This is a genomic window from Dactylosporangium roseum (genome assembly GCF_025264685.1).
Lineage (GTDB): Bacteria > Actinomycetota > Actinomycetes > Mycobacteriales > Micromonosporaceae > Dactylosporangium > Dactylosporangium roseum.
Map to the genome: position 1 here is coordinate 5,772,026 of NZ_CP073721.1, position 115,343 is coordinate 5,887,368.

General features: G+C 70.0%; 100 protein-coding genes, 1 tRNA gene and 5 pseudogenes (1 of these 106 cut by a window edge). 54 read left to right on the forward strand and 52 right to left on the reverse strand.

Annotated features, from left to right (window positions below; all coding sequences use genetic code 11):
* From Drose_RS26980 to Drose_RS26995, 4 genes are all read right to left on the reverse strand, one after another.
* Positions 1-748 carry the 5' portion of a nucleotide disphospho-sugar-binding domain-containing protein gene (locus Drose_RS26980; RefSeq protein ID WP_260724121.1) on the reverse strand. Its footprint begins 512 nt before the window's first position, so 748 of the gene's 1,260 nt are visible here — the first part of the coding sequence; it begins with the start codon at positions 746-748; the stop codon falls past the left edge of the window.
* A gap of 51 nt (positions 749-799) precedes the next feature.
* On the reverse strand, positions 800-1,732 hold the full coding sequence (locus Drose_RS26985; protein WP_260724122.1) for an NAD-dependent epimerase/dehydratase family protein: 933 nt from the start codon (positions 1,730-1,732) through the stop codon (positions 800-802).
* Positions 1,733-1,793: 61 nt separating this feature from the next.
* Positions 1,794-3,053, reverse strand: a complete 1,260-nt coding sequence (locus tag Drose_RS26990) for a nucleotide disphospho-sugar-binding domain-containing protein (RefSeq protein WP_260724123.1) — start codon at positions 3,051-3,053, stop codon at positions 1,794-1,796.
* A 43-nt stretch (positions 3,054-3,096) separates the two neighbouring features.
* Entirely contained in the window at positions 3,097-3,798 is a 702-nt protein-coding gene (locus Drose_RS26995) for a class I SAM-dependent methyltransferase (protein ID WP_260724124.1), read from the reverse strand.
* A 297-nt stretch (positions 3,799-4,095) separates the two neighbouring features.
* On the opposite strand from Drose_RS26995, the gene Drose_RS27000 reads away from it, so the two are divergent.
* The 3 genes from Drose_RS27000 to Drose_RS27010 all read left to right on the forward strand — a co-directional run bounded on the left by Drose_RS27000 (position 4,096) and on the right by Drose_RS27010 (position 6,948).
* Complete coding sequence (locus Drose_RS27000) at positions 4,096-5,046, forward strand: thiamine pyrophosphate-dependent dehydrogenase E1 component subunit alpha (protein WP_390891456.1); 951 nt, start codon at positions 4,096-4,098, stop codon at positions 5,044-5,046.
* A 142-nt stretch (positions 5,047-5,188) separates the two neighbouring features.
* A complete protein-coding gene (locus Drose_RS27005; protein ID WP_343871168.1) occupies positions 5,189-6,010 on the forward strand; it encodes an HAD family hydrolase in 822 nt (273 codons plus the stop codon).
* Entirely contained in the window at positions 6,007-6,948 is a 942-nt protein-coding gene (locus Drose_RS27010; protein ID WP_260724127.1) for an NAD-dependent epimerase/dehydratase family protein, read from the forward strand. Before Drose_RS27005 ends, Drose_RS27010 begins: the two co-directional genes overlap by 4 nt.
* Before the next feature lie 21 nt (positions 6,949-6,969).
* Here the strand turns inward: Drose_RS27010 and Drose_RS27015 are convergent, their stop codons facing one another.
* The 11 genes from Drose_RS27015 to Drose_RS27065 all read right to left on the reverse strand — a co-directional run bounded on the left by Drose_RS27015 (position 6,970) and on the right by Drose_RS27065 (position 19,969).
* Positions 6,970-8,898 (reverse strand): ABC transporter ATP-binding protein, encoded by a 1,929-nt coding sequence (locus tag Drose_RS27015; RefSeq protein WP_260724128.1) that lies wholly within the window; start codon positions 8,896-8,898, stop codon positions 6,970-6,972.
* A gap of 25 nt (positions 8,899-8,923) precedes the next feature.
* On the reverse strand, positions 8,924-10,678 hold the full coding sequence (locus Drose_RS27020) for an ABC transporter ATP-binding protein (protein ID WP_260724129.1): 1,755 nt from the start codon (positions 10,676-10,678) through the stop codon (positions 8,924-8,926).
* Positions 10,679-10,745: 67 nt separating this feature from the next.
* Positions 10,746-11,813 carry a hypothetical protein gene (locus tag Drose_RS27025; protein ID WP_260724130.1) on the reverse strand — a complete coding sequence of 356 codons (1,068 nt, stop codon included), beginning with the start codon at positions 11,811-11,813 and terminating at the stop codon, positions 10,746-10,748.
* A gap of 18 nt (positions 11,814-11,831) precedes the next feature.
* The gene (locus Drose_RS27030; RefSeq protein WP_260724131.1) at positions 11,832-12,782 is read right to left on the reverse strand and encodes a hypothetical protein; all 951 of its coding nucleotides are present in this window, start codon (positions 12,780-12,782) and stop codon (positions 11,832-11,834) included.
* A 55-nt stretch (positions 12,783-12,837) separates the two neighbouring features.
* Complete coding sequence (locus Drose_RS27035) at positions 12,838-13,854, reverse strand: NAD-dependent epimerase/dehydratase family protein (protein WP_260724132.1); 1,017 nt, start codon at positions 13,852-13,854, stop codon at positions 12,838-12,840.
* Between the two features lies 1 nt (position 13,855).
* Complete coding sequence (locus tag Drose_RS27040; protein ID WP_260724133.1) at positions 13,856-14,707, reverse strand: hypothetical protein; 852 nt, start codon at positions 14,705-14,707, stop codon at positions 13,856-13,858.
* Positions 14,704-15,660 carry a 3-oxoacyl-ACP synthase III family protein gene (locus Drose_RS27045; protein ID WP_260724134.1) on the reverse strand — a complete coding sequence of 319 codons (957 nt, stop codon included), beginning with the start codon at positions 15,658-15,660 and terminating at the stop codon, positions 14,704-14,706. Before Drose_RS27045 ends, Drose_RS27040 begins: the two co-directional genes overlap by 4 nt.
* A 25-nt stretch (positions 15,661-15,685) precedes the next feature.
* On the reverse strand, positions 15,686-16,420 hold the full coding sequence (gene fabG / locus Drose_RS27050; protein WP_260724135.1) for a 3-oxoacyl-ACP reductase FabG: 735 nt from the start codon (positions 16,418-16,420) through the stop codon (positions 15,686-15,688).
* A gap of 122 nt (positions 16,421-16,542) precedes the next feature.
* Positions 16,543-17,547, reverse strand: coding sequence for a Gfo/Idh/MocA family protein (locus Drose_RS27055; RefSeq protein ID WP_260724136.1), 1,005 nt, complete (start codon positions 17,545-17,547; stop codon positions 16,543-16,545).
* Positions 17,544-18,896 (reverse strand): NDP-hexose 2,3-dehydratase family protein, encoded by a 1,353-nt coding sequence (locus tag Drose_RS27060; RefSeq protein ID WP_260724137.1) that lies wholly within the window; start codon positions 18,894-18,896, stop codon positions 17,544-17,546. The genes Drose_RS27055 and Drose_RS27060 overlap by 4 nt, the downstream gene beginning before the upstream one ends.
* Positions 18,897-18,946: 50 nt before the next feature.
* Positions 18,947-19,969, reverse strand: coding sequence for a GDP-mannose 4,6-dehydratase (locus Drose_RS27065; protein WP_260724138.1), 1,023 nt, complete (start codon positions 19,967-19,969; stop codon positions 18,947-18,949).
* Positions 19,970-20,998: 1,029 nt separating this feature from the next.
* Here Drose_RS27065 and Drose_RS27070 point away from each other — a divergent pair.
* The 5 genes and pseudogenes from Drose_RS27070 (at position 20,999) to Drose_RS27090 (ending at position 25,966) form a co-directional block, all read left to right on the forward strand.
* Positions 20,999-22,087 carry a ParB/RepB/Spo0J family partition protein gene (locus tag Drose_RS27070; RefSeq protein ID WP_260724139.1) on the forward strand — a complete coding sequence of 363 codons (1,089 nt, stop codon included), beginning with the start codon at positions 20,999-21,001 and terminating at the stop codon, positions 22,085-22,087.
* A 136-nt stretch (positions 22,088-22,223) separates the two neighbouring features.
* Positions 22,224-22,507, forward strand: a pseudogene (locus Drose_RS27075) (transposase); the annotation flags it as partial.
* 146 nt (positions 22,508-22,653) lie between these two features.
* Positions 22,654-23,007, forward strand: a complete 354-nt coding sequence (locus Drose_RS27080; RefSeq protein WP_260724140.1) for a transposase family protein — start codon at positions 22,654-22,656, stop codon at positions 23,005-23,007.
* A 76-nt stretch (positions 23,008-23,083) separates the two neighbouring features.
* Positions 23,084-23,863 carry an ISAs1 family transposase gene (locus Drose_RS27085; protein ID WP_260724141.1) on the forward strand — a complete coding sequence of 260 codons (780 nt, stop codon included), beginning with the start codon at positions 23,084-23,086 and terminating at the stop codon, positions 23,861-23,863.
* A 162-nt stretch (positions 23,864-24,025) separates the two neighbouring features.
* Positions 24,026-25,966 carry a hypothetical protein gene (locus Drose_RS27090; RefSeq protein WP_260724142.1) on the forward strand — a complete coding sequence of 647 codons (1,941 nt, stop codon included), beginning with the start codon at positions 24,026-24,028 and terminating at the stop codon, positions 25,964-25,966.
* On the opposite strand, the pseudogene Drose_RS27095 reads toward Drose_RS27090, so the two are convergent.
* Together Drose_RS27095 and Drose_RS39385 are read right to left on the reverse strand one after the other, a co-directional pair.
* Positions 25,935-26,782 (reverse strand): annotated as a pseudogene (locus Drose_RS27095) (IS5 family transposase). The gene Drose_RS27090 and the pseudogene Drose_RS27095 sit on opposite strands and share 32 nt — an antisense overlap.
* 166 nt (positions 26,783-26,948) lie before the next feature.
* Positions 26,949-27,125 (reverse strand): annotated as a pseudogene (locus tag Drose_RS39385) (IS701 family transposase); the annotation flags it as partial.
* A 698-nt stretch (positions 27,126-27,823) separates the two neighbouring features.
* On the opposite strand from Drose_RS39385, the gene ltrA reads away from it, so the two are divergent.
* On the forward strand, positions 27,824-29,584 hold the full coding sequence (gene ltrA, locus Drose_RS27105) for a group II intron reverse transcriptase/maturase (RefSeq protein WP_260724143.1): 1,761 nt from the start codon (positions 27,824-27,826) through the stop codon (positions 29,582-29,584).
* Positions 29,585-29,657: 73 nt separating this feature from the next.
* Here the strand turns inward: ltrA and Drose_RS27110 are convergent.
* Positions 29,658-30,644 (reverse strand): annotated as a pseudogene (locus Drose_RS27110) (IS701 family transposase); the annotation flags it as partial.
* Between the two features lie 302 nt (positions 30,645-30,946).
* On the opposite strand from Drose_RS27110, the gene Drose_RS27115 reads away from it, so the two are divergent.
* Both Drose_RS27115 and Drose_RS27120 read left to right on the forward strand, forming a co-directional pair.
* On the forward strand, positions 30,947-31,624 hold the full coding sequence (locus Drose_RS27115; protein WP_260724144.1) for a hypothetical protein: 678 nt from the start codon (positions 30,947-30,949) through the stop codon (positions 31,622-31,624).
* A gap of 96 nt (positions 31,625-31,720) precedes the next feature.
* Positions 31,721-32,566, forward strand: a complete 846-nt coding sequence (locus tag Drose_RS27120; protein ID WP_260724145.1) for a hypothetical protein — start codon at positions 31,721-31,723, stop codon at positions 32,564-32,566.
* A 166-nt stretch (positions 32,567-32,732) separates the two neighbouring features.
* Here the strand turns inward: Drose_RS27120 and Drose_RS27125 are convergent, their stop codons facing one another.
* Positions 32,733-33,473 carry a class I SAM-dependent DNA methyltransferase gene (locus Drose_RS27125; RefSeq protein WP_260724146.1) on the reverse strand — a complete coding sequence of 247 codons (741 nt, stop codon included), beginning with the start codon at positions 33,471-33,473 and terminating at the stop codon, positions 32,733-32,735.
* Positions 33,474-33,597: 124 nt separating this feature from the next.
* Here Drose_RS27125 and Drose_RS27130 point away from each other — a divergent pair, with 124 nt between their 5' ends.
* The gene (locus Drose_RS27130; RefSeq protein ID WP_425545107.1) at positions 33,598-34,956 is read left to right on the forward strand and encodes an IS701 family transposase; all 1,359 of its coding nucleotides are present in this window, start codon (positions 33,598-33,600) and stop codon (positions 34,954-34,956) included.
* Positions 34,957-34,974: 18 nt separating this feature from the next.
* Here Drose_RS27130 and Drose_RS27135 read toward each other — a convergent pair whose 3' ends face one another.
* The gene (locus Drose_RS27135; RefSeq protein WP_260724147.1) at positions 34,975-35,256 is read right to left on the reverse strand and encodes a S1 domain-containing protein; all 282 of its coding nucleotides are present in this window, start codon (positions 35,254-35,256) and stop codon (positions 34,975-34,977) included.
* Positions 35,257-35,258: 2 nt separating this feature from the next.
* A complete protein-coding gene (locus Drose_RS27140) occupies positions 35,259-41,615 on the reverse strand; it encodes a polymorphic toxin-type HINT domain-containing protein (protein WP_260724148.1) in 6,357 nt (2,118 codons plus the stop codon).
* On the opposite strand from Drose_RS27140, the gene Drose_RS27145 reads away from it, so the two are divergent.
* From Drose_RS27145 to Drose_RS27165, 5 genes are all read left to right on the forward strand, one after another.
* Positions 41,578-42,288 (forward strand): hypothetical protein, encoded by a 711-nt coding sequence (locus Drose_RS27145; RefSeq protein ID WP_260724149.1) that lies wholly within the window; start codon positions 41,578-41,580, stop codon positions 42,286-42,288. The genes Drose_RS27140 and Drose_RS27145 overlap by 38 nt on opposite strands.
* Before the next feature lie 168 nt (positions 42,289-42,456).
* A complete protein-coding gene (locus Drose_RS27150; protein WP_260724150.1) occupies positions 42,457-43,524 on the forward strand; it encodes an integrase core domain-containing protein in 1,068 nt (355 codons plus the stop codon).
* Positions 43,525-43,612: 88 nt separating this feature from the next.
* Complete coding sequence (locus tag Drose_RS27155) at positions 43,613-44,026, forward strand: hypothetical protein (protein WP_260724151.1); 414 nt, start codon at positions 43,613-43,615, stop codon at positions 44,024-44,026.
* Positions 44,023-44,415, forward strand: a complete 393-nt coding sequence (locus Drose_RS27160; protein ID WP_260724152.1) for a hypothetical protein — start codon at positions 44,023-44,025, stop codon at positions 44,413-44,415. The genes Drose_RS27155 and Drose_RS27160 overlap by 4 nt, the downstream gene beginning before the upstream one ends.
* The gene (locus tag Drose_RS27165; protein WP_260724153.1) at positions 44,412-44,960 is read left to right on the forward strand and encodes a hypothetical protein; all 549 of its coding nucleotides are present in this window, start codon (positions 44,412-44,414) and stop codon (positions 44,958-44,960) included. The genes Drose_RS27160 and Drose_RS27165 overlap by 4 nt, the downstream gene beginning before the upstream one ends.
* Before the next feature lie 66 nt (positions 44,961-45,026).
* On the opposite strand, the gene Drose_RS27170 is transcribed toward Drose_RS27165, so the two are convergent.
* Positions 45,027-45,857, reverse strand: a complete 831-nt coding sequence (locus Drose_RS27170; protein WP_260724154.1) for an HpcH/HpaI aldolase/citrate lyase family protein — start codon at positions 45,855-45,857, stop codon at positions 45,027-45,029.
* A gap of 625 nt (positions 45,858-46,482) precedes the next feature.
* On the opposite strand from Drose_RS27170, the gene Drose_RS27175 reads away from it, so the two are divergent.
* The 10 genes from Drose_RS27175 (at position 46,483) to Drose_RS27220 (ending at position 58,050) form a co-directional block, all read left to right on the forward strand.
* Positions 46,483-47,487 carry an AraC family transcriptional regulator gene (locus Drose_RS27175; protein WP_260729817.1) on the forward strand — a complete coding sequence of 335 codons (1,005 nt, stop codon included), beginning with the start codon at positions 46,483-46,485 and terminating at the stop codon, positions 47,485-47,487.
* Between the two features lie 363 nt (positions 47,488-47,850).
* Positions 47,851-49,035: a sedoheptulose 7-phosphate cyclase gene (locus tag Drose_RS27180; protein ID WP_260724155.1), complete on the forward strand. Its 1,185-nt coding sequence runs from the start codon at positions 47,851-47,853 to the stop codon at positions 49,033-49,035.
* Complete coding sequence (locus Drose_RS27185) at positions 49,035-49,481, forward strand: hypothetical protein (protein ID WP_260724156.1); 447 nt, start codon at positions 49,035-49,037, stop codon at positions 49,479-49,481. The genes Drose_RS27180 and Drose_RS27185 overlap by 1 nt, the downstream gene beginning before the upstream one ends.
* Positions 49,478-50,197, forward strand: a complete 720-nt coding sequence (locus tag Drose_RS27190; protein WP_260724157.1) for an SDR family oxidoreductase — start codon at positions 49,478-49,480, stop codon at positions 50,195-50,197. Before Drose_RS27185 ends, Drose_RS27190 begins: the two co-directional genes overlap by 4 nt.
* Positions 50,194-51,291: a Gfo/Idh/MocA family protein gene (locus tag Drose_RS27195; protein ID WP_260724158.1), complete on the forward strand. Its 1,098-nt coding sequence runs from the start codon at positions 50,194-50,196 to the stop codon at positions 51,289-51,291. Before Drose_RS27190 ends, Drose_RS27195 begins: the two co-directional genes overlap by 4 nt.
* Positions 51,281-52,234, forward strand: a complete 954-nt coding sequence (locus Drose_RS27200) for an aldo/keto reductase (protein WP_260724159.1) — start codon at positions 51,281-51,283, stop codon at positions 52,232-52,234. Before Drose_RS27195 ends, Drose_RS27200 begins: the two co-directional genes overlap by 11 nt.
* Positions 52,231-54,300, forward strand: a complete 2,070-nt coding sequence (locus tag Drose_RS27205; protein WP_260724160.1) for a CocE/NonD family hydrolase — start codon at positions 52,231-52,233, stop codon at positions 54,298-54,300. Before Drose_RS27200 ends, Drose_RS27205 begins: the two co-directional genes overlap by 4 nt.
* A complete protein-coding gene (locus Drose_RS27210) occupies positions 54,297-55,523 on the forward strand; it encodes a phthiocerol/phthiodiolone dimycocerosyl transferase family protein (RefSeq protein ID WP_260724161.1) in 1,227 nt (408 codons plus the stop codon). Before Drose_RS27205 ends, Drose_RS27210 begins: the two co-directional genes overlap by 4 nt.
* Entirely contained in the window at positions 55,520-56,788 is a 1,269-nt protein-coding gene (locus tag Drose_RS27215; RefSeq protein ID WP_260724162.1) for an acetyl-CoA hydrolase/transferase family protein, read from the forward strand. The genes Drose_RS27210 and Drose_RS27215 overlap by 4 nt, the downstream gene beginning before the upstream one ends.
* Positions 56,785-58,050: a multidrug effflux MFS transporter gene (locus tag Drose_RS27220; RefSeq protein WP_260724163.1), complete on the forward strand. Its 1,266-nt coding sequence runs from the start codon at positions 56,785-56,787 to the stop codon at positions 58,048-58,050. Before Drose_RS27215 ends, Drose_RS27220 begins: the two co-directional genes overlap by 4 nt.
* Here the strand turns inward: Drose_RS27220 and Drose_RS27225 are convergent.
* Positions 58,047-58,727, reverse strand: coding sequence for a FadR/GntR family transcriptional regulator (locus Drose_RS27225; protein WP_260724164.1), 681 nt, complete (start codon positions 58,725-58,727; stop codon positions 58,047-58,049). The genes Drose_RS27220 and Drose_RS27225 overlap by 4 nt on opposite strands.
* A 231-nt stretch (positions 58,728-58,958) precedes the next feature.
* On the opposite strand from Drose_RS27225, the gene Drose_RS27230 reads away from it, so the two are divergent.
* Entirely contained in the window at positions 58,959-59,693 is a 735-nt protein-coding gene (locus tag Drose_RS27230; RefSeq protein WP_260724165.1) for a FadR/GntR family transcriptional regulator, read from the forward strand.
* On the opposite strand, the gene Drose_RS27235 is transcribed toward Drose_RS27230, so the two are convergent.
* Genes Drose_RS27235 through Drose_RS27245 form a run of 3 tightly spaced genes read right to left on the reverse strand, consistent with a single transcriptional unit; the run spans position 59,651 to position 63,112 of the window.
* Positions 59,651-60,496 (reverse strand): HpcH/HpaI aldolase family protein, encoded by an 846-nt coding sequence (locus Drose_RS27235; RefSeq protein ID WP_260724166.1) that lies wholly within the window; start codon positions 60,494-60,496, stop codon positions 59,651-59,653. The two genes, Drose_RS27230 and Drose_RS27235, sit on opposite strands and share 43 nt — an antisense overlap.
* The gene (locus Drose_RS27240) at positions 60,493-61,977 is read right to left on the reverse strand and encodes a four-carbon acid sugar kinase family protein (protein ID WP_260724167.1); all 1,485 of its coding nucleotides are present in this window, start codon (positions 61,975-61,977) and stop codon (positions 60,493-60,495) included. Before Drose_RS27240 ends, Drose_RS27235 begins: the two co-directional genes overlap by 4 nt.
* Before the next feature lie 7 nt (positions 61,978-61,984).
* Entirely contained in the window at positions 61,985-63,112 is a 1,128-nt protein-coding gene (locus Drose_RS27245) for a M24 family metallopeptidase (protein WP_260724168.1), read from the reverse strand.
* 284 nt (positions 63,113-63,396) lie between these two features.
* Here Drose_RS27245 and Drose_RS27250 point away from each other — a divergent pair, with 284 nt between their 5' ends.
* Genes Drose_RS27250 through Drose_RS27300 form a run of 11 tightly spaced genes read left to right on the forward strand, consistent with a single transcriptional unit; the run spans position 63,397 to position 76,242 of the window.
* A complete protein-coding gene (locus Drose_RS27250) occupies positions 63,397-65,025 on the forward strand; it encodes an ABC transporter substrate-binding protein (protein WP_260724169.1) in 1,629 nt (542 codons plus the stop codon).
* A gap of 33 nt (positions 65,026-65,058) precedes the next feature.
* Positions 65,059-65,982 carry an ABC transporter permease gene (locus tag Drose_RS27255; protein WP_260724170.1) on the forward strand — a complete coding sequence of 308 codons (924 nt, stop codon included), beginning with the start codon at positions 65,059-65,061 and terminating at the stop codon, positions 65,980-65,982.
* Positions 65,979-66,833, forward strand: a complete 855-nt coding sequence (locus Drose_RS27260; RefSeq protein WP_260724171.1) for an ABC transporter permease — start codon at positions 65,979-65,981, stop codon at positions 66,831-66,833. The genes Drose_RS27255 and Drose_RS27260 overlap by 4 nt, the downstream gene beginning before the upstream one ends.
* Before the next feature lie 8 nt (positions 66,834-66,841).
* A complete protein-coding gene (locus Drose_RS27265; RefSeq protein WP_260724172.1) occupies positions 66,842-67,795 on the forward strand; it encodes an ABC transporter ATP-binding protein in 954 nt (317 codons plus the stop codon).
* Positions 67,795-68,595, forward strand: coding sequence for an ABC transporter ATP-binding protein (locus Drose_RS27270; protein ID WP_260724173.1), 801 nt, complete (start codon positions 67,795-67,797; stop codon positions 68,593-68,595). Before Drose_RS27265 ends, Drose_RS27270 begins: the two co-directional genes overlap by 1 nt.
* Entirely contained in the window at positions 68,592-70,466 is a 1,875-nt protein-coding gene (locus Drose_RS27275) for a CocE/NonD family hydrolase (RefSeq protein ID WP_260724174.1), read from the forward strand. Before Drose_RS27270 ends, Drose_RS27275 begins: the two co-directional genes overlap by 4 nt.
* Positions 70,463-71,377 (forward strand): HpcH/HpaI aldolase/citrate lyase family protein, encoded by a 915-nt coding sequence (locus tag Drose_RS27280; RefSeq protein ID WP_260724175.1) that lies wholly within the window; start codon positions 70,463-70,465, stop codon positions 71,375-71,377. Before Drose_RS27275 ends, Drose_RS27280 begins: the two co-directional genes overlap by 4 nt.
* Positions 71,378-71,424: 47 nt before the next feature.
* Positions 71,425-72,624, forward strand: a complete 1,200-nt coding sequence (locus Drose_RS27285) for a CaiB/BaiF CoA transferase family protein (RefSeq protein WP_260724176.1) — start codon at positions 71,425-71,427, stop codon at positions 72,622-72,624.
* Entirely contained in the window at positions 72,621-73,865 is a 1,245-nt protein-coding gene (locus tag Drose_RS27290) for a serine hydrolase domain-containing protein (protein WP_260724177.1), read from the forward strand. Before Drose_RS27285 ends, Drose_RS27290 begins: the two co-directional genes overlap by 4 nt.
* A gap of 39 nt (positions 73,866-73,904) precedes the next feature.
* Positions 73,905-75,110, forward strand: coding sequence for a Gfo/Idh/MocA family protein (locus Drose_RS27295; protein ID WP_260724178.1), 1,206 nt, complete (start codon positions 73,905-73,907; stop codon positions 75,108-75,110).
* Positions 75,103-76,242, forward strand: coding sequence for a Gfo/Idh/MocA family protein (locus Drose_RS27300; RefSeq protein WP_260724179.1), 1,140 nt, complete (start codon positions 75,103-75,105; stop codon positions 76,240-76,242). The genes Drose_RS27295 and Drose_RS27300 overlap by 8 nt, the downstream gene beginning before the upstream one ends.
* Before the next feature lie 96 nt (positions 76,243-76,338).
* Here the strand turns inward: Drose_RS27300 and Drose_RS27305 are convergent, their stop codons facing one another.
* Positions 76,339-77,190 (reverse strand): DUF3817 domain-containing protein, encoded by an 852-nt coding sequence (locus tag Drose_RS27305; protein ID WP_260724180.1) that lies wholly within the window; start codon positions 77,188-77,190, stop codon positions 76,339-76,341.
* Positions 77,191-77,406: 216 nt separating this feature from the next.
* Between Drose_RS27305 and Drose_RS27310 the strand changes: the two genes are divergently transcribed.
* The 4 genes from Drose_RS27310 to Drose_RS39210 all read left to right on the forward strand — a co-directional run bounded on the left by Drose_RS27310 (position 77,407) and on the right by Drose_RS39210 (position 79,578).
* The gene (locus Drose_RS27310; protein ID WP_260724181.1) at positions 77,407-78,303 is read left to right on the forward strand and encodes a zinc ribbon domain-containing protein; all 897 of its coding nucleotides are present in this window, start codon (positions 77,407-77,409) and stop codon (positions 78,301-78,303) included.
* Positions 78,300-78,554 carry a hypothetical protein gene (locus tag Drose_RS27315; RefSeq protein WP_260724182.1) on the forward strand — a complete coding sequence of 85 codons (255 nt, stop codon included), beginning with the start codon at positions 78,300-78,302 and terminating at the stop codon, positions 78,552-78,554. Before Drose_RS27310 ends, Drose_RS27315 begins: the two co-directional genes overlap by 4 nt.
* Positions 78,551-78,940, forward strand: a complete 390-nt coding sequence (locus Drose_RS27320; protein ID WP_260724183.1) for a 5-oxoprolinase subunit B family protein — start codon at positions 78,551-78,553, stop codon at positions 78,938-78,940. Before Drose_RS27315 ends, Drose_RS27320 begins: the two co-directional genes overlap by 4 nt.
* A gap of 74 nt (positions 78,941-79,014) precedes the next feature.
* On the forward strand, positions 79,015-79,578 hold the full coding sequence (locus Drose_RS39210; protein WP_260729818.1) for a DUF2637 domain-containing protein: 564 nt from the start codon (positions 79,015-79,017) through the stop codon (positions 79,576-79,578).
* A gap of 233 nt (positions 79,579-79,811) precedes the next feature.
* On the opposite strand, the gene drmC is transcribed toward Drose_RS39210, so the two are convergent.
* The 4 genes from drmC to Drose_RS27345 form a co-directional block, all read right to left on the reverse strand.
* A complete protein-coding gene (gene drmC / locus Drose_RS27330; RefSeq protein WP_260724184.1) occupies positions 79,812-80,327 on the reverse strand; it encodes a DISARM system phospholipase D-like protein DrmC in 516 nt (171 codons plus the stop codon).
* Positions 80,324-80,527 (reverse strand): hypothetical protein, encoded by a 204-nt coding sequence (locus tag Drose_RS27335; protein ID WP_260724185.1) that lies wholly within the window; start codon positions 80,525-80,527, stop codon positions 80,324-80,326. Before Drose_RS27335 ends, drmC begins: the two co-directional genes overlap by 4 nt.
* Entirely contained in the window at positions 80,517-81,794 is a 1,278-nt protein-coding gene (gene drmB, locus Drose_RS27340) for a DrmB family protein (RefSeq protein ID WP_260724186.1), read from the reverse strand. Before drmB ends, Drose_RS27335 begins: the two co-directional genes overlap by 11 nt.
* Before the next feature lie 111 nt (positions 81,795-81,905).
* A tRNA-Pro gene (locus Drose_RS27345) sits at positions 81,906-81,982 on the reverse strand.
* A gap of 91 nt (positions 81,983-82,073) precedes the next feature.
* On the opposite strand from Drose_RS27345, the gene Drose_RS27350 reads away from it, so the two are divergent.
* On the forward strand, positions 82,074-82,475 hold the full coding sequence (locus Drose_RS27350; protein WP_260724187.1) for a VOC family protein: 402 nt from the start codon (positions 82,074-82,076) through the stop codon (positions 82,473-82,475).
* A gap of 394 nt (positions 82,476-82,869) precedes the next feature.
* On the opposite strand, the gene Drose_RS27355 is transcribed toward Drose_RS27350, so the two are convergent.
* Both Drose_RS27355 and Drose_RS27360 read right to left on the reverse strand, forming a co-directional pair.
* Complete coding sequence (locus tag Drose_RS27355) at positions 82,870-83,529, reverse strand: acVLRF1 family peptidyl-tRNA hydrolase (protein WP_260724188.1); 660 nt, start codon at positions 83,527-83,529, stop codon at positions 82,870-82,872.
* A 234-nt stretch (positions 83,530-83,763) separates the two neighbouring features.
* Entirely contained in the window at positions 83,764-85,305 is a 1,542-nt protein-coding gene (locus Drose_RS27360; RefSeq protein ID WP_260724189.1) for a PKD domain-containing protein, read from the reverse strand.
* Between the two features lie 225 nt (positions 85,306-85,530).
* Between Drose_RS27360 and Drose_RS27365 the strand changes: the two genes are divergently transcribed.
* Positions 85,531-86,316 (forward strand): hypothetical protein, encoded by a 786-nt coding sequence (locus Drose_RS27365; RefSeq protein ID WP_260724190.1) that lies wholly within the window; start codon positions 85,531-85,533, stop codon positions 86,314-86,316.
* A gap of 80 nt (positions 86,317-86,396) precedes the next feature.
* Here the strand turns inward: Drose_RS27365 and der are convergent, their stop codons facing one another.
* The 7 genes from der to Drose_RS27400 form a co-directional block, all read right to left on the reverse strand.
* Complete coding sequence (gene der / locus Drose_RS27370) at positions 86,397-87,770, reverse strand: ribosome biogenesis GTPase Der (protein ID WP_260729819.1); 1,374 nt, start codon at positions 87,768-87,770, stop codon at positions 86,397-86,399.
* A gap of 54 nt (positions 87,771-87,824) precedes the next feature.
* Positions 87,825-88,496, reverse strand: coding sequence for a (d)CMP kinase (cmk, locus tag Drose_RS27375; protein ID WP_260724191.1), 672 nt, complete (start codon positions 88,494-88,496; stop codon positions 87,825-87,827).
* 269 nt (positions 88,497-88,765) lie between these two features.
* The gene (locus Drose_RS27380) at positions 88,766-89,761 is read right to left on the reverse strand and encodes a helix-turn-helix transcriptional regulator (protein ID WP_260724192.1); all 996 of its coding nucleotides are present in this window, start codon (positions 89,759-89,761) and stop codon (positions 88,766-88,768) included.
* 233 nt (positions 89,762-89,994) lie between these two features.
* Entirely contained in the window at positions 89,995-90,786 is a 792-nt protein-coding gene (locus tag Drose_RS27385; protein WP_260724193.1) for a pseudouridine synthase, read from the reverse strand.
* The gene (scpB, locus tag Drose_RS27390) at positions 90,773-91,777 is read right to left on the reverse strand and encodes an SMC-Scp complex subunit ScpB (RefSeq protein WP_260724194.1); all 1,005 of its coding nucleotides are present in this window, start codon (positions 91,775-91,777) and stop codon (positions 90,773-90,775) included. Before scpB ends, Drose_RS27385 begins: the two co-directional genes overlap by 14 nt.
* 509 nt (positions 91,778-92,286) lie before the next feature.
* A complete protein-coding gene (locus Drose_RS27395; RefSeq protein WP_260724195.1) occupies positions 92,287-93,285 on the reverse strand; it encodes a segregation and condensation protein A in 999 nt (332 codons plus the stop codon).
* 34 nt (positions 93,286-93,319) lie between these two features.
* On the reverse strand, positions 93,320-94,255 hold the full coding sequence (locus tag Drose_RS27400) for a ParA family protein (protein ID WP_190248004.1): 936 nt from the start codon (positions 94,253-94,255) through the stop codon (positions 93,320-93,322).
* A gap of 169 nt (positions 94,256-94,424) precedes the next feature.
* On the opposite strand from Drose_RS27400, the gene Drose_RS27405 reads away from it, so the two are divergent.
* From Drose_RS27405 to Drose_RS27420, 4 genes are all read left to right on the forward strand, one after another.
* A complete protein-coding gene (locus Drose_RS27405) occupies positions 94,425-95,699 on the forward strand; it encodes a serine/threonine-protein kinase (RefSeq protein ID WP_260724196.1) in 1,275 nt (424 codons plus the stop codon).
* A 67-nt stretch (positions 95,700-95,766) separates the two neighbouring features.
* Entirely contained in the window at positions 95,767-96,393 is a 627-nt protein-coding gene (locus tag Drose_RS27410; protein WP_313899934.1) for a SigE family RNA polymerase sigma factor, read from the forward strand.
* Entirely contained in the window at positions 96,320-97,492 is a 1,173-nt protein-coding gene (locus Drose_RS27415; protein WP_260724197.1) for a hypothetical protein, read from the forward strand. Before Drose_RS27410 ends, Drose_RS27415 begins: the two co-directional genes overlap by 74 nt.
* A 227-nt stretch (positions 97,493-97,719) precedes the next feature.
* Positions 97,720-97,941: a hypothetical protein gene (locus tag Drose_RS27420; protein WP_260724198.1), complete on the forward strand. Its 222-nt coding sequence runs from the start codon at positions 97,720-97,722 to the stop codon at positions 97,939-97,941.
* Positions 97,942-98,059: 118 nt separating this feature from the next.
* On the opposite strand, the gene xerD is transcribed toward Drose_RS27420, so the two are convergent.
* The gene (gene xerD / locus Drose_RS27425; RefSeq protein WP_260724199.1) at positions 98,060-99,013 is read right to left on the reverse strand and encodes a site-specific tyrosine recombinase XerD; all 954 of its coding nucleotides are present in this window, start codon (positions 99,011-99,013) and stop codon (positions 98,060-98,062) included.
* Between the two features lie 9 nt (positions 99,014-99,022).
* On the reverse strand, positions 99,023-100,138 hold the full coding sequence (gene ald, locus Drose_RS27430; RefSeq protein ID WP_260724200.1) for an alanine dehydrogenase: 1,116 nt from the start codon (positions 100,136-100,138) through the stop codon (positions 99,023-99,025).
* A 153-nt stretch (positions 100,139-100,291) separates the two neighbouring features.
* Between ald and Drose_RS27435 the strand changes: the two genes are divergently transcribed.
* The 3 genes and pseudogenes from Drose_RS27435 to Drose_RS27445 all read left to right on the forward strand — a co-directional run bounded on the left by Drose_RS27435 (position 100,292) and on the right by Drose_RS27445 (position 101,516).
* On the forward strand, positions 100,292-100,987 hold the full coding sequence (locus tag Drose_RS27435) for an RICIN domain-containing protein (protein WP_260724201.1): 696 nt from the start codon (positions 100,292-100,294) through the stop codon (positions 100,985-100,987).
* Between the two features lie 11 nt (positions 100,988-100,998).
* Positions 100,999-101,145, forward strand: a pseudogene (locus Drose_RS27440) (helix-turn-helix domain-containing protein); the annotation flags it as partial.
* A 2-nt stretch (positions 101,146-101,147) separates the two neighbouring features.
* A complete protein-coding gene (locus Drose_RS27445; protein WP_260724202.1) occupies positions 101,148-101,516 on the forward strand; it encodes a YchJ family protein in 369 nt (122 codons plus the stop codon).
* On the opposite strand, the gene Drose_RS27450 is transcribed toward Drose_RS27445, so the two are convergent.
* Together Drose_RS27450 and Drose_RS27455 are read right to left on the reverse strand one after the other, a co-directional pair.
* Positions 101,498-102,064, reverse strand: a complete 567-nt coding sequence (locus tag Drose_RS27450) for a GNAT family N-acetyltransferase (protein ID WP_260724203.1) — start codon at positions 102,062-102,064, stop codon at positions 101,498-101,500. The two genes, Drose_RS27445 and Drose_RS27450, sit on opposite strands and share 19 nt — an antisense overlap.
* Positions 102,065-102,073: 9 nt before the next feature.
* Entirely contained in the window at positions 102,074-102,481 is a 408-nt protein-coding gene (locus Drose_RS27455; protein WP_260724204.1) for an ATP-binding protein, read from the reverse strand.
* A gap of 110 nt (positions 102,482-102,591) precedes the next feature.
* On the opposite strand from Drose_RS27455, the gene arfB reads away from it, so the two are divergent.
* On the forward strand, positions 102,592-103,017 hold the full coding sequence (gene arfB, locus Drose_RS27460; RefSeq protein ID WP_260724205.1) for an alternative ribosome rescue aminoacyl-tRNA hydrolase ArfB: 426 nt from the start codon (positions 102,592-102,594) through the stop codon (positions 103,015-103,017).
* 11 nt (positions 103,018-103,028) lie between these two features.
* Positions 103,029-103,739, forward strand: coding sequence for an RlpA-like double-psi beta-barrel domain-containing protein (locus Drose_RS27465; protein WP_260724206.1), 711 nt, complete (start codon positions 103,029-103,031; stop codon positions 103,737-103,739).
* Positions 103,740-103,834: 95 nt separating this feature from the next.
* Here the strand turns inward: Drose_RS27465 and Drose_RS27470 are convergent, their stop codons facing one another.
* The 8 genes from Drose_RS27470 to murJ all read right to left on the reverse strand — a co-directional run bounded on the left by Drose_RS27470 (position 103,835) and on the right by murJ (position 115,048).
* Positions 103,835-104,959, reverse strand: coding sequence for an FAD-dependent oxidoreductase (locus Drose_RS27470; RefSeq protein ID WP_260724207.1), 1,125 nt, complete (start codon positions 104,957-104,959; stop codon positions 103,835-103,837).
* A gap of 106 nt (positions 104,960-105,065) precedes the next feature.
* Entirely contained in the window at positions 105,066-107,339 is a 2,274-nt protein-coding gene (locus tag Drose_RS27475) for an excinuclease ABC subunit UvrA (protein WP_260724208.1), read from the reverse strand.
* A gap of 148 nt (positions 107,340-107,487) precedes the next feature.
* Complete coding sequence (gene paaI, locus Drose_RS27480; RefSeq protein ID WP_260729820.1) at positions 107,488-107,877, reverse strand: hydroxyphenylacetyl-CoA thioesterase PaaI; 390 nt, start codon at positions 107,875-107,877, stop codon at positions 107,488-107,490.
* 44 nt (positions 107,878-107,921) lie between these two features.
* Positions 107,922-108,512 (reverse strand): NUDIX domain-containing protein, encoded by a 591-nt coding sequence (locus Drose_RS27485; protein WP_260724209.1) that lies wholly within the window; start codon positions 108,510-108,512, stop codon positions 107,922-107,924.
* Positions 108,509-110,215: a CTP synthase gene (locus Drose_RS27490; RefSeq protein WP_260724210.1), complete on the reverse strand. Its 1,707-nt coding sequence runs from the start codon at positions 110,213-110,215 to the stop codon at positions 108,509-108,511. Before Drose_RS27490 ends, Drose_RS27485 begins: the two co-directional genes overlap by 4 nt.
* Positions 110,216-110,334: 119 nt before the next feature.
* On the reverse strand, positions 110,335-112,458 hold the full coding sequence (locus tag Drose_RS27495) for a hypothetical protein (RefSeq protein WP_260724211.1): 2,124 nt from the start codon (positions 112,456-112,458) through the stop codon (positions 110,335-110,337).
* Complete coding sequence (locus Drose_RS27500; RefSeq protein ID WP_260724212.1) at positions 112,458-113,558, reverse strand: glycosyltransferase family 4 protein; 1,101 nt, start codon at positions 113,556-113,558, stop codon at positions 112,458-112,460. The genes Drose_RS27495 and Drose_RS27500 overlap by 1 nt, the downstream gene beginning before the upstream one ends.
* On the reverse strand, positions 113,558-115,048 hold the full coding sequence (gene murJ / locus Drose_RS27505; protein ID WP_260724213.1) for a murein biosynthesis integral membrane protein MurJ: 1,491 nt from the start codon (positions 115,046-115,048) through the stop codon (positions 113,558-113,560). Before murJ ends, Drose_RS27500 begins: the two co-directional genes overlap by 1 nt.
* Positions 115,049-115,343 lie beyond the last annotated feature (295 nt).

Consider the following 115,343-nt stretch of genomic DNA (forward strand, 5'->3'; position numbering starts at 1 on the left):
GGGACGCGCCAAGGGTGAGGCAGATCCGGCGTCCGCCCGGCGGGACGCGGAGCCAGTCGGGCAGCAGGCCCGGGCCGTTCACCGTGACGTGCCGCATGGCCAGGTAGCGCGGCTCGGGGGCCCGGCGGACCCAGGAGGGCATGGGATCGATCGTCCACCGGCCCAGCACCATCTCCTCGGTGAACGCGAGGCCGTACTGCCCGCCGAGGGACGCGAGCCACTGTCGCAGCGGATCCTCGGCGTCCCCGGCCGCCTTGCGCAGGAACGCCGAGCGCAGCCGGCCCATCCGGTCGGTGCCGAACAGCAGCCGCACGTGCATCGCGCCGCCGGCGACGGCCGCGACCGCCGCGCCCATCATCATCGGATCCCAGATCACGAGGTCGGGCCGCCAGTGGCGGGCGTACGCGACCAGGTCGGCGACCGTCGCGTCCGGGCACACCACCCGGAACCAGCCGACCGTCAGGTCGCTGATGCGCTGCCGCACGTCGTCCCAGTCCATGAACGCCTCGTCGGGCAGGGACTCGTCGGCGCCCGACGAGCCGTCGGTGACCACCTCCGCCAGGTAGTCGCGCAGGCCCAGGAAGGGGCCGACCGGCACACCGGTGAGACCCGTACGCATGATCTCCGCGGTCAGGTCCGGTGTGACCGCGATCTGCACCTGGTGACCGGCCGCGCGCAGTGCCCAGGCGAGCTGGGTCTGCGCTTTGAGATGCGACTCCACGGGCAGCGGAACGAACAGGACACGCATGGCGGCCGAGGTGCTCCTTTCCGGTCGGTGCTCACGTCCGCGCGGCAACCCCTACGTGCTCAGCGGGGCGTACTGCGCCCACAGCGCGCCGACCGCGTCGGCCAGGCTGTAGCGGGGCCGCCAGCCGAGCAGGCTGAGAGCCGGCTCCGGATCGACCCTGATCCAGTCCTCGGCGGCGCCCGGGCTGGCCGTCTCGACCAACCGGGCGGGCACCCGGCTGACCTCGATGAGCAGGCGGACCAGCTCGCGCACGGACACCGCCTCACCCCGGCCGATGTCGGCGATCCGGCCGCTGACCGGCGCCCTCAGCGCGGCGACGACGGCGGCCGCGACGTCGCGCACGTCGACGTAGTCGCGGTGGGCGAGCAGCGCGCTCAGGGCCACCACCGCGGGCTCCTCCCCCGCGTCCGCGAGGCGCCCGGCGACCCGGCCGAGCAGGCTGATGTCCGGGGTACCCGGCCCGACGACGTTGGCAAGGCGCAGGATCACGGCGTCGACGCGGCCCGCCTGTACCGAGGCCAGCACCGCACGGGTCGCCGCGAGCTTGGCCTTGCCGTATGCGGTGTCCGGCCGCGCGGGCAGGTCCGGATGGGTCCGGCCGCCGCGCGGGATCGGCCCGTACTCCAGAACGGAGCCGAGATGGACGAGCCGGGTCCGCCGCGGCGCCCGCTCCAGCGCCGCCACGAGGCGGCGCGACGGCACGGCGCAGGCATCCTCCATCTGCGCGTCCGTCAGCCCCCAGATGCTTCCGGTGGCGTTCACAACCACGTCGGGGCGCTCCCGTGCGAGCAGCGCGTCCAGCTTCTCCGCGGGGTCGGCACCGAGGTCGGCGCGGCAGAACCGGTAGCCGAACGTTTCGTCCGGCGTGGTGCGTCCGATGGCCACGACGTCGGCCCCGGCGTCGGCGAGATCGGCACAGATCCTGCGGCCCACGAAGCCGGTACCGCCGAAGATCGCGACCCGCGCCCCGTGCAGAGCGTTCATCCGGCGCACCGCCGCATCGGCGCGACCGCCGCCCACCGCTCGCCGCGGTACCCCGGCCGGGTCATCTCAGGCCCAGGTCCGCTGCGGTCAGGGTGCCGGTCCGGGCGAGCGTCTCCAGCCGGTCGGCGACCGCCGCCGGAGAGGACGCGCGTTCGACACCGGCGCGCAGTTCCTCGGCCGCCCTCCGGAACGTGTGGTCGAACAGGACCTTGACCAACGCCTCTTCGACCTCCAGGGTGGTTGCCTTGAGCCCAGGGAGCGTGAGTACCGCGCCGGACGGGTCGATACGCCGGCCGTAGATCAGAGCGTCGTAGTTCAGCGCCAGCGAGAGCTGAGGTACCCCGGCGGCGATCCCGTTCATCAGGCAGTTGGCGCTGCCGTGGTGCACCAGGAGGTCGACGTGCGGCAGCAGCAGCTCGATCGGGTGGTTGCGCAGCACCCGCACGCCCGGCGGCAGCCCGCCCAGGGTTTCCACCTGCTCCGCGCTCGCCGTCAGCACCACCTCCGCGCCGTGCTTGACGGCCGCGTCGATCGCATGGCGGAGGGAAGGGATGTTCGCGCCGAACACACCGGTCGCGGAGTTGCCCCACACGACAAGCACCCGCTTGCCGCGGCGCGGGCCGAACAGCCACGGGTCCACCGGCTGGACGCCGTTGTAGGGCACGTACCGGATCGGGATCCGCAGCGCGCTGCCCTGCGGCGGGATCGCGCAGTCCGGCGAGGGGTCGACCATGTAGGCGATCCGCTCGCGCGACCAGTCCACCCCGTACTTGTGGAAGCACGACAGGGGGTCGCCCGCGACCAGGTTCAACCCCGGCTCCGTCTCGACCGTGCCGATGAAGCCCGGGGAGACGTAGACGCTCGGCACGCCGTGCAGCGCGCCGATGAGCGCGCCCTCGACCGCCATCAGGTCGTGCACGACGAGGTCGGGGCGCCAGACCGCGGCGAAGTCGACCGCGCCGTCGTAGCTGTGCTGGACCGCTGCCACCGACCGCTTCCAGAAGTCCCCCAACTGGCCCGGGTCGAAGTCGGTGAGCGACTCGAGCTGCTTGCCCGTGAAGGGGTGCAGCGGCAGTGGCGCGTCGGGCAGCCGGTCGGGCGTGTAGAGAGCCTGGACGTAGAACGCCAGCCGCGCCGACTCCATCATGTCGGGCGCGTCGAGAACCGGGACCGGCAGCAGGCCGGTGGCCGCCACCCCGGCGGCCTGCTCCGGCGTGCACGCGACCTGGACCTCGTGGCCGGACGCCCGCAGAGCCCACGCCAGCGGCACCATGCAGAAGTAGTGGCCTGCCCAGTTGGACACCGTGAACAGGACTTTCATCCCGACCCTCCGTCAGTACGTCAGTGGCAGCAGCGGATCGGTGTTACGACTTCCGGCAGACCGCCACGATGTCGCACACCTCGGGGCTGGTCCTCTCGTGCAGCACTTCCACGTGCACGAAGCCCGCGTCGGCCAGTGCCTTCATCAGCGACTCGCGGTCCAGCCAGCGCACGTCGACGCTGAGTCCCCGGGCCTGCGGCTCGGGGTGCTCCTCGCGGACGGGCTTGACCACGAACCCGTCGAGCCGGGCCAAGCCCTCGGCGGTACCCCAGTAGTGCGTCGACAGGTAGAGGTTGTCCGACACGCGGGCGATGTTGCCCAGCAGCGTCCACGGCTCCTGCACGTGGTACAGCAGGCCGGCACACAGGACCGCGTCGAAGTGGCCCAGCTCGGCGAGGTCAAGGGTCTCCACGTCGGCGAGCCGCATCTCGGCGTTGGTCGCGCCGTGGACCTCCAGGACGAGCTCGGCCCGGCGCAGGTTCTCGACCCGCCCCTCCAGCGCCAGCACCCGGGTCCCGGGCCGGCGGGACAGCGCGAGGGTGTCGGCCCCTTCCAGTGCGCCCAGCTCGAGAATCCGCTGGGCATCCGGAAAGGCCTGGAAGAACCGCCGGGCGCGCTCGTCGGGGTCCTGGCGCAGCACATAGTCCAGCTTGGATTCCCCGGCGTAGACCACACCGTCGAACTCGAACCCGTTGACCCAGGGTTCCAGCTCGAGCACCCGGCGCCTGATCTCTGTGGAATCCATGGATCAGGACCCTAGCAACAGGATTCGGGCGACGGACTGGTGAAAGCCCCAGTTCACATATCCGGGACGGACGGAAGAACGACGGTAGACGCATCGGACCAGCCGGGTCGCGCCGAGCCGGTGGCATCGACACTAGTGTTTCTCCTAGAGAGACCGGTAAATCCCCTGATATACCTGAACGGACCTCCGGTAGCGTCTTGTGCGGGCGTACGTGACCCCTCAAGGAAAGGCGTAGCGTTGACGACCGACAAGACGCTGTCACCTCAGGCCGAGCAATCGCTGGAGCTTTATCGGACGATGCGGTTGATCAGGTCCTTCGAGGAGCGCTGCCTCGAAATGGCCCTCTCCGGGGAGATCGTCGGCGGGGTTCATCCGTATGTCGGGCAGGAGGCCGTGGCCGCGGGCGTGTGCTCCCAGCTGGGGCCGCTCGACGTGATCACCAGCACCCACCGTGGGCACGGCCACGTCCTGGCCAGGGGCGCCGCTCCCGACCGGATGCTCGCCGAGCTGTGCGGGAAGGACAGCGGGCTCAACCGCGGCCGCGGCGGCTCGATGCACGCGGCCGACGTGGGGCTCGGCATCCTCGGCGCGAACGGGATCGTCGGTGCCGGCGCACCCATCGCGGTCGGCGCCGCCTGGGCCGGTCGCCGGGCCGGGCTGAACCGGGTCGCGGTGGCGTTCTTCGGCGACGGAGCCCTCAACCAGGGCGTCGTCCTGGAGGCGTTCAACCTGGCGGCCGCGTGGTCACTGCCGGTGCTGTTCGTATGCGAGAACAACGGGTGGGCGATAAGCCTTCCGGTGGGCCGGGGGCTCGCCGGCGATCCGGTGAGCCGGGCCACGGGTTTCGGCATGACGGCCGACTCGGTGGACGGCATGGACGTCGAAGAGGTGGCCGCACACGCCGGCAAGGCGATCGACGCGTGCCGCTCGGGAGCGGGCCCGGCATTCCTGGAGTTCCGGACGTACCGGTTCCACGGGCACCACTCGTTCGAGCACCAGATGGGGGTGGTGTACCGGGAGGAGGACGAGGTCGCGAGCTGGCGCGCACGCGATCCGCTCGAGCTGCAGCGGACCCGCCTGCCGCAGGAGCGCGCCCAGGACGTCGACGACGAGGTGGCCCGGTCGATCGACGACGCGGTGCTGTTCGCCCGGGCGGGCCGGGCCCCCAGCCCCGGGGACGCGCTGGCGCATCTCTACGCCGACGGGACAGCCCCACGGCCGGGAGTGGTGGCACCGCGGCGCGTGTAGCGCATTTCTCCGGCGTGATCACCGGCGGGCGCGGGGCCGGTATTCACGACGGCTCGCGTCATTGCGTCGAACCACTCGAATACGGCCGGAAACAATAGGGAATTTGCTAGCCATCTATATGGCAGGCTGATGGCGACACCACATGGAGGCAGCCATCAGACTGGGATTCGGCGGCATTGCCCTGGATGTCGGGGGGGTCCTTTATTACGATGAGCCCTTCGAGTTGGCATGGCTGCAGGGAACGTTCAACCGAATGTCAGCGGCCGACCCTGGAATTACCCTGGCGGCATTCGTCGAACTCGTCGAACGGTTCTACCGGCGGGACGGCTCCGTCGATGTGTGGAACGGGTCCACGGCCGCCGACCGGAGCTGGACGAGCGTGCGACGCGGCTGGCGCGAGCTGGCGCAGGAGATCCCCGGTGCCCGGCGCGCCGTGCGCGAACTGGCCCGGCAGGTGCCCACCGTGGTGGTCGCGAACCAGCCCGCCGAGTGCGTCGCCGTCCTCGACGACTGGGGGCTGACCGAGGTACTGCGGGGGATCTTCCTGGACTCGCTCGAGGGCGTGGCCAAGCCCGATCCGGGGCTGCTGGACCTGGGACGGGCCCGGCTCGGCCGGCAGCCGGCCGAGATGCTGATGGTGGGCAACCGGGTCGACCACGACGTCCGGCCGGCCCTCGCCCTGGGCTGCGGGGCGGCGTTCGTGCGGGGCGACTCGGCCTACCAGGTGCCGCCGGGCGTGCACCGCGACATCGTCGCCGCCTACGAACGGCTGCGGAAGGTCCGGACCGCACCGCCACCGGAAGACAGCGTCGTCATGATCGTCTCCTCCCTGGCCGACCTCGTGGACCGCTTCGCCCGTACCGAGCCCACCGCGCCCGCCCAACGAGCGCCCGGCGCCTCCGAACGGGGAGCGCGAGCTCACGTGGGTGCGCCGGGAGGTGACACCCGATCCGGCCGGCCATGAGGGTGGTGCGGGCGGTGCGTCCCGGCATGGCGGCCGTGATCGGCGCCACCGGGTTCCTCGGCAGCCGCCTGGTCACCGAGCTCAGCGCGGCGGGTCGCCCGATGGCCCTGTTCAACAGGGCCAGACCGCCGGTCGTGGGCGGCCGTCCGGCCGGCGAGCTCGGCGCGGCCGAGACAGTGTTCTTCCTGGCCGCGGGCCTGAACCCGATGCTCGCCGCCCGGTCCCCGGCCCACGTCGCCGAGGAGCACTCGCTGCTCGCCGAGGTTCTGCGAGCGTTGACCCGCACCTCCCACCGGCCCCTGGTCGTCCTGGCGAGCTCGGGCGGCGCGGTGTACTCGCCCCGGGCCGTGCCGCCCTACCGGGAATCGTCTCCCGTCGACCCGTCGTCGGCCTACGGGCACGCGAAGCTCCGCCTGGAGCGGCTCCTGTTCGCCCACTCCGGGGCGATCCGGCCCCTCGTCCTCCGGCTCGGCAACGTGTACGGCCCCGGCCAGCACCCCAGGCGCGGGTACGGCGTGCTCGCGCACTGGCTGACGGCGGTCGCGCGAGGCGAACCGGTCCGCGTGTTCGGCGACCCTTCGGTGGCCCGTGACTACGTGCACGTGGACGACGTCACCCGGCTCCTGGCAATCGTCCACAGCACGGTCGCATCCGGCTTGCAGGCCAACCTGCCGACGGTGCTCAACGTCGGCTCCGGACGCCCGACGTCGCTGGCGCACCTGCTCACGATCCTCCGCGAGGCGACGGACCGGGACCTGACCGTACTGCAGGAGGACAGCCGCCCGTTCGACCGCCAGAGCAACTGGCTCGACCCGACGCTCGCTCAACGGACCCTCGGCTGGAGTGCCCGCATCGAGCTGCGCGACGGCGTGCGGCGGCTGCTGGAACTACCGGTGGACCTGCTGTCCGCACCGTACGCGCCGCGGGAGGTGTCGTGATCGCGGAGCGCCACCGACGGGTCAGACCGGTGCCCCGGCGGTTCCGGACCGGTCCACCGCGAACTGCGCCTCGTACAGGCGCCGGTACCCGCCGCCCTGCAGCAGCTCGTCGTGCGTCCCCTGCTCGACGATCCGGCCCTGATCCATCACCAGGATAATGTCGGCGTCGCGGATCGTGGAGAGCCGGTGCGCGATGACGAAGCTGGTCCGTCCGCGCTGAAGGTCGGCCATCGCCCGCTGCACCAGCAGCTCGGTCCGCACGTCGATGGCGCTTGTCGCCTCGTCCAGGATGAGAATGACCGGATCGGCGGCGAAGGCCCGCGCGATCGTGATCAGTTGCTTCTCGCCGGCGCTGAGGCCCATCTCGTCGTCGTCAATGACGGTGTCGTAGCCATCCGGCAGCGTCCGCACCAGGTGCTCCAGATGCGCAGCCCGCGCGGCCGCGGCCACCTGCTCTGGCGTGGCGTCGTCCCGGCCGTAGGCGATGTTCTCGGCGATGGTGCCGCCGAAGAGCCAGGTGTCCTGCAGGACCATCCCGGTGAGGCCGCGCAGACGCGCCCGGGTCATCGTCGCGGTGTCGACGCCGTCGATCCTGATGTGCCCGGCCTGGACCTCGTAGAAGCGCATCAGGAGGTTGACAAGCGTGGTCTTGCCCGCGCCGGTCGGCCCGACGATAGCGACCGTCTGCCCGGGCCGGACGTCGAACGACAGGTCCTCGATCAGCGGGGCGTCCTCCGTGTAGCGGAACCGGACCCGCTCGAATGTGACGCGTCCCCGGGGGGTGCCCGGCTCGGCCGTGACCGTGGGGTCCGGTTCCTCCTCGGCCGCCTCCAGCAGCTCGTTCACCCGGTCGAACGAGGCGACCCCCGACTGCAGCATCTGAGTCACGGTGGCGAGCTGGCTGATGTTCTGGCTGAACAGCCGGGAGTACTGGAACAACGCCTGCAGGCCGCCGAGGGACATCGCGCCGGCGGCGATCCGCAGCCCGCCGACGACCGCGACCAGGACATAGCTCAGGTTTCCGATGAACATCATCGAGGGCTGCACCAGGCTCGAGGCGAACTCCGCCCGGAAACCGTTGTCCACCAGTGCCCGGTTGTGGGTGTGGAAGGTCGCCGTGGCCTCCGGCTGGCGACCGAAGGCCTTGACCAGGGCGTGGCCGGAGTAGATGTCCTCGACGTGCCCGTTGAGCTGCCCGGCGGCCAGCCACTGCGCGGCGTACCGCGGTCCGGCCCGCCTGGCGATCACCCTGGCCACGTAGCCCGACAACGGGACGGTGACCAGGGCGACCAAGGCGAGCGGCCAGGAGACCCACAGCATCATCGCCAGGACCCCGACGATGGTCAGCGGCGCACCGAGCACCTGGCTCAGCGTCTGCTGCATGGTTTGGCCCAGGTTGTCGATGTCGTTGGTGAGCCTGCCGAGCACCTCGCCGCGCTGCGCCGAGTCCAAATAGGACAGCGGCAGCCGGGCGAGCTTGGCCTGGACCTGCTCGCGCAGGCGGTGCATGGACCTCTGCACGACGGTCGCCGCCGTCCACCCGGCCATCGTGCCGAGCAGCCATCCGATCGCGTAGACGACCGCCACGACTATCAGGACGCGGGCCAGGGCACCGAAGTCGATGCCGTGGCCGGGGCGGAAGTCGATCGCCGACACCATGTTGGCGATGGAGCCGTGGCCGTCGGTCCGCAGCCGGTCGATCACCGCCGCCTTGTCGATGCCGGCGGGGAAGCTCAGGCCGATCATTCCGCCGAAGATGGTGTCGACGGCCTTGCCCATGAGCAGCGGCCCGGCCACCGTGGCCAGCACGCTGCCGGCGGTGAACAGCACCGCGCGCGTGAGGAGCCGCCGCTCGGGCCGCAGCATCCGCGCGATGGCCCGTATCGAACCGCCGAAGTGCCGTGTCCGCTCCGGCGACGCTTCGCCACCCGACGGCGCAGGAGTGCTCACCCGGCTCTACCCTCTCGCTCGATCTTCACGACCGGCGCGCGGCCGGGCCGACGGTTTCCTGCCCATCGAGCTGGGAGAGTGCGATCTCCCGGTACACCTCGTTGGTCGTCATGAGGTCCTGATGCCGGCCCACACCGACGACCTGCCCCTCGTCGAGGACCACGATGCGGTCGGCATCCCGCACGGTGCTGACACGCTGCGCGACGATGACGACGGTCGCCCCCGATGACTCGGCGAGCAGCGCGGCGCGCAACGCGCTGTCGGTCGCGTAGTCGAGCGCGGAGAAGGGGTCGTCGAGCAGGTAGACATCGGCCCGCCGGACCAGCGCCCGCGCGACCGCCAGCCGCTGGCGCTGTCCTCCCGACAGCGTCGTGCCGCCCTGCCTGGTCGCGGTGTTCAGCCCGTCCGGCAGCCGCTCCACGAAGTCGCGGGCCTCCGCGACCTCCAAGGCGTGCCAGAGCTCGTCGTCGGTGGCGTCGGGATCGCCGTAGCGCAGGTTCGACGCGATCGTCCCGGCGAACAGGTAGGCGCGCTGCGGCACGTAGCTCACCGCCCGCGCCAGCACCGCCGGGTCGAGGTCGCGCACGTCCGTGCCGCCGACCGCCACCCGCCCGCCCGTGGCGTCGAGCAGCCGGGCGATCAGGTTCAGCAGAGTGCTCTTGCCGCTGCCCGTGCCGCCGATGATGGCGACGGTCTCGCCCGGTCGCGCGGTGAGGCAGATGTCCCGCAGCACCGGCTGCTCGGCACCGGGGTAGCGGAACTCCACGTTCGTCAGCTCCAGGAGTCCCGGCTCGGGAAGCACGGCGACCGGGGCGGCGGCGGGGGTCAGGCTCGTGGGGGTGTCCAGCACCTGCTGGAGGCGCGTGGCGCTGAGCTGGGCGCGCGGCAGCATGACCAGGACGAACGTGGCGGTCATCACCGCGAGCAGCACCTGCATCAGGTAGATCAGGAACGCCGCGAGCATACCTACCTGCATGGAGCCGTCGGCGATGCGGTGCGCCCCGAACCACAGGATGACGATGGCGGCGAGGTTGATGACCGCGACGACGCTCGGAAACATCAGGCTCATGGCCCGGCCGCTGCCGAGTGCCGCCTCGTACAGCTCGTCGCCGGCGCGCGCGAACCGGACGCGCTCGTGCTCCTCGCGGACGAATGCTCTGACCACCCGGACCCCGATGATCTGCTCGCGCATGATCCGGCCGAGCCGGTCGCCGGACACCGCCATGCGCTTGACCATGGGCAGCGCCTTGACGACGATCGCGACGATGACGGCCCCGAGCGCGGGAACGACTACCAGGAGCAGCCCCGAGAGCTGGACGCTCTGGTGCAGCGCCATGAGGACGGAGCCGAATCCCATCATCGGGGCGAACACCGCCATGCTGAGCGTGGTCATCACGAAGGTCTGCACCTGCTGGACGTCGTTCGTGGTGCGCATGACCAGCGACGGCACCCCGAAGTGCCCCATCTCCCGGCCGGAGAACTCCTGGACCCTGTCGAAGAGGGCCGCTCGGACGTCGCCGCCGATCCTCGAGGCGGTGCGGGCGCTGAAATACCCCGCGCCGAACAGGCCGGCGAACTGGACCACCGACGTGACGATCATCAGTCCGCCGAGGACGACGACCCGGCGGGTGTCGCCCTTGACGATCCCGTCGTCGACGATGTCGGCGTTCAGGGTCGGCAGATAGAGCGCCGCGGCGGTCTGCACCAACTGCAGGAACACGATCGCGGCCAGCGGGCCGCGGTACGTGCGCAGGCGGGGTCGCAACAGCCGCAACAACATGCGAACAACCTCTCATCGTCGGACGGGCGGGCCGTCCACAGCCGCGCGCCGCGATCGGCGGTGCCAATCAGTAGAACCCCTCGGGGGTCGCGCGGCTGATCTGGAGCGGGAGCACGTTGGCGACCCCGTCGCAGGGCCACTCCGGCCCGGTGTCGTAACGCATCGCCTGGTCGCGCTCCAGGACGTTCGGCAGGAACAGGTCCTCGTGCATCACGGTGAGCCGGACCTGACCGATCTGGCCGTACCCCACCGGCTTCGTCCAGTCCGACCGGCTCACCACCGCCGCGGTCACCTGCGGATAGTTGGGCAGGTACGGAAGTACGGCGCCGTCCCGATCGGCGGGCAGGCCCGCGCAGTTGCCGAAGGTGTTGCCGTAGGACCGGCCGCAGATACCGCCCCCGAGCACTTTGGCGAAGGCCCGGTGCATCGCCGCGGTGATGTGGGTGCCGCTCAGCCGCACTCCCTCCAGCGCGGCCGCCAGCTCGGGCTCCTTGCGGATCAGCGCCGCCAACAGCGCCGGCGTGGTGTTCATGTAGGACACCGGCTGCGTGCGCAGAATGCCCGCGATCTGCTCGATCAGGTGCGCGGTGTACTCCTCCGCCTCGGCGAACCGGCCCATGCGGATGAGTCGCTTGGCCCAACGAGGGTCGGCGTCGAACAGGTAGACCCTGGCGTCGAAGAACTCGGTCAGCTCGTACGCGCCGTTGCCGATCAGGTGCGGGCCGGTCGGCGTCGCCTGCAGCCAGCCGCGGCCGGGAAGGAACCCCTCGGTACGGAACGACCAATGTCGCCAGGCGGCCCTGTGAACGATCATGCTTTCGGTGTAGAACACCCGGCAGGGGTCGCCCGTGGTGCCGCCGGAGTCCCACACCCGCCCGACCAGGGGCCGCGGCACGGCCATCGGTACCAGCTCGGCCGGATCCCGTTCCCGCAGCTCCTGCAGCGACAACGGCCCGAAGGCGGCCAGCTCGGCGTACCGGGTGATGTCCCGCGGGTCGAAGTCCAGCTCGGCGGCGCGCGCGAGCCAGTACGGGCTGCCGATGTCGGGGTCGAAGTGGCGACGCACGACGCGCCGCGTCCAGTCGTCCAGCTCCTCCTGGAGGCAGCCCTTCACCAGCGCGTTCGGGTCGATCATGGTGACGTGCCTTTCGTCTCAGATGCCGAGAGCGAACGGGATGCCGAGCTCGAAGATCGTCGCCAGGCCCTCCTCGAGCTGTTCTGCGGTCTCGACGTGGATGACGGGGAACGGCAGCCCGCCGGGGAACCGCTCGACGTTCCCGGGGCCGACCAGCGCCGCCAGATCGGTGTCCTGCCCGACCAGGTTCGCGAACATGTGCGGCAGGCTGACCATCCTGGTCTGGTTGTGCAGGAACATCTCGCGTACGTCGTCGGCCGAGACCAGCAGCCCTGGCCCCATGCACGACCCCAGGGGGATCTGCGGTGCCCGGAACGGCATCTGATTGATGAACGGCGCCAGGTAATCGACGAGGTAATTGGAGAGCGGCGAGTGGAACGCGACGGTGATTTCGGGCAGGACGTACAGCGCGCCCTCGGGCAGCCGTCCCGCCACCTCCTGCAGCGCCTCCGCGTAACCCGACAGCAGGTACGTGTGCTGGCCGCCCTCGCCGGAGCTCCCGCAGTCCACGGCGACGTAGACGCCATCGACCAGCCGGCCCAGGTACTCCTGGTGCTCGACCCCTGCCGGGATGAACAGCGCCGCCCCTCCCTCGGCGGGCCCGGACGGCTCGGGGGCGTGCCGCAGGTGCCCGAGAAGCGCGAAGAGCTCACGGCGTTCGACCGCGCCGGTCGTACAGGCGGCGACCATCCCACCGAGGCTGACGCCGGTGGTGACGTCCGGCCGCAGCCCGCGCTCGGCGAGCAGGTCGCACACGCCCAGCGCCACCGCCGCCTGCCGGATCGCGCCGACCTGCCGGTACTCGTGCAGCCGGGGCAGCTCCCACCGGCACAGCCGGCCGGGTTCGAGCCCCGACCACTGCTCGACCTGCTCGTAGAGCTCGCGTACCGAGGCAAACTGCTCGTGCAGGTCCAGGCCCGTCCCGGGCCCGTCGAACAGACCTCCGTCCATGATGTAGGCAACGGTCACGGCGACTCTCTCTTCATATCGATGCGGACGTACAAGCCCTGGGAAACAGGGTTTCTCACACGGGTCCGGAAACGAGCGCCTGCCAGGACGGCGGCATGTTCCTGGGGATCTCGATCTCCGTGAAGACCGACGGTTCCTGGGGGCCGTGTTGCCTGGCCCAGGCGGCCATCCGGCGCAGTCCCTCCTCCAGGCCGACCGGGGAGGAGTCGATGCCGAGGACCGAACGCACCTTCCGGTGGTCGGCGTAGGCGTGCGTCACCTCGACCCGGGCCGGCATGTGCTCGACCCGGAGGGGAACCCCCATCACCTCACTGACCGCGGCGGCGAGCTGGTTGAGCGAATAGGGTATGTCGCCACCGATGTTGAAGATCTGGTTGTACGCCTGCGACTGGTTCACCACATCGGCGATGGGCATTGCCACGTCGTCGATGTAGCTGAAGGCCCGCGTCTGCTCGCCGTCGCCGAACACCGTACAGGGCTCGTCGCGCAGGGTCTGATTCATGAAGATGCCGACGACGTTGCGGTAGCGGTCGCCGATGTTCTGCCGTTCGCCGTAGACGTTGTGCGGCCGGAAGATGACGTACGGGAGCCCGAACATCTCATGGGTCACCGCCAGCTCCTGCTCGACGGTGTACTTGGCGATGCCGTAGGGATCGATGGGAGTCGGCGATACGTCCTCGGTCAGCGGGGACGCGGCGTTGCCGTAGACGGCGATGGACGAGGTGAATACGAAACAGCGCACGGTCTCGGCGTTCACCGCCGCGTTGATGAGGTTCAGGCTGCCGAGGACGTTGTTGTTGTAGTTGTAGCGCTTGATGAAGTGACTCAGCCCCTCGGCGGCGTAGGCCGCCAGGTGGTAGACGTAGTCGAAGCGCCAGTCGGCGAACAGCGAGTCGACCAGAGCAACGTCGCAGACGCTACCCGCGACGAACGCGGCGCCCGCGGGCACGTTGGCCGCGTCGCCGCCCGACAGGTCGTCCAGGACGAGAACACGGTGTCCCATGCGCAACAGGTGCTCCGCCACGTGGGAGCCGATGAAACCGGCGCCCCCGGTGACCAGCGAGGTGGGCATCTCACGCCTCCAGAGTGTCGACGACGGCGGGCATCTCGGGCTGCGGTGCGCAGCGGTCGAACCGGGCCACGTGGGTGACGCCGGTGCGCGGATCGGTGTCGCACAGCAGCAGGGCGTCGTGGTCCGCGGCCCAGCGCTCCGCCTCGCGGGCCAGTGCCAGCCAGACGCTGGTGCCGTATCCGCCGGGGGCGACCCGGTGGACCTCCGGGTCCCCCTGGTCCGATCCCGCCAGCCACGGCCCCATCACCGCAAGGGGCGCGTCGGCCGTGTCGGCCAGGGTCTTCAGCCCGGTGTTCGGGTCCTCGCCGGTGCCGAACTCGACGACCGAGGTGGGCCGCCAGGGGCCGGCGCCGGCGTCGAGGCAGAGCAGCACGCCCGAGTCCACCAGTGGCACGCCGCCGTGGACCACGCCGTCGCGGAAGGGCAGCGTGGTCTGCTCCAGCACGGCGATCATGGAACTGCGACTGCGGCCCGACCGGGCGTAGGCCAGTGCCACCCGTAGCGCCAGGAAGGGAGCCCCCAGCCCCTGGCCCGCGATCGCGAAGCTGTGCGCCCGGCCGCCGGTCCGCAGGTTGAGGTAGGACGCCACCGTCTTGTACTGGTTGAGGTCCGGCAGCACGCGGGCGAGGACGACCAGATCGGGAGCCGGCAGACCGGCCGGTAGCTCGGCGACGAGCAGGTCGACCAGGTCGGCGTGGGTAAGGTTCCGTCCGGCCCGAAGCAGCTCCTCCTCGACGCCCAGACCGAAGGCCGCCGCCAGGTCCTGGTTGAACTCGGCCACCTGCGGGTCGTCATGGTACGGCCGTCCGGCCGGCGCCACGGTGACCGCTGCGGCCCTTAGTCCCAGGTTCACGACTGGTGCTCTCCTTCGGTGAAGACCATGGCAGCGAAGGTGAACCCGAGGCCGAGGGCGAAGAACAGGTACTTTCGCCCGGGCTCCAGCCGCCCCTCCTCGCGGAGCGTGACGTAGTTGATCAGCAGGTCGGCCGACAGGCAGTGGCTGTACCGCGGCACGTTGGCCGTGAAGATCCTTCCGGGCGGCAGGCCCAGCTCGCGGGCGGTCTCGTCCCAGAGCACCACATTCGGGTTGGTCGGCAGCACGAGGTGGATGTCGTCAAGCGAGCATCCGGCCTGCGCCACCGCCTTGTGCAGCACCTCGCGCACGATGCGGGGGCGTTCATCGGCGAACCGCTGGTTGAGGATGGAACCCATGCGCATCCCGTCGGAGAACTCCCCGAACGTCTCGGAGACGTAGGACTGGATCCGCGCGCCCCGCCCCGTACGGGACACCAGGCACGAGGCCGCCCCGTCGCCGGCGAGGAAGGTGTTGTGGAACACCTTCAGTTCCCGCGTGAACGCCTTTTCCCCGGTGATGACGAGCGCGCGCGCCTGCGGGTCGGCCTCCGACCGCAGCAACTCGCCCACGACGTCGATCGCCGCCAGCGGGGAAGCACAGTTCTGGTCGGTCAGGGAGAACGCCGTGGCGTGGGACAGGCCCAGCCGATCGGCGAACTCGCGGGCGACGTCGACCGTCGACGGGGCGACCTCCTGCGACGCCCGGGCGTGGACGACATACCTGATCGTCGCCGGATCGGTGCGGGCCAGCAGCCCTCGCGCCGCCGGCAGAACCAGGTCGTAGAGGTCCAGGCCGGGATCGCACCGCATCACGTCAAGGCCGTGGATCTTGCGAAACAGGTGGCGTTGGGCCGGGTTGAGTCCGAGGGTGTCGCACTGCTCCTCCACGGTGACCGAGCGGTCGGGGAAGAACGATTCGACCGCCTCCAGCGTGAGGGGACCGTTCAGCACGCCGACCTCCCGACCTCGCGGGCGCTCACAGGGCGATACCGCCGTCGACACGCAGGACCGTGCCCGTCACGTAGGTGGCGCCTAGCAGGTAGGCCACCGCCTCGGCCACCTCCTCGGGGGCACCGGCCCGCCCCAGCGGAACGCCCGCCAACGCCTGCGTGAGCCGGTCGCCGGACAGGTCCGCCAGTATCTCGGTATCGATGAAGCCCGGCGCCACGACGTTGGCGCGGATCCCGTAGCGGGCGGTCTCCTTGGCCAGCGCCCGGGTGAAGCCGATGACCCCGGCCTTGGCCGCCGAGTAGTTGGTCTGACCCGCTCGGCCGACGATCCCCGCGACGGACGAGATGTTGACGATGCTTCCGGCCCGCCGTTTGAGCATCCCGAACACCGCCGCCTGGCACACGTGGTAGGTGCCCGTGAGATTGACGTCGACCACTTGGTGCCACTGCTCGTCCCTCATCGATACCAGTGGCGCGTCCCGGATGATCCCCGCCGAGGTCACCACGGCGGCAATCGGCCCGAAATCGCGCTCGATCCCGGCCACCCAGTCCTTGGCCTCGGCCGCCTGGGCCACGTCCACCGCGGTCGCCGTCAACCGCGCGCCGAGCGGGCCGAGCTCCCGCAACAGCCCCTGGGCCGCGCCGTGCTCGGCCCGGTAGCAGAAGGCAACGTCGAACCCGTCCTCCGCCAGCCTGCGCACCACGGCCCGCCCGATGCCGCGGGACCCTCCGGTGACCAGCGCGACCGGCCGGTCGCTCACCGGTCGACCAGATGCTCGGCGACGACCTGGACGGTCACCGGGGGTACGGCGGCGTCGATGACGGGCGTCATCGGCGAACTCCGGCGGTGCGGACGACCCGGCGGCCGGTCCTTGCATCCCGTTCACGCATGGCTGTCCTCCAATGCCCGTGCGGAGCTTTTCGCAATGAGATCGATCAGCTGAGCCTGCCGGAGCGCATCGTCCACCGGGCCGGCGTCCGCGCGCGGGCCGCGGACGGCGCGCGCAAACGCGGCCAGGGTCAGCTGGAACTGGTCGACCGGAGGACCCGTGAACTCCTCGACGCCGTCGCCGGTGACCAGCCGGACCGGCGGGGCGAGCTGCGGCGGCGGCGTGAACGCCCGGCCGACCTCGAGCCGTCCCGTGCTGCCCCAGAGCGTGTAGGCGCACCGGTAGAAGTGCTCGAATCCGAACGTCAAGTGCGCGGTCACACCGTCCGGCCGCGCGAGCAGAGCGCTCCCCGCGATGTCCACGCCGTACCGCGGCTCGCGCCGTGCCACGGCGCCGACGACCGTCAGGTCCTCCCCCAGGAACATCCGCGCCGCCTTGGCCGGGTAGACGCCGGCGTCCAGCAGCGCGCCCCCACCCAGGTCGGGCCGGTATCTGATGTCGCGGTCGGGCAGCGGGGGAAAGGCAAACTCGGCGTGCAGGCTGCGGAGCTCGCCGATCCGGCCCGACTCGACCAGCTCGCGCGACAACCGGTGGACGGGGTGCCGGTGGAATGTCAGGTTCTCCATGAGGACCAGGCCGCCGGCCCGCGCCAACCCGGCCAGGTCGGCGGCCTCGGAGTGGCTCGTGGCCAACGGCTTCTCCGCCAGGACGTGCTTGCCGGCCGCCAGGGCGCGAGACGCCCACTCGTGATGCAGGCCCGTCGGCAGCGGCAGGTACACCGCCTCCACGTCGGGCCGGCGCAGCAGGTCGTCATAGCTCTTCTCGGCGTCGGCTCCGAAGGCGGCCGCGCACTTCGTCGCGCGCTCCGGAGCACGGCTGGCCACCGCGACCAGCTCGACGGACTCCTCGGCGCGCATCGCCGGCAGCGTGCGGCGCAGTGCGATGTCGGCGCAGCCCAGCGTGCCGAACCTGACGGCCGGCGCCGGGCTGTCCCTCACCACAGGCTCTGCACGCAGGCGATGAGGCTGCGCGCTTCGATGTTGACGTAGTAGCCGTGCTTGAGCAGGGACGTGACCTGACCGGCCGTCACCCAGCAGTATTCGCCGGGCACCTCGTCGGGGAAGTCGTCACCGGCGTCCACGATGAGGTAGCGGTTCTCCGACCGGTAGAACCGGCCGCCCTCCTCGGCCTGGACGGTGTCGAACAGGATCCGGTCGGCGGGCGCGTTGAGCACCTCGTTCAGGAACAACGGCTGCGGCCCGGCGTGGTTGCTCGGGTTGCACTGCACCGTCGGGCCCATCTCCACGCGGTCCAGCAGGCCCGCCTGGAACCGGGCGTGCACCAGCAGGTGGGCGACCCCGTCGATGACCTTGGCCAGAAACGCCACGACGCCCATGCCGTGCGGGTAGAGCATTGGCTGGTCCCAGGTGACGATCTCGCGCTCGCTGGCCCGGACCCGCACGCCGACAATGCTGAAGTGCCGCCCGTCCTCGTGGCTGATCGTGTCGGGCGTCCGGCGCCAGCCGGCGAGCCCGTCCAGCGACGCGCGACGGGTGACCAGCTCGTGGCGATTCTTGGCCTCGGTGAGCCAGCTCAACAGCTCCTCGAGGCTGTGCCGGGTGCGTCCGCCGGGGAGCAGTGAACGGACCAGCGCGGACAGCACGTCCGCGCCGTCCGGGTACGGCCGGTCCGACGGAAGGGAATAGGGAAGGCAGGCCAACACCGTCCTGGTGTCCATGTTGACCAGGCAGTCGGTTCTCAACAACCGCCGGAGTTCCTCGACGGGCACCCAGCGGTGGTTGTCGTCCTCGGGAACGTCACGCGTCGCCCGGACCACCATGTTGCGATTGCGCTTGCCGTAGAACCAGGAGCCCTGCTCCGACTGGAGGACATCGACAAGCGTCACCCGTTCCCGCGAACGCGTGAAGTGCTCCAGGTGCTTGGTGCGATGCCCCTGGTGTACCTGCGTGTAGTTGCTCCGGGTGGCCTGCACGGTGGGTGACACCTGGATCGTGTTGACGTTCCCCGGCTCGGCTTTGGCCTGGACGAGGCCGAACAGGCGCCCGCTGACGTCCTTGACCAGCATCCCCAGAATGCCGATCTCCGTCTGCCGGATGATCGGTTGGCTCCACTCGGGGACCGTCCCATAGCTGGTGCGCACGTGCAGGCCCTCCACGGCGAAGAACCGGCCGCTTGCGTGCGTCAGGTCGCCGGTGACGGGGTCGGACCGCCATTCCTTCAGGTCGTCCAGCCCGACCCACTCAACCTCGCAGCCGGTGGCCAGCGAACGTTCAGCGAACCAGTCCAGAAACGCCTGGCGGTCGTCCTGGACGTGGCTAACGGGCATCAAAGGTCCGCCATCCGTGCGCCTCTTCCATCCGGGGCTACTTGAAACGCTCACCGCAGGGTGGCCAACATGGCTTCGGCGGCCATCTCGCGGTCGTCCGAGAGCAGCCGGAGATCGGCATCGACCATCATCGCCACGAGTTCCTCGAAGGACACCTCCGGCTTCCAGCCCAACTTCTGGCGGGCCCGGCTCGAATCCGCGCACAGGGAATCGACCTCGGCGGGCCTCAGTAGGCCGGGGTCGGCGCGCACGTAGTCGCGCCAGTCCAGGCCGACGTGCCGGAAGGCCAGGTCAACCAGCTCGCGGACGCTGTTGGTGACCCCCGTCCCGAGCACGAAGTCCTCCGGCCGGTCCTGGGCGAGCATCTGGACCATGCCCCGGACGTAATCGCCGGCAAAGCCCCAGTCCCGCTGGGCGTCGAGATTCCCCAGCCGCAGCTCGTCGTGCAGTCCGAGTTTGATCGCAGCGGCGGCGAGGGAGACCCGTCGGGTGACGAATTGCGGTCCGCGCAACGGGGATTCATGATTGAACAGAATTCCCGACACTGCGAACATTCCATAGGATTCGCGGTAGTTCTGCACCATGTAGTGGCCGAATACTTTGGCGACCCCGTAGGGGCTGCGCGGATGAAATACCGTCTGCTCATTCTGCGGCGTGCGCCTGACTTTTCCGAACATTTCGGAGGACGACGCCTGATAGAAGCGTGGGCAGTTCGCCCCAGGGGTAACCGACGCGGTGACACCCGCGACCACGCGCACGGCCTCCAGTATGCGCAGCACACCCACGCCGGTGATTTGCGCGGCCGTATTCGACTGGCGCCAGGAAACCGGCACGAACGACAGTGCCCCGAGATTGTAGACCTCGTCGGGCTGGGCAGTCTCCACCGCCGCGATCAGGCTGGATTGGTCGAGCAGGTCACCGGAAAGGAGCTTGATTTCGGGTCGGAGTGGGCGCCGGTTGGGATCACAGACCGATCTCTGGCCGCGCACGACCCCGAAGACCTGATAACCTTCGGACAGGAGCTGCTCGGCGAGGTAAACACCATCCTGGCCCGTTATGCCGGTGATCAGCACTCTCCTGGCCAGGGTAGCCTCCCCACGAACGGGCGACTGATCGTGCCGCAAGTCGCCGCTATTGGAAACGCCTTATGTAATGGCGTCTCCGGTAGCTTACGCCGGGCCTGCCGGGAACAATAGAAGTGAATGCGTTTAGTAGTGAATCTACTAGTGCGGCGATCCGGTTCGTAGGAGGTCTTCGCAGGTCGCGAGGGCTCTGCGAATGACCGGCCGAGTCCGACGGGCCGCGAATGGATCTCGACCGGCGCAGCCAACAGCCGGTCCGTCGCCGCCGTAGAAGCGGCCCGAGCAGCTATTCGACAGACCCACTATGTGCAGACATTCGGCACCACCGGCACACCACTGTGGTTCCCTCGTAGCGTGGCGGCGAGGACATGAGCGATAGAGGCGCACAGCCGAGTGAGACGCCGGTTCATCGGGAGTTTCGCGCGGGCGCGGTCCCGATCGTTCGGAAGACCGGTGAGTCGGCTGCGGCCGGACACCAGTTTCGCACCCGCGCCGAGGCCCGCCCGAAGATCGTCACCTGGACCGCCGGCTTCTGCAGCCAGCGCCGACGCTCCGTCCGCGACTGACAGTCACCGACGGGAACGATCATCAACAATCCATAATGTTGACACCCGGCCGCATACTGCTTCCTCCACGTTTCCAGGAGACTGCCAGCTATTGAAAAAACTCTCAGCGAATTCGCAGCAGTGAGTTTTGCCACACACAGGCCGCTGGCAATCACCGCTCGATACGCTTCCGAATGATCCTCCGGGTGACAGCCGACCGCTTGATGGCTATATTCATAGACGTCCATGTTATCTAGGCGGTCATCCCGCCAGAGCGCACCCGGAGCACCTTTGGCTCTTCTGCTAGCGTGAATCTGCCGACGGCGGGCGCGGCGGTACCTGACCACAGCAGGTAATTGTGCGCCTTGCCGCCGGTTGCCATGGCCTCGTCTCCTCCCTAGCAAGCTCCGACCACTCCACCCGGCGCCCTGGCTGCGTGGGGCTGCCTCATGGAACGGGATGGAACACCTAGAGGGTGACGCATGACAGGCGATCAATACCTGGGGAGCATATGCGTTACGGACCTGCCTTACCTCAATCCGACCCGCTTCTGACGTCCCCCCCGCCTGGCGCGGCCGCTGCGCACGAATTTCCGGCGCAGCGGGGCGCGTCAGAGCCGGACCGGTGTGCCACGAGGGTGCCGGTAACAGCGCTGCTTGCCGCCGATTCGCCGCGGCTCGGCGGCGAAGACGGCGAGCACATCCGTATGCTCGCCGAGGCCGGAGACAACCTTCCACCGATCATCGTGCATCGCCAGACCATGCGCATCGTCGACGGCATGCACCGCTTGGCCGCGGCGGTCCTGCGCGGTGACGAGACCATCGAGGTACGCTTCTTCGACGGCACCGACCGGGAGGCGTTCGTTCTCGCCGTCCGGGCCAACATCACGCACGGGCGCCCGTTGTCGCCGCAGGACCGGGTCAGCGCCGTCGGGCGAATCATCCGCGACAATCCGGAATGGTCGGACCGCGCGATCGCAAGCGCCATCGGTCTCGGCCCGAGCACCGTCGGCTCGATCCGCAAGCAGATCGAGCCCCACGACGACATCGTCCGGGGTGCCGAGACACGAGTCGGCCGCGACGGGCGACGCCGGCCCGTCGACAACTCGGAGGGTCGGCGGCGAGCCGCTGGAGTCATTCGTGAGACCCCGGACCTGCCGCTACGCGAGGTCGCCCGATTGGCCGGCGTCTCGCCGACGACCGCGCAGGACGTGCGTAAACGCCTGAGCCGCGGCGACGAGCCGGTGCTGTCGGGGCAGTCGATCCGGGAGGGCCGCGACGGGCGGAGGCGCCGCAACGCGCGCCAGGTGGTCGATGAGCCCCGGCAGGCGGGACTGGAGAAGGTGCTGGAGGGGCTGCAACGCGACCCGTCGCTGCGTTTCAGCGAGTCCGGCCGCATCTTGATCCGGTGGCTGAGCAGTCACGCGGTCCGCTTCGAGGACTGGCTAGAGCTGTCGAAAGACCTGCCCGCGCACTGTAGCTACGTTCTCGCCGACCTGGCGCGTCGGATGTCCGCCGAGTGGCAGAAGATCGCCAACGAACTGCAGATCATGGACGAGACGTGAGCGAACTCGCGGACGGTGACATCAGCGCCCCGCCGCCGGTGACGGTCCGGATGGCGCGCAGCAGGTCTTCGGCGATTCACGGCGGCCGAGCGGCGAGGATCCGGGCGAATGCCGGCGAAACGGGCGTCCCGCGCTTGCCGGTGTGGCGCGGCAGAACTCCGGGACGGCGGGCCGATCGAGAACGCTCAGGTGGGTGTGTTCCTGGCGTATGCCTCGCCGCGGGGGCGGGCGTTGATCGATCGGGAGCTTTATAATATCTGCCGAAGGAGTGGACCACCGACCGGCAGCGGTGTCGGGAGGCTGGGGTCCCGGACGCGGTGCGGTTCGCGACGAAACCGTTGCGACGCAGGGATGGTGGAGCGGGCGATCGAGGCGGATGTGCCGTCCGGTTGGTTGACGGGTGATGAGGCTTACGGGCAGGGGCATTGCGTAGTCGGGCATCGGGGCGTTGAGCAGGGGTTTCGAGGGGTGGTTGGCCTCTGGGGAGGCGACGGAAGCGGGTGAGGCCGCATCGGTGATCATGGAGTTCTCGACGCTCCGGACCACCGCAAGGACCTCACCCGCAGATGGCATCATCTCTCATCGCCGCACTGACCGTTACCGCACCCGGCAGGGACTGCGGACCGGCGCCGGTCACCGACCGTGAACACCGTGGGCTGCTCCACGTCCTGGCCGCTGTTGCGGACCCTCGTGATCCGCGGGGCGTGCGCTACCCGCTGACCGCGCTGCTCGCGGTGGCGGTGTGCGCCGTGATGGCGGGCGCATCGTCGTTCGCCGCAATCACGGACTGGTTGCACGACCTCGACGAACGCGCCCGGCAGCGGCTCGGGTTCACCGACGGGGTGCCGGCCGGCACGACCGTGTGGCGGCTGCTGACCCGCCTGGACGACCGGCAGCTCAGCACCGTCCTCGCCAGCTAGCTGCGGACCCGCGCCCGCAGTCCGAAACGGCCGGGGCGGCACCGCACCGTCGTCGCCGTCGACGGCAAGACCCTGCGTGGCGCGCACCTTGCCGGCGGCCGGCAGGTGCACCTGCTGTCCGCCGCTGGACACCGGCACCGGCATCGTCCTGGCCCAGGCCATCGTGGACGCCAAGAGCAACGAGATCCCGGCGTTCACGCCGCTGCTCGACGCAGTCGAGACCACCCTGGGCAGCCTGGACGGGGTCCTGTTCATCGCCGACGCCCTGCACACCCAGACCGGCCACGCCGAGGAGGTCACCCGCCGCGGCGCGCACCTCATGGTCCAGGTGAAGGCCAACCAGCCGACCCTCTTCCAACAGCTCAAACGCCTGCCGTGGGCACAGGTCCCGGCCGGTGACCGCACCCGCGACCGCGGCCACGGCCGCCGCGAGACCCGCACCGTCAAAGCCCTCACCGTCGCCACGCCCGGCGGTATCGCGTTCCCGCACGCCCAACAAGCCGTCCGGATCACCCGAACCCGTGTCGTAGCAGGCAAAACCAGCCGCGAAACCGCCTACCTCACCGTGTCACTACCCGCCGCCGAGGCGCTGCCACGCGAACTGCAGACCTGGATACGCCGGCACTGGCACATCGAAAACATGATCCACAACGTGCGAGACGTGACCTTCCGTGAAGACCACCACCAGGCCCGGACCGGCACCGGACCCGCCGTCATCGCCACTCCGCGCAACACCGCCATCGGCTACCACCGCACCACCGGCGCCACCAACATCGCCCGCGCCACCCGCCAAGCCAACCGCCGCTCACACGACCTGATCACCAACGTGACCAGCGGTTACCCGACTATGCAATGACCCCGGTCGATCTCCCAGGCTCGCACCGATGCCAGCGAGAAGATCTCGACGTTCACCGATCTGGCGAGAGCGATCCGTCCGGCAAGCACCGACGAGGCGAGGGCCTTCTTCGGACGGGCAATCGACACCGCCGACAAGATCGGTGATGACGTGAGGCGCCGATTGGACGCGATTTACGCCGTCGCGCGTCAGGCATCGAAGGTGGGCGAGGACAGCGAACGCGCCTACCTCACGGCCAGGACATTCGAAGCGCTCGCGGAGTACCTCGGCGACGCCGCCGACCACGAGCGATGCATCCAGACTGTTGCGCAGTTCAGCAGATCTAGTGCCGTTGCGCTGGCCGGGAGATGGCGCAGCCGGCGGTTCGGGGCGGCCGACCGAGTATTGCAGGCGCTGCTGGAGTTCGAGACCGGACTGTCTACGCGCGCGTCGAACGGTGCGGTGGCGTTGCTCCCGTTGGCGGAGACGTTCGATGTTCGCGGCGTGCTCAAGGACTCGCTGCAGTCGGGCACGGTCGACGCCGCGCGGCTGTTCGACGTCGTCAGCCGCTATGACCGCACGGCCTGGCATCACCGCGAGTACTTCGACGAGCTCCACGCCTTGGCGCGCCGGTTCTCAGTCGACCTCGACAGAACGAGCTACGCGCACGACAGCTACCGACAGCGCGTCTTCGATCCGCAGAAGCACTCGTCGCACTACACCAGCAGTTCGTGGTTCGATCGCGACGCGACGTATGAGGCGCGCCGCACAGCAGACCTCCAAGCCCTGAACTCGCTGGATCTCAGCGACCCAGACGACCTCGAAGCCGCCCGCCGTATGTGCGAGAACCAAGAGCGCAGCGTCCACACCAACGACTTCGTCGATGCCGTGCTTGCCACCCCGGCGCGCCACCTCAGCAGAGCGATCGGAAACGTTCGTAACAACAGCCGCCTGAGCGCGTACATCTACCGCTCACTGCTGGAACGACTGACGGCCGCCAGCGGCCTACCCCGCGCAACGGTTGACGCCACGCGGGATCTTGCTCTTCATGCGGTTCACCGATTCTGCGATCAGATCGCAGGGGCCTACAGGTATCAGGGGCTGGAACCGGAACTGCTGAGTCGTGCCACCGGTCGCCGGTCCGATGACCTGTACGACCTTGCGCTGGTCGAGGTCGGTGCCCGTGGCGACTTCCTCGACGCCGACGCCTGCTTCGGTCTGGTCTACACGCTCGCTCCGCGGCTGCTACCTGAACAGGCAAGGGATGCGTTCGACCAGGCTATAGCGGAACTCGACTACCTCAATGACGCGGATACAGGCGATGGACCGTGGCGCGCTGACCTGGCTCCATCGGATGACCTGCACCGCTGTGTCGCCGGCTACATCTGGTCAGTACTGGCCGACCCCGACGAATCGATCCGCTGGCGGGCCGCCCACGCCGTACACCTGCTATGCGAACTTGGAGCCCAAGCAGAGCTACGAGCGCTCGCTGAATTCGCTGGAACAGTTACAGGCGGACCGTTCAATGACGCTCGCCTGCCCTTCTACGACAAGAACGCGCTGATGTGGCTTCTGTTGGCGATCGAACGCGCCAGCACCGACTCCGCCGCAGAACTGGGGGTCTTCGAAGACATACTCCGCAAGGCCGCGTTTGGCACCGAGCAGCACATACTGCTTCGGGAGGCGGCACGACATGCGCTGACCGCCCTAGACGACCACGGCGTGATAGACGTCGGCAGCAGCGGACGCGACCGCCTTGCGGCAGCCAACCGTCCAGTCGGCCAGGTGCTCGAAAGGACACGGCGCCCATCCTGGTATCAACGAACTCGCCGAGCAGCCGGCGACGGCTACGAGTTCCGGTTCGACTTCGACGAGCACTGGATCGAGCCGCTCGCAAGGTGCTTCGGACTGCAGGTCGACGACGTCACACGACGAATTAGTGATGTGATCACCGGGTCCTGGGCGGTAGAAGTGTCGGCCGGCCGTGCCCAAGACCCACGCCAGATCCGGAACATTCTCAAGGACGAGAGTACCTTCTACTACAAGAGCGACATGCCAACCGTCCACGACCTCGACTTCTACCTAAGAGGTCCTAACAAAGTCGTACGACGTGTCGGTACGTGATGATGCAGGTGGCGAGGCCGAGGAACGCTTCGTGAATGTCGTCGCGGCGTTCCCAGCGGATGCGGAGCCGTTTCATGCCGTGGTACCAGGCGATCGTGCGCTCGATCACCCACCTGTACACGCCCAGGCCGGAGCCGTGGGGCTGGCCTCGGCGCGCGATGCGTGGTCGGACGCCCTTGGCCCGCACGGCCTTGCGGTACTTGTCGTGGTCGTAGGCGCGGTCGGCGAACACCTCGTCCGGCCGCTGCCGGGGCCGTCCGCGGCGGCCTCGTACCGGCGGGACCTTGTCGATCAGCGGGAGCAGTTCGGTGACGTCGTTGCGGTTGCCGCCGGTCAGTGACACGGCCAGGGGAATACCGGCGCCCTCGGTCAGGACGTGGTGCTTCGAGCCCGCTCGGGCGCGGTCGACCGGGCTCGGGCCGCTTTTGGGCCACGTCGCGCCGCCCGCACGTGCGAGGAGTCGATGACCGCCCTGGACCAGTCCAGCTTCCCAGCACTCTGCAGCTCGGCAAGCAGCAGTTCGTGCAGCCGCTGCCACACTCCGGCGGAGTTCCACTCCTCCAGGCGCCGCCAGCAGGTCATCCCGGACCCGAACCCCAGTTCCTGGGGCAAGAACTCCCACTGGATCCCGGTGTGCAGCACAAACAGAATGCCGGACAACACCTGCCGGTCCGGCACCCGCGGCCGACCCGGACGCCGTGGGTCGCGCTTGGGCTTGGGCAGCAACGGCTCGATGCGCTGCCACAGCCCGTCCGGTACGATCCACGGCGGCTGCTCACCACGCCTCACGGCCGAAGATGTTAGATCATCCTCCACAAAGGACGGAAGACCCTCGCTCAAATTTGTTAGGACCTATAATACTCCAGCCGCACTTCAAGGAGGCCGAGTCTTCGCTGGTAGTGGCTGGTTCTGGCTCTGAACTGATGGCGTCGGCGCCATCGTGACCATCGATCGATGTGCTCGCCTGGTCGGATGGTGGTGATCAGGTGTGCCAGGAGACGTCGGACCTCGCCGAGGGTGAGCGGGATGAGTCCCTGTTGGTCGGGTGCGGTGCCCCTTTTTCCGCGTTCGTGGCGGTGACCGTGAGGAAGGCGTGGGCAACCATAACGAGAGTTATGTGGCGGTACCAGGCGTCGTAGCGGCGGACCTGGTAGTGGTCGGTGCGACACGAGGTCGCACAGTTCCGAGTGAACACGCAGGTAGGAGGCCGTCTATGGCGGTTGCGTGATTCTGGGCGAGTGTTCGACGCCTGTCTCCGCCTCGACGTGCGTCGCGGGTAATTGCGGGGTGCGAAGCTCGGGGTAGAAGCCCAAGGGTCTCCGATTCGTCCGGTGACCACAGGCAAGGAGAAGGCCGGACGGGTGAACACCAGTGAACCCTCGATGACGCCTCGTGAATCAGATCCCCGGGTGGACGGAGTGTGACCGGGGAACAGGGCCCGGCCGTTGGGAGACGGCAGGCGGCGACCGGGGAAGACCAGCCGGTCGCGGGAACACCGCCGGCCTCGGGGTATAGAGGGCGCCCAACCCGGCCGTGTCTCGGAGGTGCGGAACGTGGAAACCCCGTCCGGGTCCAGGTGCTCGATGCCTGGTAGGCCGACCGTAAGGGGAGCTGATGCTTTGGTGGGAACAGGACGCTCAAGAAGCGAATGCCGGTGCGCCGAAAGGCGGCAGGAAACCGCAGCGTATGGCCGTGCTCCTGACGGTTGGTGCGGATAACTGGCCGGATACCGGTCCTGGTGGCCGGGCCTGAAAGGGCGCTGACGTGAGCAGGTGGCTGGTGAAGACCGAGATCGTGAGTCGTGGGAGCCGAGGGGCAAGTTGGACACCGATGGTGAACGGACCTGAGGACGCATCCGTGAGCTGGTCCACTGTGGACTGGCGCAGTTGTGAGGATGACGTACGACGACTGCGCAGGAGGATCTTCAAGGCGACACGGGAGCAGGACTGGGCCAAGGTCCGGTCGCTGCAGAAGATGATGTTGCGGTCGTGGTCGAACGTGTTGGTCAGCGTCCGGCAGGCGACCCAGCGCAACGCAGGTCGCAAGACCGCAGGGGTGGACGGGGAGGTCGCACTGACCTCCGCGGCGCGGATGGAGTTGGCGGTGCGGGTGCACCGCTCGACGACGTCCTGGCAGCCTCTGCCGGTCAGGCGCGTGTATATCCCGAAAGCCAACGGAAAGCTGCGCGGGCTCGGCATTCCGGCGATCATGGACCGCTGCCATCAGGGCAGGGTCCGCAACGCGCTGGAGCCCGAGTGGGAAGCCCGGTTCGAGCCCCGTTCGTATGGGTTCCGGCCGGGACGTGGCTGTGCTGACGCAATCGCGTCCCTGTTCACGACGTTGCGTGGTCCAACCGCAAAACGGACATGGATTCTGGACGCCGATCTGACCGCCGCGTTCGACAAGATCGATCACAGCCACCTTCTGACGGCGATCGGGTCGTTCCCGGCCAGGGACATGATCCGGGCGTGGCTGAAGGCGGGCGTGTTCGAGCACGGCAAAGGGTTTGCACCAACTGACGAGGGAAGCCCTCAGGGCGGGGTGATCTCGCCGCTGCTGTTGAACGTGGCGTTGCACGGGCTGGAGGGGGCTGCCGGGGTCCGATATTACCCAGCGGGCCGTAAGGACGCGGGGAAGGTGGTGGCGGACTCCCCGGCATTGGTCAGGTACGCCGACGATCTTGTTGTGTGCTGCCACAGCCAAGAGCAGGCGCAGCAGGTCAAGGAACAGCTCGCCGCATGGCTGGCGCCCAGAGGTCTGGCCTTCAACGAGGACAAGACGACCATCGTCGCCCTCGAACACGGCTTCGACTTCTTGGGGTTCAACGTCCGTCGTTACCGACGCGGCAAGTTGCTGATCAAGCCGAGCAAGACGGCGGTCAAGCGGATCCGGGAACGGCTCGCAACGGAGGTCCGCGCATTGCGCGGCGCCAACGCGATGGCGGTCATCGCCCGACTCAATCCGATCATCCGGGGTTGGTCGGCCTACTACCGGATGGTGGTGTCCAGCAAGACTTTCCACTCGCTGGATACCCAGGTGTGGCGGTTGACCTACAAGTGGGCCAAGTTCCGCCACCCGAACAAGTCGAAGACGTGGGTTAGTGCCCGCTACTTCGGCCGGTTCAACAAGTTCAGGAACGACCGGTGGGTATTCGGCGCTCGCGACCGTGCCGACAAGCGCGGCGTGCCGTATCTGACCAGGTTCTCCTGGACCGACATCGTCCGGCACCACCAGGTCCAGGCCGGGGCGTCTCCAGACGATCCCGACCTGATCGACTACTGGGCCGTGCGGCGGCGACGGAGCAAACCCCCGCTGGACAAATACACGCTGCGCCTGCTGGAACAGCAGGACGGTCACTGTCCGGCATGTAAGGAGGTGATCCTCACCGCCGACCAGCCACCACAGTCCCCAGGCGAGTGGGAACGATGGTGGCTGAGTGTCACCCGCAAGGCCATCGAATACGACTACCTCGTCCACGATGGACAGTCGGGCCGACCCGGCAAGCCGGATGGTGCATCAACCCGCCTGATACACGCTTCCTGCCAACGGACTCGCCATCCGAACACTGGCAGGGAGGCCAGTGCCCCATCTTCACCCCAGCCCATCGCGGCTGCTTGAGCCGGATGCCCGGAAACCGGGCACGTCCGGTTCTGAGGGGGCCCCGGCGCAGCAATGCGCCGGGGCTACCCGACAGGCCGACCTCGTGCTTCGAGGTCTGGAAGCATTCCTCGATCGCCCAGCGGGTCCCGGCGACGGCGATGAGTTCCTCGTCGCTGGTGTCGGCGGGGCCGTAGCACAGGTAGTAGGCCAGTTCGGTTGGTTTGGTGATGCTGCGGCGAATGAGCAGCCAGCGGGTGTAGCCGTGTTCGGCGGTGCCGGTGTCGGGCAGAGTGGCGACCGCCCAGTCGTAGACGCGCGGGCCTTTGACACCGTCGCCGCAGCTGCGTCGTTTCCAGGCCAGGGCAGGCGCGGCGGCGGCCAGGGCGTCAGCGCGGGCGCTGCCACGCTCGGTTGGGATCTTCTGGTTGCTCGGCACTGCCAGGACGTAGCTGACATGGCGTTGCTGCAGCCAGAGCCGGAACTTGGCGTCCTTGCCGTATGCCTCGTCTGCGGTGACCCACTTCGCGGGTAGGCCGGCGTCGAGTGCGCGGGCGAGCATCCGCAGCCCCAGCGTCGGCTTGGTCGCGAACCGGATCTCGTCGCCGATCCCGGCCTCGCGGCGGCGGTCCTGGTCGTCGCACCAGGTACGGGGCAGGTACAGCTCGCGGTCCAGCAGTACCCGTCCACGTGGGCTGGCATAGGCCAGGAACACACCGAGTTGGCAGTTCTCGACCCGGCCAGCGGTGCCGGAGTATTGCCGTTGGACCCCGGCGGACTTGGTGCCCTTCTTGATGAACCCGGTCTCGTCCACGATCAGCACCCCGCTGGGATCGCCGACCTGATCAGCGGCGTAAGCGCGCAGGTCGTCGCGGACCGTGTCGGCGTCCCAGCGGGCTCGGTTGAGCAGCCGCTGCATCCGGTCCGGGGTCTGGTCGCCCGCTGCTTCCGCGAGGGTCCAGCCGTTCTTGTCCGCCAGCGGCGACAGCAATCCGAGCAGGTAGCTGCGGGCCTGCCGGCGGGGTTCCACCCGACCGAACCGAGGCGCCAGGCGCGCCATGAGATCATCGAACGCCGACATCCAGCCAGGCACCGCACCAACCGACACGAGCCGATAGTCTACATAGGACGATCAACACTCCCGACGTGGCCAGAGTCGAGTACTCAAACCGCTGTTGACCAGGAACGATGTCGAGGACGGAAGTGCGGCTGGAGTACCAGCGGGGCTACGCCCCAGCCCGACCAGACATGTGACTCGGTGCTGCTCAGGTGGCAGACTCCGATCGCGGGTCAAATGACGGTGACCGATACCGGCCCCGGTGATTGAACCGCCCGAAGCGGTTGGTGACCCTTGCGGATCGATGCCCACGACCGGAGTCTGTCATGACGGTACCGCGCAGTGTTGCCGATGTCCTGGACCGGCATGTCACGTTCGAGATCGAGTCGATCGACCGGATGTATCTCAACGTGTACCAGCCCCGGTTGCAGTACCCGCGGGGCGCGGCGGCGTTCTTCCACCACCACCGCGGTCACACGTTCGCGTCGTCGGCGTTGATGGCCCCGATGACGAAGACGTTCGTGGCCGGCATCCAGGACTTCATCGACCGGCACAGCCTGGACCTGGTGCACTTCGCCAAGAACCAGCGCAAGGACGACCTCACCCAGTCCTACCTGGCCCAGCACGACGGCAGCGAGGGTGTGCTGTATGTCGGCCGTACGCAGGAGAAAGCCGCCGTGATGCGCACCGAACGCCGCTACGACCAGCAGACCGGGGCGTCCTACGCCTGGCTGGTCAAGGCATCCGCCCTGGTCAACCACTTCTACTTCTACTGCTTCGACACCGACTTCGGCCCGTTCTTCATCAAGTTCTGTAGCTACTTCCCCTACAACGCCAAGCTGTGCATCAACGGCCACGAGTGGGCCAAACGGCAAGCCGCGAAGAAGGGCATCGGGTTCACCGCGCTGGACAACGGCTTCGCCGCTGTCGATGACCCAGCGAAGATCCAGGCGCTCTGCGATCGGCTGGGTCCGCGCCAGATCGACGCCCTGCTACGCAAGTGACTGCGCCGGCTGCCGCATCCGTTCACCGCAGCGGACCGCGCCGCCGACTACCGCTATGAGATCTCCATCCTGCAGGCCGAGTTCTCCCTGACCCAGATGCTCGACAAACCGGTCACCGGACGGATCTTCTTCGAACAGGTCATCCACGACAACCTCGACCTGGGCCGCCCCGACCACGTCGGGCTGGTCTTCAACCGGCGCATCCACAACGGACGCAAGCAACACACCCCCGGCCAGTTCCGCACCCGGATCATCACCTCAGGTGTGACACCCAGCCTGCACGTGGACTACAAACACGCCACCATCAAGCAGTACCACAAGGAAGGCCGCGCGCTGCGCACCGAGACCACCATCAACGACCCTGGCGACTTCAACCTCCGCAAAGGGCTGACGAACCTCACCGCACTGCGGGAGGTCGGCTTCACCGCCAACCGACGTCTCCTGCACGTCGAACACATCAGCCACGACCCCGCCACCGGAGCCGAAGCCTTCACCACCGTCACCACACCCAGCAACACCAACGGTCAACACGCCGCCGGGCTGCGCTTCGGCGACCCCCGCGCCCAAGCCCTCCTCGCCGTGCTCCTGGTCTTCCGCCTCCACCCCAACGGGTTCACCAACGCCGAGCTACGCACCCACCTGACACAACTCCTCGGCACCAACCCCGCGACGTGGACAGCCGGCCGCGCCACCTACGACCTGCGCCGACTACGACTCCACGGCCTGATCGAACGCATCCCACACACCCACCGCTACCGCGTCACCGACACCGGCCTGCACCACGCCATGTTCCTCACCCGCGTCCACGACCGCCTCCTCAGAACCGGCACCGCCCACCACACCGACCCCGACCCGCCAACACCATCACCACTACACGCCGCGACCCGCGCCTACGACACCGCACTGAACCAACTCACCCAACACGCCGGCCTGGCCATCTGAAGCCCTTGCAACAGCGGCATCTCCCGCTCGCCGCCGCACAAACTTGACCGGATCAAGACGACTTCGTCGTCCAAAGCCCTCTAATACGACAGCCCGGGTTCGTTATGTAGCCGTACCTCGATGCGTTGGAAGAGTTTCCTAGTGGTGGAACGGCTGTGAGCTTCGGTTATGTCTGGGCGGGTCGGCAGGCGATGGCGAGCATGGTGGGGATGGTGGCGAGCCAGCGTTCGTAGTCGGTCCACTCCGGTTCAGGGTTGAGGTGGGCCGGCAGGGTCGGCGGTTCGTGCAGGCCGGTGACGACCAGGTGGTTGCGGGCCAGTAGGTCGACGTACCAGGACAGCGGGCGGTGGTAGTGGTGATGGCCGCCGAACGAGGTGATCCAGCGACGTTCGTGTTGCAGGTATCCGGTGACCTTGCGGTATCGCTGGCCGGTTGCGGCGTCCTCGACCGAGGTCTGGGCGAAGAAGCAGGGGTGCAGGATGGAGAAGGCGAACACGCCGTCGGGGGCCAGGCAGGCTCGGACGTCGGCGATGAGCGGCTGCAGTTCTGGCAGGTCCGTGAGGACCATGTGGGCGATGATGCCGTGGTAGGTCTGCATGGGGTGGGGCAGCCCGGTGGTGAGGTCGTGGGTGGTGAAAGTGACCTCGGGGTAGGCGGCGCTGACGTGTCGCAGGAGTTCGGTGCTGCCGTCGATGCCCGTCACGGTCGCTCCGGCCTGGCGGAGGTGTTCGGCCAGCCAGCCGTGCCCGCAGCCAAGGTCAAGAAGACGTTGTCCGGTGACGTCTCCCAATGCCTGCCAGAGGAATGGGTTGAATCGCCGGTAGAACGAGTCGTCGATGCCGCTGATGTGCTGGGCGTATCGGTCGGTTGCTTCGTTCCATAGCTGGATGTCATCGCTGCTGGACACGCGGCCCATGCTCGCATAGCACGGGGTGTCATGGCGGTGAGGAGTACCGCCGATCGTGGCAACGTGGGGCCGCTGGGCGTGGCGGCGCGCATAGGGACGGCCGCCGGTTGATCATGCATTGTTTGTGAGGACAAATGAAGATCGTGCGGCGGCCGTTGGGCACAGCGTAGACGCCGAGGCTTGGGTTGCCGAGTTCGACACCGGGTTCGCGGCGATCGCGGGCCGGTTCGCGCGGGTGGAGCCACGCCGGCAGGCCCGCGCGTTCCTGCTCGGGTTGTTGTCCGATGTGGACACCCGCTCCTGTTGGCAGTTGGCTGAGCAGGCAGGGGACACGTCGCCGCACGCGATGCAGCGACTGTTGGGTGAGGCGGTCTGGGATGCCGACGTGGTGCGTGACGACCTGCGCGGCTACGTCATCGACACGCTCGGCGATCCGGGCGGGGTGCTGATCCTGGACGACACCGGGGACCTGAAGAAGGGATACCACACGATCGGTGTCCAGCGGCAGTACACCGGCACCGCCGGTCGCATCGAGAATGCGCAGGTGGCGGTCTACCTCGCATATGCCGGACCGGGCGGGTCCACGCTGATCGACCGGGAGGTCTACCTGCCCAAGGCGTGGACCGACGACCCGGACCGGTGCGCCGCGGCCGGGGTTCCCGCCCACGTCGGGTTCGCCACGAAGATCACCCTCGCGTGGCGGATGCTCGCCCGGGCACTGCACGCGCAGGTGCCGGCAGCGTGGTGCACCGCGGACGAGTTCTACGGCGGTGACCGGCACCTGCGCCGCGATCTGCAGGCCGAGGGTGTCGGCTATGTCCTGGCCGTCGCCAGGAGCCATCGAGTCACTGCCCGGCCGGCCGACGGACCGGTCCGCGCGGACCGCCTCGCCGCCGGGCTGCCCGCCAGCGGGTGGAACCGCGTCAGCGCCGGGGCCGGGGCGAAAGGCGACCGGGACTACGACTGGGCCTGGATCACCATCACCCCACCAGCAGGCGAGGCAGCCGGATACCACAGCCTACTCATCCGCCGACGGATCAGCGACGGCGAATTGGCGTTCTACCGCTGCTGGTCACCCCGGCCGGTCCCACTACGGGCACTGGTCCGGGTGGCCGGAACCCGATGGAACGTCGAGACCTGCTTCCAGACCGGCAAGACCATCGGCCTGGACGAACCCCAGGTCCGCCGCTGGGACTCCTGGTACCGGCACACCACCCTGGTCATGCTCGCCCACGCCATCCTCACCGTGATCGCCGCGCGGGAACGCCGGCAGCACACCGAACACGCGCTGATTCCGTTGACGCTCAACGAGATCCGGCGGCTCTTCGCCAAGCTGATCGCCAACACCATCCACCCGATCAGCCACTGGCTAACCTGGTCCCAATGGCGCCGCCGCCATCAAGCCCGCGCCAGGACCAGCCACTACCGCCGCAGAGGACAAGCCACCCATCAACAAGCCACCCATCAACCAGCATCTACATAACGAACCCGGGCCGCCGTACTAACCTAGCCCCAAATTCTTGAGCCGTTCAGCCACTGGCACCTGACCGGGCGGTCGCAATATGAATTTATTCTTCTTACTGTCGAAGCTATCCAAGTAAGCAGAAACCCTTCCACCTACTTGATAATCGTCGTCGTCGTCGATGTACAGAGCGTCAATAAGCCCCACGCGAGACATTCCAAGGTCAACGATCACACCCCACCGAAAGGCGGCCTCAACCTCACCTTCGACGAGCGTGCCGATAAGCGCTCGCTCCTGCGCACTGATCTTGGCTTCTTCCATGATCAGAGCAACTCTCGCCTGAATCGGTTGAGGATCCCGAACATCGTGTTTGGCACCGCTACCTCGGTCCTCGGAACGCCATTATGCGACCCTACGTGAGGGGCAAAGTGCTGGTCAAAATCGGCGCGCGGGATCCGGATATGAATGACAGTACCATCATAGCCGCCACGGCTCGCATAGTCTTGAGCAATCGCCTTCCCTTCGTCTCCCAACCCGAAGTAGGCTCGCCCATCTGGATAGCCATTTCCTGAGCCAGGGAAGTCATCAGGGGTGAATCCATCGTCGAGCAGTTTCTGGGTCATTCCCTTGCCCGGAGCCTTGTAGATCGAGACCGGATCGCAGTTGTGTACGAGCACCGGCGTGTTGCCGGCCACCACATAGTACGTGTGGATGTTGCTGACGGTGAGGTCGCGCATGGTCTTAGCGCCGATGTAGCTGTGGACCCTGAGCACGACCAGTGTGTGGTGGTCCGCAGTGCGAAGTTGATCGCCAGGGGTCAGATTGGCTGCGTCGACCCAGTTCTGTGCTGTGTCCGACCAGAACGGGTGGCGGTCGGTGGTTTTGAGTTCCTGCGTCTCGCCGACCTCGTTCATCACTGTGAGGTCGGTCAGGTCTGTATCGAGGTTGACGTGCAGGTCGGTTACGCTTTGAGTTGTGGTCTCCGATGTGGTTGGGTCAGTTGCTATGACGGTGTCGCCGACCGCGACATCCTCGATCGCCTTCGTCGACCCGTTCGCCATGAGGATGGGCGTGCTGGGGTCGAAGCTGTGGCATTTGATCGGTACGTCGGCGCTCTCGCCAGCATTGGCACCGGCCTTTGCCGCGTTCTTCCCCACCTTTACGGCATCTTCGGCGGCCTTTGTCGCAGCCTTGGCCGCCTTTCCGGCAGCCTTCGCGGTAGACTTGGCCACCTTTGTGACCGCCTTAGCCGCCGCTGCCATCAACCGGAAAGCACCCAACCCGCCCGCGGCAGGACTCAGGACAGCGGCAACCACTTCGGCCGTAAACAGAATGACTCCGGCGGTGCCGTAGCCTGCCTCGTAGTAGTCTCCGTTCTTGAGGTCTTCAATGACCTGGCAATGCCCAACTACGACACAACCAGGGGCCAGTGGACCGTATTCGGGTTCCCATCGGTCGACTTCGGCGTTGAAGTCATCTACGACTCGACCTGGGTCTTCGACTACTTGGTTGATGCCTTCAACCGTTTCATTCGCGACGTTGAACGGATTAAGTCCGTCACCGAGACCAACAAGATACTCTTGAAGATTGCCCCACCATGACAGTCCACTAGGGTCGGAGTGAGTTATCGGATTATGGCCCGCGTATGCGTAGGCGTTGAAGGTGGTCGGCGAATCCAATGCGACGAATGGGTCGGGGCTGATGAAGGTGCCGAGGTCGGGGTCGTATTCGCGGGCGCCGACGTCGAGCAGTCCGGTGGAGGTGTTGGTTTGTTTGTTGAGGAAGCCGCGGTCGGTGGGCCAGGTGCCTTGGGTGGCACGGTCGGCGCCGTAGGGGGTGTACCAGCGGCGTTGGACAGCGCCGGTGGTGGTGTTGACGGTGAGGTTCGCGGAGGCTTGGTGGTCGGCGGCGAGCCAGTAGCAGCCGGTGGTGTTGCGGACGGCGACGGTGGTGCCGGCGTGGGTGTAGTAGCGGGTGGCGGTGACGGTGCCGCCGACGGCTTTGTATTCCTGGCCGGCGGCGTAGAGGGTGCTGCCGCTGGGGTCGAGGCGGATTAGGAGGGCGCCGGTGGCGTCGTAGCGGTGGACGGTTTGCTGGTCGCCGCCGGTGGCGTGGACGGTGGCGGCGGAGAACTGGTTTTCGGGGTTGAAGGTGAAGTCGGTGACGACGCCGTTGATGGTGCGTTGTTTGGTGTTGCCGGCGTTGTCGTAGGTCATGGTGTCGGTATGGGCGTAGGCGCCCTGTTGCGCCACGCTGGTGGCGGCGTGAACCGGGTCGGTGCCGGCTAGGCCGTAGGTCGGGACGCGGGTCCACGCGTTCTGCGAGGTCCATTGGTGGGTGTAGGCGAGTTGCCGGTTGGCGCTGTCGTAGGACCAGCGGTCGTAGTAGGGGTATTTGCCGGAGGTGTCAACGTCGGCGTTGGTCGGCAGGTTGGTGCAGCCGCTCAGGGTCGTCCAGGCGTGGGTGAGGCGGTGCTGGCCGTCGTAGCGGTAGCACTGGGATTGGTTGTCGGTGCCGTCGAGGATGCGGGTGATGTCGCCGGTCGGGGTGTAGGTGTATGTGTCGTTCTGGATGGTGGTCCAGCCGGTGCCGCCGGTGTTGGGTTGTTTGCTGGTGATGGTGGCGAGGCGTCCGGTGGCGGGCTGCCAGGTGTAGTCGCGGGTGAGTTGGCCGGGGCCGCTGGCGCCGTAGACGCGTTGGGTGAGTTGGCCGATCTGGGTGTAGCTGGTGGCGGTGACGTAGGGGTCGGTGCCGGTCAGGGTGGTGGGGTAGCCGAGGGTGTTGTAGCCGGTGGTGACGGTTTCCGCGGCCAGGCCGCCACCGGCGGGGTAGCTGATGCTGGTGGGATGCTCGGCGCGGTCGTAGCCGTAGCCGATGGTGTAGGTACCGGCGAGCGCGCCCTGGCTCATGGGGATGGACCAGGTCTGCCCGGTCGGTTGGTAGCGGCTGGTGTAGCCGGTGACGCTGACCGTGAACTGGTCGGAGCCGACCCAGCGGGTACTGGCGGTCGGCAGCCCCTTCTTGAGGGTGTCGTAGGTGAACGTCGCGAGCTTGATACCGGTGCTGATCGCGTTGGCCCAGCGGACCGTTTCACGGCCGAGCTGGTCGTACTCGTGGGAGATTGTCTGGCCGCGGCCGTCGGTCGTGGCGATCACGTCGCCGGCGGCGTTGTAGCTGCTGGTGCTGGTGCCCGTGTCGGGGTCGGTGGTGCTGGTGCGCCAGCCGGCGAGGTTGTAGCCGTAGCTGGTGACGTTCCCGGCCGGGTCGGTGAGCGTGGCGAGGTTGCCGGCGGTGTCGTAGGCGTAGCTGGTGGTTTCGTGGCTGCCGGTGACCGTGCTGGTGGGGTAGACCTCCAGCCGGCTGGTCCGCCCCCACGCATCAACGTAGGTGCGGGCGGCGCCGCCGTCGGGTGGCACAACCGTGCTCTGGTCGCCGTCGTAGCTGTAACTGGTGGACCACTGGCTGACGCCCAACGCCTGCAGGGTGGCGGTGGACAGCCGGTCCTGGTTGTCGTAGCTGGCCACGGTCTGTGACGGCACGCTCGCGGCAGCGGTGTTGACCAGGCCGGACCCGGCCGCGCTGCTGTTGTAGAAGGGGGCGGTGGCGGTGGCTGGGTTGCCGCGGTTGTCGTACTTGGTCTCGGTCACCATCCGGCCGGTGCCGCCCGGCGCGGGTGCCTGGGTGTTGCGGGTGCGCAGCAGCCCGTCGTAGTAGGTGTACGAGGTGAGGTAGACCGGGTTGCTGTTCCCGGGGCCGTTGATCTGTTGCAGCACCTGCGCGGTGGTCTTCGACGGTGCGGTGGCGTTGAGTTCGTAGCTGTATTTTTCGGACGCCGGCGCGCCCGCGGCGCGGTCCTCGGTGGGCTTCCACACGGCCGTGACGCGGCCGAGCGCGTCATAGGTGGCCTCGGTCTTGTGCCCGTTCATGTCGACCACCGTGATCGGGCCGATGGTCGGGTCGATCGTCGTCGTGACCGTGTTGCCGCTGGTGAAGAACTGATCCGTGGTGGCCATCTGGGTGACCGGTCCGCCGCTGGCCGGGGTGTAGGCCGTGGTGACGGTATGCCCGCGGGCGTCGACCGAGGACACCGGCCGGCCGTAGCTGTCGTAGCCGGTGGTGGCGGTCGACCACACCGTGCTCGGGCTGGTGGTGACCAGGGTCTGGGCCTTGGTGGGCAGGCCCGCGCCGGGCAGGTCGGTGAGGTTGGCGTGGCCGTCGTACCAGGTCTGGGACTTGCTGAGCAGGGTGCCGCTGCCGCAGGTGGTGCCGGCGTAGGTGGCGACCTCGTACGGGTAGGCGACCTTGTTGCTGGCCGCGTCCTGGGTGTAGCTGGTCCGGGTGCAGGTCTCCTTCCCGGTAACGCCGGTGTGCACGATGTCGGTGGGCAGGCCGTAGCTGTCGTAGGCGGTGTTGGTCGAGCTCCACACGTTGGTCGGCACCGCATCGACCCGCTCGTAGTGCTGGGTCTGGGTTTCGGTGACCCGGTAGGCGGTGAACGTGCCGTCCGGCCACCCCTCGACCCGCGTCCCGCGGGCAGTCAGCGACGGGGTGTGCGTAGTGCCGGCGGCCTGTAGGGTGCCGTTCCAGCGGGTGTCCTCCCGCACGAACCCGCGCAGCGGGTCCTGGTCGAGCAGGTCGCCGCCCCACAGGTCGGTGATCTTCGCGAACCGGGCGCCGCCGCTGGCCAGCCGGTCACCGTCCATGCCGCGGTAGTACAACCTACTGGTCGTGGTGGTCGGCCCGGCCCCGCCGGCGATCGTGGTGACCTTGCTGTAGCCGCGGAACTGGGACCAGGTCCGGGTCGTGGTCAGCGCGATCTCGTTGGTGTCCCAATGCCACAACGCCTTGGCGTTGGTGCGGTCGTTGTCGTACAAGTAGCTGGTCACCACCGGCGGCGACCCACCGACGTTGTCCCGCTCGATGACCGAGGTCGTCACATACTTGTGGAACCAGCCGAACCCGGCCGTGCCGCCCTCCGGCGCGGACCACTGCGGGAAACACAGCCGGATGTTGTCGTCCGCCGCGGCCGGGATCGACGACGGGGAACACTCCGGCGCCGAGTAGGCGACGTCGATCTGCCCACCGGGCCCGGTCAGGATCATCGACATCCGCCAGTGTTTCGCCTTCGGCACCCCCAGGCCGGTGCTGGAGTCGACCCGGTTGTCCAGCTCCTGACCGTAGAAGCCGATCGTCGGCTCCGACGCGGCAGTACTGTTGGCCAGACCGATGTGATCCACATACCGCAGCCACATCTGCGGTGTGGTGCCGTCACTGTTGGCCGGGAAGTCGTGCCTGAGGTTCCACCGGTCCACCGGCTTGTACGTGCCCGACCCGGCGTCCCACACCTGAGTCAGCACCGCCTCGACCAGCATCGGGCTCCAGAACGTCGGCGAGCGCTGCCCCACGCCCGGGCACGACGACGCGGTCGTCGCGCACGACAGGTCCCACGGCGTGTCCGGCCAGCTCGAACACGTCGGCGCGTCCGCGCACCGCCGCACGTTCGACACGATCACCTGCACCGGCGCGTGGCCCACGAACTCCTGGTCTTTGCGGGTGCCGTACTCGATCCGCTTCACATACACCGCGGCGTCATACGCGGCGACCCGGGTGTTGTTGTTCGCCCCGTACCCGTTGAAGTACTTGTCGTAGAAGTACGTCATAGTGTTCCCGCGCGGGTCCACCACATAGTCCAGATTCCACCGGTACGCCACGTTGCACCACGAGCCGGAGAACGTGCCGGTGTAGCAGTAGTCACCCGGATTGTTGCCGTAGACCGGCACCACCGCCGCCGAGTACGTGTCCTGCGAACCGTTCGACGCCGCCGTCGGCAGCCGGTTCAACCCGAAGTAGTACTGCGTGCCGTCCTGCGTCGTCACCCGCCAGTGCGCACCATCAGCGGTATAGTTCGCCGCCCCGGTCAACGACTCGATCTTCAACCCAGAATCGTCCTTGGCGACCCACACCCCGCTGTTCGAGTCCCGCACCAGCGACGTCGACACACCGTTGAACGACAACGTCGCGTTGTACCGCGACATCTGACACAGATCCCCGGTACTGCCGCCATCCTCCCGACAACTGCGGTACGACCGCTCGATGAACGGAATCGGCAGATCCCAGCCCTCACCGATCTGCGACGGCTGACTGTTCGTCCCAGCCGTCCGCGCATCCACCGAACCCGACGAATACCCCAGCGACAGGCTCGGCGCCGGACCACCCAACGACGCCGGCATCCGCAACGGCACCGCATACGTGAAATCACCGGACTGGCCACCCCCCGCCCACGACCCCGCCGGCGACAACGACGTCTGCCGGAAATCCCCCGTCTGCGACGAATTCCCCGCCGCCAACGCGAACACCGAACCCCCACCCGCGCCAGCCGACCCCGAAGATCCCGCCGATGCCGGCGCGAGCGTCAACTGCGGCACCGACACCGTCGACGACGTCTCCACGTTCGTCGCGCCCGGCACCGGGATCTGCTCCTGACAGGCCGGCACCTCCGGCGTGGACAACACACACGCCGGCAACGACACCAACACCAACCGCGACCCGAACCCCGCCACCCCGTAACCGTCACGGAAGTCCGTGTAGTCGATATCCACCCCGACCGGCGCCGACCCGGTACCACCATCGGCCCGCGCCAGCGTGAACACCACACCCTTCACCCCGGCCCGATCGGTCAACCCCCGATCCGCCACCGACAACGCCACCTGCGACGGCCCCACCACCGCCGCCCGCGCCTGCGCCGCCTCCAACGCCCGCAACGTCCGCGGCTCCGGACCCACCACCCCAGCCCCGTACAACCGCACCACCAACCCACCGACCCGCGTCGTCCCGACCTTGGCGGCAGCACCAGCCGACGACGTCGTCGACCCATCGACCGGCACCGTGCCCGACCCACCCGCCGGGAACACCGTCTTCGCCGCCGACCACATCGCCGGCAACGCCGGCTCCCCCGACGCAGCCGGCAACGGCTGCGACGGCACCGACGGCACCGACACATCCGCCGGCGGCGGCGCCGGCCACGACGGCCCCGCCTGCGCCGGCAACCCCACCAACACCCCACCCACCACAACACCGCACAACGCCGCGGCCAACACCCGCCGCCCACCCGGCGCCACACCACGCCAGCCACCAAATTGGCGACGGCCCAACCCGGACAACAACCCGGACAACGACACCGACGCAGGCATGACGCCTCCCCTCCGCGCAGCACCAGCCCCGCCCGGACCGGCAGCCAGAAACCTACGGCCAGAGATCAACCCCGCGCAAGAGTCGACAAGCATCAATCACCCAGCGCCACATCGGCAGGCAGCACAACATCACCAGCCGAACACCCACCGACCAGCGCAGTGACCCCGTCCACGGCCCGGCCACCACAACAGCGGAGATCACCGACCGTGCACTGCGACCCAAAACAGCAAAACACCAGAAGCCCGCCTGTGGGGCTCGTAAATTCGGTTCGAGGCTGTGACGTGCCGTTGCGGCGCGAGGTCGCCCGGCCGTAAGCGCCACCATGGAGGCATGACCGCTTCGCTGGTGTACCTGCTCCTGCGCCGGATCTTGCAGATGCTGACCCAGCTCGCCCGAGACGGCGGCGCGAAAGACGTCGAACTGCTCGTATTACGGCATCAGGTGGCGGTGCTGCGCCGGCAGGTGCACCGCCCCGACCTGCAACCAGCCGATCGGGTGGTGCTGGCGGCGTTGTCACGACTGCTGCCCCGTCCACAATGGTCGGCGTTCTTCGTCACCCCAGCCACGCTGCTGCGCTGGCACCGGCAACTGATCGCCCGGCACTGGACGTATCCGCACGCACGGCCCGGCCGGCCACCCATCGACCGGGAGCTCCGTGCGCTGGTGCTGCGGCTGGCCGCGGAGAATCCGGCTTGGGGTCACCGCCGCGTGCAGGGTGAGCTGGCTCGTTTGGGCTACCGGATCGCGGCCAGCACGGTCTGGAAGATTCTGCACCAGGCCGGCGTCGACCCGGCACCCCGCCGCACCGGACCCACCTGGCAGCAGTTCCTCACCGCCCAGGCCCACACGATCCTGGCCTGCGACTTCTTCACCGTCGACACCGTGCTACTCAAACGGATCTACATACTGTCCTTCGTCGAACTCGCCACCCGCCAGGTGCACATCGTCGGCGTCACCGCCCACCCCACCGGCGCCTGGGTCACGCAACGGGCCCGGAACTTCCTGATGAGTCTGGACCAGCGCGCCGACGGGCTTCGGTTCCTGCTGCGTGACCGGGACGCGAAGTTCACGGCGGCGTTCGACGCCGTGTTCGCCGCCGCGGGTATCGATGTGCTTCGCACACCGCCCCAGGCGCCGCGGGCGAACGCTTTCGCGGAACGCTGGGTCGGGACCGTCCGGCGTGAATGCACGGACCGGATGCTCATCGCCGGCGAACGACACCTGACACGCGTCCTGACCGAGTACACCACCCACTACAACGCCCACCGACCACACCGAGCGCTCGAACAGCAACCACCGAACCCGTCACCGCCGCAGGTCGTCGACCTCAACGCCGCCCGGGTCCGACGACGCCCGATCCTCGGCGGGTTGATCAACGAATACAGGCAGGCCGCGTAGCCAAACCCAATTTACGAGCCCCACAGGTGCAGCCGTGAGCTACACGGCGGGCACTTTCGGGCCAGAGGCACCCGTGGATGTGCGGTTGATGTTGTGGGCTCTGGCGCAGCGGGCCGCCGAGTACCGGCGCGAGTGGCTGCGTGCCGAGGCCGCGGCCAAGGCCGACGGGGGCAGGCTGCGGGACACCGGCGGCGGTGTCCAGGCGTTCGCCCACTGGGCGGCGAGCCGGCGGATGCTCAGCGATGCCATACGCACCGCGCTGGTCGGGACGACGGAGGAGCGCCGGGCGGCGCTCGGCGAGCATCTGCTCACCCGGGCGTCGGGAACATTGCCGGAGCCGTCGGGCGGTGGCCTGCTCTGCCCGTGGTGCGGCCGGGGGCCCAACCCGAACACCGGGGAGACGATCCAACACGACCAATGGCCGGTCCGGTACCCGCGCACCCGGTGGCACGACAGATGCCGGGCGGCGTACATCGAGGAGCAGGAAGGAACGGCGCCGTGAGCGTGCGCATCGAGAACCCGGAGGCGTACACCGAGGCGGCGCACACCGCCTACGCCGCGGTGAGCGGTGCGGAGCCGATCGAGGCCGGCGGCCGGTGGTTCACCCCGACCATGGTCACTGTGCACGTGCGGTGGCGTACCCAGATCGGCTACGGGTGGGTCATCGAGCGGATCGAGATCAGCGGCCCGTGGGTGCCGCGCGCCGAGGGTGCGGCGCCGGCCGGGTCGGGGCGCGTCATCCTCGGCCTGGACAACGCGCCGCAGTGGGCGGCCGAGCACGCCCGCGGCTGCGTGCCCGGCTGGGCGCTGCCGGAGGCCAGCGGCCCGGAAGTGGTGCCGGGGGTGCGGCGTAGTCAGTGGCCCGACGGCGAGCGCCGGGTGAGCGGATGACCGCCACGGCGCGCCGGAAGGGCTTCCGGCGCACGATCGTGCCGATGCTGCAGACCATCGGCCAGTGGCGGCAGTACCTTGTGCGTGTGTGGCAGCCGCCGAGCCGTCGGTGGTGGGCCGACGCGAACGGTATCGAGCGGTGGCACGACGAGCCGCGGAAGGACATCCCGGCCGCGGAGTACCCGGAGAATGATCCGGAGCGGCTGCGGGAGCTGATCGAGTCCAAGCAGGACCACGCCGTCGTCGACACGCCGCTTCGGGTGCGGCTCGAAACCCGCCGGATCGGAGCGGGCCCCACGCTGTGCGTCACGGCCGACGAGCACTCGCCGCTGCCCGTCGGCGAGCACGGCCGACGGGCAGCAGCGGCGAGGCATCGAACAGCAGGGGCTGCCCGCCGTCCCGTCACTGGCACACCGCGACCGTGTGCGGCGTGCCGAAATCGACGCCGAGCCGGTGCGCGCCATTCATGGAATACGACAACAGCGAGTGCCCGCCCGCGCTCGTTGCCGCTCGGATCGCCGGCAACCGGCTGTGCGGGCCGGTGACGCTTGAGGCGACGATGGCCGGCCGCCGAAGGGGGCGGGCGCAACGGCCGTGACCCCCGAATTTCGTTACGCCTGGCCGTACGAGATGGCGCTTCGTGCGAGCAGTTCGCGCGCGCGGTCCACGATCGGCTTGCCGATCATTTGGCCGTCGAGTTTCGTGATCGAGCCGTTGCCGGCGGCGTCAACCACATTCCGGGCCCATTGCAGCTCCGCCTCCGCGGGCGCGAACGCGGCATGGACAATGTCGATCTGGCGCGGGTGCAGGCAGATTTTGCCGCGATAACCGAGCAGCGAGGCGTGCACCGAGTCGGAGCGGAGCTTCTCATCGTCGTCCAGGACCACCGTCACGCCGTCCAGCGGGGCGGTGACGCCTGCGGCCGCTGACGCGAGCACCAGCTGCGACCTCGCCGCGGAAAGTGCGCTCAGGTCGGCGAGATCGATGCCCAGTTCCTTCGCCAGGTCGACATTTCCGAAGATCGCCCGCACCACGCCCGGCTGCGCACAGACGGAACGCGCTTCCAGGATGCCGCGCGCCGTCTCGACGATCGGAAGTACGCACGAGCCGGGTGCGAGCCGGCCGAAGACCTCGCGGGTGGCCTCCGGGTCGGCTTTGGGTACGAGGACCGCGAGGGGGAACTCGGCCACCATGGCAAGGTCTTCCTCGAACCATTGCGTACCGACGCCGTTGATGCGCACCGCTCCGATTCCTCCGGACGACAGCCACCGCTCGATATTTTTCCGAGCGCAGGGCTTTTCGCCCGGTCCGACGGAATCCTCGAGGTCGAGCACGATGCCGTCCGCGCGGCTCGCGGCGGCCTTCTCGAAGCGATCGGGCCGATGCCCAGGTGCAAAGAGAAGGGACCTGGCCTCTCGCATGCGATCCAGGAGCGTCTTCATGGAAGCCTCACAAGTCCTTCCTCGTCCTTTTGTGGCCGGCGCGCCGAGTGAATTTCGGCGATTGCGGAGACCAGGTTCCGCCGGGCTGCGTGATGCGCCTGGAAACCTGGTATGGAGGGCTCACCGGTATTACCGCTGCCCCACAAGGCCACCATTCAGGGATCATCGTGGAGACTGGCCTTGCGGTTGGCAATCCGTGCAGCGAACCGCGCTATCGGTGAAACGAAGCCGCATCCGGGCCGATGGCCGAGTAGTGCAGACGATACCTGGCCAACTCGGCCGAGCCTGCGTTCAGTACCTCTTGCTGGCAAATGGCCGGATAGGCCAACGCCGACATCAGCGGAACCGGCACAACCGCGCCAGATGGTCACATCACGTCACTGATCCGTTGCGTGGAGCGAGCCAGTGAGCGACAATTGATGTCGATGGATCGGGGGCCGTCGACCTGGCGATCGCTACCCGGCCTGCACCTTTGCTCGATAGACGGCGCTCAATCGGATGATGCCTTGTGTCGTCCTTTCGGCGCGCCTGGGAAGGAACGACCACATGCTCAACCCGCTCATGCATACGGCTTCGTCATACCACGTTCACCTCGCATCAAATCACCTGCACTCGCGCGTGTGACATGGTGGTTCCAGGGCTTGATCGTGAACCAGTCGTCGAGCCGCCGTTGTCGAGGTACGCCGTACTTCGGTCGTCTGATCTGCAAGAGATCAACACGGCGGTGTCAGAGCACATACGTCCGCAGTCGCTCGAGCTGCCTTCGCCCGGGGGCAGGCTGGACGCTCGCCTCCACGTGGCCCGGCTTCGCAATATCACCGTGGGGTATGTGACCTACGGCACCTCGGTGAACACGCACTTCGGCGCGGAGGACTCGCCGTTCGTCGCGCACGTCCCCATCGCGGGATCCGTCGCGGTCGACGCGCCTGGATACGGCTTGCAGTCAGAGGGCGTGGGTTCGGTCATCTCCCCGAGCCTGCCGACCACGGTGCGCTGGAGCCGAACCAGCGCACAGGTGGCGATCCGGCTGGATCATCAGGCCCTCCACGCCGAGCTGGCGGACCTCGTCACGAACCCCTTGTCGCATCCCCTGCGGTTCCAGCCGTGCATGTCGATGGAGAGTCGTGGCGTGCGCGGCTGGACCTCCGCGATCTCATGGCTCGTCGCGGAGCTGGACCGCGGCAGCGGTCTGGTCGACCACCCACTTGTCGTCGCCTCGGTCGAGCAGGTCATCATGCGCGGGTTGCTCATCGCGCAATCACACACCTATACCTCACATCTGGACGCGTACACCCGTTCCGCGCGTTCGTCCGTCATCCGTGCCGTAGCCGAACAGATGGACGCCTCGCCACAGACCCCCTTCACCGTCGACATGCTGGCCCGGCAGGCCGGCATCAGTGTTCGGGCCCTGCAGAAGGGGTTTCGGCGGGAGTTTGCGGTGTCCCCGCTGGAGTATCTGCGGGCGGTGCGGCTCAAGCGGGCCCGCGAGGAGCTCCTCCGGGCGGGCCCGAGCGAGGGCGTCACCGTCACCGATGTCGCCACCCGCTGGGGATTCGGCCATCTGGGCTGGTTCGGCCAGCGCTACCGCGAACGCTACGGCGAGTCACCGTCGAAGACCCTCCGGCGGTGAACGCCCTACGTCTGTCCATATTGGACGCCGGAGCGGTGACGCACCTAACGGCCGCCGTTCGCAAACCTGGAAGCTGCCGACGCGGGACGGATAGCTACGCGACGTTTCGTCCCGTAGAAATGAGCCGCACGAGCCACGAGGGACGCGCACACTACCGCGGCACAGCCGCCCTCTCAGCGCGTCAACGCCAAGTCGGGAAATCGTCGGGAAACCTGGCGCGGCCTCGCCGTCTAGCAGGAGATGAGAAGACACCTCATGCCTACATCCGCTGCAGAGATCACTGAGCCATCGCCGCACACCATCCCAGCCCAGAGGCCGGCGCAGAGCCCGATCGGGCCCAGCCAGCCGGGCCTCTATGTCGACATGGCGGCTCCGTCCGACGGCCGGCACCCCGAGGTGGCCACCTGGGTCGTGCGCGCCGACAAAGCCGTCCGCTACGAGGTACGGATGTGCCGCGGTCTGCTCGACCCCGTGGACACCGATCTGGCTGAGGCCGGAGGTTCCGACGCGGCGGGCCGGAGACGGTTCGTCGTCATCGACGCCACCGTGGATCGGTTCTTCGGCGACCGGATCCGGGCGTACTTCGACTGGCACAACTTCGACTGCACGTACCACGTCGTCCCGGCCCGCGAGCACGTGAAGGACCTGGAGACCGCGACGGGCATCGTCCGGGCGCTCGACGGCTTCAGGATCGCCCGCCGACGTGAGCCGGTCATCGCCATCGGAGGGGGTGTGCTGCTCGACCTCGTCGGGCTCGTCTGCAGCCTCTACCGGCGCGGTACACCGTTCGTCCGAGTGCCGACGACACTGATCGGCATCGTCGACGCGGGCGTCGGCGTGAAGACCGGGGTCAACTTCAACGGCAACAAGAACCGCCTCGGCACCTACTTCCCGGCAGATCTCACGCTACTGGACCGGTCGTTCCTGGCAACGCTCGGCGAGCGCCACATCAGCAACGGACTCGCTGAGATTCTCAAGATGGCGCTGATCCGCGACGGCGAACTCTTCGACGTGCTCGAAGCGTCCGGCACCCACCTGCTCGCCGACCGCTTCCAGGGGCAGACGAGCGTCAGCGACCGATCGGCGGACCGGGTGCTCCAGCTGGCCATCGACGGAATGCTCCGGGAACTACAGCCGAATCTCTGGGAGCAGACCCTAGAGCGCTCGGTCGACTACGGGCACACGTTCAGCCCGACCATCGAGATGCGCGCGATGCCCGAACTGCTCCACGGTGAGGCGGTCGCGCTCGACATGGCGTTCACGACGGTGCTGGCCGCCCACCGCGGGCTGGTGACCGCGGAGCAGCAGGACCGGATCTTCGCCTTGATGCGCAACCTCGGCCTGCCCACCTGGCATCCGTTGCTCACGGCGGAAGTCCTGACGGAGGCCCTTGAGGACGCGACCCGGCATCGTGATGGTCGTCAGCGGTTCCCGATCCCGATCGGCATCGGTGACGTGGCCTTCGTCGACGACGTCACCGTGGCGGAGATCGAGAAGGCTGCCGCCGTGCTCCCGGGCATCGCCACGACCGCAGCCGAATCGCGCTGATGTCGACGTCGATGTTTCAGGAGCAAGGTGTCGATCGTGCGGACTCGACCGACCTGCTGGTGCTCGTCGTCGAGCTGTCGCCGGGGGCGCCGGATCCCTTCGAGGCCTGGGTCGTCCGGGCGACGACGAAGCTCGTCGACGGGGTTCGCACCGCGGTCGCGGACGCGTCCACACCGGTGCTCGTGGTACAGGTCGTGCCGCGCACGACGAACGCCGCGCAACACGCGGCAGCGGCGGCGGCATGGCAGGCGGCCCGCGCGGTGGTCCAGGCGGCGACGCTGGAGACCGAGGCGCGTCCGGTCGTCAATCTCGTCCGGTTGCCGGCCGACGCAGACTCCAACGCGCTGGAATCGGTGGTCCGGTTGCTGAGCGGGGCCAACGGCGGGTTCATCGTCGGCGCCTCGTTCGACCTCGTTCCGGCCGGGCAGATCGGGGCGACGCGATGAGGGCGGTGGTCACCGGCGCCGCCGGCGCGATCGGCCGGGCGATCGTGAGCGCGCTGTCCAGCCGAGGCTACTCGGTCCTCGGCGTCGGCCGGCACGCCCCGGCGGATCCGGCGATGCGCGAGATCGACTTCATCGAGTCGGACCTGTCGACTCCAGCGGGGCTGTCGCATCTGGTGACCGCCCTCAAGGGCGAGCGGCTCGACGCCGTGGTGGCCGCGCACGGCGTGGACGGCTCCGGCCCGCTCGCCGAACTCACGTCAGCGAGGGTCGACCAGATCCTCCGGGTCAACGCGGCATCGGTGGTTCGGCTCTACGAGAGCCTGCGACCGTCGCTGACCCACAAGGCCAGCTATGTCGTGGTGGCCTCGCAGGCCGGTCTCGTCGCCGAGCCGGCCAACGTGGCCTACTGCGCCGCCAAGTTCGCCGTCGTCGGGTGGGTCACCGCCATGGCGGCCATGAGCGGCCCGGGAGGCGTGACGTTCCACGCGCTGTGCGCCGGCTGTACGGAATCGCCGTTGCTCTTCGCGGCGAACGCGAGGATGGCGGACGCACAGAACATCGACCGTGACGACTTCCTTGCGGGGCGCCGGGACAGGATCCCGCTTCGCCGCTTCGCCGCGCCGGCGGAGACCGCGGAAGCGGCGGCCTACCTCTGCCAGCCCGGGGTGCCCAGGCCTGTCGTGCTCACCGTCTCGGGTGGCGAGGTGTTGCATTGACAGCCGGCGAAACACGGGCCTCGACGGTCGGCTGGTCCGGCGGACACATGCGTCGTGACGTCCAGATCGGCGTCGTCGGAGCGGGTGCGATGGGGACGGAGCACATCCGGCTGCTGAGCGAACAGGTGCCGGGGGCCCGGGTGACCGTGGTCCATGACCCCGATCCCGCCCGGGTGGCGCTGGTGCGGCAGCGCTTTCCTCACGTCCTCCCGGCTCCGACCTCGGACGAGCTCATCAACGCCGAGGCGGTGGACGCGATCGTGATCGCCGCCCCCGATGAAGATCATGAGTCGCTCGTGCTGCGGTGCCTGGAGGCCGGCAAACCCGTGCTGTGCGAGAAGCCCTTGGCCAGTGACAGCGCGGGCTGCCTCCGGGTCGTCCAGCGCGAGGCCGAGCTGGGCCGGCAACTCGTCCGGGTGGGTCTGATGCGGCGGTTCGACCCGGTCCACCGGGCGGTCCGCGACCAGCTCGCCGACGGGGCCGTCGGGGAACCGGTCGCCATGCATTGCACGCACCGCGTCCGGGAGGTGCCGGCGTGGTTCACCGGCGACATGACGTTCACCAACGCGGCCGTGCACGACATCGACGTAGTGCGATGGATACTCGGCACCGAGATCGCGAGCGTCACGGTCCACAGCCCGTCGGGACCGGCGGTCGCGAACGCGGCCTTCGTCGACCCTCAGATCGTCGTGTTCGAAACACTGCGAGGAACGGTCGTCACGCTCGAACTGTTCCTGAACGCCCGGTTCGGCTATCAGGTCACCTGCGAGGTCGTCGGGACGTCCGGCGTCGTGTCGACCGCCCAGGTCGCCAGCCCTGTGCTCCTGCGGCAGGGCCGGCGCTCGTCCGGCATCGACATCGGGTTCCAGTCGAGGTTCGCCTCGGCCTACCAGGCGGAGCTGACGGAGTGGACCCGGGCTGTCGGCGGCGGTGACCAGCCCGGCGGAGCGACGGCCTGGGACGGCTACCTGGTCACCGTGACGGCGGAAACCTGCGTACGGGCGGCCCGTGAGGCCACCCGGGTGGCCATCGACGCGATGGAACGACCCGCGCTGTACGACCCACGAAGGGATGCACAACTCGATGCGGTATAACGCACTCGGCACGACCGGGCTCAAGGTATCCGCTGTTTCCTTCGGGACGGCGCCGCTCGGGGACATGTTCGGCAAGGTCGACGAAGCGGCTGCGGCCCGGGTCGTCGGCGCGGCCATCGACCACGGCATCAACCTGTTCGACACCGCCGCCTACTACGGGGGCGGGCTCGCGGAGACGCGGCTCGGCGCGGCGATCGGGGCGCGCCGGGACAGTGTCCTCATCGCCACCAAGGCCGGTCGCTACGGGCCGACCGACTTCGACTACTCGCCGCGGAGGATCCGAGAGAGCCTGCACGACAGCCTGCGCCGGCTGCGGACCGACCACGTCGACATCTTCCAGCTCCACGACATCGAGTTCGCCGACCTCGACCGGCTCTTCGGCGAGGCGTACCCGGAGCTGATCAGGCTGCGAGATGCCGGGAAATGCCGTCTCATCGGCATGACCGGGTATCCACTCAGGACCATGCGGCGGGCCGTCACCGAGACGGAACTGGACGTCGTCCTGTCGTACGCCCACTTCACGCTGCTGAGCATGCGGCTCACCGGCGAACTGTTGCCGACCTGTGCCGAGCGCGGCACGGCCGTACTGAACGCCGCGGCCGTCGCGCTCGGGCTGCTGACGCCCAAGGGCATTCGCATCGACCACCTCGCGTCGGCACCCATCCGGGCAGCCGCGAAGCGCGCGGCGGACCACTGCGCGGAGCGGGGAGCGGACATCAGCTTCCTGGCCAACCAGTTCTCGATTCAACGATCAGGTTGCCCGACGACGGTGGTCGGGACGGCCGATCTGGCGCATCTGACCTCCGCCGTCGAGGCGGCCGACGCCGAGATCGACGAGGACCTGCTGTCGGCGGTCATCGAACTCACGAGCGACGTGCACACGTTGTCCTGGGCCAGCGGCCGCCCGGAGAACGGCGACGCCGGCGGGCGGGCGTCGTCGTGACCCAGCAGCTTGCCGTAGCAGCGCAGGCCGCGCAGCCGGCGGTCAGGCTGCTCAAGAACCTGCGGATACCGTCGGCCGTCCCCGGGCACGACTTGTCGGGCGACCTCTACCTGCCCGACGCCGGCGCCCGAGCCTGCCCCGCCGTCGTCATGGTCTCCAGTCCTCGCAAGGACGCGTTCGGTGGCATCGGCACTCGGCGATACTGCCGGAACCTCGCCGAGCACGGGTACGCGGCGCTCTTCGTCGACTGCTTCGGGACCGGGCGGTCAGCCGGTGCGCCGCGGCCGATGCTCGATCCGGCGGAGGTCGACGACGCGGTCGGCGTCATCGACTGGACGTCACAGCAGTGGTGGTGTGACGGAACGGTCGGCATCTGGGGCGAGTCCCACGGGGCCTCGATCGCGCTCGCGGTAGCGGCGCGCCAACCGGCGGCGCTCAAAGCCGCCGGCGCCATCATGGGGTTCACCGACATCGAGCGCGACCTGGTCCACCCGGCCGGGGTTCGCGGCGGTATCGCGATGTTCGGTCACCTCGCGCTGTACGACCTGGTCAACAGCCTGCTCCCGCCACTGCGGGAGGCGGAGGACCCGGAAGCGCTGACGGTCTGGCGGGACCGCGTCGAACACTACGAGCCGTGGTTCGTCGATGCCTGGCGGCTGGCTCCCGGCGACCCGGTCTGGCACGATCGCCGGGTCGATCCGAGCCGCATCACCGTGCCGCTGTTCGTGGTCGCCGGTTGGCGGGACATCGGCTGCGCGGCGATGGTCAGCGCGTACGAACAAGCGCGCGGGCCGAAGGCCTTGGTCGCGGGGCCCTGGCTGCACGGCTATCCGGACGCGTCCCCGGACGAGCCGGTGGCGGTCACGGAGATGCTGCGCGCATGGTGGGACCGGTGGCTGGCCGGAGGTGACGGAGGTGACGGCACGGCCGCGGCGCTCGAACGGCCGACCGTCTTCGTGCAGGGCTCGTCCCCGGGATGGGTCCAATGCGATTCGTGGCCCTCGGTCCCGTCCCGCACGGACACCTACGCCGCGCACGAGACCGGCACGCTGACGCCGGTCCGTTCGGCCCGGTCGAGCCACTGGTCGTCCCGGACGGTCGAGCACGAGTGCGATCCGACCGTGGGCGCGGCGAGCGGCTTGACCAAGCATCTCGTGCAGTCGCTCGGCCATCCGCTCGATCAGCACGACGACGACATGCGCTCGCTGGCGTTCACCACGGACCCGCTCGACGAACCGCTGACCGTCCTCGGCCGGGTGGAGGTGCACCTGGTGCTCGCGGCGTCGACCTCCGCGAGCCGGTGCGTGGTGAAGCTCGCCGACGTCGACGGCGACGGACGGTCGGTCATGGTCACCTCCGGCCTGACCAAGCTGGACGCGTCGGCCCCGAACGGATCCGCCGCGCGGGTGTGCGTGCGGCTGGACCCGACGGCCTACACCGTCGCGGCCGGTCACCGGCTGCGGCTGGTCCTGACCAACGCCGACTTTCCGCGGCTGTGGCCCGCCGATCGCCGTGAGCGCCTGGACGTGGTCGCCGCCGGGGCCGACACACCGGCCGCCCAGGTCGCGGCGGTCACCCGGCTCGTGATCCCGGTGCCCGACCCCGGCAGCATCACCAGGATCGCGCGGCCGCTGCCACCGCAGCGCCACGGTGGGCGCCGGCGCCGCCCGCTGCCCCGGAACCGGTGGCGGCTGGCGCGGGACTTCTGCGGCGAGTCGGCCTCGTTCGCGCTCGACGTGCACTACGGCGGCGAACACGGCAGCGGCGTACCGGCGCGCTTTCTCCAGCGCTCGTTCTCCATCACGGCGGACGTCTCCCGGGCGAACCCGGCCGCGGCGACCGTGCGCGCCGCCGGGCTCGAAACCACCGAGTCGGACCGCGGGCGACGCCTCGTCGTGCGTGCCGATCTGGACATCTCCACCGACGAGGCGACCGTCACCGCCGAGGTGCTGATCGACGGTGAACTCGCCGTCGGCCGGCGGTGGCGCATGACACAACCAGGCACGTCCACGGTGGTCGCGACGGACCTCCGGCGCGGCGACGACGAGCAAGGGGAGCAGACATGACCGACGGGCGGGTGCTTGACACCGTTGAGTGCCAGTTGGCCAACCAGCCGACCGCGCTGGTGGTCCGTTACCGGGGACAGCTCCGTCGACCGGCGCTCGACCTCGCCTTTCAACGGCTGGCCGAAGCCAACCCACTGCTCCGCGCGCGTCTCGTCAGCGTCGATGGACTCCTGTCCTTCCACATCGACGCCGAGCATCCGTCGCCGCCGGTCGTCGGTGCGGGCGACCACGTCTCGCTGCTGCGCCAGGTCGCGCAGACGTGGAGCACCGGCAACGCGTTGAGTCGTCTCGTGGTGTCGGTCGAACAGGACGGCGGGCACGTCGGCATGTTCACCGACCACAGCATTGCCGACGGCCGGGCCAAGTTCGCCCTCCTCGTCGAGCTCTGGGCGATCTACACCGCCCTCGCCGAGGGTGGCCGGGCCGAGCCCGTGGCGCAGGTCGTTCCGGCGCCGCCAACCGTCGTGCTGGCGGGCCGGCTCGGACGGGCGGTGCCCCCGCTCACGCAACCATCGGGCCGTCCCGGCGATGGGAAGGTCGAGCTGCGCAAGCGGTACACGACCTTCTCCGCCGACGAAACGGCCGCGCTGACAGCCTTTGCCCGAGCCGGTGGCCTCACCGTCAACGCTCTGCTGGCCGGCGCGATCCTGGCCAGCCAGCTACGCTGTGCCGAGCAGGGGCCCGAGCCGATCGAGATGACGTGCGTGTCACGCATCGACCTGCGGTCGAGGGTCGATCCGCCGATCGGGGCGCTGGAGACGACGAACCTCTCCGGCGTTCACGCCGCCCGCGTGCCGGTGGGCCTCGACACCGATCCGGCTGACATCGCACGGACGATCAACCAGCAGCTGCGGGCGAGTGTCGGGAAGCGGTTCCCGGAGAACGACTTCCTCGACCGGTCCTTCGCCGAACGCGAACACTCGGGCGCCGCCGGTCTGTCCACGGTGGCCCTGAGCAACCTGGGACGCCTCCCCGATCTCCCGGCCCCGGCCGGGCTCAGCCTGGAGGGCTTCAGCATCTTCAGCCATTCCGGAGCGATGGCGCACCCGGCGTACGCCGTCTCCACCTACCGGGACCAGCTCAGCATCCAGTTCCTGTACGACCCGCGCCACTTCGACGACGAGACCATGCGGGTCGTGATCGACGACGTGACGCGGTTCCTGCGCTCGCCGCAGCGGCACCGGCCGGCCGTACACCCGCTGCCCGCGGGCGGGCCGCGATGACGACCGTCGCCGAACCGGAGACCCTCGACCTGGCCCGCTGGATCCAGCCAGGGGACCGGATCATGATGAGCCAAGGATGCGCCGAGCCGTTGACGCTGATCGAGTGCCTGGTGCGGCAGCGGGCCGGCCTCATCGAGCCCCGGTTGTTCCTCACGGTCTCGTTCTCCGACGCGCTCCGGCCGGAGCACGCGGACCACCTCGCCTTCGACGGTCTCGGCGGGCTCGGCTCCACCACCAGGCTGTCCCGCGCCGGGGTGCTCAACCCGTATCCGATGCACCTGAGCCGGCTCTGCAACGACATCCACAGTGGACGCTTCAAGGTGGATGTCGTCCTGGTCCAGTTGGCCGGGCCCGACAGCACCGGTCGCTACACCGCCGGCCTGGACCATACGGTGACCGAGGATCTCATCCGGCAGGCCCGGGTCGTGATCGCGGAGGTCCACCCGGACGCGTCGGTCCTGCCCGGCCCCGGCACCATCTCACCCGACCAGATCGACGTGACGGTCGCGTCCCGCCACGCGCTGCCCGCACCGCCGGCGGTGACGCCGGACGCCGTCGACCAGCGGATCGCGGCCCACGTCGCCGCCTATGTCGACGACGGATCGACGATCGAGATCGGCATCGGCAGCGTGCCGTCAGCCGTGCTGGACAGCCTGCGCGGCCATCGGGATCTGGGCCTGCACACCGGGATGATGAGCGACGCGGTCGTGGAGCTCATCACCGGCGGTGTCATTACCAATCGTCACAAACGCGAGGACGCCGGTTCGAGTACCGCGAGTTCGCTGTTCGTGGGAGCCGGCTCCCGCGCGGTCCTGCGCGATCTTCCGGTGGTACTGCGGCCGAGCCGGCACACGCTGACCCCGGCCGTCCTGGCCCAGCTGCCGCGCTTCGTGGCCATCAACTCGGCCGTTCAGGTCGACCTCACCGGGCAGGTGAACGCCGAGTACGTCGCGGGACGGTACGTCGGCGCGGTCGCCGGCCACGTCGACTTCGCCCGGGCCGCCCAGGCATCGGCCGACGGCCGGTCCATCACGGTCCTGCGGTCCGAGACGCCGTCCGGCACGTCCCGCATCGTCGCCGGGCTGTCGGGCGGGGTCGTCACCCTGGCCCGAAGCGACGTCGACGTGGTGGTCACTGAATGGGGAGCGGCCGAGCTGGCTGGCCTGTCCGTGAACCAGCGGGCGCACCGCATGATCGAGATCGCCCATCCGCGGCACCGCGAGCAACTGCTGGCGGCCTGGCATCAGATCGCGCGCGGCACATGATCTCCGGCGCGAAGCCGGCGGCCGACACCACGGCGGCCGCCGGCCACCGATCCGTTCCGGCCCGTCCGGCCGGTGACCGCTCGGGCGCCGGCCTGGGCCGCCTGGCGCTGTTCGGCGCGCTGTCCGCGCTGGGCCCGGTCTCCATCGACATGTACGCGCCGGCACTGCCGAAGATGGCGGCGGCGTTGGGCGGCGCGCCGCGCGACTTGCAGCTAACGATGACCGTGTTCGTGGCCGGCCTCGCGATCGGTCAACTGGTCATCGGGCCGGTCTCGGACGCGGTGGGCCGGCGACGGCCGCTGCTGTGGGGGCTGGCGCTGTACACCTGCGCGTCGTTGGCCTGTGCGGCGGCGACCGGCACGTGGTGGCTCACGGCCGGCCGCCTGGCCCAGGCCCTCGGCGCCGCCGGCGCGCTGGTGCTCGTCCGGGCCGTCGTCCGCGACCTCTACACCGGCACGCACCTGTCTCGGACCTTTGCCCGGCTCATGCTGGTCAACGGCCTGGCGCCGGTCCTCGCTCCGGCGATCGGCGGCTTCGCCGTCGGATGGGTCGGCTGGCGCTGGCTCTTCGTGGCGATGGCGGCCAGTGGCGCTGCCATGTACCTCGCGGTACTGCTGAAGCTGCCCGACTCGCGGCCACCGGGCCCGGACCGGGCCGTGGACGCACGGCGCCTGCTCCGCTCGATGGGCCGGGTGCTCGGCGACCGGGCCTTCGTCGTCAACACGGCCGGCGCCGGCCTTACGTTCGCCGGCTGCCTCTTCGCCTATGTCGCGGGCGGACCGTTCGTGCTGCAGGTCGTCTACGGCCTCAGTCCCCAGGCGTTCGCGGCTGTGATGGGCGTGAACGGTGTCGGCATCATCCTGGCCGGCCGGCTGAGCAACCTCCTGGTCGGCCGCTGGGGTGAGTACGCGATGGTCGTCCTCGGGATGTCCGTGGCCTGCGTCGGCGGCGCCGGGGTCCTCGTCACGACCACGGTGCACCTCGGCCTGCCGGTGCTGCTCTGCGCGCTCTTCGTGCTCGTCGGGCCGATCGGGCTCGTCGTCCCCAACTCCGCCTCACTGGCCCTGGCGGCGCATGCCGAGACCGCGGGGGCGGCGTCCGCGTTGCTCGGGGTGACCCACCTGGTCATCGGAGCAATTGCGATTCCGCTGGTCGGGATCGGCGGCGGCACCGACCCCGTCGTGCTGGGCACGGTGATGGTGGTGTTCACCGCGTCGGCGTTGGCGCTGACGGTGGCGCTGCGGCCACGAAAGGCCGGCTAACGGTCGACGCCCAGGCCGACCGGTTCTTCGATGGTGGCGCGCAGGCGACGGGTGGCTCGTTCCATGTGGGCCCGCATCGCCGCCTCCGCGCCGACGACGTCCCTTGCCTCGATCGCCTCGAAGATCGGGGTATGCACAGCCAGCGACGACTCGGTCTCTCCCGCCGCGGAGATGACCCGCCTGGCCCACGCCTGGAGCAGGCTCCTGACGTTGCTGAGGACGCCCGCCAGGACGGGGCTGCCACTGGCGTCGGCGACCTCGAGGTGGAAGTCGATGTCGGCGGCCACGTAGTCGTCGTGGTCATTGGCGGCATTGCGCATCCGCTCGATGTGGCGTGCCATGCGGGCCAGCTGATCCGCGTCGCGCCGCTCGGCCGCCAATCCGGCCAGGGTGACTTCGAGATAGAACCTGGCCTCGATGAGCCCGTCAAGATCGTGCCGATTGAGCAGGAGTCCCCACTCGATCACCTGTGGCAGCAGATTGGCCTGAGAACGGGAGAGGAATGTGCCGTCGCCCTGTCGTTGTTCGAGCACTCCCAACAGAATGAGCGACTTTGTCGCCTCCCGCAGTGCGGCCCGGCCGACGCCGAGCGCCTCACTCAGCGCGCGTTCGCCCGGTAGCCGTTGGCCGGGTCGCACATCGCCGGAGAGCACGTACTCCAGCAGCGCGCGCGTCAACTCCACGTTCGCCGGCTCACGTCGCGCCAGCGACTCCGGCAGTGGAGCGGGTCCCTTCACGTTCTCCTCCTTAAGTGGTCGACCGGCTAGCCACATTCTGCCAGCCGCCCCGATGCAGCTCCAGGCTGGGCAAATTCGGACAATCCGATCGACGCGAATACGCTTCGTGTGCGTACACCCACGGGGTGATATTGTTCTCGCTGCCCCGCGAGCCAACCGGAAGCGAGTGCCATGTCGGAACGGATCCTCGACGCCATTCCTGAACAGCGCCGGGCGGCGGGCGTGGTGCTGGCCCGGGATCTGATGCGATACCTCCTTTCCGGCCGCTTTGCTCCTGGCCAGAAAATTCCCTCCGAGCGACAGCTCACGGAGGAGCTGTCAGCCGGACGATCAGCCGTGCGGGAGGCGCTCAAGTCGCTCAGCCTGCTGGGACTGGTCGAGCAGCGGGTGGGCGACGGCACATACCTGGCCAGGTCGAGCTCGGAGCTGCTGCCCCAGGCGATCCAGTGGGGCCTGCTGCTCGAAGGGCAGGATGCTGTGCAACTGGTCGAGGTCCGGCGCCACCTGGAGGTCTGGGCCGCCCGGCTGGCGGCCGAACGTCGAACCGACGAGCAGGTCGATCGGCTGCGTACCGTCATCGGCGTCGGCCCCGAGTCCCGGCGCACGGGCACCGCCGGGGAACAACCGGTAGCGGTCGAGGTCAGCGACCGCTCCCTGCACGAAGTGGTCGCCGAGATGACCGGCAATGCGGTGCTGGTCAATCTGCTGAACACGTTGCGGTCACTACTCCAGGTTGACAGCTCGACGGTGCGCGCACACGCGCGCCGCCGAGCGGACGGTGATCAGGAACTGCTGCGGGCCATCGAGCAGAGCGGGCTCGACGCCGCCGGGGCGGCGATGGCGACGCACTTGGACGACTGCCTTCATCCGGTACCTGAGGGTTCGTACTCGCGCCCTGGGGTCTGAGGCGACGCCTCCGCGTCGGGCGCGGTCGGCGCGACCGACGCCTTGCTGACGGCGATCTCGCGAAGCCGCCTGGCGAAAAGCTGGCTGGCGACGAAGAGCACCACCGTCGCGCCCAGCCCATGCCAGTGGGCGACGTCCTGCTCGGAGTCGGCCAGCGCGCAGAGCGCGGCTGAGCCGGCCGACGTCACTCCGTCGACGACCGCCGCCACGGCCGCCGCGACCTCGGGATGGGTGTAGTCACCCGGCAGCCCCAGCGACATCGACAGATCGGTCAGGCCGATCCAGACGCCGTCGACGTGCGGCGTCGCCGCGATCTGCGTGGCGACGCTGATGGCGCTGCGGTCCTCGATCTGTACGATCACCACCGTCTCGTGACGAGCACGTTCGATGTGGGCCGCGAGCGTCTGGGTCGAGTGGCGACCGGCGCGGGTGCTCGTGGCGAGGCTGCGATGACCGTCCGGCGGATAGTGGGCCGCGGCCGCGACCGCACGCGCCTGCTCGGGGGTGTTGACGTGGGGCACGACGACGCCGCTCGCGCCGGCATCGAGCGCCCGCAGAATCTCCTCCGGACGGTGGGACCCGACCCGCACCACGGCGGCGATACCCGCGCTGTCGGCGGCCCGCAGGTGTCCCTCCAACTGCATGGTGTCGGCCGCGCCATGCTCGGTGTCGATGATGACGAGGTCCCAGCCGAGGTGGCCGGCGGCCTCGATCAGGCTGGCCGCCGGCATCTTGACCACGAGTCCCAGCAACGTGTCCCGGCCGCGCAGTCGGGCGGCGAGCGACTGATCGTGCGCGGTCATGCCGGCCCACCTTCGTCCTGGACGGAGCCGGGATCAGACCCGGCGTCTCGGAATCGTTCCATCGCCTCGGCCAGGGTCCGATCGTGGCCGACGTTGCCGGGGAAGACCACGAGCGGGAGGCCGGGCACCAGTCCGTCGCGCAGGTCCCACACCGGCACCTGACCCGGGAACATCTGGCCGGCCACCAACGCTCGTCTCGACCCGAGCGCGCCCGCCGCGATGTCGCTCGAGGTGATGCCGCCCTTGGCGATCACGTAGGCGGGTGGCGTCCGGCGTACCACAAGGGACACGACGTTCGACAGCGCCTGCGCGATCTTCCGGCTCACCAGCAGCGGCGAGTGCTGTCCGCTGTGGACGATGTCCCGGCTGGTCCGCAGAATGACGTCGTCCCGGGCCAGCGCGGCCGACGTCGCCTCGGCGCATCGGCGGACCTCGGCGTTGGCGTGCCGTCCGCCGTCACCCACGACGGCGGACGCGTCGAGCTCGACGAGCGCGGGGTCGTGGGCAGCCCGGGCGGCGGCGACCTGGGCATTGGTCAGCGCGGTATGAGAACCGGCGACGACGAGCCCTCGCCGGCCACCGGGCCGGCGCATGGCGGCCACCTCGGGCGGTGTCAACGGCTCCGGCGACGGCTGCCCGGCAAGCAGCCGGACCATCGACGGGCCGGACCGGACGAGGATCCGCCGGCCCGCCTGCTCCGCCGCGAGCAGTGCCAGCATGAGTACCTCCAGGTCGCCGGCCCGGACGGCGTTCGCGACGACGATGTCGTCGTGCGCCATCCCGCACAAGATCTTGGCGATCCGGGCGACGCCGTCGCGGTCGCGGATGGCCTCCAAGGACAGGCTCCCGACATGGGGGCCGACCGGCCAGCGGGCTCGGGTCCAAGGCAGCAGCCCGGTCTCCTCGTAGCCGAAGGTGGCGTCCCGCGCGAACTCGGTGTGCGCGGCCGGCGACAGCAGGCCGTCCTGGTCGACCCACTGCACGTCGGCGGCCGTGTATCGGCCGGCTTCGAGAAAGCAGGGTACGAACAGGACGCCGTCGATCGGTTGCCCGGCATCAGCCAAGGCGCGGCCGGCCGCCAGCAGCTCGGTTCGGAAATGGCCGCGCAGGGTGGAGTCGCCGCGGGTCACCACCCGGAGCCGATGTCCGGCCCCGTCCGCCAGACGCGCGGCCCGGCGCACCAGTTGATACGTGGTCCGCTCCGCCTGATCCGCGTCGACCGCGCGGGTGTTGGTGAGGACGAAGGTGATGCCGCCGGGGTGTTGCGCCGCCCACGCCAGCTCGGCGTCGGGCGCTCCCGGCAGTACGACCGGAGCACCACGAACGGTCTGCGTGCCCGTCGGGTCGTCATCGAGCACCACCGTCCACATGCGACGGCTGCGGTTCGCCTCGGCGATGATCGGCGCCGCAACGCCTTCTTCGTGTGTCGGCGTCGGCTGGTCGAGATCGGCCAGCCGGCGGCCCGGGCTTTCGGTGACCACTCCGGTGTCAGCCGATGATGTTGTAGCCACGGCCCTTGTCACCAGGAGCCTCCCAACCTTCCTCGGTGACGATGAGCGTGTCCTCGAGCTTGACGAAGCCGACCAGCGGGTGCTCGGTCCAGGTTTCGATCGAGAGCACGTTCCCCGCCTGTAGCGGCCGGTCGGCGTGGTCGGCGGGGTAGGGGACCGGACCGGTGGCGGTCAGCCGGGGGACCTCGTGCGTGATGAGACCCATGCCATGCGCCACGAACCTCAGGACGTCACGATGGGGGCTCGCCTCCAGCCGGGCCACGGCCGCTTCGAATATCGCGGCTCCCTTGTTGCCGGCCGCGACCGGTTCCCGAGCCGCCTGCTGCACCGCCTCGACCTCGTCCATCAGCTCGAGCATCAGGTCGGTGGGCTGCCCGTGGACCGCCATGCGAGCCAGGTCTCCGATGTACCCGCGGTACATCCCCCCGCTGTCAAGGCTGAGCACGGTGCCCGGCAGCCAGGGCGCGTCCGAGGGCGCTCGATTCAGGTCCGGACCGGCGGTGACCAGGCAGTAGTCGTACACCAGCCCGCGACTGGTCTGCTCGAGTCTGAACCGCTCCACGATCTCGGCCTTGGTCTGGCCCGGGCGAACCTGGTCGAAGGTCGCCAGCATCGAGGCGACGATCATCTCGGACGCGTGCCGCACCAGCTCGAGCTCCGCCGGGGTCTTCACCGCCCGCAGCGCCTCGAGCGCGAGGTGCGCGTCGACGAACCGCGCCTGCGGAAGCTCCGCCCGCAGCACCATGAAGGCGTCGGCCGGGATGAACGCCATCTCCACGCCGATCGTGGCGGCCCCGAGACCGCGTTCGCGCAGTGCCGCGGCGGCGGACCGGGCGGAGTCCACACTGGACCAGCTGACGTTGCGGATGTCGCTGATGCCGATCGGGAACGTGTCGGTGCCCCAGTCCTCGTTGCCGCAGCCGACATAGAACGAGTCCTCGGGCCGGTCGCGAAGGTAGCCCACCACGGGGAGGTAACGACTCAAGCCGATCGCGTCCATGTTGGCGAAGAAGAAGTACCGGTAGCCGCCTAGCAGGTACTGCACGTTGTGTTTGCTGGTGGCGAGCAGCACGTCGAAGTCGTGGTCGGCCAGCAGGGCATCCAATCGACCAGTGAGCGACAGGTCCACAGCGAGGTGTTCCTTTCGGGAGCCGGTGTGACGAGCGTCCGGAGTGGGTGCACGGTAAGCCCCTACAGGACGACCGGTCAACCTCTGAAAGGTCGACCGGTGGAGTGGTTGACCAATTCGATCGCCGCCGGTACGTTACAGCCCAGTTTCCAAGGCGTGAACGTACTGGTCATGGCGCCTCGAGGCGCTCGGCCGTCTGATGCTGATGCGCGCCCTATCGACCGTCCGCAGTGGCGCATCGTCCAAATTGGGGAGACCTGATGGCATTTCAGCACATTGACCCTCGTGTAGATCCCGCGCTGGCGAGCCACCTGAGCCGCCGTCAGCTGCTCAGGTTCGGCGCGGTCGCCGGCGTCGGGCTCGCGGCGAGTCCGCTCCTGGCCGCCTGTGGACCCGAGGCCGGGCCAAAACCGGTCGCCAGCGGTAGTCCGCCGGCCCGCCCGACCGGCGTGCTGCGGGTTGCCGGCAACGCGGAGCCCGTCAGCCTCAGCCCGGTGATCGCCACCGGCGTCTCGGACCTGGGCGTCCTGCTGAACAACGTGTACGAGGCGCTGTTCCGGTACAAGCCGGGGACCAGCGAACTCGAGGGCGTGCTGGCCGACCGGTTCGAGTCGTCCGCCGACGCGCGCGAGTGGAAGGTCTATCTCAAGCCGAACATCAAGTTCCACGACGGCGAGCCGCTGACCTCCAGTGCCGTGCGCACCTCGTTCGAGTTCACGAAGTCCAGCGCGGCGCCGCTCGGCTTCTTCCTGCCGGCCAACGCCACCTACGACGACTCCGACCCCGCCGTCCTGCGGGTCACCACGGCGGCGCCGTATCCGGACTTCGCCCGGTTCCTCACGCTGCTCAGCGTGATGTCGCCGAAGATCGTGAAGGCCGGCCAGGACGCCATCGTGCGAACACCGACCGGAACCGGTCCCTACAAGTTCGTCAGCTACGAGACCGCCCAGCGCATCGTGCTCGAGGCCAACACGGCCTACCGGGGACCGGGCCCGTACCTGGAGCGGATCGAGGTGCCCATCATCCCCGACGCCGCGGCCCGGGTGACCGCGCTGCGCTCGGGCAGCGTCGACCTGGTGCTACGGGTGGCGCCCCAGGACAGCACGTCCCTGCGCGGTGCTTCCTCGCTCGTGGTGCGGCAGGAGTCGTCCTGGGCCAACGCCCGCCTCGAATGGTTCACGAACACCGCGCCGATGGACAACGTGAAGCTGCGGCAGGCCATCGCCCACGCGATCGACCGTCCGGCGCTGGTCAAGGCGATCCTCGGCGGGGTCGGGGGCAAGGTCGACGACAGTTGGGTCGCGACCGGCATGTACGGCTACGCGCCGCCGAAAACGACCAACTACGACCTCAACGTGAACCTGGCCAAGAGCCTGCTCGCCGAGAGCGGACTCACGACGCCGGTGGAGCTGACGATCGGCTGGTCACCCGACGAGGGGGCCCAGTTCGGCCAGCTCGCCGAGGCGATCGCGGGGATGCTCAAGCCGGTCGGCATCAACGTGACCGTGAAGTCCTTGCCGTTGCCGGCGAAGAACAAGATCGTCCGGGCCCCGGCCGGCACCGCCCGGGAATGGCACGGCACCGTCGGCGGGACCCGGTTCATCTCGGGCGCGGCCTCGCATCTGATCGTCCAGAACTTCTTCCGCAACGAGCTCCAGGTCACGGACCCGACCTTGAACCAGCTCACCGACCGCGTGGTCGTCGTCCCGGACGGCAGCGAACGCACGCAGATCTTCGCCGACATCGAGAACCGGGTCGCGGAGCTCGCACTGATCAGCCCGCTCTACGGGGAGGTGACACTGCATGCGCACAAGAACACGGTGCAGGGCTTCACGCCGCCGAACGACGGACTGCTGCCGAACTTCGGCCCGGTCTACCTGTCGGCATGAGCCGGCATCCGCTGAGCTGATGGTAGGAGCGGGATGAAGGCATACGTCTTGGCCCGGCTGGGGCAGTCGGTCGTGGTGCTCTTCGGGGCGGTCGCGATCAGCTTCGTACTCACGAACGTGATCGGGAGTCCCGCGGACGCGCTGGCCGTGCCGTGGATGACCGAGGAACAGCGGCGTGCCCTCGACGCCCAGCTCGGCTACGACCTGCCGGTGCTGCCACGCTTCCTCCACTACGTCACCGGCGTCGTGCACGGCGACTTCGGCATCTCGTACCGCACGAACAGGGGCGCGTTGCAGGAGGTGGGGACGGCGTTGCCGAACACGCTCCTGCTCGTCGTCTGCGCACTCACCCTGGCCGTCGGGATCGCGCTGGTGCTGGCCGTGTACAGCGTCCGCCGCAGGGACAGCGGCTCGGATCGCGTCCTGCGTGGCGGGATCGGCCTGCTGCAGGGCATGCCTGACTTCTGGCTGGCGCTCATGCTGCTGCTCGCGTTCTCCGTGGGCCTGGCGTGGCTGCCCAGCTTCGGCTTCGAGCAGGCGTCCTCGCTGTTGCTGCCGACGCTGGCGCTGAGCCTGCCGATCGTCCCGATCCTGTTCCGGATCTTCCGCGGCCAGCTCCTCGACGTCCTCGCCAGCGATTTCGTCGAGGCCATGCGGGCCCGTGGACTGTCCGAGCCGGTCATCGTCTACCGGCACGGCCTGCCGAACATCGCCTCGACGAGTGCTGCCCTCATCGCGTTCCAGCTCGGTCACCTGATCGCCGGCGACATGATCATCGAGTCGGTGTTCGCCTGGCCCGGCATCGGCAACCTGATGATTTCCGCCGTGCTGGCGCGCGACTTCGCCGTCGTCGAATGCGTCATCGTCGTGGTGGCCGCCCTCTACGTCGGGCTCAACCTCCTGGCCGACCTGGTCCAGCTCTGGGTCGACCCACGAGTCCGGGTCGGTGCGGCATGACGGCCGGACCCGCCGGCGCGCTGCGCCCGAAGGCGCGGGCCGGACGATCCTCGCTGCGGGCCGGGCTCGGTCTTGCCGCGCTCATCACGCTCTTGTCCGTCTACGCGGCCATCGCGATGCCGGACCCCAACGAGCAGAACCTTTCCGACACGAGCCTGCCGCCGATGTCGCCGGGGCACCTGCTGGGCACGGACCTGCTCGGCCGCGACCTGTTGACGTGGTGCCTCAACGGGGCGCGCACCTCGGTCCTCATCGGTGCCTGCGTCGTGGCGATCAGCGCCGTCATCGGCACCGCCCTCGGGGCCGTCGCGGGGTACCACGGCGGCTGGCTCGACACCGTGCTCATGCGCCTGGTCGACCTCCAGCTCGCGGTACCGCCGCTGCTGATATTCCTCGCCGCGGCCATGGTGATCGACGCCAGCCCGGCCAGCCTCGTCCTGCTGCTGTCCGCCGTCGGCTGGGTGCCGTATGCCCGCCTGGTCCGGGTCAACGTGCTGGTGGAACGCGAACGCGGCTATGTCGCGGCCGCCAGGCTGGCCGGCCGGAGCCGGGTGAGCATCCTGCTCAACCATGTCGTGCCCACCAACGCGGCGCTGGTGGTCACGTTCGCCTCGCTGCACATCGGTTTCGTGATGCTCGCCGAGGCGGCGCTGTCATTCCTCGGGCTGGGCCTGCGGCCACCGAGCCCCAGCCTCGGGTACATGATCGCGCAGGGCCGGGAGCACTTGGCAGGCGCATGGTGGATCGCCACCGTTCCGGGAGTGATGATCATTGTGTTGATCGTTTCCGCCAACCTCATCGGAGACGGGCTTCGCGACCGGTTCCAGCTCGATGTCGGGGGTCAGCTTTGAGGGGGGCGATGCAGGTACGCGACCTGCGGGTCACCACACAGCTCGGGGTCGAGCTGGTCGGCGGGGTCGACCTGTCGATCGACCGGGGCGAGCTGTTCGGCCTGGTGGGCGAGACGGGCGCCGGGAAGACGATGACCGCCCGAGCCGCGATGGGCATGCTTCCCCGTGGGGTGCGGGCGACCGGTCAGGTGCGCTTCGGCGAGCGGGAGTGGCTGTCGCTGGACAGCCCCGCCGTCGCTCGCCACCTCGGTCGCACCGTCGGCCTGATGCTGCAGAACCCGGTCGCCGCCTTCGACCCTGTGATGCGGGTCGGAAGGCAGCTAATCGAGTCCGTCGTCCGCAGCGGTGCCATGCCCCGCCGCGACGCCGTCCGCCGGGCCGACGAGCTGTGCCACCAGCTCGGGCTCGGTGGGTGGGACGCGGTCGAGAAGCTGTACCCCCACCAGCTGTCGGGCGGGATGAGTCAGCGGCTGGCGCTGGTCATGAGCATCATGCCCGGTCCCGAGGTGCTCGTGGTGGACGAGCCGACATCCGCGCTCGACGCGAACCTTCGGGTCGAAGCGCTGCGGCTGCTGCGCTCCCTCACGGACGAGTCGCACATGGCGGTCCTGCTCATCTCCCACGACCTCGGCCTGCTCAGCCGGTTCTGCGACTCGGTCGCCGTGCTGTACGCCGGCCATGTCGCCGAGGCCGGACCGACGGCCAAGGTGCTCGGCGCGCCGGCGCATCCGTACACGCGCAGTCTCATCCAGTGCTCGCTGCGCCTCGACCAGGGCCGGCGGCAGAAGCTCCCGGTCGTGCCCGGGGAGCCGCCGACTCCCGGTTCATGGCCGGCCGGATGCCACTTCAATCCGCGCTGTCCGGCCGTGCAGGACCGGTGCCGTACCGAACGACCGGTGCTCCGGTCCGACGCGGGCCGGGCGGTCGCCTGCCATTTCGCTGAGTTGGAGGTGCAGGTGTGATGGCGAGCGATCAATCGGACGTGCCGGTGATCGACGTCCAGTCGATCCGGAAGGTCTTCACCCGTTCCGGCCATCCTCCGCGGGTGTCCCTGGCGGACGTCAGCTTCGCGGTGAAGGCCGGGCAGACGCTGGCGGTCGTGGGGGAAAGCGGCGCGGGCAAGACGACCCTCGTGCGCTGCGTGGCCGGTCTGGAGCGCCCGACCTCGGGCCAGGTCCTGATCCAGGGCAGGCCGCATCGGCTCCACCACGGCGGTCCCGGTTCGGTGCAGATGGTGTTCCAGAACCCGGCCGGGGCGCTCAACCCGATGCGCAGCATCGGCTGGAGTGTGGCGGAGCCGCTGCGCGGCCGTCGCGCGCAGCGCCGCGCCCGGGTGGCCGAGTTGCTGGCCCAGGTGGGGATCGACCCGTCCCGGGCCGGCCTGCGGCCCAAGGCGTTCTCCGGCGGGCAGTTGCAACGCGTGGTGATCGCGCGGGCAATCGCCAGCGACCCGGCCGTGCTGCTCTGCGACGAGCCCACGTCGGCGCTCGACGTGTCGGTCCAGGCCCAGATCGTCAACGTCCTGCTACGGCTGCAGCGCGAGCTGTCCTTCGCCGGCGTCCTGGTGACCCACGACCTCGGCGTCGCGCGGGCACTGGCGGACACCGTGCTGGTGCTGCGGGCCGGTCAGGTGCTGTTCCACGGGTCCTGGGACGCGCTGCTGGCACCGGCCGAACCACTCGACCCATACGTGTCCGGGCTGGTCGAGACGGCCGACGCGAACAGCCTCGACATCATCGGCGCGGAAGGAACAACCCGATGACCGACTCGTCGACACCACCGGTGATCCTGCGCGACGTTCGCGTTCCGCTCACCGGCTCAAGCGACACGCTCTCCGCGGATGTGTACCTGCCGGCCACCACGCCGGCGCCGGTGCTCGTCACCGTCGTGCCGTACCGCAAGGACATGGGCACCGGGTACGAGGCGTCGCTGGCCTGGTTCGCCGAGCAGGGCTACGTCGCCGTGCTGGTCGAGCAGCGTGGCATCGGCTCCTCGGACGGGACGCCCCGGGCCAAGTACGACGAGGCCGAGGCGCAGGACGCGGTCTGCGTCATCGAATGGGCCGCGGCACAGCCGTGGTCGACCGGCCGGATCGGCATGTGGGGCATGTCGTACGGCGGGCACATGACGCTGCGCGCGGCCGCGATGCGCCCGGCGGCCCTCCAGGCGATCATTCCGATCATGTGCACGCTCGACTCGGGCCGCGACGTCGCCCATCCGCACTGGACCCGCGGCGACTTCCTGCCGGTCGCGCTCTGGGGCGGCTCGATGCTCGTGCAACAGCTCCTGCCGGGGCTGGTCGACGGCGAGTCCGAGGCGGAGCGACGACGCTGGCATCGGCGGCTGCACGACGTGGAGCCGTACGTCCTCGACATCGCCCGGACCGGCCCGGACGCGCAGGCCTGGGCCCAGCGGGCCATCGACCCGGATCGCATCGAGGTGCCCGCCCTCTGCGTCGGCGGCTGGCAGGACGTGTTCACCGACGCCGTGCCCGAGCTGTACGAGCGCATCCGAGGGCCGAAACGCCTCATCATGGGTCCCTGGGGGCACATCCTGCCGCAGGACTCACAATGCGGGCCGATCGACTTCCTGCCCATGGCGAAGCAGTGGTGGGACCACTGGCTGCGGGACGTGCCCAACGCGGCCATGGACGAACCGCCCGCGATCGTGTTCGTGCCGGGCGCCGTGCCCGCCTGGCAGTCGTTGCGAGCCTGGCCTCCGCCCGGCCGGCGCATGCGACTGCACGCGAGCCCGGACGGGCGGCTCGTGGACGAGCAGCCGCCGGAGGCGCGCCTCGGCCTGGAATGCCCGGCCGACGCGACGGTCGGCGCGCTGAGCGGGTTGCGCGGCATCGGGATGGGCGACTTCGGCTTGCCGCAGGACCAGCACGACGACGATGCCCGGTCGCTCACCTTCACCAGTGACCGCTTGCCCGGCCCGGTGCTGCTGGCCGGTCGTGTCGGGGTGAGCGTCCGAGTCGCCGAGCGGCCCCCCGCCGGGGAGTGGGTCGCGGTCCGGCTGTCCGACGTCGACGGCGAAGGCCGGTCAACGATCGTCTCGTCGGCGGTGCTCGTCTTCGACAACGGCGAGGGCGACGTACTCCGGCTGGACCTCGACACCGCGGTCCGCCGGATCCCGGCCGGGCACCGGCTGCGGATCGGGCTGAGCCGGGCCGACCTGCCGAGGCTCAGCCAGCAGCCTTCCCTGACCCCCGTCCACGTTGACACGCTGGAGGTGTCGATACCGATGGCGGACCCGAACACCGCGGTCGTGTACGAGGTGCCGGCCTTGGCGAACGAGCCGGCCGACGGCCACTGGAGCATCGAGCGGGACCTGCTGGACGGGAAGGCGGCGGTGGTCGTCGGCGAACGTCACCGATCAGTCACGGCCGAGGGGCACCGGCTGGAGGCGGACCGCCGCTGCCGGGTCCGGGCCAGTACGCGCGACCCACGCCGGGCGATCACGACCAGCGTGCATCGCACGACGGTCCACTTCAACTCGGGCAAGGTCGTGCGGGTCACCGCCAGCATCAGTTGCGCGCGTGGCACCGTCCGCGTGCGGGGACTTGTCTCCATCGACGGCCGGGTCTTCTTCGACCGGTGGTGGACGACACCGTTGTGGGCGGGCAAGTGAGCGACCGGGATGTGCGTCCGCTGCGGACCTTGCTGTTCGTTCCCGGCGACAACGAGCGAAAACTCGCCCGGGCCGCCGACTTCAGCGCCGATCTGATCGTCATCGACCTCGAAGACGCCGTCGCCGAGAGCCGCAAGGAGGCCGCGCGGGCCTTGGTGCGCGACGCCCTGGCCAGCGGCCGGTTCTCGTCGAACGGCGTCGCGGTACGGATCAACGGGCCCGAGACCGGACTGGCGGAGCCCGACCTGGCGCACATCATCCATCGCGACGTCCGCGCCGTCGTCGTGCCGAAGGTCGAAACGGCCGACGCGTTGCGAGTGGTCGATGAGGTCGTCTCCCGCCTGGAACGGGAACGGTCGCTCGACCCGGGCTCGGTCCGGCTCATCCCCATCGTCGAGACCCCGCTCGGACTGACTCGCTGCGAGCCGGTCCTGGCCGAGGCGCCCGACCGGACCTGGACCGCCATGTTCGGGTCGGCCGACTTCGGTTCGGCGATGGGCATCTCGCAGTCCGTCGACGGGCTGGAGGTCATGTATGCGCGCTCGCGCCTCGCCGTTGCGGCGCGGGCCGCGGGGCTGGAGGCTCCGGTCGACGGCCCCTGGCTCGAACTGGACGACGACGGCGGCCTCGAGGAGGACTCGGTCCGTTCGCTGCGCCTTGGTTTCCAGGGCCGGGCCGTCCTGCATCCCGCGCAGATCGCGCCGGCCTCCCGGGCGTACTCGTTCGTGGAGGAGCGCGAACTGGAGGTCGCGGGCCGGATCGTGATCGCGTTCGAGCAGGCGCTGGCGCGCGGCGTGGCCGCGATCAAGGTGGACGGCCGGTTCGTCGACCACCCGATCTATCGGCGGGCAGTCCAGCAGCTTAGGTACCGCGACCGTTGGCAGCACGAGGAGAAGGGACAGGTCAGTTGACGCAGCCATTGCCACTGCAAGGAATTCGGGTAGTCGACTCGGCAACGTTGTTCGCCGGCCCGCTCATCGGGACGATGCTGGGCGACTACGGCGCCGACGTGATCAAGGTCGAGCATCCCGACGGCGACACCCTGCGCTCCCTGGGCTGGGAGCGGGACGGCGTGTCGCTGTGGTGGGCCACGGCCGCGCGCAACAAGCGATCGGTCACCCTCAAGCTGTCCGACCCCGACGGCGCCGAGGCCATGCGAAGGTTGCTGGCGACCGCCGACGTGTACGTCGAGAACTTCCGTACCGGCACGCTGGAACGGTGGGGCCTGGGGTGGGAGACGCTGCACGCGCTGAACCCCCGGCTGATCATGGTCCGGACCACCGGGTTCGGCCAGACCGGGCCCTACGCCAACCGTCCGGGGTTCGGCACGCTCGCCGAGGCCATGTCCGGCTACGCCTTCATGAACGGCTTTCCGGACGGGCCGCCGACGCTGCCGCCGTTCGCCCTGGGCGACGGAGTGGCCGCGCTCACCGGCGCCTACGCGACGATGCTCGCGCTGTGGTGGCGTGACCGCAGCGGCACCGGACAGATGATCGACCTCTCGATCGTCGAGCCGCTGTTCTGGATCCTCGGGCCCCAGGCGTCCGTGTACGACCAGCTCGGCATCGTGCAGCAACGCACCGGCAACCGCGCGCCCTTCACCTCGCCGCGCAACGCGTACCAGGCGCGCGACGGCGTGTGGCTGGCGGTGTCGGCCAGCGCGCAGTCGATCGCCGAGCGGGTGATGTCGCTGGTCGGCCGCTCGGATCTCGTGGTGCAGCCGTGGTTCCGGAGCCACTCCGGCCGCATCGAGCATCAGGACGAGCTCGACGCGGCGATCGGGTTCTGGATCGCGCGCCGCGACGCGGACGAGGTGATCCGGGCGTTCGAGGAGGTGCACGCGGCGGTCGCGCCGGTCATGTCGATCGCCGACGTCGTGCGCGATCCGCAGTTCATCGACCGCGACATGGTCACCACGGTCGAGCATCCCAAGCTCGGCCCGCTCAAGATGCAGAACGTGGTCCCGCGGATGTCGGCCACTCCGGGCAGCGTGCGCTGGTGCGGGCCCGAGCTGGGCGCCAGCAACGAGGCCATTCTCGGCGACGAGCTCGGCTACTCGCCCGCGGAGCTGGCCGACCTGGTGGCCAAGGGCGTCATCGCCGCTCCGCCCGGCCGTCCCGGCGAACCGGCCGGCGACGACGCGGCGCCGGCCCGATGAGGACCACCGCCACCCCACCGATCCGGGTCGACGGGCACGTGGCGGCCGGCTTCGAACCGGTGGCTCGCTGCTTCGCGGACCGGGCGTTCGAGGTCGGCCAGGGCGGAGCCGCGTTCGCGGCCACCGTCGACGGCGAGCTGGTCGTCGATCTCTGGGCGGGGTACGCGGGCGAACACCCGTGGCGGCGCGAGACCCGCGCGGTGCTGATGTCGGTGACCAAGCAACTCGCCACCCTGGCCCTGGGCCGGCTCATCGAGCGCGGTCAGCTCGACGTCGAAGCGCCGGTCGCGCACTATTGGCCTGAGTTCGCCGCGGCCGGGAAGGCGGCGGTCACCGTCGCCGAGCTGCTGGCCCACATGGCCGGCCTGGTCGTCGTGCCGGGTTACGAGTCCTTTCTCGGTCCCGACGGCACCGGCTGGGACCAGCGCGACGAGATCGTGGACCGCCTGGCTCGATCGCGCCCCGCCTGGTCCGCGGGGTCGGCGAGCGGCTATCACGCGCTCACGATGGGCTGGCTCGTCGATGAGCTGGCCGAACGCGCGGGCGGGCGCAGCGTCGGGAGCATCCTGCGCGACGAGATCGCGCGGCCCTTCCAGCTCGACCTCGACCTCGGAACACCCAGGTCGTCGCAGCGGCTGGTGGCGCCGATCATCGGGCCCGGCGCCCGGCCGAACCCGCCGGGACGCCTGGGCGACGGCCTGCAGGACCCGGGGTCGCTGCTGTCCCGAAGCCTCTTCGCGGTGGACGGCCGGACCCTGCACGACAGCGTCGATGTGCTGCTCAACGACCAGGACCGGCTGGCCATGGAACTGCCGTTCGGCAACGCGACCGGTACGGCCCGCTCGCTGGCGGTGCTCAACGGCGCGCTGGCGGCGGGCGGGCGGCTGGGGAACGGCTCGGTGCTCCGCCCCGCGACGATCGAGTTGCTGACGCGCGAGCGCTTTCACGGCACGGACTGCCTCACCGGCCTGCCGGCCCGGTGGGGCCTGGGAATCCGGCGGAACCTGCCCGCGACACGCGGGGCGACGAGCTCATGGGGCCCGCATGAGTCGGCCTTCGGGTTCGATGGTCTCGGCGGCCAGATCAGCTTCACCGACCCCGGCGCCGGGGTCGGGGCCGGTTTCGTCCGCAGCAACTTCACCTGGACATCCGAGCTCGGCCGGCGCCTGGTCGACAGCTTGTACTCCTGCGTCCGCGAGCGCTGCGCCGCTTGCCGCCGTGGCGTCGGCGGACTGCACTGACGACCGCCTGATTCCGAGTACGACACCTGAGGAGACACATTGGCAGCAGCAACCATTCTGGAACAGGTGGGCCGCCGGGTCCGCCTGGGCCTTGTCGGCGGCGGTATCGACTCGGTCATCGGTGCGACCCACCTGCTGGCGCTTCGCGCCGACGGCCTGGCCGACGTGGTGGCGGGCGCGCTCAGCATCGACCCGCAGGTCGGTGCGGCCTCAGCGCGCGCACTCCTGCTCGACCCGGCGCGGGGGTACCCGACCTGGCAGGCGATGCTGGCGGCGGAACGCGATCGCGCCGACGGCATCGACGCGGTCGTGGTGATCACCCCTCCGCAGTCGCACGCGGAGATCGCGTCCGCGTTCCTCGACGCCGGCATCCACGTCCTGTGCGAGAAGCCGATGACCTCGACGGCGGAGGAGGCCGATCGGCTGGTCGCCACCGTCGCGTCGCGTGCCGCCCTGTTCGCGGTCACACACTGCTACACCGGCTATCCCATGGTCCGGCAGGCGCGGGCCATGATCCGATCGGGCGCCATCGGAGCGGTCCGCCTCGTCGAGGGGCAGTTCGCCTCCGGTGAGCCCGGCGTCCTGCGGGAACCCGCGGACCCGGCCCAGCGGCACTGGCGGTTCCGGCGGTCCTCCATGGGACCGGCCAGCGTGCTCGGCGAAGTCGGCACCCACGCGCACAACATCGTCGAGTACGTGACCGGGCAGCGGGTCGTCGAGGTCAGCGCACACCTGAGCACCATCGCCGAAGGACGCGAGGTGTACGACAACGCCTACCTCACGGTCGAGTTCGACGGCGGCGCGGTCGGGCGCCTCTGGTCGAGTTTCGTCGCCGCGGGCAATGAGCACGGGCTTGAGTTCAAGGTGTTCGGCACCGACGGTTCCCTGCATTGGCGGCAAGAGGAACCGGAGCACCTCTGGCTGCTCCGCCCGGGAGAGGCGGCGACGCGGATCACCCGGGGCCTCGACAGCAACGACGCCGATTCGCTCTCCGCGACGCGGATCCGTCCCGGCCATCCCGAGGGCTACCTCATGGCGTTCGCCGCGATCTACCGGGACTTTCTCACCGGCGTGCTCCGGGCCGTCGCCGGGCAGGACGAGCAGCCGGAGATGCGGCACCTCCCGAGCGTGCACGACGGCCTCAGCACCATGCGCCTGATCGACGCGGCGCTGGCGTCGCACGAGCGCGGCGGGCTTCCGGTGAAGGTCACGTCCGGCCCCTCGATCGGGGGTACCGATGTCTGACGCACGCGTCCGGATCGGCATGTTGGGCGCCGGGTTCATCGGCCAGATGCACTCGCTGGCCATGCGGTCAGCCCGGTACACCCGGTTGCAGCCGGCCATCGAAGCCGATCTGGTGGTCCTGGCCGAGGCCGACGCCGGCCTCGCGCGTGAGGTCGCGCACCGGTACCAGTGGCGGCACACCACAACGGACTGGGGCGTGCTGCCCACGCACGAACTGGATCTGTTCATCAACGCCGGCCCCAATCACCTGCACCGCGCGGCGTGCGAGGCGGCCGCCCAAGCCGGCATAGGGCTGTTCTGCGAGAAACCGCTCGCGCCGACCGCCGACGAGGCGTACGATATCTGGCGGATCACGGTGCGGCACGGCGTCCTTCACCGCTGCGCGTACATGCATCGGTTCATCCCGGCCATCCAGTTCATGCGCCGCCTCGTGCGCGAGGGCGAACTCGGTGAGATCACCAATTTCCGGTCCAGTTTCCTGCTCGACATGTCGACCGACGGTGCGACTAGCTGGCGCTTCGACCGGGCCAAGGCGGGCGCCGGCGCCATCGGTGATCTCGGCTCGCACCACATCGACGTCGCCCGGTTCGTGGTGGGCGAGGTCGTCCGGGTGTCGGCCATGGTCGCCTCTCGGCACGAGGGCGCGAACGACGACGCGGCGGTCGTCACGGCCCAGCTCGACAACGGCGCCCTCGCCGTCTTCGACGTCAACCGGGTGAGTCCGGCGCACGACCTCAGCGGTCGTATCGAGATCGACGGCACCCGTGGATCGGTGGCGTGGCACATGCAGCGCCTCAACGAGGTGGTGATCCGCAAGCCCCGGCAAGGTGCGCGAACGGAGTTCGTCACCCGGCCCGAGCATCCCTTGGAAGGGTTCTGGCTCCCCGGCGGGATCCAGGGATCGCATCCGCTCGGCTGGAACGAGTGCTTCGCCCATCAGAGTCGCGACATCCTCGGGCTGGCCGCCGGGCAGCTGACCGAGTCTCCGGCCGCGACCTTCGAGGACGGATACCGGGTGGCGCAGGTCGTGGACACCGTCCTCGAGGCCGCGAACACCGGCAGGTCGATCGCCGTCGACTACCGGCCCTCGCCTGCGGCGGCGACCGTCTCCGGCTCCGCTGCCGATCGGTGAGCGGGGCCCGGTGGACGACGTCGTTCACCGGGCCCCGCCCGGCGGAAACGACGGGGCCGGGCCACGCCGCCGCGTGACCCGGCCCCGTCGTCGATCTCAGACGTTGTACGCGCAGCCGGCCGGCAGCACGCGGGCGCGAAGCCCCCGGCGGACCCGGTCGACGGCGAGCAGGGCCAGGCCGAGCGCGACGCTCAGCAGGGCGGTGCCGTCCGGCGCGGCGCCGAGCGCGACGATCGTGTGCTGACCCGCGGCCGTGGCCGGGGGCACGGTGACGGCGTGGCTGAAGTCGCCGTTGGCGTCAGTGGTGAGGGTCAGGTTCGTGGCGCGACGGCCGGCGCCCGCCGCGCCCTCGGCGTGCGCCGCCGCCGACTCGTCCCTGGAGCTCTCCCCCGACGTTGTCCGGGCCGTAGGGTTCGCGCCGCGACGAGCGCGGATCCTGCTCGCGAACGGCGTCAACTGCCGTCTGTCGTGACAGTCTCGAGCCGTCCGGTCCGGCGGGCCCAGACCTCGAAGACGAGGGTCATGAAAGGGCGGGACGGACGCGGCGAGGGCGAGCACCGTCGTCCAGGTGATGCTCCATCGCAGGCGGTCGGCGAGCAGCAGGGTCACGGTGAGGTAGGCGATGAAGGCGGCGCCGTGGAGGGCCCCGAAGATGCGGACGCCGAGCTCGGTGGTCCATCTCCACACCTCGAGTCCGGTGCTGCCGTTGTAGCCGGTGACCAGCCGGCCGGAGAAGGCGACGACCGTGCGCGCGGCAACCGTCGTCCCACACCGTCGGCAACACACCCGCCGCGGACGAACCCGCACCGTCCCAGCCGCCGGGCCACGCAGCACCCGCTCGCGAGCCCACCCCCACGGCGCCAGCCGATCCCCACACCCAGGACACAGAAGACCACCGGCGGCCAGCCGCCGCTCGACCGAACCAGCATCGACCTCTACCGTGAGCACAGCGCCTCCGTGCGCTACCCACGGCCCTCCCGGCACTCGGCCAAGAGATCACCGGGAGGGCCGCTGCATATCCGTCGTCGGCACGGTGCCGCCGCCAACGAACCCACGCAACCCCGCCACGCCCGGCACAACCTCATCGGCACCCCGAACGCCGCCTCGGCCCCTGCCCATCAGCATCTTCAGAGACGCTCAACAGCCATCGACGCCCACGCCGCGGTGATCGAGCCCGCCACCTTCGACCTCGCCCAGCAGATCCTCACCGAGCGGGGCGAGATGCCCGCCAAGAAGGCCCTCGCCTCCTCCGACTACCACCTCACTGGAAAGATCAACTGTCCCGCCTGCAACCAGCGCTACCTCGGCACCAACGCCCACGGGCGTAGTCGCACCTACCGCTACTACACCTGCTACACCCGCAACCGGTACGGCGTCGACCGGTGCGACGCACCCCGCATCGACGCCGACGCCCTCGATGCGCTGGTCCTCGCCGCCCTCCGCGACTTCTACACCAACCGCCTCGACCAGGCGCAACAGGCGATCGCCGCCGCCCGCGACGAGCAGCACCAAGCGCGAGCCGGCTTCCAGCACGAACTGGCCGACGTCCAAGAACGGCTGGCAGCCAAGGAAGCCGTGATCGACCGGTACCTCACCGACTACGAGGAAAACAAGATCGACCGCGACGCCGTCGCCCGCCGCATCGACAAGCTCTCAGAAGAGGCCAGGCAACTTCGCCACCGGCAGGACGAGCTGACCGTCCTCATGGGCGTCGACGACGAAGAACCCAGCGTCCATTACCTCACCGACATCCGCGACCGCATCCATGAGATCATCAGCAAGGGCACGTTCCAAGAGCACAAGGCGATGTGCGAGGCCCTCCTGGACGAGCTACGCATCGAGGAGAGCACCGCTACGCCGATCGTCCGCATCCCGCTCAGCCGGGCCGACATCCCCGCAATCCTCGAACTAGACACGCGAACCGCCCCCGAGGGAGCGGTTCGCAAAAGTCGACCAATAGTGGGCCGGACGCATCACCATGCGAACCCCGTAGCCACCATCGCGGGCGACCCGCTTCCACTGCCTTCAAGCAGGTCACGCCGTCGGGGTGATGCCCGATGACCCATGATCACAACGGGCTCGACGCCGTTCTTGCCTGTCTCGGCAAGCATGATCCGTTCCGCCATGCGCTCTGGGAGGCGCTGGCCCGGCCCACGCCCAAGGCGGTCCGGTCGCGGTTCGTGATCGAACTCGTCGCCCAACTGCAAGACTCACTGACCGACAGCTTCGCGACCGAGACGGAGGCGTACCAGACCTTCGTCCGAACCGCCTCGATGCTCAACGCCTTCCTTCCCGAGGGGAGGCGACGATGACAGACGCACTCGAATCACCGCTGGTCCGGTTCGCCGACGCGGAACAGCGTAACCCGTTCCGGCTGCTGCTGGACCTGTACGACCGCACGGTGGGCGGTCCGGCGGCAGCGAGCCGGGAGGACATCCTCGCGGAGCAGGCGCTCGCCGCGGCGGTCGTCTCATGGTGGAGCCGGTGGCAGCCGGCGTCCATCCACGCCGCCTTCCGCGCTGGGGCGAACCTGGCGGACATCGCCGCCGCGACCGGCCTCGAACCCGCCGAGGTGGTCCGGCGGTGGCAGCGGTGGACCGATGTCCAAACGCGGCTGATCATCGGCGGACGTCCCGCCGTGGACATCGAGGAGATCCGGACCATCCGGCGGCGGCTCCGGGCGGAGGCGGCCCGGTGACACCGACGCGGGCCGCGCGGAATGTCAGCGTGGCGGCGGTCGCGACGATTGCGGCGTGGTCCTCGTGGAGCCTCATGGTCCACGTCGCGCTGCGGTACGGGGAGCGTCCGGAGGTCGCGTATGTCCTGCCGATCTCGGTCGACGGGATGCTGATCGTGGCGTCAGCCGCGATGGTCGAGGATAAGCGCAACGGGAACCGTGTCCGCTGGTCAGCACGGATCGCGTTCGCCTCCGGTGTGGCGGCCAGCGTGGCCGCGAACATCGCCGCCGCGCAGCCCACTATCGGTGCGCGGATCGTCGCGGCCTGGCCCGCCGTAGCGATGCTCCTCGTCGTCGAAATGCCCGCGCCAAACCATCGACCCGTTCCGCGAACACCTCATCACTGGGCAACAACCCAGACGAGCGCACTGACGAGTCCGTACCCATTCCCCTCTACGAATTACCCATTCCGCTGGCCCAGTCGGCGTCCGATCCCATCGCGACGCGAGGTCCGCCTACAGACGACGGTCTGTCGGCGGATGCGTCACACGGCAATCGCCGACGCCACCGTTCGGGTCCGACAGCGGACGTTGTCGCAAGGATGCTGGCGGAACGTCCCGACGCGCGCCCCGCGGACATCGCCGCCGAGGCCAGCGTAACTGAGCGACATGTCCGTCGCCTGTTGACGTCCAGGTCCCCCGCTTTGTCCGTTCTGGACCAGGAAGATGGCGCTGACATCTGACATCGGTTGGGCGATCGCGGCGTATCAAGTGTTGGCGAGCGGACAACTGCCCCCGGCGGGAGCGCAGTCGTTCCGAGGTCGATCTCGTCTTCGTAGCCAATCACCGAGGACCGGCTGGCCGCCGCCGGTACAGGTGCTCAGGCGCATTGGTTACACCAACTTGTACAGCGAGCCATGCTTGCTCATCATCGTGGCCTCGACGGACTCGGCGAGTGCGGAGTCGCGGATGAGGACGCCGAACTCGACGTTCAGGTTCTCGGCGGAATAGCTGAAGTTGGCGCTGGTAAGCAATAGCAGTTCGTGGTCGATCACGATGAACTTGGCGTGGCTGCGCACCCGGCTGCCGTTCGGCAGTTCGGCGGAGCGGTAGACCGTCGCGCGTGGTAGCTGTGCCTTCACGCCAGCGGCAGCGACGACGTTACCGTCGACGTACACGGTGACGACGACGCCGGGCTGCTCACAGGCATCTTTGAGCACGGACCACATCTGCGAAGAGTCCTGGAAGTTGTACGTAGCTGCAGTAACCGATTGCCGGGCTGCTCGCACGATGCGGTGGAACTCGCTCGTGAGGTGTCCAACGTTCGCTTCGTTGCCGGGCATCGTCCAGACGGGTGTCAGTTCGCGCAGTACGGCTTTCGCGCCGGCGATTGCGTGTAGCGCGCTCACGGTGCGCTCACGGTGCGCTCACGGTCGGCGTGCCCGAGTGCCGCTGAGGCGAGGAGTAGTTTGACGGTCTCCCTACGTGCGGCGGCAATCTCGCTCAGCGCGGCGAGGGTGTGCTGCCCGGCCTCGATCTGGGCGGCGAGTCGCTGCGCCTCGGTGGCGGTCAGGAAGCTACCCAGTTCGGCGAGCGGGTCAGATGCCATGGACGCTGCCGAAGAACCCGGGCACCGTCGGACCGTCCGCGGTTGGGAGATCGAGCAGGAACCGCCGGTCGAGGAATCGGTTCGCCTTCTCACACGAGGTCTCGGAGGCGAAGCAGCAGGTGTGACAGGCCGCGCCGTGCAGGAAGTCCTCTGGGTCCGACGGGGTGCGCATGGCGCACACCGGGTCCGAGGAGCAGCGTGCGGCCCGGCGCAGCGCGGACAGCACGATGCCCTGAAGCCGGCTGGGTTCGGACAGCGCGACAAGTCCGCCGAGGGTGCCTTCACTATCTGAGGCGGTCGTGCAGATGAGCAGGCCAGCGGCGGCCTCACGCTGAGGCGCCTCGTTCCAGGCGTAGATGCGCTCGGTGAGACTCGCGGCACCGTATCCGGAGTACATCGCCATCTCACGAATGAGGATGTGCGAGAACGTGTGGACGAGCCAGTACCTCGGGCCGGGCAGACGAGTATCGGGATTGACAATCTTGGCAGTCTCTGAGAAGCGGCGGGCGAAGTTGCGGCGGTGCGACTCTCGGTGTGCCTCCCACAGTGCCGTGCCCTCGACCGTGGCCTCCCACTTGGCCACTGCGTCGAGGTCGAACTGAAGGAAGATGCCTTCGCCGCGGTCCTCGGTGGCGGGCACCCAGGTCGGCTTGCCGTTGCGTGTGAGGTCAACTAGGCGTGAGGCGAGGTCGTTCACGCGGTCCATCTCGTCGAGGCGCGTGAACCCAAGCACGGCATTGACCCGCTTCATCCGATTGACGCCGACCACGCGGGCGATGTACGGATGCAGGCCGGGGCCGCGCTGCATCTCGGTGACCATGAGCCCGGTGTTGTTCTGCTGTTCGGGGAACAATGCTGGCTTCTGGAGGTACCGCCACTCGGGGATCAGCAGCTCGATGGGGTCCCAGTTGGCGCGACGCTCTTCGCGGGCTTCCTCGGATTCAGGCGGTGCGAGCACCTCGGCGACGGCAGCGGCGATGTGTTTGTTCAGCGCGGTAGCGGCGGAGCGGGTCTCGATCATCCAGGCCTGGAACGCCTCGACGTGCGCCTTCGTGGTCTCGGTCGGGTCCTCGGCGGCGGCGTCGGCGTCCGGGTCCGGGGAGTGCTGGGCGAGGTAGCGGCCGAGCTGGGCGGCTGCTAGGAGGTAGTTGTAGCGGGTGGTCTCGGGATGGTTGGCGGCGCGCAGGGTCCGGTCCCAGTCGCGCAGATAGCCGGCCCAGTCCCGGGCGAGACCTTCGGTGAGCTTTTCGATCTTGAGCAGGGGCATTCCGTCACCCGTCGAGTCAAGGGGTCCAACAGCGGCGTGCTCGACTCAGGCGAACGGCTCAGACACGAAAAGAGGGCTCCCGCAAGTCGCTGACCTGCGGGAACCCTCGGCTGGTCGGGACGGCGGGATTTGAACCCACGACCCCTTGACCCCCAGTCAAGTGCGCTACCAAACTGCGCTACGTCCCGGTGCTGCCCCAACCGTGGCAGCCGCTACAGAGTAGCGCATCCCACTCCCGCCCCACACACGAGTATCCCCTGTAGCGTTTAGCCTGCTGGTATGCGGCTTGATCTTGTCACGGTTGTTGTCGAGGAGTACGACCCGGCCATCAGTTTCTTCGTCGACGTCCTCGGGTTCGAGCTCGCCGAGGACTCACCCGCCCTCACCACCGACGGGCGGGCGAAGCGGTGGGTGGTCGTCCGGCCGCCCGGTGGCGGGACCGGGTTGCTGCTCGCCCGGGCCGACGGGGAGCGGCAGCATCTGGTGGTCGGGGACCAGGTCGCCGGGCGGGTCGGGTTTTTCCTGCGGGTCGATGATTTCAACACTGCGTACCGCCGGATGCTCGACCACGGGGTCGAGTTCGTCCGGCCGCCGCGCGCCGAAGCCTACGGCACCGTCGCCGTGTTTCTCGACGTCGCCGGGAACCGCTGGGACCTGCTCGGCCCCGCCAAGGCTATCTGAGCCGCGACACCGAGCACAGGGCACCTCCTGGAAGCCAGCAGACCTGGGCCCGGGCAGCGGCCCGGAATGAGCACTGCCGGGCGGGGGCGGTTGCGGACGGACCAGGAGACGGCGCGGATTCCGCCGTGCGTCACATGGTCAAGCCGTTCAGCGGCGATGCGCTGCCACAGGTATATCAGACATCTGTCGATCCGACCACTGACCGTGGGCCGCAGCGCCAGCGCCCAGCGGTACTGCTGCCCGACACCGAATCCAGGAGCGCGACCGCCGGACTGACCGCTCCGACGCGGACGCCACGTCCTGCCGAGCCGCGGGCCCCGATGACGCGCAGGCACGCCGGCATCGCCATGGACTCCGCCGAGGCCCGACGCCGAGGCCCGACGGCGGGCGCGTCTCAAGGCACCAGGTGGATGCGCACCTTCCGCGCGTGCACCGCCGCCTCCTCCAGCACCGCCAGCCGGGGCTCCGCCGCCTCCAGCAGATGCGGGTGGCGGATCGCGGCGAGCGGGGCGAGACGGCGGTCGGCGAGCACCGCGTCGACCATGCTCTTGTCCCCGCCGCACACGAGCGCGGCGGCGACGTCGTCCGGCGCCGCGGCACCGCCGGGAGCGGAGGGCAGCAGCACCCGTGCCGCGATGTCGGCGGCCTTCTGCGCGACGGCGTCGGCCTGGTTGTCGCGGCGCCGGGCGTACCGCTGCTGCGACCACCCACCGGCGGCGGTCCGCCCGTGGATGTGGAAGCGCTCCACTTTGGATGCCGTGATCGTCGTACCGTCGACGACGGCGACCCCGACGGCGCCCTTGCGCGCCAGCAGCAGCGCGATCCGCGGCGGCGCCGGCAGCGCGGCCAGCAGCGCGTCGACGTCGGTCACACCGTCGAGCCCCGGTGGCGGGCACAGCCGCGCGGTGTCGCCGTTGCTGGCCCCGGTCAGCACGAGCCCGTCTTCCTCGGCCCCGTCGTGCCGCCCGTAGAACCCGTCCAGCCAACCCCGCAGTCGCTCGGGCGAGATCTCCACCCAGCGCCCGCCCCCGGCCGCGGGTCGTGCCGTCACCATGCGTCCACCTTGTCACAGGTCCGGACTGCGCCGACGCACCGCCCGTGGAACGGCGCCGGGCCGGAAGGCGACCGACCGCAGATCGTCCGTCAGAGTGACCCGGGCGTCCCTTCTGGAGATCGTCCGGCACGGTGACGGCCCGGCCCTGGCGGCACTGCTCGGCGCCGGGCTCGACACCGTCCGCACGCTGCCGCCTCGCAGGGGCCCGGGAGTCCCCCCGCGAACTGGACCAGATCAGGGCAGCCGCGGTCGGCACGCCGGCATGATCGTGGCGGGTGGCGCGGCGGTGTCGATCGTCACGGTCACGTTGTTGCCCATCCAGTTGAGGCCGCTGACCAGGCTCCAGAAGCCGGGCCAGCCGAGCACCGGCACGCACGAGACGTTCCGGGTGACCCGCGTGTAGATGATCGCGTCGTTCTTGTAGATCCGGAAGCCGTGACTGGGGAACATGTCGGTGTGGGCGTACACCGTCAGTTTTCGGGCGTTGCTGAAGCCCACCAGCAGGTCGGAGTCGATCGTCGGGGAGAGCGCGATCATCGGCATCGCCGTGGACAGCGTGAGCCGGACCGTCGCGGGATTGAGCTGACGGGTGCTCGCGGCCCGGTCGGCGGTCTGTACCGCTTCACAGGTGCTGGTGTCGCCGTCCTTCGTCAGACGGAACACTCGGTGGCTGGTGCCGTACTCTCCCGTTCCAGCGGTGAACCCGGAGATCGATGTGCCGTCCCAGATGAACTCTGTCGAGATCTGGCCACGGAACGGCTTGACGGTGCCAGCGGTGCTGCCGTCGTATCCGACGTGGTCGTCACCGGAGAACGTCGACGACTGGACCAGCGGGCCGCCTACGTAACCACAGGCCGACCGGCTGTCCAGGCTGTTCGCCTGCAGCGGCAACGGAACGGGGTGGATGGGGTCGACGACGGCTTCCTGCGGGATCCACGCGCGCAGTTCGATCCGGTACCGTTCCCGGACCCGGATGACGACGGTGTCGGACGCGGTGAGTTGACCGTCGGACGCGGTCAGCCGGAGGGTGTATGTGCCTGCTACGGGCATGACGGCTCTGGTGGCGGCCGCGGTGGCGTCGGCGAACGTGACCGGTGCCGGCCCGCTGACCAGGGACCAGCGTCGGGTCAGCCGGGGTGGTGCGGGCCGGCCGTCGTCCGTGACCGTGCCAGCGAGGTTGACGGTGCTGGTTCCGGTGACGGTTTGGTCAGCGCCGGCGTAGACGCGTGGTGGTGTGTTCGGGCCTGGCTCCGGGGCCGTGCCGGGCAGCGGGATCGGGCCGGCGACGAAGACCGGGCCGGAGTTGTCACCGCCGTGCAGGTAGAGCACGACGACGAGTCGTTCGGTGCCTTGGCCGTCGCCAAGGGTGATCGTTCCGCCGCCGGGCAATGTGTTGACGTACGGCAGCGGCAGGGGTGCGGTGACCGCTCCGCGGCCGTCGGTGCCTTCGTCCCATTCGGCGATGCTGCGTCCGGCGCACACCGGCGCCTCTTCCCACACGACGATGGAGTAGACGGATCCGGTGCTCACCCCGCCGCCGGTCAGGTCCACTGTGACGTCGACGCCACCGGCGGCGCGGGTGACGGTAACGGTGCCGACCTTGGTGTCGCTGTGCGGGGTACCGTCGCAGGACGGAACCGGCTGGTCCCAGTCGACCACGTTCAGCGGGACGGTGACGGGAGCGGCCATCGCCGCCGTCGGGGTGACAGCGCCTGCCGCGAGGGCGGTCGCGGTGATCGTCAAGGCGGTGGTTAGCACGGCGGTACGCAGACGCATCGGCTCGACCTCCCGGTTGACCGGACGGTGAGTCCGGCTGCCAGCACCGAGCGTAGGAATCAGGTGCCTGGAGCGGATCAGACGATCGGTCCGGACGGCACCCCGTTGCGGCGGAACCGAGATCGCTGCGAGCCACGAACGGCCGAAGACGCCACCGCATCGTGTATCAGCGGGTGCTCAGAGCCCTCCTAGAGACATACACCTCTCGAGAGCTGGGGGCACCCCATGGGCTACCTGGATCCGCAGACCGAGGCGCCGCGGCGGCCGAGCACGGCGGAGTTCTGCGATGACGGCGATCGCGTCCTCTACCTCCGGTCGTACCTGCTGATGCGGGCGGTGATCGGCTTCGTCGGCGTCGCCCTGCCGTTCGTGCTGGTGCTCGGCGACTGGGCGCTCGAGCACGGCTCGCTGCTCGCCAAGGGCTCGCTCAGCGCGTACTTCTACTCGGGCATGCGCGACGTCTTCGTCGGGTGCCTGTGCGTCACGGGAGTGTTCCTCATGACGTACAAGGTCTTCGAGCACAACCTCGACAACCTGCTCAGCACCGTCGCCGGGATGGCGGCGCTCGGGGTCGCGCTGTTCTCCACCGACCGGCCCAGCGACGGCGAGGGCACCGCGCTGACGCCACTGCAGCACGATCTCGGCGAGACGACCGTCGCCACCGTCCACTACGTCTCCGCCGCGGTGTTCATCCTGGCGCTCGGGGTGATCAGCCTGTTCTTCGGGGTCCGGGAGGGCCGGCGGACCGGGGACGACCGGGGCAGCCTGGCGCCGGCCTTCTGGCGGCGGTTCCACTGGACGTGCAGCGCCGGCATCGGGGCGGCGGTGCTGTGCATCGCCGTGTCGAAGCTGACCGGGCTGCTGGAGGACTACTCGCTGATCGTCGGCGAGACGCTGGCCATCCTCAGCTTCGGCGCGTCATGGCTGATGAAAGGCCTGGAACTGCGCGTACTGCTCGGGCCGAACACCGCCGGGCAAGCGATCGGCGAGCAGGCGGGCGCGCTCGGGTGATCCGCTCAGATCGGGCGGCCCCGCGCCGGCGTCAGCCCTGCCAGAGGGAGGACGCCGCCGTGGGGCCACGCCGGCGGCGACTACTTCCGCCCCCGGACGCCGTTCTTCTTCCGCGGCTTCACGGTGATGTGGATCGGCGTGCCGATGAACTCGAACTCCTCGCGCAGCTTGCGCTCGACGAACCGGACGTAGCCCGGATCGAGCGCGCCGGTCGTGAAGAGCACGAACTTCGGCGGCGACACCCCGGCCTGGGTCGCGAAGAGCACCCGCGGGGCGCGGCCGCCGCGGACCGGGTGCGGGGTCGCCTGCACGAGCGCGGTGAGCCACTGGTTGAGCTGGCCGGTGGGGATGCGCCGCTCCCAGTTGTTCAACGCGGTGCGCAGCGCCGGTGCGAGCTTGTCGACGGCCCGGCCGGTCAGCGCCGACACGTTGACCCGCAGCGCCCACGGCACGCGGCGGAGTTCCCGCTCGATCTCTTTGCCGAGTTGGTACCGGCGGTCGTCGTCGACGAGATCCCATTTGTTGAACGCGATGACGAGCGCCCGCCCCGACTCGATGACCATCGTGATGATCCGCTGGTCCTGCTCGGAAATGGGTTCGCTCGCGTCCAGCAGGACGATCGCCACCTCGGCGGCCTCGATCGCGGCGTTGGTGCGCAGCGAGGCGTAGTACTCGGTGCCGCTGGCGTGTGCGACGCGCTTGCGCAGCCCGGCGGTGTCGACGAGGTGCCAGGTGTCGCCGCCGAAGCCGACGAGGCTGTCGACGGGGTCGACGGTGGTGCCGGCGACCGAGTCGACGACCGCGCGCTCCTCCTTGGCGAGCTTGTTGAGGAGGCTGGACTTGCCGACGTTGGGCCGGCCGACGAGTGCGATGCGGCGCGGGCCGGTCTCGCGCGGCTCGGCCGGGATCGGCGGCGGCAGGCTCTCCAGGATCTTGTCGAGGAGATCGCCGGAGCCGCGGCCGTGCAACGCCGAGACGGGGAACGGCTCGCCGAGGCCGAGGCTCCACAGGCTCGCGGTCTCGTTCTCGATGCGCGCGTTGTCGACCTTGTTGGCGACGAGGACGACCGGCCGGCCGCTGCGGCGCAGCATCCGGACCGCGGCCTCGTCGTCGGAGGTCGGCGGGATCGTGGCGTCGACCACGAAGAGGACGACGTCGGCGGTCTGCGTGGCGATCTCGGCCTGGGTGGCGATGGCCTTCGCGCGCTCCTTGGCGTCGGGCAGCCAGCCGCCGGTGTCGACGACGGTGAAGCGGCGGCCGGTCCACTCCGCGTCGTAGGCGACCCGGTCTCGGGTCACTCCGGCGACGTCCTCGACAACCGCCTGCCGGCGGCCGAGAATGCGGTTGACCAGGGTCGACTTGCCCACGTTGGGCCGGCCGACGACAGCCACGATGGGCAGGATCAGCTCGGCGCCGCCCGATGGAACATCGACGCCGCCCTCGTCGACGTTGATGTCGGCGGATGCCTCAGCACTCACGGGAATTCCCTTTATCCTTCGCCCGGTGGCCTATGCCGTCACCTTCTCCAGCATTCGCTGGAGGCGCTCGACGACCTCGTCGATGCCGAGGGCGGTGGTGTCGAGCACGACCGCGTCGTCGGCCCGGCGCAGGGGGTCGGCGGCGCGCGTCGAGTCAAGTCTGTCACGCCGGGCGAGATCGGCCGCTGTGGCCGCATGGCTGGCGGCGTTCTCGGAGCTGCGGCGGCGGGCTCGCTCGTCGGCGGACGCGGTGAGGTAGACCTTCAGGTCGGCGTCCGGCGCGACGACCGTGCCGATGTCGCGGCCCTCGACGACGATCCGCACCGACGCGGCGATGATCGCGCGCTGCTGGGCGACGAGGAGGGCCCGCACCGCCGGCACCGCGGAGACGGCGGAGACGGCTCGCGTCACCTCGGGACCGCGGATCTCCCGGTCCGCCGCGATGCCGTCGACGCTGATGTGCGGGTCGAGCGGATCGGTGCCGATGCCGAGCCGGAGGCCTTCCGCGACCGCGGTGATCTTGTCGGCGTCCCGCAGGTCGACCCCGTCGCGCAGGACCGCGAACGTCACCGCGCGGTACATGGCGCCGGTGTCGAGGTAGCGGGCGTCGAGCGCCTGCGCGACCCGGCGGGAGATGGTGGACTTGCCGGAGCCGGAGGGCCCGTCCACGGCAACCACCAGTTGCCGGCTCTCGTCGCGCACGCCCGTTCTCCTCACCCCGATGAAACCGCGGAAGACTCCGGTTCGACAGTAACCGACCCGCCGGTGACGCCTCGCTACGGGAGGCCTCCGTCGGGGCCGCCGCGCCGGCTCGCTCACGCACGGTGCACTCGGGCGCCCCTCGCCCACCGTGCGGTCGGTCAGCGTCCCGCAGGTCCAGGTGTGCCCGCACGGCACGCGCACGGGCGACCATCCAGTCCGGCGCCCGGCCGGTGGCCCGCTTACCCATCGGTTCGGCGACGATCCGGTGATCATGTGCCTGTCGAACCGGATCGGTCCCGGACCGCTCGTGCGTACCGGCCCGCCAGGGTCTCCGCCGCGCAGCGCAGCTCCGCCGGGCCGACGATCTCCAGGTCGGCGTCGAACATCCCGAACCACGCCGCCAGGCCCGCCCACGACCAGCTACTCATCGTCACCCGGCAGCGCTCCGGCGTCACGACCTCCACGATCGCCTGGCCACGGACCCACTCCTCGACGGCCGCGGCGGGCGCGTGCAGGATCGCGCTCCCCCGGCACGGGAACGGATCGTGGCCCTCGAACCGCTCGGCGATGAACGCCGCCACGTCCGGCGCCGGCAGCGGCCGGGGCGTGAACCGCGGGCCGTTCGGCGATCTCGGCGTCATCCGGTCCACGCGGTACGTGCGCCAGTCACCGCGGTCGAGGTCCCAGCCGATGAGGTACCACCGGCCACCCCACGTCACGAGATGGTGCGGTTCCGCGCGGCGGGGCGGCCGGACCTGCTCCCCCTCCAGGAACTCCCGCCGCCCGGCGTAGTCGAACCGGAGCACCTCCCGCGCCCGCACCGCCGTCCCGATGGCCAGCAACACCTCCGAGTCGACGTTCGCCGCGCGCTGGTTGCCCTTCGCGACCCGCGTCACCCGGAGCGCGTCGACGCGATGCCGCAGCCGGGCGGGCATCACCTGCCGTACGGTCGCCAGCGCGCGCAGCGCGGCCTCCTCCACGCCCTCGACCGTCACCGTCGCCGTCTGTAGCGCCACCGCGACAGCCACCGCCTGGTCGTCGTCGAACAGCAGCGGTGGCAGCTCCGAGCCGGCGTCGAGGCGGTAGCCGCCGTCCGGGCCGCGGGTGGCCCGCACCGGGTAGCCGAGCTCCCGCAGCCGGTCGACATCACGGCGGACCGTGCGCGGGCTGACCTCCAGCCGGTCGGCGAGCGTCCGCCCGGGCCAGTCGCGCCGGGCCTGCAACAGGGACAGCAGGGCGAGCAGGCGAGCCGACGTCTCCAACATGCCACCCAGTATCACCGGCGATGAGGACAGGACCTGTCCGCATCCTCGGGGAAGCTCCTCGGTGCGGGCCGAGCGCCTGCTGTTCGGCGGCCGGCTCGCCGAACGGCGGTGGCCTGGGGCTTCGTGGCCGCGACGGCGACGGCACTGGTCGGGCTGTGGGTCGGCATCCGGGCGATGCACCGGTCCACCTGACGATCGTGGGCGCCCCGACCAGCGGGGCGCCCACGATCACGTCACTCGCCGACGGCCTTGAACAGGGCTCCAATCTCGGCCTGAGAAAGGTGCCGCGTGCGGCCCGGTCGAAGGTCGCCGAGCCGGATCGGGCCGATCTGGGTGCGGATCAGCCGCTGCACCGGGAAGCCGACCGCGTCGAACATGCGCCGCACGATGTGGTTGCGGCCCTCGTGGAGGACGACCTCGACGAGCGCCACCTTGCCGTATGCGTCCACGACCCGGAACGCGTCGACCTTGACCGGGCCGTCCTCCAGCTCGACGCCGGCCCTCAACTGCCGCCCCATCGCACGCGGCACCGGGCCCTGGATCTCCGCCTGGTAGGTCTTCGCCACCTCATACGACGGGTGCATCAGCTTGTGCGCGAGCCCCCCGTCGTTGGTGAGCAGCAGCAGTCCCTCGCTGTCGGCGTCGAGCCGGCCGACGTGGAACACCCGGGTCGCGATGTTGGGCAGGAAGTCGGCGATCGCATCGCGCCCCTTCTCGTCGTCCATCGTCGACACGACCCCGCGCGGCTTGTTCAGCGCGAGGTAGACCATCCGCGTGTCGGTGACGAGCCGCTGCCCGTCGACATGGATCGCGTCGCGGATCGCGTCGGCCTTGTCACCGAGCGTGGCCTCCTTGCCGTTGACGGTGACGCGCCCCTCCTCGATCATGCGCTCGCACGTGCGCCGCGATCCCAGCCCGGCGGCGGCAAGGATTTTCTGCAGCCGCTCGTCGTCGCGTGGCGGCCGCACATCCGGCGGGGCGTCGAAGGCGGACGCGGTGAATTCTTCAGCATCAGCGCTGGGCATCGGCGATCTCATCTATGTCGTCGGGAAGGAACGGGGCGAGCGGGGGCAACTGGTCGACACTGTCCAGGCCGAGCTTCTCCAGGAACAGCGTGGTCGTGCGGTAGAGATGCGCCCCGCTTTCGGGCTCACTCCCGACCTCCTCGATCAGGCCCCTCGTTACCAGCGTACGGACCACACCGTCACAGTTGACCCCCCGGATGGCAGAGATGCGGGACCGGGTCACCGGCTGCTTGTACGCGACCACGGCAAGTGTCTCCAGCGCCGCCTGCGTCAGCCGGACCTGCTGCCCGTCGAGGACGAACTTCTCAACGTAGCTCGCATACTCGGGCCGGGTGTACAGCCGCCAGCCCCCGGCGACGCGTCGAAGATCAAACCCAAGCCCCAGGGAGGTGTACTGCCCGGAGATGTCCTCCAGCGCCCCGCGTACCCGATCGACAGGCTGCTCGAGCACCTGGGCGAGGGAGACTTCGGTGGCAGGCTCGTCGACGATGAGCAGAATGGCCTCGACCGCACCACGCAGCTCGGCGTCGGACATGGCGACCGGCACTTCGGGCGCGCCAGGCTCGCCACCTGCGGATGCTGGAGCGCTGCGACCCTCCTGGAGATCTATCTCCTCCAAGATCAACTGGCTGTCACCGCGCTGTGGAGCGTTCTGGTCGTCCTGGCGACCAGAACGCTCCACACTCCGCTCCGCCTCCCCCGGGACCGCCCCGTCGGCTGCGCGTATGTCCGATGAATCGGAAATGTCCGGAATGGCGGAGCGATCCGAGGGAACGCCAGAGCCAACAGCCCCTTCAGCCCACTCGGCATCCCCGACTCGCTCCGCGCCCCCGGCCCACTCCGCCTCGCCGGTCTGCTCCGGGGCGGTGGCGTCGGCCGACTCGGCCGCAGGATCTGCGGTCTCCTCCCCCGGCTTCTCGGCGGACGACGAGGCGTCGGGCTCCAAAACAGCGATCTCGAAGGCACTCGTCTCGGGGGCGGCACCATCCACACCAGCAGGCTCACACTCGGGCTCGGAGGAATCCGGAGCGACAGGCTCCGCAATGACTGCCGCCGAACCAGCACCCGCGGACTCGACCATCCCTGTACCGGGCTCCGAAACAGCGATCTCGGAAGCAGCCGCGCCCGAACCAAGCGCCTCCGAATCAGCCGGCCCCGACACAGCCACATCCGAACCAACCGTGCTCGAACCAGCCGACCCCGACACAGCCACATCCGAGACAGCCAAATCCGAGACAGCCACGCTCGAACCAACTGTGCTCGAACCAGCAGACTCCGAGGCAACCGTCTCCGAGGGAGCGGCACCCGAGGGAGCAGCGTCCGAGGCAGCCAACCCCGAGGCAGCCAAACCTGAGGGAGCGGCGTCCGGAGGTTCCGCGGGCTCGACAGCATCCGCAGGCGGCTCGGGAGCGCGAGGTTCCGGGGCCGGGGGCTTGGGGCGCTCCCACGGCGGCACCCAGTTTGCCGCCTGGTCGGCGAGCGACCGCCGGTCGTCCTGATTCACTCGTCCACCTCGCTGTCCACGTCAACCGCGCCCACCGTCGCCGGCCCGGCCGCCAGAGAACCCGCCAGAGAACCCGCCGGAGCACCCTCCAGAGGCTGATCCAGAGAACCCGCAGCAGAGCCCGCCGGAGCCGCCGACGGGGCGGGCGCGGGAGCGGGAGCGCCTTCGTACTCCTCGACCTCGATCGAGACGTTCGTGTCGTCGGTGCCGATCCAGCGGACCACCAACTCGCCCAGCGCCTGAACCTGCTCGAAGCTCACCAGGTTTTCCCGGTACAGCTCCAACAGTGCCAGGAATCGGGCCACCACCTCGAGCGTCGAGCCGCAGTCCACGCACAGGGCGCTGAAGGTCGCCTCGCGCTGCTCGATCAGCCGATCCTTCACGATGTTGGCGTGCTCCCGAACGCTGACCCGCACCATGTGGATGTGCGCGATCGACACGACCGGCGGCGGCTTGGGCGTGAACGCCTTCAGCGCCAGCTTCAGCAGCCGCTGCGGGCCGACGCCGAGCACGAGGTCCGGCAGCGCCTCGGCGTACCGCGGTTCGAGCGACACCGACCGCGGATAGCGCCGCGAGCCCACCGCCTCCAGGCCGGAGATGTGCGCGGCCGCCTCCTTGAATGCCTTGTACTGCAAGAGTCGCGCGAACAGCAGGTCCCGCGCCTCCAGCAGGGCCAGGTCCTCCTCGTTCTCCACCGTCGCCGACGGCAGCAGGCGGGCGGCCTTGAGGTCGAGCAGCGTGGCGGCGACGACGAGGAACTCCGACGCCTCGTCGAGGTCCCAGTCGTCGCCCATCGCCCGGATGTACGCGATGAAGTCGTCGGTCACCGTGTGCAGCGCGACCTCGGTGACGTCGAGCTTGTGCTTGCCGATGAGCTGCAGCAGCAGGTCGAACGGCCCGGTGAAGTTGGCCAGCTTGACCTGGAAGCCCGAAGTCGAGGCGGCCTCGACAATCCCAGGAGGGGCATCCGTGGGAGGGGCTGCGGGATCGGTCACCGGAGAAACGTAGCGCAAGAACCGCGATGAGCCGCTACAAGCGCCGCTCGGCCTGCTGGGCGATCACCTCACGGGCGAGCTGCCGGTAGTTGCGGGCGCCCGAGGAGGCCGGATCGAGCACGGTGATCGGCGCGCCGGCGACGGTCGACTCGGGGAACTTGACCGTCTTGGTGATCACGGTCTGGTAGACCTTGTCGCCGAACGCCTCCACGACCCGCTGGAGCACCTGGCGGCAGTGGGTGGTGCGGCTGTCGTACATGGTGGCGAGGATGCCCTCGAGCTCGAGGTCGAAGTTGAGCCGCTCGCGCACCTTGTCGATGGTGTCGAGCAGCAGCGCGACGCCACGAAGTGAGAAGAATTCACATTCCAGCGGGATCATCACGCCGTGCGCCACCGTGAGCGCGTTGATCGCCAGCAGGCCGAGGGACGGCTGGCAGTCGATCAGGATGAAGTCGTACTCCTTGAGCACCGGACGCAGCACCCGGGCCAGGGCCATCTCGCGTGCGACCTCGGTGACGAGCTGGATCTCGGCGGCGGACAGGTCGATGTTGGCCGGCAGCAGGTGCAGGCCCGCGATATCCGTCTTGATCCGGATGTCCTCGACCGTCACGTCCGAGTCCATCAGGATGTTGTAGATCGTCAGGTCGAGATTGTGCGGGTTCACCCCGAGCCCGACCGAGAGCGCGCCCTGCGGGTCGAAGTCGACGAGCAGCACCCGCCGCCCGTATTCCGCCAGCGCCGCCCCCAGGTTGATGGTCGACGTGGTCTTGCCCACGCCGCCCTTCTGGTTGGCCATGGCGATGATCCGCGCCGGGCCGTGCCGGTCCATCGGCATCGGCTCGGGGATCGGCTTGCGCATCGTGTATGCCGTCGGGTCGGCAGGACCCAACTCCGCACCGAGGTCAAGCGATGCCTGCTCGGCGCGCATCGTGGTGGTCCACGACTCCGCCTGGTCACCCATGCCTGTCATCGCTATCTTCGCCCCTCCGCGGCGGGCCGTCTCCACCCTCGGGCCAGATCGGCGTCGGCGATCTGGGGAAGCGAGTCGACCGTTGCCCGACTGTACGTCACTGCAGGGTACATACGGCACAGTGCGCCTCGGCGTGTCGCGAAGCTCATCGTTGGGTACGGTCATCCACGTGTTGGGACCAGGGGACGTGCTCGGCGACCGCTACCGCCTCGAGGAGTTCGTCGCCAGCGGCGGCATGGGGCAGGTGTTCCGCGCCACCGACACGACGCTCGGCCGGACGGTCGCGGTCAAGGTGTTGCTGCCGGGGCACACGAGCAACGGCGAGTTCGGCAGCCGGTTCCGCGCCGAGGCGCGCATCATGGCCGCGATCGGGCATCCGGGTGTCGTCGGCGTCTACGACTACGGCGAGACGTCCGAGGGCACGATGTTCCTGGTCATGACCTTCGTCGACGGACGGCCGCTGGGTGAGCGGATCGCCCGTGAGGGTGCGCTGCCGGTCGACGAGACGCTCACGATCGTGGCCCAGGCGGCCGAGGCGCTGCAGGCCGCGCATGCGAAGGGCGTCATCCACCGCGACGTGAAGCCGAGCAACCTGCTCGTGGCCGACGACGGCACGGTGACGCTGGTCGACTTCGGTGTCGCCCGCTCGTCGTCCGTGACGTCCGTCACGAAGGTCAACGCGGTCATCGGCACCGCCCTCTACATGTCGCCCGAGCAGGCGCGTGGCGGGACGATCTCGCCGTCGACGGACATCTACGCGCTCGGCGCGGTGGCGTACCACTGCCTCACCGGCGCACCCCCGTTCAGCGGCAACTCGCCGCTGGAGATCGCGGTCAAGCACCTGCACGAGGAGCCGCCACCGCTGCCCGACGACCTCCCCGTCGCGGCGCGGGCGCTGGTCGAGCAAGCGATGGAGAAGGACCCCGAGGCCCGGTTCCCCTCGGCCGCCGCGATGGCCGTCGCGGCCCGTGAGGCGCAGAACGGGGTCGTACGTGCCGTGCGCGCGTCGTCGCCGTCGGTCTCCGACACGGCCGAGCTGGTCGCGGACGACCTGGACGACGACGAGGCGCCGCGCCGCCCGGCGTGGTTCCCGGTGGCGGTCGGCCTGGCCCTGGCCGCCCTCGCCGTCGGGGTGATCCTGGCCCTGATCGCGCTGACCCGCGAGGCCCTGGACACCGACATCGGCCCCGCGACCGTCCCCAGCAAGTCCGCGGGTGTGATCCCGGCGGCGTCGACGCCGGCGCCCGACGGCGGGGCCGCCACACGTACCGGATGGGCGTCCACGTCGCCGTCGGCCTCGGCGGTCGCCTCGTCCGCGGCGCCCAGCTCCCCCGCGCCGCAGAGCGAGCCACCGCGGTCGTCCCCCGCGCCCGGTCCGACGTCGGACGCCCCGCCGCCGTCGCCGGACAAGTCCCCGACGCTGGACAAGTCCCCGACGCCGTAGTTCACCGAGACGTGCAACCCTGCCCGGGCCGACTCCGTCTACCCCCGGACGAAGGGAGCCCAGACGGGTGAACCAAGACGACGAGGCGCACTTCCGGGATTTCGTCGCCGCGCGATTCGACGGGCTGCGCTCGCTCGCCTACCTGACGTGCGGGGACTGGCACACGGCCGAGGACGCCGTGGCCGCCTCCCTGGCAAAGCTGTACGTGCGCTGGACCAAGGTCGACACCCCGTTGGCATATGCGCGGCGGGCGATCGTGCACACCCTGGTCGACGAGAGCCGCCGGCCGTGGCGCCGCCGGGAGCGGCCGGCCGGGCACAGCCTGCCGGACCTGCCCGGGCCCGACCACGCCGACCAGGTCGACGAGCGGATCCGCATCCGCGCGGCGCTCGCCCGGATGGCGCCCGGCCAGCGCGCCGTGCTCGTCCTGCGCTACTACGAGGGGCTGAGCGTTGAAGAGACCGCCGAGGTGCTCGGCCGCCAGCCGGGCACCGTCAAGAGTCAGACCGCCAGGGGGCTCGCCGCGCTCCGCGCGCTGCTCGGCACGGACGAGCTCCGGGTCACGGACGGCCTTGCTGACGGTCACCCCGCAGGCATCGAGGAGAACAGGAGGGAAGGGCATGGCACCCCAGGATCTGCGTACTCTGCTGACCTCGGCCAGGGACGACGCGCCGCCACCGCGGCTCAGCGTTGACGACATCACCGCCGCGGGCCGGCGCCTCGAGCGGCGCCGGCGCCGGCTCGCCCTGCTCTCGTCGGCCGGCGGCGGTGTCGTCGCCGCGATCGCGGCCGCGGCGGCGGTGCTGGTGCTCAACGACCCCGCGCCGATGACATCCGCGCTCGGCCCGAGCCACCTGCCGGGCATGCGGTCGTCGGCGGAGCCGGCCGAGTTCGCCGCCGCGCCCGCGTTCACCACGACCTACCGGGGCTACCCCGCCGGGCGGTACTTCGTCAGCGACCCGGACCTGGTGACCACCGCCTATCAGCAGTCCACGATCGCGCCGGTGTCGCCCACGCCGACCCCGTCGATGTCGGCGCCGGCGGTCAGGACGAAGGCGTCCGGCGGTGTGCTCGTCGTGTACCGCGAGCACGCGTTCGAGCCGAAGATGTTCGATCCGGCGGAGCGGATCCAGTTGCGCGGGTCCGTCGGGCTGCTGCACTACGCCGCCGGGCCGGGGGCATCTTCCGCGTTGACGGCGGAGACGTTCAAGCGGTACAGCCGGCCCGGCGGCGGGATTCCGACGCTGGCGTGGCAGTACACCGACGACGCCTGGGCGGCGATCTACTGGTCGCCGGGGGAGGACGCGCCGACCGTGGCGGAGCTGACGGCGATCGCCGACGGGCTCACGCCCGCGCAGCCGAAGGAGTTCCGGATCGGCTTCCGGCTGAAGACCCCGCCGCAGCGGTACTCCCTGGCGGCCGCGAGCTTCGGCCAGGACTCCCCCGACGGCGGCACGCTCATCTCGTCGGTCCGGCTCACGCTGAGGCCGCCCCAGGTGCCGCTCACCGGGATGATCGACTTCGAGACGCTCGGCGCGATCACCCTCTCCGTCGGCGTGAACCAGTCCGGCGACCCTTCGCCCCTGGCCGGCAGCCCGGCCAAACCGGCCTGCACGGCGGGCACGCTGGTGTGCACCCGGCCGGCCGGCGACCGGACGTACGTGCGAGTCGAGGGCGACAGCACGAAGCTGTTCCCGCCCGGCCTGACCGTCGAGCTGACGACCGTCATGGATCCGGCGGACCCCGACGACCGCGGTAGCTGGCCCCCGGTGACAGAGGTCTTCACCGGGTAGCGGCGGTCACAGCACCTCGCCGAAAAAACCGCGTGCGCGGACGGCGTGGTGCTGTTACCGTTTTGGCATGCGTTTCTGAGCCCACCGACGCCGCGCGTGCCGCCGCTGCCCTGACGCAGCAGGCTGGCCCCCGTTGTGGGTTTCTGCTGATCCCCGCTTCGCGTTTCCGCGCGGCCGCAGCCTGTCCGCTCGCCGCTTCCAGCACCGTTTTCGCGAAGGAGACGCTCATGCCTGCTCGTTCCGCCAAGCCGTCCTCGCCCGCCGCCGAATCCGACCGGGTGTCCGCGGAGGAGTCCGAGGACCGTCCGTCGAACCCGCTCGAGGCGATCCGCCGCGCTCAGGCCAACCGCTCCCTCCCGCCCGGCTCGGGCGGCCGGGGCGGCGCTCGCGGCGGCGCCGGCAAGGGCGCCACCCCGAAGGCCCCCAGAATGTACAACCGCCACAAGTAACCGCCACGCCCTGCCCTTTTGTGCGTCGATCTTGCAGTTGTGGTGCCTCGACACTCCCACGATGTCCGGGTTTGTCCGGCACCACAACTGCAAGATCAACGCGAAAAGGGGGTGCGGGTCAGCGGGCCCGGGGGTGTGCGGTCGCGTACACCTCACGGAGCTTGTCGACCGTGACCAGCGTGTAGACCTGGGTGGTCGTCACCGAGGCGTGGCCGAGCAGCTCCTGCACGACGCGGATGTCGGCGCCGCCGTCCAGCAGGTGCGTGGCGAACGAGTGGCGCAGCGTGTGCGGTGAGACGCCGGTGGGGCCGTCGACCGGCAGCCCGGCCCGCACCGCCGACTTGCGCAGGATCGTCCAGGCGCTCTGCCGGGACAGCGCGCCGCCGCGCGCGTTGAGGAACACCGCCGGCACCCCGCGGCCGTTCGTGACGAGCGCCGGGCGGCTGCGGACCAGGTAGGCGTCCAGCGCCGAGCGCGCGTAGCTGCCCATCGGCACGAGCCGGGTCTTGCCGCCCTTGCCGCGCAGCAGCACCATGCCGTGCCGGCCGGTGAGATCGAGGTCGTCGATTGCGATGCCGACCGCCTCGGAGATGCGCGCGCCGGTGCCGTACAGGAACTCCAGCAGCGCCCGGTCGCGCATGCCCAGCGGCCCGCTGCCGTCGGGGACGGCGAGCAGCCGCGCGACCTGGTCCACGTCGAGCGCCTTCGGCAGCCGCTTCGGCAGTGACGGCGGCTTCACCTCGCGCGAGGGGTCGTTCGGCGCGAGGCCCTCCAGCAGCAGGAACCGGTGCAGGCCGCGCACGGCGCTGGCCGCCCGGGCCGCGGACGACGCCGACAGGGCGGGCGCGCCGGAGCGCAGCGCGGCGACGTGCCCGGCGATGTCCCGCGCGGACACGTCGGCGAGATCCTTGACGCCGGCCTCCGCCAGCCACTCGACGTAACGGTCGAGGTCCCGGCGGTAGGACGCGAGCGTGTTCACGGCGAGCGCCCGCTCGACGGTCAGGTGGTCCAGGTACGTGTCGACGGCACGGCGCAGCACCGCGCTGATCTCGTCCGTGCCGCCGACCGCCACCTGATCGTTTTACGCCAGGACGTCCGCCAGCGCCACGTGGCTCATGCCGTGCGCGTCGGCGACCGGGCCGTAGGTCACGTGCCCGTCGTGCGTGTTCAGGCCGAGCGCCAGCGCCGAGTCGCGGCGCAGCGCCTCGCGCCAGCCGCGGTTGGCCAGCTCCAGCGCGTAGGGCAGGGTGACGTTGGTCAGCGCGTACGTGCTGGTGTGCGGCACGGCGCCGGGCATGTTCGCCACGCAGTAGAAGATCGAGTCGTGGACCCGGTAGATCGGGTCGTCGTGCGTCGTCGGCCGGGAGTCCTCGAAGCAGCCGCCCTGGTCGATCGAGATGTCGACGAGCACGCTGCCCGGCTTCATCCGCTTCACCAGGTCGTTGCTGATCAGCTTCGGCGCCTTCGCGCCGGGGACGAGGACCGCGCCGATGACCAGGTCGGCGTCGAGGACGGCGCGCTCGATCTCGTAGCTGTTCGAGGCGACGGTCTGCAGGTGCCCCTGGTAGATGGCGTCGGCGCCGCGCAGCCGGGCGATGTTCTTGTCCAGCAGCAGCACCTCGCCCTGCATGCCCAGCGCGATCGCGGCCGCGTTGAGCCCGGACACGCCGGCGCCGATGACCACGACCTTCGCCGCGTACACCCCGGAGACGCCGCCGAGCAGGACGCCGCGCCCGCCGCCGGCACGCATCAGGTGGTACGCGCCAACCTGCGGTGCGAGCCGGCCCGCGACCTCCGACATCGGAGCGAGCAGCGGCAGCGACTTGTCGGCGAGCTCGACCGTCTCGTAGGCGATGCCGGTGACCTTGCGGTCGATCAGCGCCTCGGTGCAGTCCCGCGACGCGGCCAGATGCAGGTAGGTGAAGAGCACCTGCCCCTCGCGCATGCGGTGGTACTCCTCGGCGATCGGCTCCTTGACCTTGAGGACCAGGTCACCGGCGGCCCAGGTGTCGTCGGCGGTCGGCACGATGGTGGCGCCGGCCTCGCGATACTCCTGATCGGTGATCGACGAGCCCGCACCGGCTCCGGCCTGGACGAAAACGTCGTGCCCGTTGGCGGCGAACTCATGGACGCCGGCCGGTGTGATCGCCACGCGGTACTCGTGGTTCTTCACCTCGCGCGGAATTGCGACCTTCACTGTTCGGACCCCTCTCCACCAGCGTCCGTCACGCTGTGTGTACAAGCGGGAGTTTATGGCCCGGAGAGTGCGATTGCGGGCAGCACAGTGTGAACTCCTACGGCCCTGGATTGACAGACTGTCCGCCGTAAGGCTGATCTATGCTGTGCGGCCATGACCATGTACGGAGGGCAACGACCGACGCCGCCAGCGCCCAAGCCCGATCCGGTGCTGCTGGGAGCGTTCGCCTTCCTGGTGGTGGCGCTCATCGTCGGCGTGGTCCTCGGCGTGCGGGCGTTCACCTCCGACTCGCCGCGAAGCTCGAACGACGCTCAGCGGCGGACCGACCTGCCGGCGCCGGAGACGTCGTCGGCCGCACCGCCGACCTCGGCCCCGCCGTCACCCACTCCCTCATCCACTCCGTCACCCACACGTCCGGCGGCGCTACTGCAGGTGAAGCCGAGTCTACTGCGGGCCTCGCACTCCGGGCTGTGCATGCGGAGCGACGGGGGCAACGGCGCCAACGCGGTCCAGCAGCCGTGCGACGGCAACAACCCCACCGAGCTGTGGGTGCCGCAGATCGTGGGCAACAGCCAGGACACGTTCCTGTTCGTCAACGCCAGGGACAACCGCTGCCTCGACGTCCACGGCGGTTCGAAGGACAACGGCGCGCCGATCGTGCGGTGGGACTGCCACGGCGGCCCCAACCAGCAGTGGCGGCTGCGGCGCGACGGCGACGGTTTCCGCTTCGTGAGCGTCAACAGCGGCCGCTGCATCGGCGTCGACAGCGGCAGTCCCGACCCGGGCGCGGCGGTCCGCCAGTGGGACTGCGACAACTCCGCCAACCAGCGCTGGCAGGTGGCCCAGTAGCGGTCATGCCGGCGGTCGCCGCCGACCTGCTGCTCGGGCCCGGTGCGACGCTCGGCGCGGTGGCCCGGCGGGCGGGCTACGGCAGCGCGTTCGCGCTCAGCGCCGCGTTCAAGCGGATCCGCGGCATGACGCCCCAGCGGCACCGGGAACAATCGTGACCATGGAGAACTGCCCCTGCGGGCTCGGCGAGCCGTACGACGGCTGCTGCGGCCGGTACCATCGCGGCGCCGAGCCGCCGAGCGCGGAACTGCTGATGCGGGCCCGCTACACGGCGTACGTCGTCGGCGACCGCGCCTTCCTGCTGCACACCTGGCACGACAAGACCCGCCCGCACGCCTTGACGCTGGAGCGCAACCAGTCCTGGCAGGGGCTCACCATCCTGGCGCGCGAGGGCGGCGGCCTCTTCGACAGCGAGGGCGTCGTGGAGTTTCGCGCCAGGTACACCGAGGACGGCCGGGCGGGCGTTATGCACGACCGCAGCCGGTTCGTGAAGGTCGGCGGGGCCTGGCGCTACGTCGACGATCTGTAGCGGGCGCGCCACTCGCGGTCGAGCATCGCGTAGATGTACTGGTCGCCGAACGCGCCCTTGAACCACTCGTCCTCGACGAAGTGCGCCTCGCGGCGCATCCCGAGCCGGGACATGAGCTGCCAGGACGGCACGTTGCGGGTGTCGCAGGCGCCCGTGATGCGGTGCAGGCCGAGATCCTCGAAGCCGAGCCGCAGCACGGCCTCCGACGCCTCACGGGCGTAGCCCTTGCCCTGATAGGCGGGGTGCAGCACGAACCCGAGCTCGCCCTGCCGGTGCTCCATGCTGGTCCACTTGAGCACGACCTGGCCGATGACCTTGCCGTCGAGGTCCATCGCGAGCACCAGCCACTGGCCCTCTTCGGCCAGCTCGCTCTGGCCCATCCGCCGGCGCAGCCCCTCGCGGGTCTGTTCCTCGTCGTGGACCTCCCAGTAGAGATACCGCACGACCTCCGGGTCGCCCGTCAGCGCGCGCAGGTCGGCGAGATCGTCCGCGGTGAACGGGCGCAGGACCAGCCGCTCGGTGCGCACGGGATACGTCGGACGGAGCACGCCGTGATGTTAACCGCCGGCCGCGCTGCGCAGCACCACAATTGTGCCGCCCGCACTCGTGCGCAGCTCGACCTCGTCGACGAGGTGCCGGGCCAGCCAGAGCCCGCGGCCGCTCACGGCGTGGCTGGGCGGGAGGTCCTGCCCGTTGATCCGCTCGGCCGGGATGCCGCCGCCCTTGTCGGTGACCTCGCACACGAGCACGCCGTCGACGATCCACATCCGCAGCGACCCGCGGCCGCCGGCGTGCCGCACGGCGTTGGTGACGATCTCGTTGACCGCGAGCACGAAGTCTTCGAGCCGTCGCCCGTGCATGCCGGCACCCGCGGCGCCCCGGCTCACGGCATGCCGGACCGCGGTGATCTGCTCAGCGTCGAAGTCCTCGACCAGCAGCGCCGTCGTCTGAACGGCATCGGCCACGGCGTCACCTTTCCGCTGTGTCCCGCCGAGAGTACCCCCCGGCGCCGGGGACGCGTCGGCGAAGTCACCCTGAAGCGCAAGATGCAATTCGGGCGACGCAAGATTGGCGGGTGGACGACGATCTGCGGGTCACCCCCGATGTCACCCTGCCCCGCGCGGAGCTGACGTGGCGGTTCAGCCGCTCGGGCGGGCCGGGCGGCCAGTCGGTGAACACCACCGATTCCCGCGTCGAGCTGCGGTTCGACCTGGCCGCGACGGGTGCGCTGCCGGAGCCGCTGAAGACTCGCGCGCTGCATCGGCTGGCCGGCCGGCTGGTCGACGGGGTGCTGTCGATCGTCGCTTCCGAGCACCGTTCGCAGCTCCAGAACCGCCGCGCCGCCGAGGAGCGCCTGGTCGCGGTCATCGCCGCCGCGATCGCCCCGCCGCCCCGGCCGCGAACGCGAACCAAGCCGTCACGTGGAGTCATCGAGCGGCGGCTCAGCGACAAACGGCACCGTTCCCGGCGGAAACAGGAACGCCGGCGCCCCGAAGATTAGAAAATCACGGGGTGGTACTGCACCGTGTCTGCCTGATCGCGTTGAGTCTCCTGTTGACGTCGTGCGGGGGTGCCGCGCCCTCCTCCGATTCCCGGACGGCCGCGAGCGAGGCACCGGGCCACCCGCCGCAGACGGCCGCCGTCCCGGGACTGCCGAGCCTCCCGGCGGCCGCGGGCAGCCCGGTCGACCTGACCGGCTGGGAGGTCACCGTCTACTACACGGCGGTCGCCGCGTTCCACAGCGGCGCGACGGTCCGGGTCACCGGCTGCCCGACGATCGACTGCGATCGGGGCGTCGACCAGCAGGACCTGGGCAGCTACCCCGCCTCGTTCGTGGACGTGGTCAAGAACGAGGGCACCGGCAAGACCGCCGACGGCCGGTACCTCAACTGGTCCCACGACACCGGCTACTGGATGGACACCGCCCCGCGCGACGCGGACGGCCGGCCGCTGCGGCCCTGGGTGTCGGCGGCGGCCGACAGCGACGTCCTGCGGGTGGGCAGCCGGTTCACCGTCCTGCGCTGCGGCACCGCCGAGGTGACGGCGGAGGTGTGCGCCCGTCTCAAGGAGCCCACCTGGACGATCGTCGACCAGTTCACGCCCGGCCTGGGCGGCAGCAAGCACGTCGACCTCTACATCGGCGAGGAGACCGGCCCCGGCTTCACCGACTCCGACCTCTACACGACCCTGAAGGGCGCGACGCTGTCGGTCCTTCGGGCATGATGGCGGCGGGAAGGGCACCGTCTTCGGTGCCACCGGCATGACGGGCACGTCCGGCGGTCGAGGGACGTCGGCGCCGGCCGGCGGGGTCCTCCGGGTCACGGATGGTCGATCGCCGGGCTCGCGAGCAGCGGGCCGACATCGGGAAACGAGCCGTCGCCGAAGAGGACCCGCGCCGCCACGCGGCGACCCGCACGACCGCGCAGCAGCGCCACCGCCGCCTCCGCCGCGGCGGGGGATCGGATGCCGGCGAACACGCGGCGCAGCAACAGCCGGCCGCGGAACCGGGCCCGCAACGCGCCCCCGTCGTACCGGCTGAGGATGCGCTGGTCGCCGGTGCGCAGGTATCCGGCGGTGACCGCCGCGGCAAGCTCGGACATGCGCAGGCAGGGGTCCAGCCCGCCGGCCGTCAGCGGGGACACCGCGCCCGCCGCGTCCCCGACGAGCAGCCCGGCGGGGCACGCCAACCGTCGCAGCACACCGCCGACCGGGATCGGACCGCCCCGGCGCTCGATCGGACCGGCCGGCGCCGCGCGGCCCGGCGCGTCCGCGGCGAACTCGTCCAGCAGGTGGCGGACACCGGTGCGCATCCCGCCCGGGTATCCCGCGACGCCGACGTGCGCGTGCCGGCCGTCGTCGATGACCCAGCCCAGGTATCCCGGCGCGACCCGGGGGTCCAGCACGCAGTGGAACGCCGGGTCGGTGGTGCCCGACGCGATCGGGTGGACGATCTCGGCACCGACCAGCATGCGCCGGTTGACGTCCAGGCCGAGATCGCGGGCCACCCGGGAGCGGGCACCGTCCGCGCCGACGACGAACCGGGCCGTCACCGGTTCCGCACCCGCGAACCGCACCAGACCCGTCGAGGCGCCGATGTACCGCACGCCGAGGACGACCCGTGCCCCGGCCTCCTCCGCCGCACGGCGCGCGTGCCCGTAGACGCCCGCCATGTCGGCCACGCGGTACTCGTCCCGGTCGCTGGTGAGCCGGACCGGCGCCCGCCGCGACGGCGGATACAGCAGCACGTCCCGGACCCCGGGGCCGAGCAGGTGGTCCGGCAGGTCGAAGTCGTCGAGCGTGCGGCGCACGAAGATCCCCGTCGTGCGGATGCCCGACGACAGCGACCTGCGGCTGTCGACCACCATCACGCTCAGGTCCCGACGCGCGAGCAGGCGGGCCGTGTGCAGGCCGGCCAGGCCCGCACCCACGACCAACACATCCACGGTCTGCACACCTTGCGACGGTAGGGGCGGCGCCCCGTCAATGCGATCGTTTGCACGCTACCCGCCCCGTACCTCCACATCGTCGCCACACTCGGAACCGGGAGGCCTACGCCCCCACGTACGTCGCGAGGTGCTCGCCGGTGAGGGTCGAGCGGGCCGCGACCATGTCCGCGGGCGTGCCCTCGAAGACCACCTTCCCGCCGTCGTGTCCCGCGCCGGGCCCGAGATCGATGATCCAGTCGGCACGGGCCATCACCGCGAGGTGGTGTTCGATCACAATCACGGACTTGCCGGCGTCGACGAGCCGGTCGAGCAGCTTGAGCAACTGTTCCACGTCGGCGAGATGGAGGCCGGTCGTCGGCTCGTCGAGCACGTAGACCCCGCCCTTCTCGGCCATGTGGATCGCCAGCTTGAGCCGCTGCCGCTCGCCACCGGAGAGCGTGGTGAGCGGCTGGCCGAGGGTCAGGTAGCCGAGCCCGACGTCTTCCATCCGCGCCAGGACGGCGTGCGCGGCCGCCGACTTCGCCTTGCCGGCGGCGAAGAACTCCTCCGCTTCGGTGACGGACATCGCGAGCACCTCGCTGATGTCCTTGCCGCCGAGCTTGTACTCGAGGACGGCGGCCTGGAACCGCTTGCCCTCGCACTCCTCGCACACCGTCGCGACACCGGCCATCATCGCCAGGTCGGTGTAGGTGACGCCGTTGCCGTTGCAGTTCGGGCACGCGCCCGCGGAGTTCGCGCTGAACAGCGCCGGCTTGACGCCGTTGGCCTTCGCGAAGGCCGCCCGGATCGGGTCGAGCAGGCCCGTATACGTCGCCGGGTTGCTGCGGCGCGAGCCCCGGATCGCGGTCTGGTCCACCGAGACGACCCCGGCGCCCTTCGGGATCGAGCCGTGGATGAGCGAGCTCTTGCCCGATCCGGCGACCCCGGTCACGACGCACAGCACGCCGAGCGGAACGTCGACGCTGACGTCACGGAGGTTGTGCCGGGTCGCGTTCCGGATGGCGAGCGCGCCGGTCGGCGTGCGGGTCTCCGACTTGAGCGTGGCCCGGTAGTCGAGGTGGCGACCGGTCAGCGTCCCGCTCGCGCGCAGCCCCTCGACGGTGCCCTCGAAGCACACCGTGCCGCCGGCGCCTCCCGCACCCGGCCCGAGGTCGACCACGTGGTCGGCGATCGCGATGCTCTCCGGCTTGTGCTCGACGACCAGCACGGTGTTGCCCTTGTCGCGCAACTGCACCAGCAGCCCGTTCATCCGCTGGATGTCGTGCGGATGCAACCCCACCGTGGGCTCGTCGAAGATGTACGACACGTCGGTGAGGCTCGACCCGAGGTGCCGGATCATCTTCGTGCGCTGCGCCTCGCCACCGGACAGCGTGCCGGAGGGACGGTCGAGACTGAGGTAGCCGAGCCCGATCTCGACGAAGGAGTCGAGCGTCTGCCGCAGCGTCGCCAGGAGCGGCGCGACCGAACGATCCTTGATGTCGCGGACCCACTCGGCGAGGTCGCTGATCTGCATGGCACACGCGTCGGCGATGTTGACGCCGTCGATCCGCGAGTCCAGCGCGGCCTTGTTGAGCCGTGTGCCGCCGCACTCGGGGCACGCCGTGAACGTGACGGCCCGGTCGACGAAGGCGCGGAGGTGCGGCTGCAACGCCTCCTTGTCCTTCTGCAGGAACGCCTTCTGGACGCGGGGGACGAGCCCCTCGTAGGTCATGTTGATGTTGTCGACCTTGACCTTGACCGCCTCCTTGTAGAGGAAGTCGTGCAGCTCCTGGTCGGTGTAGTCGCGGATCGGCTTGTCGGCGTCGACGAATCCGGACGCCGCGAAGATGCGCACCAGCCAGCCGTCGGGGTTGTAGCCCGGGATGGTGATGGCGCCCTCGGCGAGCGACTTGTCCCGGTCGAACAGTTCGTCGAGGTCGATGTCGGTCGCGGTGCCCATGCCCTCGCAGCTCGGGCACGCGCCCGCTGGCACGTTGAAGCTGTAGTGGAACGCCGGCCCCGCGCTCGGCACGCCCAGCCGGCTGAACACGATCCGCAGCATCGCGTTGGCGTCGGTGGCGGTGCCGACCGTGGAGCGGGAGTTGGCGCCCATCCGCTCCTGGTCGACGATGATCGCCGTGGTCAGCCCTTCGAGCAGGTCGACGTCGGGCCGGGACTGGCTGGGCATGAACCCTTGCACGAACGCGCTGTAGGTCTCGTTGATGAGCCGCTGCGACTCGGCGGCGATCGTGCCGAACACGAGCGAGCTCTTGCCGGATCCAGACACACCGGTGAACACCGTCAGCCGTCGCTTGGGGATCTCGACGGTCACGTTCTTCAGGTTGTTCTCGCGGGCCCCGTGGACCTTGATCAGGTCATGACTGTCTGCGGCATGCATCGGGCCACAGTAAACGACGGCTCTGACATTTTTCGGCGATGCCGGCCGAGCCGCACCGCGGCAACGGCGGCCGGCGCCGCACGGGTCGCGGCGCGCTGGACGGCCACCGGAGCACCGCCGACGCCGAAGACGCGGTGGCGGCCGTCGGCTAGCGGTCGCCGAGCAGGGAGCCGCCGACGGTGCGGGACCGGCCACGGAACTCGGCCACCACCTCGCCGTCGGGCCGGCGGACCGTCACGTCGTAGAGGCCGCCGCGGCCACGGCGGATCCGCTCCACCGCCGTGGCCGTCAGGACGTCGCCGGACCGGACCGGCGACAGGAACTCGATGTCGCAGCCCGCCGCCACGGTCCGCTCGTCGTACGTGTTGCAGGCGAACGCGAACGCCGTGTCGGCCAGCAGGAAGACGAACCCGCCGTGGCCGATGGCGTGGCCGTTGAGCATGTCGTCCCGCACGGTCATGCGGGCCGTGGCCCGGCCCGGGCCGACGTCCTCGACGGTGATGCCGAGGGACCGCGACGCGACGTCGTCGGCGAACATGGCGGCGGCGCAGGCGCGGGCCAGCTCCAGCGGTTCCACAGGCCTCAGACCGCTTCGGACGCCGGGCGCAGCGTCGACCAGCCGCGGTCCCGGGCGTGGGCCGCGCCGAGGACACCGACCAGGCAGGCCGCGTTGGTGATCTCGCCGCTCAGCGCCATCCCCACCGCCTCGTCGAGGTCGATCCAGCGCAGTTCGAGGTCGGCCTCCTCGTGGATCCGCTCGTGGCGGTCCTCAGCCGGTACCGACGCGATCTCCCGGGCCAGGAAGAGCCGGATCTTCTCGTTGGAGCAGCCCGGCGTCGTGTGGACCTCGGTCAGCAGGTCCCACCGGGCGGCGACGAGGTCGGCCTCCTCGGCGAGTTCCCGCGCCGCGGCGTCGACCAGCGGCTCCCCCGCCACGTCGATGAGCCCGGCCGGCAGCTCCCAGAGCACCTGCCGGACCGCCGGGCGGTACTGGCGGACGAGCGCGACCCGCCCGTCGGCTCTGAGCGCCACGACCCCGACGGCGCCGACGTGGACCATGTAGTCCCGGGCGGCGACGTCGCCGCCCGGCATCACGACCTCGTCGGTGACGATCGAGAAGACCCGGTTGCGCAGCCGCTCGACGTGCGACCGGACCTCGTAGGTGTTCGTCATGCGTCGATGGTCTCCAGTTCGACCGGCAGGCGGTCGGCCGCGTTGTAGACCACCGCGGCGCCGACGAACGCGGCGAACAGCGGGTGTGCCCGGGTCGGGCGGCTCTTGAGCTCCGGGTGCGCCTGGGTGGCGACGAAGAACGGGTGCTGCTCGCGGTCGAACTCGACGAACTCGACGAGCCGGCCGTCCGGGGAGGTGCCCGAGACGCGCAGGCCGGAGCGCTGCATCGCGTCACGGTAGGCGTTGTTGACCTCGTACCGGTGGCGGTGCCGCTCGGAGACCTCGGTCACGCCGTACGCCTCAGCGGTGAGCGTACCGGGGACGAGGACCGCCGGATAGGCGCCGAGTCGCATGGTGCCGCCCATGTCGCCCTTGCCGGCGACGATGTCCTGCTGGTCGGCCATGGTCGAGATCACCGGGTCGGGGGTGTCGGCGTCGAACTCGAGCGAGTTGGCCCCGCTGATGCCGGCGACGTCGCGCAGCACCTCGATCGTCATGCACTGCAGGCCCAGGCACAGGCCGAGCGTGGGGATGCCGTGCTCGCGGGTGTACCGCGCGGCGCCGATCTTGCCCTCGATGCCCCGCACGCCGAAGCCGCCCGGGATGACCACGCCGTCGACGCCGGCGAGCGCCTGGGCGGCGCCGGCGGGCGTGGTGCAGGCGTCGCTGGGCACCCAGCGGATCTCGACGCGGGCGCGGTGGGCGAAGCCGGCGGCGCGCACGGCCTCGGTGACCGAAAGGTACGCGTCGGGCAGGTCGACGTACTTGCCGACGATCGCGACCGTGACGGCCTGCCGCGGGTGGTGGACCCGGTCGAGCAGGTCGTCCCACTTCTTCCAGGCCACGTCGCGGAACGACAGGCCGAGGCGGCGCACGACGTAGGCGTCGAGGCCCTCCTCGTGCAGGACCCGCGGGATGTCGTAGATCGAGGGCGCGTCGGGCGCGGACACGACCGCCTCGGTGTCGACGTCGCAGTACAGCGCCAGCTTGTTCTTCGTCTTCTCGGGGATCTCGCGGTCGGAGCGGCAGACCAGCGCGTCGGGCTGGATGCCGATGCTGCGCAGGGCCGCGACGGAGTGCTGCGTCGGCTTGGTCTTCAGCTCCCCGGACGGCGCCAGGTACGGCACCAGGGAGACGTGCAGGAAGAAGCAGTTGTCCCGGCCGATGTCGTGGCGCACCTGCCGGATGGCCTCCAGGAACGGCAGCGACTCGATGTCGCCGACGGTGCCGCCGACCTCGGTGATCACCACGTCGGGCGCCACGCCGTCGGCGTTGGGCTCCGACATGGCCCGGATGCGGGCCTTGATCTCGTTGGTGACGTGCGGGATGACCTGGACGGTGTCGCCGAGGTATTCGCCGCGGCGCTCCTTGGCGATGACCGCCGAGTAGATCTGGCCGGTGGTGACGTTGGCGTTGCGCGACAGGTCCTGGTCGAGGAACCGCTCGTAGTGGCCGATGTCGAGGTCGGTCTCGGCGCCGTCCTCGGTCACGAACACCTCGCCGTGCTGGAACGGGTTCATGGTGCCGGGGTCGACGTTGAGATACGGGTCGAGCTTCTGCATGACGACCCGCAACCCGCGGGCACTGAGCAGACTGCCGAGGCTGGACCCGGTCAGACCCTTGCCGAGCGAGGAGGCGACGCCCCCGGTGACGAAAATGTGCTTGGCCTGCCGGCTCGCACCGGTCCGTGCTGATGAGGACAAAGCCTGCTCCCGTGGTCGGTCCGCTGCAGAAGCGCAACGTGGGGATCGAGCGATCCACGGGAGTCCAGCCTAACAGCAGGTGAGCAGGGCCGCAGAAGACACACCCGGCGTCACACCCGTCACACTTGTGCCTCCGCCTCGCTCCTGGCCGCCTCCTGCGAACGGTCGTCGGCGTGTTCGAGCACTCTGAGACATGCCAGGACGACCAACGGCGACGCCGTGGCGACGGCGGCGCCCAGCACGTTCAGCGACACGCCCTCGACCAGGCCGGCCGTGAGGGAGGCCACGACGAGCCCGGCCAGGGCGCCGCGCACCGGCGGGAACACGCCGAGGAGCCGCCGCAGGCCGCCCCAGTCGCGCAGGAGGACGAACGTCACGTACAGCACCGTTCCGAGCACCAGCACGGTGAGCGGGCTGGTGACGGTGGTGACGACGTTGGCCTCGCCGATGCGCCGGGCGATGAAGCCCGCCGTGCCGTCCTGGGTGCGCACCAGCAGCCGCCCGACGCTGCTGCGCTGTTCCTCCGGCTGGAACAGGTCCAGGACCGCGAACCCGGCGGTGACGAACAGCGCCGCGCCGCCGGCCCAGACGAGCCGGGTGATGGTGAGCCAGCCCCCGACGGACATCGCGGCGGCGACGCAGACCCCAGCGGTGAGCGCGACCGCGCCGGAGGCGTCGGCACCGAGGTACGGGCTGCCGACGACCACCATGCCGACCGCGCCGAGGACGGCCATCACGAACGGCCGCCAGCGCCGCTCGAAGCGCTGGGCGAGGGCGGCGCCACCGACCAGCACCCCGGCGACGAGGAGCCCGAGGCCGATGACCCCGACCCCGGCGTAGCGGCCCCCGAGCACCGCCGAGTAGCCGGCCACGCCGTTGAGCTGCAGCCGGGAGCCGGTCAGCACGTCGAGCGCGACGGCCAGCGCCGCGATCGCGGCCACCCCGCCGAGCGGCGCGATGGCGCGGCTGCGGGTCGTGACGTACGCGATGGCAAACGTGGCCACGGCGAGCACGCCGATCGTCACGCCACCGAAGCCCAGGCCCGGCGACGACCACCGCCACCAGGGCAGCAGGTCGGCGACGAGCGCGGCGGGCACGGCGAGGGACGCGGCGACGAGCAGCACCTCGGCCGCGCGGACCACCGCCACCGGCACCGGCCGGGGTGCGAGCGGGCCGGCGGGCCGGCGGGCCCGGCGCAGCAGCGGCACCACCGCCAGGAACAGCAGCAGCTCGGCGACCACGAGCACGGTGAGGAAGCCGGTGCCGACCCGCCGCTGGACGCTGGCCTCCCGGTCGGCGTCCGCGAGCCGCTCGACGGCGGCCCGCAGGTCGCCGGGGCGCCCGCCGGTCATCGAGGCGGCACCGCCGGCGAAGAGCTTGCCGGGCACCGGCCGGTCCAGCGCGGAGAGCGCGGTCGGGGCGAGGTCGACGACCTGCACGTATCCGGGGCGGGAGGTGGACAGCGAGGTCAGCCAGCCGCCGGTGTACCCGGGCCCCTGGGCGATCGCGACGTGCAGCCGGCTGGTGGCGTCGAGGTCGGACAGGCCGGCGAGGACCACCACGGTCCGGGGCGGCCGGGCGGCGACGACGGCCGCGAGGGCGGCGTCGGCGCGGCGGGCGTCGCCGGCACGCGCGGCCGCGTCGTCGCCGGCGATCTGACCGAGGTCGACCAGGGTCAGCGCGCAGGCGGACAGCAGGCTCTCGTCGACCGCCTCCGCGTATCGGTCGACCCGGCCGTAGGGCCGCGCGGCGGCGATCGCGGCGCCCGGGCCGGCGGCCGCGGTGCAGCGGACGCCCTCGGCGAGCGCGCCCGGCTGGGCGCCCCAGTGCAGGTTCCGGTTCCGCGTCACGACCGCGGCCTGGTCGGGCAGCGACGCGCCGGTCCGGTCCGGGTTGATCGTGACGTTCACCGGCGGGCAGGTCGGCGTCACGACGCCCGGCGTGTAGATGGCGTAGTTGCCCGCGCCGAGGGTGAGCCAGCCGTCGCCGGCGCACGTCACCCGCCGCGCCGAGCGGACCGACAGCGCGCCGATGGACCCCTCCTGGGCGAGCTGCCACATGGTCGGCGTGTCGTCCGGGTTCACGTCGTCCCACCGCAGGCCGGCGACCCCGACGACGATGACGTAGTCCGCGGACGGTGCGACCGGTTCGGCGGCCGGCCGCGGGATGAGCGCGACCAGCCCGAGGAGGCCGGCGAACAGGGCGAGCAGCGCCGGGGCGAGGCGACGCAGCCGGTGGCGCATCAGCACTCCTCGCGGGTGCGCAACTGCGCGTACACCGCCTCGATCTGCTCCAGCGTGTCCCGCTCGGTGGGCCAGGTGGCGGCCTGCGCGAGGCCGCGCTTGCCCAGCGCGGCACGCCGCGCCGGGTCGTCGAGCAGCTCGGCGACCGCCGCGGCGACGCCGTCGACGTCGTGCGCCTCGACGAGGCGGGCCGCGTTGCCGACCAGCTCGGGGACGCCGCCGACGGCGGTCGTCACCAGCGGTACACCGGCGGCCATCGTCTCCTGGACGAACAGGGGCTGGCCCTCCCACACGCTGGTCGCCACGACGAGGTCGGCCGCGGCCAGCAGGTCGGGCACGTCGTCGCGGTAGCCCAGCAGGCGCACCGGCGCGTGGTCGGCGGAGATGCGCTGGGCGAGCATCATGTACGACGGGCCGCTGCCGGCGATGGCGACGAACGGTTGCGGCTCGCGCTCCCGCCAGCGGGTCGCGGCGGCGACGAGCGTCTCGAAGCCCTTTTGCGGATGGAGCCGCCCGACGGCGAGCACCAGCGGCTGGCCCGGCTCGACGCCGAGCTCGGCGCGCACGTCGGCGGCGGCGCGCGCGGGCGGCGGCAGCACCGGTGCCGGCACCTTCGCCAGCCGCACGTCGCGGGCGCCGAGCTCGCGGGCCCGTTCGACGAGGTCGCTGGAGACGCCGAGGGTCACGTCGGCGGCGCGGGCGACGCGGCGCTCGAGCGGGTGGTACAGCTTGGCCCGCAGCCCCTGCGCGAGGACCAGGTTGTGCCAGGTGACCACGAGCGGGGTGCCGGCGGGCCGGGCGAGCGCCGCGACCAGCCCGGCGCGCAGGCTGTGGGCGTGGACGACGGCCGGATCCACCCGTTTGAGGGAGCGCCGCAGCGCCCGGACGGCGAGCAGGTCACCGGGCTGCGGGCTCGCCGGGATCTCGACGGGCACGAACGTCGCGCCGTGCGCGGCGAAGCCGAACTGCGCGTCGGTCGCGGCCGGGCCGTGCACGCTGACCTCGTGGCCGCGGGCCACCAGGCCGTCGGCCAGCATGCCGACGTGCCGGCCGGTGCCGCCCGTGGTCGACGCCAGGACCAACGCGATGCGGGCGCCCACTATCCGTCCTTCCTCCTGATCAGCCGCCGCAGGGACGACCGGTCGGTGATCGCCGTCCCGGCAAGGAACACCACCGCCACCACGACTCCGCACAGCATGCCCTGAGCGACGGCCCCGCCCACACCTGGGGTGGTGATCACCCCCTTGATCGCCAGGCCCGCCGTCACCGCGAGTGCCGCGGAGAGCAGAGCAGCGGCAATCGTACGGGCTGCGCCTGCCAGCGCTGCGCCCCCCGCCCTCGCGCGGACCGCCGCGAGCAGCGCCGCGCCCAGCAGGATCATGCCGATCGAGTTGGCCGCCGCCACCGCCGGCACCCGGTCCGCGATCGGCAGGGTGACGGCGAGCAGCAGCGCCGCCAGCGCGGCGGCGGCCCAGCCGGCGGCGGTCGCGGCCGCGGCGGCGTACGCGTTCGCGCTGGCGTAGAGCGCCCGTGACAGCAGCGCGAACAGCCCGTACCCCAGCAGGCCCGGCGCGAACCAGGCGATCGCGCCGGCGAGCGGCCCGATGGCCGGCGGCTGCGACGAGGCCGCGGCGAGCAGGACCGCGATCGGCCGGGCCAGCACGATGAGCGCGGCGGCGCCGAGGCTCGTGAGCAGCACGATCGTCCGCACGGCCGGGGCGAGCGCCCGGGCGAACCCGGCGCGGTCGCCGGTGACGGCGTGCTCGGCGAGCGCCGGGTAGGTGGTCGTCGCCACCGGCACCGCGAGGACCGCCCACGGCAACAGGAAGATCGTCTGCGCCAGGCTGTAGACGACGATGGCGCCCTCGCCGGCATAGCTGGTCAGCCGGATCGCCAGGCCGAGCACCAACTGCTGGGTGCCGACGGTGACGATCCCGGCGACGGCGAGCGGCCGCAGGGTGCGGACGGCGTCGACGTGCAGGCCGGTGGCGGGCCGGATCCGCAGGCGCAGCCGGCTCATCGGGATCACCAGGCAGAGCGAGAGCACGGCGACGGCGAGCGTGGTGCCGCCGGACAACAGCGACAGGTGCTCCCGCGACACCGCGCCCAGGTCCGCGCCACGCCCGGCGAGCAGGCCGAACGCCACGTACACGGCCATCACGGTGAGGCTGGACAGCAGCGGCGCGATGACGGGCCAGGCGAAGCGGCGGTACGTCTGGAGCGCGCCGGTCAGCACGATCCCGATCCCGTACAGCGGTAGCTGCGGCGCGAACACCCGCAGCATGTCGGTGCCGGCGTCGACGACCTCGGGCGGCTGGCCCTCGGTGAGCAGCGCGACGAGCGGCCGGGCGAAGACCGCGACGGCGAGCGCGAGCGGGGTCAGCAGCAGCACGACCCAGGTGAGCAGCGCGGACACCGTCCGGCCGACGGTCTGGCGGTCCTGCTTGGCGGCCGGCCCGGCGAGCAGCGGCACGACGAGACTGGCGAGCGCCCCACCGGCGACGAGCTCGAAGATGATGTTGGGGATGGTGTTGGCCGCCTGGTACGCGTTGCCGAGGTATGTCGGCCCGACGGACCAGTTGAAGACCAAGATGCGGGCAAATCCGGCGATCCGGCTCAGAATGGTAAGTCCTGCGACAAGCGCCGCGGCCCCGAGAAGTCGCCGCCAGGTCACCCGCGCGGGTACGGCCGGGGTTTCCGCCGCCCGTCCGCGTCGGTTCCGGCCGGCGCGTCACCGGCCCACATCGTGTCGTCCTCCCACAGCGGCACGTCCACGGCACCGCCGCCCTGCCGGCTCCGGCCGCGCGCCTTCCCGGCGCCGGCACCCTCGCCGTGCGGCCGCTCGCCACCGTCGGCACCGCTCCACAGCGGGCCGTCAGCGGCGT

Excerpts from the sequence above, each read along its gene's own strand:
- Drose_RS26985 (WP_260724122.1), bottom strand. The coding sequence starts at position 1,732 with ATGAACGCTCTGCACGGGGCGCGGGTCGCGATCTTCGGCGGTACCGGC.
- Drose_RS26990 (WP_260724123.1), bottom strand. The coding sequence starts at position 3,053 with ATGAAAGTCCTGTTCACGGTGTCCAACTGGGCAGGCCACTACTTCTGC.
- Drose_RS26995 (WP_260724124.1), bottom strand. The coding sequence starts at position 3,798 with ATGGATTCCACAGAGATCAGGCGCCGGGTGCTCGAGCTGGAACCCTGG.
- Drose_RS27000 (WP_390891456.1), top strand. The coding sequence starts at position 4,096 with ATGCGGTTGATCAGGTCCTTCGAGGAGCGCTGCCTCGAAATGGCCCTC.
- Drose_RS27005 (WP_343871168.1), top strand. The coding sequence starts at position 5,189 with ATGGAGGCAGCCATCAGACTGGGATTCGGCGGCATTGCCCTGGATGTC.
- Drose_RS27010 (WP_260724127.1), top strand. The coding sequence starts at position 6,007 with ATGAGGGTGGTGCGGGCGGTGCGTCCCGGCATGGCGGCCGTGATCGGC.
- Drose_RS27020 (WP_260724129.1), bottom strand. The coding sequence starts at position 10,678 with ATGTTGTTGCGGCTGTTGCGACCCCGCCTGCGCACGTACCGCGGCCCG.
- Drose_RS27025 (WP_260724130.1), bottom strand. The coding sequence starts at position 11,813 with ATGATCGACCCGAACGCGCTGGTGAAGGGCTGCCTCCAGGAGGAGCTG.
- Drose_RS27035 (WP_260724132.1), bottom strand. The coding sequence starts at position 13,854 with ATGCCCACCTCGCTGGTCACCGGGGGCGCCGGTTTCATCGGCTCCCAC.
- Drose_RS27060 (WP_260724137.1), bottom strand. The coding sequence starts at position 18,896 with ATGCCCGTTAGCCACGTCCAGGACGACCGCCAGGCGTTTCTGGACTGG.
- Drose_RS27080 (WP_260724140.1), top strand. The coding sequence starts at position 22,654 with ATGGCATCATCTCTCATCGCCGCACTGACCGTTACCGCACCCGGCAGG.
- Drose_RS27115 (WP_260724144.1), top strand. The coding sequence starts at position 30,947 with ATGACGGTACCGCGCAGTGTTGCCGATGTCCTGGACCGGCATGTCACG.
- Drose_RS27120 (WP_260724145.1), top strand. The coding sequence starts at position 31,721 with ATGCTCGACAAACCGGTCACCGGACGGATCTTCTTCGAACAGGTCATC.
- Drose_RS27135 (WP_260724147.1), bottom strand. The coding sequence starts at position 35,256 with ATGGAAGAAGCCAAGATCAGTGCGCAGGAGCGAGCGCTTATCGGCACG.
- Drose_RS27150 (WP_260724150.1), top strand. The coding sequence starts at position 42,457 with ATGACCGCTTCGCTGGTGTACCTGCTCCTGCGCCGGATCTTGCAGATG.
- Drose_RS27155 (WP_260724151.1), top strand. The coding sequence starts at position 43,613 with ATGTTGTGGGCTCTGGCGCAGCGGGCCGCCGAGTACCGGCGCGAGTGG.
- Drose_RS27165 (WP_260724153.1), top strand. The coding sequence starts at position 44,412 with ATGACCGCCACGGCGCGCCGGAAGGGCTTCCGGCGCACGATCGTGCCG.
- Drose_RS27170 (WP_260724154.1), bottom strand. The coding sequence starts at position 45,857 with ATGAAGACGCTCCTGGATCGCATGCGAGAGGCCAGGTCCCTTCTCTTT.
- Drose_RS27175 (WP_260729817.1), top strand. The coding sequence starts at position 46,483 with ATGGTGGTTCCAGGGCTTGATCGTGAACCAGTCGTCGAGCCGCCGTTG.
- Drose_RS27180 (WP_260724155.1), top strand. The coding sequence starts at position 47,851 with ATGGCGGCTCCGTCCGACGGCCGGCACCCCGAGGTGGCCACCTGGGTC.
- Drose_RS27185 (WP_260724156.1), top strand. The coding sequence starts at position 49,035 with ATGTCGACGTCGATGTTTCAGGAGCAAGGTGTCGATCGTGCGGACTCG.
- Drose_RS27190 (WP_260724157.1), top strand. The coding sequence starts at position 49,478 with ATGAGGGCGGTGGTCACCGGCGCCGCCGGCGCGATCGGCCGGGCGATC.
- Drose_RS27200 (WP_260724159.1), top strand. The coding sequence starts at position 51,281 with ATGCGGTATAACGCACTCGGCACGACCGGGCTCAAGGTATCCGCTGTT.
- Drose_RS27210 (WP_260724161.1), top strand. The coding sequence starts at position 54,297 with ATGACCGACGGGCGGGTGCTTGACACCGTTGAGTGCCAGTTGGCCAAC.
- Drose_RS27215 (WP_260724162.1), top strand. The coding sequence starts at position 55,520 with ATGACGACCGTCGCCGAACCGGAGACCCTCGACCTGGCCCGCTGGATC.
- Drose_RS27220 (WP_260724163.1), top strand. The coding sequence starts at position 56,785 with ATGATCTCCGGCGCGAAGCCGGCGGCCGACACCACGGCGGCCGCCGGC.
- Drose_RS27230 (WP_260724165.1), top strand. The coding sequence starts at position 58,959 with ATGTCGGAACGGATCCTCGACGCCATTCCTGAACAGCGCCGGGCGGCG.
- Drose_RS27235 (WP_260724166.1), bottom strand. The coding sequence starts at position 60,496 with ATGACCGCGCACGATCAGTCGCTCGCCGCCCGACTGCGCGGCCGGGAC.
- Drose_RS27250 (WP_260724169.1), top strand. The coding sequence starts at position 63,397 with ATGGCATTTCAGCACATTGACCCTCGTGTAGATCCCGCGCTGGCGAGC.
- Drose_RS27255 (WP_260724170.1), top strand. The coding sequence starts at position 65,059 with ATGAAGGCATACGTCTTGGCCCGGCTGGGGCAGTCGGTCGTGGTGCTC.
- Drose_RS27260 (WP_260724171.1), top strand. The coding sequence starts at position 65,979 with ATGACGGCCGGACCCGCCGGCGCGCTGCGCCCGAAGGCGCGGGCCGGA.
- Drose_RS27265 (WP_260724172.1), top strand. The coding sequence starts at position 66,842 with ATGCAGGTACGCGACCTGCGGGTCACCACACAGCTCGGGGTCGAGCTG.
- Drose_RS27270 (WP_260724173.1), top strand. The coding sequence starts at position 67,795 with ATGGCGAGCGATCAATCGGACGTGCCGGTGATCGACGTCCAGTCGATC.
- Drose_RS27275 (WP_260724174.1), top strand. The coding sequence starts at position 68,592 with ATGACCGACTCGTCGACACCACCGGTGATCCTGCGCGACGTTCGCGTT.
- Drose_RS27290 (WP_260724177.1), top strand. The coding sequence starts at position 72,621 with ATGAGGACCACCGCCACCCCACCGATCCGGGTCGACGGGCACGTGGCG.
- Drose_RS27300 (WP_260724179.1), top strand. The coding sequence starts at position 75,103 with ATGTCTGACGCACGCGTCCGGATCGGCATGTTGGGCGCCGGGTTCATC.
- Drose_RS27315 (WP_260724182.1), top strand. The coding sequence starts at position 78,300 with ATGACCCATGATCACAACGGGCTCGACGCCGTTCTTGCCTGTCTCGGC.
- Drose_RS27320 (WP_260724183.1), top strand. The coding sequence starts at position 78,551 with ATGACAGACGCACTCGAATCACCGCTGGTCCGGTTCGCCGACGCGGAA.
- Drose_RS39210 (WP_260729818.1), top strand. The coding sequence starts at position 79,015 with ATGGTCCACGTCGCGCTGCGGTACGGGGAGCGTCCGGAGGTCGCGTAT.
- Drose_RS27335 (WP_260724185.1), bottom strand. The coding sequence starts at position 80,527 with ATGGCATCTGACCCGCTCGCCGAACTGGGTAGCTTCCTGACCGCCACC.
- drmB (WP_260724186.1), bottom strand. The coding sequence starts at position 81,794 with ATGCCCCTGCTCAAGATCGAAAAGCTCACCGAAGGTCTCGCCCGGGAC.
- Drose_RS27350 (WP_260724187.1), top strand. The coding sequence starts at position 82,074 with ATGCGGCTTGATCTTGTCACGGTTGTTGTCGAGGAGTACGACCCGGCC.
- Drose_RS27355 (WP_260724188.1), bottom strand. The coding sequence starts at position 83,529 with ATGGTGACGGCACGACCCGCGGCCGGGGGCGGGCGCTGGGTGGAGATC.
- Drose_RS27360 (WP_260724189.1), bottom strand. The coding sequence starts at position 85,305 with ATGCGTCTGCGTACCGCCGTGCTAACCACCGCCTTGACGATCACCGCG.
- Drose_RS27365 (WP_260724190.1), top strand. The coding sequence starts at position 85,531 with ATGGGCTACCTGGATCCGCAGACCGAGGCGCCGCGGCGGCCGAGCACG.
- Drose_RS27380 (WP_260724192.1), bottom strand. The coding sequence starts at position 89,761 with ATGTTGGAGACGTCGGCTCGCCTGCTCGCCCTGCTGTCCCTGTTGCAG.
- Drose_RS27385 (WP_260724193.1), bottom strand. The coding sequence starts at position 90,786 with ATGCCCAGCGCTGATGCTGAAGAATTCACCGCGTCCGCCTTCGACGCC.
- Drose_RS27400 (WP_190248004.1), bottom strand. The coding sequence starts at position 94,255 with ATGACAGGCATGGGTGACCAGGCGGAGTCGTGGACCACCACGATGCGC.
- Drose_RS27415 (WP_260724197.1), top strand. The coding sequence starts at position 96,320 with ATGGCACCCCAGGATCTGCGTACTCTGCTGACCTCGGCCAGGGACGAC.
- Drose_RS27420 (WP_260724198.1), top strand. The coding sequence starts at position 97,720 with ATGCCTGCTCGTTCCGCCAAGCCGTCCTCGCCCGCCGCCGAATCCGAC.
- Drose_RS27435 (WP_260724201.1), top strand. The coding sequence starts at position 100,292 with ATGACCATGTACGGAGGGCAACGACCGACGCCGCCAGCGCCCAAGCCC.
- Drose_RS27445 (WP_260724202.1), top strand. The coding sequence starts at position 101,148 with ATGGAGAACTGCCCCTGCGGGCTCGGCGAGCCGTACGACGGCTGCTGC.
- Drose_RS27475 (WP_260724208.1), bottom strand. The coding sequence starts at position 107,339 with ATGCATGCCGCAGACAGTCATGACCTGATCAAGGTCCACGGGGCCCGC.
- paaI (WP_260729820.1), bottom strand. The coding sequence starts at position 107,877 with ATGTTCGCCGACGACGTCGCGTCGCGGTCCCTCGGCATCACCGTCGAG.
- Drose_RS27485 (WP_260724209.1), bottom strand. The coding sequence starts at position 108,512 with ATGACGAACACCTACGAGGTCCGGTCGCACGTCGAGCGGCTGCGCAAC.
- Drose_RS27495 (WP_260724211.1), bottom strand. The coding sequence starts at position 112,458 with ATGCGCCACCGGCTGCGTCGCCTCGCCCCGGCGCTGCTCGCCCTGTTC.